Consider the following 85,053-nt stretch of genomic DNA (forward strand, 5'->3'; position numbering starts at 1 on the left):
GGCCTTTTTCGACAGGCTGCGGCGGGCGGTATCCATAGGATACCGCCCGCCGGTGTTTTCTGTTTTTGCGTTTTATTGTTTCAGCCGCCAACTGCCCGCTCCGGCAGGTTCCACCGCGCCGATGGCCGCCAGCCGGGCCAGCATCCGGCAGACCTGACGGGAGCTCAGACGCAGCGCTCCCGCCAGCTGGGCCGGGCTGGCGCTCACCTGATCGGTCAGGTATTCCAGCAATGCCTGGCTGCCGCTGGCGGCAGGCCGGGGAGGCAGGGCGGGCCGGGGCGCAAAGGTCAGGCGCAGGCAGGTGGCACCGGGGCGCATATCTTCCCGGATGGAGGGTTCCTCCCAGCCCTGCAGCCGCCACACCGCCTGAATCTGGGGCAGGCCGCTGCCCGCCCGCTGCCCCACACCCACCAGCCGGAACAGCTCGCTCAGGCCCGGGTTACGGGCATCGCTGATGCCGCCAGCCAGTGCGCTGGACGGCTCCACCCGGAAGCAGCCCGGGTTGGTGATGTAGAGCTGGTGGCTCCGCTTTTCAATGGTCAGGCCCCGGGGATCCTGATAATCCGCGTGAATCAGGGCGTTGGCCAGCGCCTCCCGCACCGCCAGCTGCACCGGATGATCTGCCGGGCCGGGCAGGCGGGGATCGGCGCAGATGCGGTGGGCCGCCGCAAAGTAAAAGTCAAACAGTGCGCCGTTCCAGCCGGTGCCGTCCGACCGCAGGCGGCAGGCAAGGCCGGGCTGCAGCTGCTCCCGGTAGGAAAGGCGGAAATGGGGCTACACCGAACGGATGGCCCACGCTTCGCCCAGCAGCAGAAGCCCGGCGGCGGTGGGGTAGAGCGCCCCGTTTTGCGTCCGGGTCAGTGCGCCCAGACGCAGCAAAAGGCCCGCGTCGCTCAGCTCGCCCCACACATGGCCGGGGCGGCAGCGCAGCAGCCGGGCCCGGTAACGGGTCACCGCGGCGGGGCAGAGGGCGTTCTGATCCAGCCCCTCCAGCGGGGCCAGATCCCGGGGCAGGTCTGCCTGATCCCGCATCATGGCCCGCACCTCCTCGGCGGAGCAGTGGTAATCTCCCTCCCCGCCCCGCCGGTAAGCGCCGGAGAAGGGATCCGTGCCCAGATACACCGGCCGGTTGTGGCGGTCGGCACGGGGCACATGGATGATCACAATCCGGTTGCCGCCGCTCTCGTCCACCCACACGTCGGTGGAGCGCAGAATGTTGGCGCTCACCCGGGCCGGGTCGTTGACAATCTGCCAGAACTGGCGTACCAGTTCTTCCGGGTCCCGCAGAGGAACCGAAGCGAGGGTTTTGTTTTCGGTTTCGATCACGCCCAGCAGAATCAGCCCGCCGAAGGAGTTGGCGAAGGCGGAGTAGGTTTCCCAGATGCTGCGGGGCAGCCCGCCCTGGGCGCGTTTTGCCTCCAGGCGGTTGTTCTCCCGGTATTTTTCCAGGTGGGCAAGGTCGATCATAGGCGGTACCTCAACAAGGAGTCATTTTGACCAGTGGCTGGCCAGACGGCGGAACCAGCTGCCCGGAAGCTCCAGCCCCAGCAGGATGGCCAGCACCATGGCGATGGCGGTTTTCAGGGTGGCAAAGCCGATCTGCCCCGCCTCGGCGGTGGCGTTATTCACCATGGCGTAGGCGGTCTGGTAGATGCCCAGACCGGGCACCAGCGGGAAGATGCCCGCAATCAGGAAAATGGTGGCCGGGCAGCGCAGCTGCACCGCCGAAAACCGGGAGATGCACAGCACCGCAAAGGTGGCCAGAAAGATGGCGGGCAGCACCCCCCAGAGGGGCTTGAAGAGCAGATAGACCAGCCAGCCTGCCGCGCCGGTGATGCCGCAGCGCAGATAATACCGGGTGGGCACATGGAAGATCAGGGCAAAGGCCACCGTGCCGATGCCTGCGGCCAGTACCTCACAGAGAAAACGCTGCATGCTCACACCCCCCACGCAGTGTAGGCGGCCATCACCGCGCCCACACCCAGGGCGAGGCAGGCCACCACCAGAATGGCGTCCAGCAGGCGAACGCTGCCGGAGATATAGTCCTCGTCGGCAATGTCCCGGATGCCGTTGGTGAAGGCCACGCCGGGCAGAAGCGGCACCACCGCGCCGGCGGTGACCATTTCCAGATTGGTGCCGATGCCGAAATGAGTCAGAATCAGCGCGCACAGGGTGACCAGCGCCCCGCCGCTGATGTTCATGGCAATTTTGGAAAGCCGCCCCCGTACCAGATACAGAAAGTAAAGATACAGCACCAGCCCGCACAAAAAGGCCGCGGCGGCATCCCAGCCGGTGCCGCCGAACAGGTAGCCGAAGGAGGCGCTGCCCACGCCGGAGGCCAGCACCTGCTGCCAGCGGGGCTTGGAGGGCATGGCTCGGATGGCTTCCAGCCGCTCGTGGGCTTCGGCGGGGGTGTGCAGCCCCAGCTCAATTTCCCGGGAAAGCTGGTTCACCGCGTCGATCCGGTCCAGCCGGCCGCCGCCCAGCGGAATGTGCCGCACCCGGGCCTGATAGCGGCGGGGCCCGCCCCCGGTGGAAAGCAGCACGCCGTTGCTTAAAATAAAGGTATCCAGCCCGGGGTTGCCGTAAGCCCGGGCGATGCGTTCCATGGTATCGCTCACCCGGGAGATTTCGGCCCCGGAGGCCAGCAGGATCTCGCCCGCGAGGGATACGGTTTCAAAAATAAGATCGCGGTCCTCCATGGCGGGGCCTCCTTTACGGGCGGATTTTGCCCTTTTATTATACGGCGGTTTGCAGCCGGTTACAAGCGAAACCCGGCGGCTGCCCTCTTGCACCGGAGGGCGGATTTCGTTATACTGAAAGTTACACAACGGATGAACGGAATCGGGGAAAGGAGCAGACCATGAGCAGAACACTGACACAGCTTCTGGATGTGCGCCCCGGCGTAACCGCGCTGGTGGGCGCGGGGGGCAAGACCACTGCCATGCTGACGCTGGCCGAAGAGCTGGCCGAAGCGGGCAGGCGGGTGATCGTGACCACCACCACCCATATATTTCCGCCGGATGCCGGGCGGTATGGCCCGGTGTTTTCGCCGGAGGATACAGCAGGCATTGCCGCGGCGCTGGAGCGCACCGGGCTGGCGGTGGCTGCCGGGCCGCTGGACGAGCGGGGCAAGCGGACCGGAGTGAGCGATGCACAGGTGAAGGGGCTGCTGGAGCTGGCAGAGTATGTACTGGTCGAGGCGGACGGTTCCCGCCGCCTGCCCTGCAAAACACCGGGAGACCGGGAGCCCGCCCTGCCCGTCAAAACGGAGCTGGTGGTGGGCGTGCTGGGGCTGAAAAGCCTGAACCACCCGCTGGAAGCGGTGTGCTTCCGGGCCGGGCTGGCCGCCCGGCGGCTGGGGGTGGAACCGGAAAACCCGGTAACGCCGGAGCTGCTGGCCCGGCTGGCTGCCGAGCCCTGGGGCCTTGCCAAAGCCACCGAAGGGCGGCGGTTTGTGATCCTGCTGAACCAGAGCGATGCCTGCGATCCGGCGCAGCTTTGCCGGGTGGTACAGGCCGTGAAAGAAACAAGCGGCGCCCCTGTGGTGAGCGCCGCACTGCAAAAAAGAGAATGGAAAGAGGAATGAGTATGCTGATCGTGATTCGAGGCGCCGGCGACATTGCCACCGGCATCGGCTGGCGGCTGTGGCAGTGTGGCTTTGATGTGGCCATGACCGACCTGCCCCGGCCCACCTGCATCCGCCGCACGGTGGCCTTCTCCACCGCGCTGGAGGAAGGAAGATACACTGTGGAAGGTGTGATCGCGGTGGCCTGCCCGGATCTGGAATCCGCCCGGGCGGCGCTGGCAGAGCGCTGCGTGGCAGTAATCCCGGATCCGGAGGGGAAGTGTATCAAAGCCCTGCAGCCTGCCGCCGTGGTGGACGCGGTGCTGGCCAAGAAAAATCTGGGTACTGTCATCACTGACGCGCCGCTGGTGATCGGGGTGGGGCCCGGCTTCTGCGCCGGGCAGGACTGCCACTATGTGGTGGAAACAAAGCGGGGCCACCGGCTGGGCCGGGTGATCGAAGAGGGCCCTGCCGCCCCAAACTCCGGCCTGCCCGGCAACATCATGGGCTACACCGGCGAGCGGATCATCCGCAGCACCGTCAGCGGCCGGTTCGAGCCGCTGTGCGCCATCGGTGATCTGGTCCAGGCCGGTCAGACGGTGGCCCGGGTGGATGGCGTGGAGCTGAAGGTGCAGATTCCCGGCATGATCCGGGGCATGCTGCACGAGGGCATCCAGGTGACGCCGGGCTTCAAGTGCGGCGACGTGGATCCCCGGGGCCGGGAGGCGGACTACACCACCATCTCGGACAAGGCCCGGGCGGTGGCCGGCGGCGTGCTGGAGGCGATTCTGCGCCGCTACGGCAGCCGGATGCAGTGAGGCGTTTTGTACAGGACGCAGAATACCGAAAAAGACGGAAAAACACAGGCCGCCGCGTACCGTAAGGTGCGCGGCGGCCTGTGTTCCCTTGACCGACTCCGAAGAGATCGTGCAATTCCCCGCAGTTCCACCCAAACCGGAACTGCGTACTATTATTATAACATACTTAAGGCAATAAAGAACAAAATATGCACAGAATCAAGGCGATGCGACACAAAATAAGGGTTTTCGCCGGTGGCCGGGTGAGCCGGTTTCAGCTGTTCTGCCAGATAAGAAACTCCCGCCGCAGCTGGGAGAACTGCTTCACGCTTACCGGAATGGTCTGGCCGGTTTTCAGCAGAACGGTGTAGTTGGAAAACCGCTCCACATACCGCAGATTTACCACGAAGCTGCGCTGCACCCGCAGAAAGCCGCGCCCCTCCAGCTGATTTGCAATCTCCTGAATCGACACCCGGAATTTTCGGGTGGTCCAGAGTGCAGAAGAGGAGAAGAAGGCGGTGACCGAATGGCCGGAAGCCTCGAAATAGAGAATCTGCTCCAGCGGCAGAAACACATCCTCCCGATCCGCCCGCAGGCACAGGGTGTTGGTGGGGGAGAACAACGCATTCCACAGGCTGTCCATGCAGGCGGTGAAGCTCTGGGGCAGCTGGGGCTTGAGCAGATAGGCGAAGGCCCGCACCCGGTAGCCGTCCGGCGCGCAGTCCAGTGTGTCGGAGGTCAGAATCACCGGGGTTTCCGGGCTCAGCGCCCGCAGCTGGGCGGCAATTTCCAGATTGGGGCATCCGGCGGAGTGTACCTGCAGAAATACGGCGGTACATGCGCAGGTGCGGCAGAATGCCAGCAACTGTTCCGGGCGGGAGAAACGCTCCACCCGGCAGGGAAGATCATACCGCTCCAGATATTCATGAAGCAGGGCGGAAATGGATTCCGCATCGGCAGGCTGCGTGTCGCAGATGGCAAACAGCATGGCAGGGACACTCCTTTGGGGCTCAGGGTAACGATTGGCTTTGCAGGGCCCGGGCAATGCGCTCCAGGGCTTCGGGGGTATCGGCGTCCCACAGTTCCAGGGGATCCTCTGCCTCGGTGAGGCACACAAGCTGCGGCGCCGCCTTCAGAACGGCGCTGCCGCCGGTTCTGGGCGGCAGACTGGCCAGCGCGGCAAAATGCTCCGCGCCGAACAGCACCGGGCTTGCGCCCACCCCCTGCCAGGCAAGCCGGTGAATGCACCGGGGCTGGCGGCGGAAGGCTTCCTTCAGCCGGGTAAGGCTTTCCGGCCGGCACAGGGGCTGGTCGCCCTGGCAGATCAGGCATCCGTCCATGCCTTCCATGTAACGGATGCCCAGACGAATCACGTCGCTGCGGTCCTCCCGGTCATGCAGCAGGCAGGCAACGCCCTGATCGGCGCACAGCCTTGCCACCTGAGGCCAGCGGGTTACCACCAGCGTTTTAAAGAATACGCCGGCAGGCAGGTGCTTCAGCGTGTGGGTCAGCAGGGTCTGGCCGCACAGATCAGCCAGCAGCTTGTTGGAACCAAAACGTCTGCCCTGGCCGCTGGCCAGGATCATGCAGCCGATCTTCACGGCGATGCGCCCCCTTCGGATGGATTCCGCGCACAGCGCACGGGTGACGGACGTCACTGTTTTGCTTCTTATTGTAATATAATTCAGTCAGGGATGCAAGCGGGGCCTTTGGATGGCTTTTTTGGCACAAAGACCGTATAATAAAGAAAACACCCGCGTGCCGGGCGCAAAAAAGGAGAAGGCGGCATGATCCATTTCAACTATCCCAACTACCCCATGCAGTGGTACAAAAACAAGAATCCGGTATCCGGCAACGCGGGGCAGTTCAATTACAAGGTCCTGCGTGACGGCGATGAGCTGGCCGCCTGGTGCTGGATGGGTGTCTGGTGCATGGAAAAGACAAAGGATGTGAAGGAGCGGCGCTTTGCCTTTGGCGAGGAAGGCGTGGCTCAGGCCATCGCCTGGCTGAAGGAGGAGTTCGACAGCCACAGCCGGGAAGAGATCGAAAGCAAGCTGGGCTTTTTCACCACCGAACCCTACACCCCGCCGAAGGAGGAAAGCGGCGAGGGCTGAGAAAAACAGCAAAAGGGAGCGCCCCGGCCGGGATGCTCCCTTTTGCTGTTTGAAAAGAATCACACGGTTTTGATGTGCCGCCAGCCGCCCCGCTTCCAGCGGATGACAAAGATTACCGCCCGCAGGTTTTCGTCCAGCGCGAAGGCCATCCAGACGCCCACGAGGCCCAGCCCGAAATGGATGCCCAGCAGCCAGGCCACACCCACGCCCACGATCCACTGGCTGGCGATGCCCACCAGCACCGGGAAGCGCACGTCGCCCACCGCCTGCAGGTTGCGCACCATCACAATGTTGAAGCAGCGGCCCAGCTCCAGAATGACCTCCACGATCATCACCTTCTGGCCCAGTGCAATCACCTGAGGGTCGCTGCTGAACAGGCTCAGCAGCGGCTGAGAAAAGACGGCCAGCACCGCCGCGATGATCAGGGTGATGGGGGTGAAGGTTTTCAGCACCTTCCAGTTCTGGCGGTCGGCCTGGTCGAAATCCTTCGCGCCCACGCAGTAGCCCACCACAATGGCCACCGCCTGGCTCACCGCACTGATGAGCATGTAGCACACCTGAGCGAACATCACGCAGTACATGCGGGTGGTTACCGCGAAGGTGCCCATCAGGTTCACGAACACCAGACTGGTGGACTGGGAAAGATTGTAGGAAAGGCCCTCGCCGCCGGCCGGCAGGCCGATGCCCAGAAACCGCTTGAGCAGTCCGGTGGGGAAGGGGCGCAGCACCTTCAGGCTCACCCGGGCGTTCTGCACCGTGTGGAAGAAAGCAAAGATCATCATCAGCATGCCCACCGTGCGGCAGATGCTGGTGGAGATGGCCGCGCCCGCCGCGCCCAGCTGAGGCATGGGGCCGAGGCCGTAGATGAAGGCGGTGTTGCCCACAATGTTGATCAGGTTGATGACGCCGGTGCTCAGCATGATGACCAGCATCTTGGCGTGCGCCCGCAGAAAGGCGCTGAAGGTGAGCATCAGTGCCTGACAGGGCAGGCTGAGGGCGGTGATGAGCAGATAGCTTTTGGCCTCCGGCCGGGCCTCCATGGGCACCTGCATCAGGCTGAACAGCCCGTCCGCACCCAGAAGCAGGCCGGTGGTGATCACAAGACTTACGACCAGATTCAAACAGACGGCCAGGGTGTAGATCTGTTCCACCTTGTCGTATTCCCGTGCGCCCAGATACTGGCTGAGCATGATGGTGGCTGCCAGACTGATCACGTTGAAGGTGAGGATCAGGGTGGTCATGATCTGGTTTGCGTTGCCCACCGCGGCAACGGCGGTGGCGTTGTAGCGGCTGAGCATGATCTGGTCGATGTTGCCCACCAGCATCTGCAGCAGCAGCTCGATAAAGACCGGCCAGGTCATGGCCAGCAGCGAGAACTCGTGCCCCGCAATGGTGATTTTTCGGCTCAAAACGATTCCTCCTCTATGGGCGGCCGGCGGCCGCCTTGTAAAACCAGAAACATTATAGCGCAAACAATTTTCGCTTTACAGTTGGAATTTCGACGATTCTTCCAGAACATGGGCGCTGAATTTATGCACAATTACTCCGCCGGTGGTTTCGGTTTACTTTTGAGGGGGTTTGTGTTACCCTGATAAAGGATTTTTGCATGTGGGCGGCCGATGCCGCCCGCACAGAAAACACGCCGCAAAGGAGGGCGCTTTTTGAACAGGAACATTCCCCGCATCGCCCGGCTGGCCGCCGCCGCACTGGCGGTTCTGGCGCTGGCGGCCGCGTTTGTGCTGCGGTTTTCCTACTCCACCAGCTTTTTGTATCCCGGCTACTGCGGGTTTGACTCCGCTATCTTTCAGACCATCGGCAAGTACTGGGCCGAAGGAGTCACCCCCTATGCCCGGCTGTTCGACCACAAGGGCCCGCTGATCTTTTTTGTGGATGCGGTGGGCTACTGGCTCCACGGCCGGGCGGGCATCCTTGTGGTGCAGACGGTGAGCCTTGCCGTGACCGTATGGGGGCTGTACCGGTTGGGGCGCACCGGGCTTTCCCGCCCCTGGGCGGCGGGGGCCGCGGCGCTGGCGCTGGTGTATCTGGCCCGCACCTTCGACGAGGGCAACATGACCGAGGAATACAGCCTGCCCTTTCTGGCGGTGAGCCTGTATCTGGCGGCGCGCTGGTGCCTTGCCCGCAAAAAGGATCCCGCCGCGCCCCATCCCTGGCAGTGGGCGGCGGTGTACGGCGCGTCCTTCGCGGCCATTCTGATGCTGCGGGTCACCAGTGCGGTGGCGGTGTGCAGCTATGTGCTGGTGATCGCTCTGGCGCTGCTGGCAGGCCGCCAGTGGAAAAACCTTCTGGCCAACATGGGCGGCTTTCTGGGCGGCTTTGCGCTGCTCACCGGGCCCTTTGCGGTGTATTTTGCCTGCAAGGGTTCGCTGGCGGACATGCTCTACGGTACCATCGGGTACAATATTTTTTATGCCACGGAGTTTTCCATCCGGGAGTATTATGCAAACAGCCAGTGGGCGGCGAGTACCCTGAGCCGGGTGCTCACGGATTTCGGCGCGCCCCTGTTTCTGCTGGCGGTGCTCTGCATTGCGGCCCTTGTGCGGCGCAAAAACGATCTGCTGGCCTGGGGCGGGCTGCTGAGCGGGGCGCTGAGCATGTATGTGCTGTTCACCAACCGGCCCTATGTACATTATTTCATGATTGTAACCCCGCTGATCCCGCTGGCCTTTGTGCTGGCGGCGGAGCTTGTGCGCACGGGCAGGGGCAAAAAGCTGGCCCTTGCGGCCCCGGCGCTGTGTGCGCTGTGGGCGGTGAGCCTGCTGATCCGTCTGCCCGGCTGGAGCACGGACAGCTTCATGGCCAAATACCCCTATGAGACGCAACCCTACAACAATGCGGCCCGGGCGGCTGCGGCGGTGATTCCGGAGGAAGAGCGGGATTCGGTGCTGGGCTACAATGTGGACGCCCAGTGGTATCTGGCGGCGGACATCCAGCCCTGCCAGCGGTATTTCATTCATCAGGACTGGCAGGCCGCGGAGGATCCTTCCATGCGCAGCGAGATCAATGAGTTCCTGACGAAGGAGCCATCCAAATGGCTGGTGGTATCCGGCCCGGTGGAGGATACGGTCCAGCAGCTGCTGGACGAGCAGTACACCGCGGTGAGCGGCGAACAGCAGTTTACGGACTACGCAAGTTATGTGCTGTACCGCCGCAACAGCTGAAAGGAGAGAAACGCCCATGGGCATGAAACGATGCGCTTTGCTTCTGGCGGCGGCGCTGCTGCTTCTGGGGTGCGGTTGTGCCGGAAAGCAGGCTGCTTCCCAAAGCACGACACAGCTGCGCGCCCTGAAGCCGGCGGAGGGCACCGCGGTGGTCACCCAGCATCCCGGTCTGTATGATGGGTACGAATATTTCGGCGCGTTCACCGGCGACTGGGCCTTTGTATACAGTCAGGGCCAGGCGGGCTACCGGGCGGCGGGGGGCGAGTACAAGCCCCTGTATGCCGCCGATGCAGACACGGTTTTGCAGCAGGGCCGGAAGGGCGGTTATGAAGGCCCGGCGGATGACACCGGCCTGTGGCAGCGAATGGACTGGCTGGCGGAAAACTATGCCTATCTGTCCGGGGCGGACATGGTCCCCTGGTACGAGGGCGGGCTGTGGGGCTTTTCCGATCTGGACGGCAACACCAAACTGGAATCCCAGTTCGACAATCTTGCCGCCATGTGGGCCTATCAGGAAACGATCGCCCCGCCGCTGCCCACCGCCCAGCCGGTGCAGCCGCCGGAAGGGGCGGAAGTCTGGTGGACGGACCCGGAAGGCGAGGGCGTTTATGTGCTGGTGGGGGAGAAGATCCGCCGCTACAACGCCCAGGGCACCGAGCTGACCACCCCGGCGCTGGCCCGGCTGACGCTGCAAACCGACGAGAAGGGAAAAAGCACCCTGACCATCACCGATCAGGACGGCCGGCAGCTGATTCAGCTGACCAGCACCCAGCCGGACCCGCTGCACACCGAAAGCGAACTGCGCTTTGACGGCGACTGGTTCTACTGGAAAACCGACGAGGGCAGCGTGCTGCCCTGCCGCATCACCGTGGAATGAGCATTTGAGAAAAAGAGGCCCCCGGGGCCTCTTTTTTGTTTGCCTGGGGCTTGACAGAATATATTCTACAACCGTAGAATATAATTAGATACTACAAGTGTAGAAAATAGAGGTGAACCGGATGGACAATAAAATCAAACGCCTGCCGGACGCTGAGCTGGAGGTCATGAAGGCGGTCTGGGCGGCCCGGGAGCCGGTGACCCGCACCCAGCTGGAGCAGCTGCTGGGCAGCAAAAAGCAGTGGGCGCCCACCACCATTCTGGCCATGCTCACCCGGCTGGAGCAGAAGGGCTTTCTGGAGCGGGAAAAGCAGGGCCGGGCCTATCGGATCCGGCCGCTGGTGAGCCGGGAGGAGTATATTCAGGTGGAGAGCCAGAGCGCGCTGGGGCGCATGTTTGGCGGCAGCGCAAAGAATCTGATCGCCGCGCTGCATCAGTGCCATGCGCTGAGCCGGCAGGAGGTGCAGGAGCTGGCAGATTATCTGGAAGAGCTGAAACAGGAGGAAGAGTGAGATGAACGCCCTGTTTTTATCGGTGGCAGCGGTGAGCGTCGGCGGCAGTGCGGCGGGGCTGGTGTGGGCTCTTGTGCAAAAGCGGCTGGAAAAGCGGGTCTGCGCCCGCTGGCGCTGCCGGGTCTGGACCCTGCTGCTGGCGGCATTGCTGATCCTGCCGCTGGCGGGGCTTCTTCCGGCAGGCACAGCGGTGGACAGCCGCCCCGGCGTGGTGCTGGAGGTGCCCGAAGCGGCTGTCCGGCCCATGGCGGCGCCGCCGCGGTCACAGAGGCAGACCGGCCCGGAAACTACGATGTCCGATGAAACAGTCGGCCTGGCCGGGGAGGGGCAGGTACACGCAGGGCTGACGCTGCCCAGCCCACTGACTGCTGCTGCCGTGGTATGGCTGCTGGGTGCGACGGGAATGCTGGCGGTTCAAACAGCGGCGTACCTTCGCTGGCGGCATGCGGTGAAGCGCTGGGAGCGGCCTGCCCCCGCCTGGGTGGAGCCGATGGTTCGCGCCGCCGCCATTGAGGCGGGTCTTTCCAGCCAGCCGAGGGTGCGGCAGAGCCCGCTGGTGGCCAGCCCCATGGTGGCGGGGATGGTTTCGCCCACCCTGCTTTTGCCGAAAAACCTGCCGCCCCGGGAGGAGCTGGCGATGATCTGCGCCCATGAAATGGCCCACTGCCGCCGACGGGACATCCAGCGCAAGCTGCTGATCCTGCTGGCGCGGGCGGTGCACTGGTTCAACCCGCTGGTGCACTGGATGGCCGGGCAGGCCCAGCGGGAGATCGAGCTGGCCTGCGACGAAACGGTGGTGACAAACCGCCCGCCCCAGTGGCGGCAGGCCTACTGCCAGGCGCTGCTCCATGCCATCGGCGCTGCCGGGCAGCCCGCACCGGTGCTGTCCACCCGGTTTGCGCTGGAAAAGGAGCAGATCATGCGCCGCTTTGCCCGGGTGATGCGGCCGGTGAGGGGCAAAAAGGGGGCGGCGGTGTTCGGTCTGATGGCCCTGCTTGCATTGCTGTGCTGCTGCGGGCTGCGGGTGCAGGTTCCCGGCGGGGAAAGCGCCTCGGAGCCGGTTTCCGCTGCGGCCTCCAGCGTAACTTCCGAACCGGCGGCAAGTGAGTTGTCTCCCGGCACATCCGCAGGGGAAAACGAAGAGCCGCCAGAGGATATGGAAGCCACGGCCGCCCGCATCGCAGAGACCGATCCGGTGACTGCACAGGGTTACCGGAACGCCTTCGCATTGGTGGACGCGCTCAAGCACGGCGACCAGCAGGCGGTGAACCGGTGCTTGCCCTGAGCGGGGAGCCGATGTACGATGCGGGCTTTTACGCTCTTTCGGACATTTCCGGGTTGGAGCTGAACAGCGGTGCGGTGGGGCTGACCGAGCAGGACGGGAGCTACCGGGTGTTCGTGGATCTGGATGTGGAAAAACGGGGGAATACCCCGCTGCCGGAGGGGCAGCATATCTACTGGCTTACCTTCCACGATGGAATGGACAGCTTTTATGACGAGGGCTGCATCTGGAAAATGCAGCCGGAGAGCGACCTTGACCGGCATGGCGCGCCGGGGCTGGATGCGGCACAGCTGGAAGAGCTGCAGGATGAAATAAAGCTGGTGCGGGGCTGGCTGAGCAGAGACGATTTTGCCGGCACGGAGGAGATTGGCGCCGGTGCGCAGCTGGCCTACCTGTTTGTGCGTATGGAGCAGGAGAGGGAACTGGCCGAAGGCCAGCCGGCCACGCTGGAACAGCTGGCAGATGCAGCCGAGCGCTATCTGGGCATTTCGGACTACCAGCCCACGCCGGAGGTGCTGGACGAAATGTGCCATGAGGAGCAGGGAGGCTGGCAGCTGAAAGCAATGGGCGGCCTTTTGGAGGGACCAGAGCCCGCAAGTCGGTTTACTCAGGTCTATCGACAGGGAAGGGACTATGTGGTGGTGCTGTGGCAGTACCGCGACGCCCAGGGTCTGGTGCCGGAATACGGCTACTTCTACCGGATGAACAATATCGAAAACAAAGACAGCAGCTGGCGGGTGGTCAGCTGCGATGTGATGGCCGCATGATGGCGCAAAGCGAACAGGGACGCGGCGGAATATGCCGCGTCCCTGTTTCTGCCCTTGACAGTACCCCGGCCCTGTGCTATACTGAAGCTGTAAAGATATTTAGAAAGTTATATAAATATCAAAAAACAAAAGCAAGCGGCCCGAACAAGGGCGAAAGGAGGCCTGTGAGCATGGGCGATGCGTTCAAGGCGCTGGCGGACCCGACCCGGCGGCACATTCTGGAGCTGCTCAGCGGCGGCGAGATGACCGCGGGCGACATTGCCGCCCAGTTTCAGATGGCGAAGCCTTCGATCAGCCACCATCTGAGCATTTTGAAGGCGGCGGGCCTGGTCACCGACGAGCGGCGGGGGCAGAACATCGTGTACTGCCTGAACCTGACGGTGTTTCAGGAATTGATGAAATGGTTTTACGATATGGGTTTTGCCAGGGGAGGCGAAAACGATGAACAATAAAAAACTTCTGATTGCGCTGGGGGCGGTGTGCCTTGTGAACTTCGTTGCCCACCTGTGCTTTTATCCCTCTTTGCCGGATACCGTGCCCATGCACTGGGGCTTTGACGGCCAGGTGGATGGCTGGGGCCCGAAATACATGGTGCTGGTTACCGCGCTGATTCCAGCGGCGATTCTGCTTTTGATCGCGGTGGTGCCGAAGATCGACCCCCGCAGCGAGAACTTTCAAAAGTTCGGCGGCATCTATCGGGGTTTTCTGGCGGGCATTGTGCTGTTCATGTGCGGCATCAGCTGGCTGAGCGAGCTCACCGTTTACAACGTGCTGCCGGACGGCAGCAGCCTTGTGGGCGTGCTGGTGAGCGGCGGCATCGGCATCCTGTTCATCCTGCTGGGCAACTACATGCCCCGCATCAAGCAGAACTACACCTTCGGCTGCCGCACCCCCTGGGCGCTGGCGGACAAGCACAACTGGAACCGGACCCAGCGCATGGGCGGTATCACCTTTGTGGTGATGGGCGTGGCCCTGCTGTTCCTGGGCCTGTTTGCAAAGGCGCTGGGGGAGGGGCTCGCCCTTGGTGCGCTGCTGGTGGTGGTGCTGGGCGGCACGGCGTGGATCTTCGTTTACTCTTTTCTGGTGTTCAAAAAAATCATGCGATAAATGCAAAAAATCCCCGTGGCAAAAATGCCGGGGTGACATAAGAAAACGACGCCGGAAAAGAGCTGTTTTTGCGGGATTGCAGCGTCAAAGCCCCTTGACAACCACCAAGGGTGCCTGCGGGTCTTTTCCTTGCACTCCCATCAAAATCAGCTCTTTTCCGGTGCTGTGCAGTTCTGCCCCAGGATTTTGGATGCAGAAAGTGCGAAAAGGGGCGGCGCAAGCCTTGATGGCTTGCCCGCCCCTTTGAACATTTTGTGCGCCAAAACCCTACGGCAGAACCGTTGTTTTCTTATGCCACACCGGCTAAGACCACGGGGATTTTTTTGCATTCTGTTGCGATTCGGGAAAGGGGCGAATCAGCGCAGAATGAGCGCGCCGTTCTCCACGTCCACGGTCAGGGTATCGCCGGTGTTGTGCACGCCGCCGATGATCTCTTTGGCGATCAGGGTTTCCACACGGCTCTGGATGAACCGCTTCAGCGGCCGGGCGCCATAGATGGGGTCGTAGCCTTCCTCGATGATGAAGTCCTTCGCCGCGTCGGTCACCGCCAGATTCAGCTGCTTGTCGGCCAGCCGTTTGCGCAGGTCGTCCAGCTGCAGCTCCACGATGCCGCCGATCTCGGCCTTGGTCAGAGGCTTGTAGAAAACGATTTCGTCCAGCCGGTTCAGGAACTCCGGGCGGAACTGGCTCTTCAGCAGGCCGTCCACTGCTTTGCGGGCGTCCTCGCTGATCTGGCCGTCCTCGCCGATGCCCTCCAGAATATACTGGCTGCCCAGGTTGCTGGTCAGGATGATGATGGTGTTCTTGAAGTCCACCACGCGGCCCTGGCTGTCGGTGATGTGGCCGTCGTCCAGCACCTGCAGGAGGATGTTGAACACATCCGGGTGGGCCTTTTCCACTTCGTCGAACAGCACCACGCTGTAAGGATGGCGGCGGACTGCTTCGGTGAGCTGGCCGCCCTCCTCATAGCCCACATAGCCCGGAGGCGCACCGATCAGACGGCTGACGCTGAATTTCTCCATGTATTCGGTCATGTCGATGCGAACCATGTTCTTTTCGTCGTCAAACAATGCCTGCGCCAGCGCCTTGGCCAGCTCGGTTTTGCCCACGCCGGTGGGGCCCAGGAAGAGGAAGCTGCCGATGGGGCGGTTGGGATTCGCGATGCCGGCCCGGCTGCGCAGGATGGCCTCGCTCACCTTGGTCACCGCTTCGGACTGGCCGATCACCCGTTTGTGCAGGATGTCCTCCAGGCCCAGCAGTTTCTCCCGCTCGCCTTCCACCAGCTTCTCCACCGGGATGCCGGTCCAGCGGGCCACGATGCGGGCGATCTCCTCGTCGGTCACCCGGTCACGCAGCAGGTTGTCCTGCGTCTGACCGGCGGCCTCGGCCTTCTTTTCCTCTTCGGCCAGCTGCTTCTGCAGTTCGGGCAGCTTGCCGTATTTCAGCTCGGCGGCCTTGTTCAGATCGTACTCCCGCTCGGCCTTTTCGATGGCCGCATTGGTCTGCTCGATCTGCTCGCGGATGCTCTGCACCTTGCCGATGCTGCTCTTTTCGTTGTCCCACTGGGCCTTCATGGCCTTGAACTGCTCGCGCATCTCGGCCAGCTCCTTTTGCAGGGCGGCCAGACGCTGGGCGCTCAGGGTGTCGGTCTCCTTCTTCAGGGCGGCCTCCTCGATCTCGTGCTGCATGATCTTGCGGCGCAGATCGTCCAGCTCGGCGGGCATGGAATCCATCTCGGTGCGGATCATGGCGCAGGCCTCATCCACCAGGTCGATGGCCTTGTCCGGCAGGAACCGGTCAGAGATATAACGGTTGGACAAGGTAGCCGCGGCGATCAGGGCACTGTCCTGAATTTTTACGCCGTGGAACACCTCGTAGCGTTCCTTCAGGCCACGCAGGATGGAGATGGTGTCCTCCACGGTGGGCTCATCCACCATCACCGGCTGGAACCGGCGTTCCAGAGCCGGATCCTTCTCGATATACTGGCGGTACTCGTCCAGCGTGGTGGCGCCGATGCAGTGCAGCTCGCCACGGGCCAGCAGAGGCTTCAGCAGGTTGCCCGCATCCATGGCGCCGTCGGTTTTGCCCGCGCCCACAATGGTGTGCAGCTCGTCGATAAACAGGATGATCTGGCCTTCGCTCTTCTTCACCTCCTGCAATACGCTCTTCAAACGCTCCTCAAATTCGCCCCGGTACTTGGCACCGGCCACCAGAGCGCCCATGTCCAGACTGAATACCTTGCGGTCCTTCAGGTTCTCGGGCACGTCGCCCCGCACGATTCGCTGGGCAAGGCCCTCGGCGATGGCGGTTTTGCCCACGCCGGGCTCACCGATCAGGCAGGGGTTGTTCTTGCGCTTACGGCTCAGGATGCGGATCACGTTCCGGATTTCGGTGTCACGGCCGATCACCGGGTCCAGCTTCTGCTGACGGGCCAGCTCAACCAGTTCCTGACCGTACTTTTTCAGTACGTCGTAGGTATCCTCCGGGTGGTCACTGGTCACCCGCTGGTTGCCCCGCACGCCGGACAAAACGCTCAGGAATTTGTTCTTGTCGATGGAGAAACGCTTCATCAGCTCGGCCACCGCGCTGTTGGGGTTCTCGATCAGAGCCAGGAACACATGCTCCACGCTCACATATTCGTCCTTCATGGCGGTGGCGGTGCTCTCGGCCGCGTTCAGCACCTTGTCGGTGGCGGCGGAGATGTAAATCTTATCCGCCTCACGGCCGGAGCCGGTCACATGGGGCAGAAGGGAAATCTTCTGGGCAGCGGCGGAAACAAAGTTGCCGGGCTCCACGCCCATCTTCTGCAGCAGCTGGGGAATCAGGCCCTGTTCCTGATTAGCAATCGCAAAGAGCAAGTGCTCAGGCTCCAGAGTCTGGTTCTGATATTCAATGGCGGTCTGCTGGGCGCTTTGCAGCGCTTCCAGCGTTTTTTGTGTAAATTTGTTGGTGTTCATTGGGCAAGCCCCCTTTTCATTACCGAACAAAGTAAGAATTCTTGTTTGTTTTAGCACTCTCGTGCCTCGACTGCTAACATTGTAAAACCGCTGCTTTTACTTGTCAAGAGGGTTCACAAAAAATTAACATTTTTCCGGGCGGCTGCCCGCTGAATCCTCAGCGGGTGAGCAACAGAATATTTTCCGGTGCCACGCCCAGTTGGGCGGGCAGAGGGTTCGGGCGCTTGTCCTTGGCCATGCGCCACCAGATGTCCGGCGTGCCGGGGGTCTGGTTCGGGGTGCGCATCTGGATGATCCACTCGAAGGGCTCCTCGATCTGGCCGGTGTATTCCACCTCGAACCGGTTGGCCGGGGCCTTGGGGTGGAAGTAGTGGGCCCGGATGCCGATGGCGCACAGATCCTCCGGCACCGGGCGGGCGGTGGTGAACTGGATGCCCCAGTCCTCCACCCAGACGGTATTGGGGCCGGTGCGCCGGGCCGCCGCGATGTTCTTGCAGCCGGTGAGCCGCGCCGCCGCCCGGCTGCCCGGGTCGGCAAATACCTCCTTGGTGGCCCCGCAGCGCAGCAGCTGGCCCTCGTCCAGAATGGCCAGCCGGCCGCACATGTGGTAGGCTTCGTCCCGGCTGTGGGTCACCAGCAGCACGTCGCCGGAAAAATCCTTCAGCACCCGCAGCATGTCCAGCTGCAGCTGCTCCCGCAAATGGCTGTCCAGCGCGGAGAAGGGTTCGTCTAATAAAAGCACCTGGGGCCGGTTTACCAGAATCCGCCCCAGCGCCACCCGCTGCTGCTGCCCGCCGGATAATTCAGCCGGGCGGCGCTGCTCCAGCCCGGCAAGGCCCAGCAACTCCACCGCCTGCCGGTAAAGAGTCTGCTTCCTGGCCTTGTCCTTTTCCCGGTGCAGCCCGGCCAGCAGGTTCTGGCGCACGGTCATGGTGGGGAAGAGGGCATAGCTCTGGAACAGATACCCCACCCCCCGCTGCTGGGGCGGCAGGTTGATGCGCTGCTCGGAGTCAAAGAGGGTGCGGCCATCCAGCACGATGCGGCCCCGGGCCGGCGTTTCCACCCCGGCGATGCAGCGCAGGGTCATGCTTTTGCCGCAGCCGGAAGCGCCCAGCAGGCCGGTGATGCCGCCGTCGGTTTCCAGCGATACCTTTAAATGAAAGGAACCCAGATCCTTTTCGATGTCCACAAACAGGCTCATGGGGCGCGCCTCCTTTGCTTTTGCTCCAGCAGGTTCACGGTGAGCAGCACCGCCGCGCTGATGGCCAGATTTACCAGCACCCAGGCAAAGGCGGCTGCGTCATCGCCGGTGCGCCAGAGCTGGTATACGGTGGTGGAGATGGTGGCGGTGCGCCCGGGGGTGTAGCCGATGAGCATGCTGGTGGCGCCGTATTCGCCCAGAGCCCGGGCAAAGGCCAGCACCGCGCCCGCCAGAATGCCCTGACGGCAGGCGGGCATGCGCACCCGCCAGAAAATATAGGTGTTGGAAAGCCCCAGTGTGCGGCCTGCGTCCGTCAGACGCTCATCGAAGCTCTCGAACGCGCCGCGGGCGGTGCGGTACATCAGGGGGAAGGCCACCACCGCCGCGGTGAGGATGCCGCCGTACCAGGTCATCACGAATTTGATGCCGAAATTGGCGAGGAAGATGCCCAGCGGCCGTTTGGCCCCGAACACCAGCAGCAGAAAATAGCCCACCACCGTGGGGGGCAGCACCAGCGGCAGGGTGAGCACCACGTCCAGCAGGCCCTTCCCCAGCCGGGGCAGCCGGGCCACATAGTAGGCGGCAAAGATGCCGGAAAAGAACACCAGCACACTGCTGATGGCAGCAATGCGCAGCGAGTTCCAGAGGGGATACCAGTCCATGGAAAAAACTCCAATCCGAAAAATGGGGCAAGGCAGCCTGCCTTGCCCCGTTTTGTTTGTTTCAGGCGGCTCCGCATAATTTCAGGTGGTGGAGCGCGCCGGAAAATTTTTTGTGATATGAACCAAAAAGCACAGCCAAGCCTTGGTGGCTTGGCGAGCATTTTTGGAAAATAGCACGGGAAATTTTGGTGCGATACGCCACCTGAGCCCTTGGGCGTAAATTGTGCGGAGGTGCCTTTTATATTACAGGGGAGAAGCCCACTTCCTCAAATACCTGCATGGCCGCATCGGTCTGCAGATAGTCCAGGAAGGCCTGCGCCTCCTCGCTGTGCTGGGAAACGTTCAGCACGGCGGCGGGGTAGATCACCTGGCCGCACATCTCTTCGGTGGCGTAGTCCACCGGGGTGATTCCGGCGCTGAAGGCGTCGGTGCAGTAGACCACGCCGCAGTCCACGCTGCCCTCGGTGATCTGGGTGGTGACCTCCTTTACGTTGGAGCCGTAGGTAATCTTGCCGGCGTTTGCCAGTGCTTCCTCGTCCAGCTCGTAGTAGGCAAGGATCTGCTGGGTGTACTGGCCCACCGGCACGTCGCTGTTGCCCATGGCCATCAAAATGTCGCTGCCTTCCAGTGCTTTGGCCAGATCGTCAAAGCTGGCGATGGCTGCGTCGCTGCCCTCGGCCACGCACAGGGCAACCTTGTTTTCCAGCAGGTTCACCCGGGTGCCCTCGGCCACGAAGTCCAGCCCTTCGGTGTTCACGCTGGCGTCAGCGGTCTTGTCCAGCTGATCCATCTGCTTCTGCCCGGCGGAGAGGAACACGTCGCAGACTGCGCCCTCCTGAATCTGGGTTTTCAGGGTGCCGGAGGAATCGAAGTTGAAGGTCAGGGTCACATTGGGGGCCACGGTCTTGCAGTCCTCGGCGATCTGGTTCAGGGTCTCGGTCAGGCTGGCGGCGGCAAACACCGTCAGCTCCACCGGTTCGCCCCCGGTCTCGGCCTGAGAAGCGGACGCCGCGCCGGAACCGGCGGACACGGCAGAAGAGGGGGAAGCGGCGGAAGATGCGCCGCCGCCACAGCCTGCCAGCGAGAACGCCAGCGCGAAGGCTGCGGCCAGTGCGAATGCCTTTTTCATGGATAAAACTCCTTTTTGTTCTCATATTTCAGAGAATTTTATTTTCAAACCCTGTGGATTTACACAGAGCTGAAGCAAAAGGAACAATCGCGGGGGCGAATGTGCGGCTTAAAACACGAAGTTGCCGCTTTTACCACCCTGCTTTTCGCAGAGGTGGATGTCGGAAATGACCATGCGCTTGTCCATGGCCTTGCACATGTCGTAAACGGTGAGCAGCGCGGTGGAAACGCCGGTCAGCGCCTCCATCTCCACGCCGGTTTTGCCCTCGCACTGCACGGTGCAGCGGGCGGTGATGGAGTGGCTTTCGTCGTCCAGAGTAAAATCAACGGCGCACTTGGTCAGCGCCAGCACATGGCACAAAGGAATCAGGTCGGAGGTGTGCTTGGTGGCCATGATGCCCGCCACCCGGGCCACGCCCAGCACGTCGCCCTTTTTGGCGCTGCCCTCCTTCACGGCCTGATAGCATTCGGCGCTCATGGAGATGCGCCCGGAGGCGACGGCGGTGCGGTGGGTCACGGCCTTGTCGGTCACGTCCACCATGATGGCTTCGCCCTTTTCATTTAAATGGGTAAACGGCATAAGAATGCTCCTTTTATAAAAGAATGGGTCAGGCCTTGCCGAAGCCGCAGTTGGGGAAGGTGCACACCGGGCAGCTCAGGCACAGCCCGCCGTTGCCGTAAGCGGCCAGCTGATCGGCGCTCACCGGTACGCCTGCCACCAGATAGGGCAGCACCAGATCAAAGATGGTGCGCTTGGCGTACATCACGCAGCCGGGTAGGCCGCACACCGGGCGGTCGCCCTCGGCGTAGGCCAAAAGGAACATGGCTCCCGGCAGCACCGGCGCACCGTAGCTCACAACGCGGGCGCCGGTGTTCCTGATGGCCAGCGGGGTCTTGTCGTCCGGGTCCACGCTCATGCCGCCGGTGCACAGCACCATGTCCGCGCCCTCGCGCAGCATCTCGTTGGCGGCGGCGGTGATCTTCTCGTGGTCATCGTTCAGAACGGTGTGCCAGGCCATCCGGCAGCCGTATTCCGCCAGCTTCTGTTCAATCGCCGGAGTGAAGGAATCCTGAATGCGGCCGTAGAATACCTCGTTGCCGGTGGTCACCACGCCCACCTTCAGCTCCCGGAAGGGCACCAGCCGGAACAGGGGCTCGGTTCCCACAGCGGCGCGGGCAGCATCCATCTTGGCAGTCTCGATCACCAGCGGGATCACCCGCATGCCGGCCAGCTTGTCGCCCTTTTTCACCGCGAAGCCGCCGTGGCGGCAGGCCACCATCACCTCGCCCAGCCGGTTCAGGCGGAACAGCCGCTCGGTGTCCACCAGAAACAGGCCGTCCACCTGGGCGGTCAGCTCGATTTTGCCCTCGCTGGGCTCGCTGGCGCTCATGTATTCGTTCTGGCACAGCTGACGCAGAATCTCGGCCGCGTCGTTCTCGTGCAGGTGGTTTTCGTCGTTCTCCCAGATGTAGATGTGATCCTTGCCCACGCTCAGCAGAACCGGCACGTCCTCAGGAGTAATCACATGACCCTTTTTGAACACGGGGCCCTTTTTGACCCCGGGAATGATCTGGGTGATGTCGTGGCAGAGCACCTGGCCCACCGCGTCCTCGGTCTTCATCAGTTTCATAAACAAGCCCTCCCGTGAATGAATCCGAAATACCGGCCGCCCTGTGCAGGCAAGCGCCGGAAAAATGTGTTTTAAAAATCTGAATCCGGCGGCGCAGATGGATGCGTCGAGGCTTACGGCGGTTCCGCCGTTTCGCCTGCGGGTGCCGCAGGCTGGTTCTTTTCTGATTGTAGCACAGAAGGCGTTGTTTCACAAGAGAAATAACGGGTAAAAAGAATGACTTATTTCCCCGGCCGCAGGGGGCGGCTTTGTCTTGTTTGGGTGTTTATGGTATAGTAAAAAAGACGATAACCATATAAAACAGGCAGGAATCAGGAGAACTTCATGAAAACTGAACGACTGAACGAAACATCCGCCCGTGCGCTTCTGGACGCACAGAAAACATATTTTGCCACCGGAGCCACCCGTCCGCTGGAATTCCGGCTGCGGCAGCTGCAGGCGCTGTACAAGGCGCTGGAGCGGCATGCCCCGGCACTGGAAGCGGCCCTGAAGGAGGATCTGGGCAAGAGCCGGTTCGAGAGCTACACCAGCGAAATCGGCATGGTGCTGGCGGGCATCTCTCACATCCGCCGCCATCTGGCCCGCTGGATGAAGCCCCGCGCAAAATTCGCGCCCGTGCAGCTGTTTCCGGGGCGCAGCCGGGTGGAGCCGGTGCCCTACGGCTGCGTGTACATTCTGGGCCCCTACAACTACCCGGTGCAGCTGCTGCTGGAGCCGCTGGCCGAGGCGCTGGCGGCAGGCAACTGCGCAGTGGTCAGCCCCTCCGAGCTCACCCCCCATGTGGCCGAGGCGGTTTCGGCCATGCTGGCCGAGACCTTCCCGCCGGAGTATGTGTGCTGCGTGCCTGCGGGCATCGAGAACAACACCCTGATGCTGCACAGCCGCTTTGATTACATCTTCTTCACCGGCAGCCCCCGGGTGGGCCGCATCGTGATGCAGGCCGCCGCGGAAAATCTGGTGCCGGTGACGCTGGAGCTGGGCGGCAAAAGCCCGGTGATCGTGGCAAGGGATGCCCATCTTGCCACCGCCTGTGAGCGCATCGTGTGGGGCAAGCTGATGAATGCGGGCCAGACCTGTGTGGCGCCGGACTATGTGCTGGTGGACCGGAGCATTCAGGAAGAATTTCTGCAGGGGCTGCAATCGGCCATCCGGCGCTTCTACGGCCCGGATGCCCAGAAAAGCCCGGACTACGGCCGCATCGTGAACGAAGGCCACATCCGGCGGCTTGGCCGCATTCTGGAAGCGGACAGGGAAGCCATCCGGTTCGGCGGCCGGGTGGACGAAGCCGACCGGTACATCGAGCCCACCATCCTCTGCCCAAACAGCATGGACGCGGCCTGCATGCAGGAGGAGCTGTTCGGCCCGCTGCTGCCGGTGTTCGCTTATGACGACCTGAACGGGGCGCTGGAGATCATTAACAAAGGCGAGAAGCCGCTGGCCTTGTATGTGTTCAGCCGGGATAAGGCGCTGGTGCGCCGGGTGCTGGATTCCACTGCCAGCGGCGGCGTGAGCGTGAACGACACCATCGGCCATATTCTGGACCCGGATCTGCCCTTTGGCGGGATGGGTCAGTCCGGCATGGGCAATTACCACGGGCAGGCGGGCTTTCTCACCTTTTCCCACCAGCGCAGCGTGCTGCGGCGGGGGCTTTTCCCCATGCGCGTTGCGTTCCCGCCCTTTACCGAAAAAGGCGAGCGCACCGTGCGCCGTCTGATGCGATGAGCGGGAGCAGGTGGGCTGCCTTCTGGAAGGAGTTCACCAGCAGGCGGCTGCCGTCCATCCGGGCGAAATGGGCGGCGGCGCTGCCCACCATTCTGGTTTCGCTCACGCTGCTGTTCAGCATCTGGGGCATCTTCGGGGTGCGCTATGTGGTGATGACTTCTTTTCTGACGCTGGTGTTCCGCACCCGTCACCGGCAGGATTTCCGCCCCCGGGAGATGGCACGCACCGCGGTGCAGATGGTGCTGGTGTGCCTGGCGGCCTTTGCGGCCGGGCGGGGCCTGTGGTGGGCGCTGGCGCTGAATCTGGTGGTACCCTTTGTGCTGGTGTATCTGCTCAGCTCCAAGTTCAGCCCCAAGGCCTATTTTGCCTACGGTATGGAGTTCGTTTTTCTGCAGCTGGTTCCGGTGGAGCCGGAGCAGCTGCCGGTGCAGCTGGGGGTGCTGGTCTACGGCCTTTCGGTGGTAACGCTTGCGCTGTGGCTCCACGCGAAAATCATCCATCGGCGCAGGCACTTCGGAACCGTGCGAAAAGGTATGGACAATTTGTGCCGCCAGCTGGAAAAGCTGGCCCGGGGCGAGAGCGTGAGCGCCGAGCACGACGCGCTGCCGCCCATGCTGATCCACATGAATCAGGTGATCTATGGCAGCCGGGGCTATACCTATCTGGCCAACGGCTACGGCAAGGTGAATTATCTGTTCATGCTGGTGTTCCAGCGATTCTATTATTTCACCGATCATTTCGTCACGCCGGGCCAGGTGCCCGACGCGGCGGACGCGGACTGGCTTCTGCGGCTGGCCGAGCTGTTCCGCCGGGCGGAACGGGAGCTGAACGGGCCGGAAAATTCGGCGCTGCGGGCGCAGCTGGAGCAGCTGCGCAGTGAGCCGGGCCTGAAGGATGAGCGGCAGAAGGAGGCCATGGGCGAGATTCTGCGGGTGTTCGGTGTGGCGCTTCAGGCGCTGGAGCAGGTGCACCCGACCCGCCCGCAGAAGGACTGGGCGCTGCCCGGTGACCAGAACAAGGTGAAGGCTGTGCGCTATGCCTTCGGGCTGGATCAGTTCACCAACCGGTTTGCGGTGCGCCTGTCCGCCGTGCTGTGCCTGGGCTTCGGCTTTGTGTGGCTCACCGGGCTGGAGCACGCCTACTGGTACCCCATGACCGCCTTCCTGATGCTGATGCCCTACGCGGAGGAGAGCCGGATGAAGATCGGCAACCGTATTCGGGGCACGCTGGGCGGCGCGGTGGTGTCGGTGCTGCTGATGTCGCTGTTCCACACCATGCCGGAATACATCCTCATCATGGCGGTGATGACCTGCTTCATGTACTACGCGCCGGTTACCTCCTGGACCATGACGGTATACAGCACCTGCTACGGCATGACGCTGGCCCAGATGCGGCTGGGGCTGATGGAATCGGTGACGCTGCGGCTGGCCTATGTGGCGCTGGCAGCCGTTACCGCGGCGCTGGCCAACCGGTTCCTGCTGCCCAACACCGCCGGGCGGGAGTTTTCCAAAAGCGTGGAGGAGCTGTTCGAGCTGGACCTGAGCATGCTGGCTCAGGTGCGGGAATACTGCCGCACCGGCGCCTACGACCCCAACCGGATGCGGGAACGGATGGTGCGCTCTCATCTGGTGGAAAACGAGATCCAGACCGGGCTGAAGGGGATGAACCGCTCCGAACAGGAATTTTACAGCCAGATGCTGCCCATGAACCGGCAGCTGGTCAGTGAGATCGAGCAGATCAACGCCTATCTGCGCAGCCGGCCCCATCTGCTGAACACCGGTTACAGCCGGATGGCCGCCGAGGTGCTGGACAACCTGGAGGACGCAATTCTGCGCATCAAGCTGAGCTACACAAAAAACGAGCTGGTGCCCTTCTTCGATACCGGCCGAAGCCCCCAGGCCTTTGGCCGCCTGGAGGACAGCCTTTACTTCAATACACTGGCAGTGAACTGCCTGCAGACTCTGCGCCAGATGAACGATCTGATGGAGAGCAAGGCGAACCCGTGAATACAAAAACGAAAAGCAGCCGTGCGGTGTTTTCCGCACGGCTGCTTTTGCCGTTTGAGTGTAAAGCAACCACCAGCTACGCTGGTGCGAATTACTTGCTTTAGCATTTAGTTTGCGAGCGAAGCGAGATGACAAACTAATTGCCTACCATATAGAGAGAAAATATGGTTTTGGGATTTTGCTCGTTTACGAGCCGTAGGGCAAGAAATGCAGATGGCAGAATTTTTCGTGGCCCCTTAAGGGGCTTTGCTAGTATAATGCCCTTATAGGGCTTACTCAAACCACCGGCTAAGCCGGTGGTTTTGATTTATGGGGTTCGTTTCGTCAGCCCTGCATGCCCAGGAACATGCCCAGCACATAGGGAATCAGCCAGATCAGCCACACCACGATGCTGAACCGGTGGAAGCTCTGCTGCTTTTCGGCGTTGCCGCGGGCATACACCAGCGTGGCCCACACCGCATGGAACAGCATGAGCACGATGGCCAGCGCGCCGGTAATGCCGTGGGGGCTCAGCAGGCCGGAGCCGTGGGCCATGGTGGACATGATGGTGGTGCCGGTGGTGTCGAACACAAGGCCGCACCAGAACAGAATCACATGGCGCTTTTGCAGGCTGTGGGCCCGGCGCTCGGAAAATACGCCCACGGTGTAAAAGCACAGCGCAAGGGTGATGGCAACAATGGCAGCAATCAGCTGAGTGGTCATGGTTGGTTCTCCTCTCTGAATGAAAGGGGCCAAAGGGCCCGGGATTGATATTGAACGATGTTCATTATAGCCGGATCCCGACGTGCTGTCAATGCAAAAACCGAAAAAAGGCACAAGATACGAACGATTGTGAACATTGTTCAGGAAAATTGGCCGGTTCCTGCAAAAGGTTTTTGCTCCGGCAGGGGGCCGGGCTCTTGCAAGATGTGCTTTAATCCAGTAAAATACTGGATATACGGTCTGTTTTTCGGCGCCGCAATTCCAATGAAAGAAGAGAGGAAAACGATCATGGATCTTCGTTTCAATACCAAATGCGTCCAGGGCGGCTACACCCCCGGCAACGGCGAACCCCGCCAGATTCCCATCATCCAGAGCACCACGTTTAAATACGATACCAGCGAGGACATGGGCAAGCTGTTTGACCTGGAGGCATCCGGCTATTTCTACAGCCGCCTGCAGAACCCCACCTGCGACCATGTGGCGGCCAAGATCTGCGAGCTGGAGGGCGGCACTGCCGCCATGCTCACCGGCAGCGGCCAGGCGGCCAATTTCTACGCCGTGTTCAACATTGCCGGCTGCGGCGACCATGTGGTGAGCAGCGCCAGCATCTACGGCGGCACCTACAACCTGTTTGCGGTGACCATGAAGCGCATGGGCATCGAGGTTACCTTTGTGGACCCGGACTGCACCGAGGAGGAGCTGAACGCCGCCTTCCGGCCCAACACCAAGGCCGTGTTTGGCGAGACCATCGCCAACCCCGCGCTGACCGTGCTGGACATTGAGAAGTTCGCCAAGGCGGCCCACGCCCACGGCGTGCCCCTGATCGTGGACAACACCTTTGCCACCCCGGTGAACTGCCGGCCCTTCGAGTGGGGCGCGGACATCGTGACCCATTCCACCACCAAGTACATGGACGGCCACGGTGCTGCCGTGGGCGGCTGCATTGTGGACAGCGGCAAGTTCGACTGGACCGCCTACCCGGAGAAGTTCGCCTGCCTGTGCACCCCGGACGAGAGCTACCACGGCGTGACCTACACCGAGCGTTTTGGTCTGGCCGGCGCCTACATCACCAAGGCCACCGCCCAGCTGATGCGCGATCTGGGCAGCGTACAGAGCCCCCAGAGCGCCTTCATCCTGAACCTGGGCCTGGAGAGCCTGCATGTGCGCATGAAGCGCCACTGCGAGAACGCGCTGGCCGTGGCCACCTATCTGGAGCAGCATCCCAAGATCAGCTGGGTGAACTACTGCAGCCTGCCCGGCAACAAGTATTACGACCTGGCCCAGAAGTATCTGCCGAATGGCAGCTGCGGCGTGGTGAGCTTTGGCATCAAGGGCGGCCGCGCCGCTGCCGAGGTGTTCATGAAGCACCTGAAGGTGGGCGCCATTGAGACCCATGTGGCCGATGCCCGCACCTGCATCCTGCATCCCGCCAGCAGCACCCACCGCCAGATGAACGACGCCGAGCTGGCCGCCGCCGGTGTGGGCGCGGATCTGGTGCGTATGTCCTGCGGTCTGGAGGATGCGCAGGATCTGATCGAGGATATCGCTCAGGCTCTGGAGCAGGTATAAGAATGAACAAGACGCTGCACAAACTGGCAGCGCACTGCGCCCCGCCGGCGCCCGGAGTTCTCCGGGCACTGGTGCCGGGCGTTTTGTGCGGTTGGGGCTGTGCCGGCCTGCTGGCGCTGGGCCATCCCTGGCTGGCCGGGGCGCTGGCTCTGGCAGCTGCGGCGGTGGCCGGGCAATGGTGGAAGCCCTCCTTCTGGGCCGAAAGCTGGAAGGGCCGGGGCTGGCTTCTGCCCACGCTGGCGCTGGGGGCCGTTCTGGCGGCGGTGATGCTGCTGGAGCCCATTGCGGACGCTTACTATGCCGCCTGGTACTGGCCGGTTTACAAGGGCCTTGCCCTCGGCCTTGTGCTGGGGATGCTGATTGGCCCGCCGCTGGTCTGCGCGCTGCGCCGGATGGCCCGGAAGGCCCGTTCGGCCCGTGAAACCACCCGCCCGGCTTTCCCGGGGCTGTGGTTCTTTCTGGCGGTGCTGGTTCCGCTGGCCCTTTACTGGGCGAGGGTATTTCCCTACGAGAGCAGCTTTGATCTGGAATACCAGCTGGAGATGCTGCGGGGCGAGCTGCCCCTGAACGACGTGCACACCCTGGCCCACACGTTGCTGCTGGGCCTTGCGGGCGGGCAGCCGGGGCTGCTGGTGGCGGTGCAGCTGCTGACGCTGGCCGGGCTGCTCACCGCCTTTGCCGCCCGGTTCTACCGGCGGGGCATGGGGCTGTTCGGCATTGCGGCCTGCCTGTGCGGCGGCTGCCTTGGCCCGGTGGTGGGCCAGGCGGCGGCAAGCCCCATCAAGGATCTACCCGCCGCCCTCTGTGCCGGTGTGGTGCTCTATTACATCATGCGGCTTCTGGCGGGGGATCTGCGCTTTTCCTGGCCCCATCGGATCGGCTTTGGCGCTGCGCTGGCCTTCACCGGCCTGTTCCGCCACAACGGCTTTGTGCTGGTGCTGGCGGCGGGGCTGTGGCTGCTGGCGCGGGGAATTTACCGCCGGCAGAAAGGTCTGCTGGCCACCGTGGCGGTGTGCGCCGCCTGCATCTTCGCGGTGGACGGCGTGGCCGCGCCCCTTCTGGGGGTGCAGCACCCGGCCAACGGCTTTGCGGTGCAGGTGTATGCCACCGGTATTGTGGCAGTGGATCAGCGGGGCGGCGAGATGAGCGAGGAACAGCGCCGCCGCATGGAAGAGCTTCTGCCCATGGACTATGTGGCCCACTGCCTGGAAAACCCGGACACGGCCCACTTCACCCGTGCCCAGCGCCTTTGCTGGACCCGGGACCTGGGCAGCTATACGCCCAGCGAGCGGGAAGCCCGGTTCGCGCCCCTTCTGGAGGACAGCCAGGGTGTGAACGATGTGTTCAACAACCTGTTCATTCTGGCCGCGGGGCAGAACCCGAAGGAGATTCTGCGGCTGTATCTGGAGCTGTTTTTGCAGAATCCCTGGCTGTGCACCACCGAGATTCTGCGCAACAACACCAATGTGTGGCGGCTGGACCGGGGCCTTGGGCCCTTCAGCCATGTGTTCTGTCTGGCGGCGATGGCCGTGGCCTTTTTCTGCGGCAGCGGGCGGGGTATGCTGCGCCGCTGGCCCGCGCTGCTGCCGGTGGTGTGCAACATTGCCTCGGTGGTGGTGGCAGCGTCCACCAACGAGATCCGCTATCTGCTGCCCACCTTTCTGCTGGCCGTGCCCTCTGCGCTGTTCTTTGCGCTGGAGGGCGGCGTGCCGGACGATCAAACCAAAGGAGTGAGCGAGCCATGCCGCTGATCATCCCGCAAAACCTGCCCGCCTATACGGCGCTGGGGCAGGAAAACGTATTTGTAATGCACTGCCAGCGGGCCGAAAGCCAGCAGATCCGCCCGCTGCGGATTCTGGCGCTGAACCTGATGCCCACCAAAATTGCCACCGAGACCCAGCTGGCCCGGCTGCTGGCCAACAGCCCCATTCAGGTGGAGCTGACCCTGCTGCACACCGCCAGCCATGCGGCCACCCATGTGGCGGGCGAGCATCTTTCCGCCTTTTACAAGACCTTCGACGAGGTGAAGGACCAGCGGTTCGACGGCATGATCATCACCGGCGCGCCGGTGGAAAAGCTGCCCTTTGAAGAGGTGGACTACTGGCCGGAGCTGTGCCGCATCATGGAATTTTCCAAAACCAATGTGTATTCCACCCTGCATGTGTGCTGGGGCGCACAGGCGGCGCTGTATTACCACTTTGGGATCCAGAAGGAGCTGCTGCCCCAGAAGATGTTCGGTGTGTTTCCCCATCGGGTGCTGCGGCCCGCGAACCCGCTGGTGCGGGGCTTTGACGAGGTGTTTTACGCCCCACACTCCCGGCACACCGGCGTGCGGCGGGACCAGATCGAGGCCTGCGGTGCGCTGCGCATTCTGGCCGAGAGCGACGAGGCGGGCGTCTACCTGATGAGCACCGAGTCCGGCCGGCAGATTTTCGTGACCGGCCATCCGGAATACGAAAAGTTCACGCTGGATGCGGAGTATCGCCGGGATGTGGACAAGGGGCTGCCCATCCAGCCGCCCAAAAACTACTACCCGGACGACGACCCTGCCAAAGAGCCGCTTTACCGCTGGCGGGCCCATGCCTTCCTGCTTTACACCAACTGGCTGAACTACTATGTGTATCAGGATACCCCCTACGACCTGGCCCAACTGGCCCGGGTGGAGGAGAACTGAGCCCTTCGCACAAACAACAGCAAAAAGCCGCCCGCCGGAAAATTTCCGGCGGGCGGCTTTGTTATTGCATGGAATCGAGCGGCAATCAGGCCACGGTGGCGTTCTCCATCACGAAGTTGTAGCCGTTGTCGATGCGCAGCTGGTGCATGGGGTAGGCGGTGCCGCCGTAGGTCTCCAGCGCCAGATCGTAGTTGTCGCCGAATACGTCCTTCAGGTCGTCCTCGGTGGGCTGCAGGCCTTCGGCGTCCGCGATGGCCTCGTAGATCATCTGCAGCTTGATCTGATCGGTGTACTGGGTCTTGAAGTCCTCACGGAAGGCATCCAGACTCTCGTAGCCGTACATCATCAGCAGGTATTCCACGGGCAGGCCGTTGGTGGCGGCGGTGTTGGTCAGGTTGGCTTCCTCATGCTCCAGCAGGGTGTTGGTGATCACCTCGGGAACTTCCTTCACCTGGGCGTTCTCCAGCAGGTAGTTCTGCAGGTACTGGGCCTTGTTGTACTCGGTCAGGGTGTTCTTGATCTCCTCGTTGGCCTGATCGGCAGTGGTCCAGCCGTACTGGCTCTGCAGGTTCTCGGTCACGAAGGCATCGTTGAACTCGGGATAGATGGGGTCGCCCTCGATGTAGTTGATGGTGGTCTTGAACACGGCTTCCTTGCCGGCCAGAACGATGGTGTTGCCGTCGGCGTCGGTGGAATCGTTGTAGTCATCGGGGAAGGTAACCACCACGTCGAAGGTCTCGCCGGGCGTATGGCCGATGATCTGGGTCAGGAAATCATCCACATAGGCGGTGGAACCGGCGGTCACGGTGGTGCCGGCGCCATTGGTGTTGCCGCCGGTGAACTCCACACCGTCCACGCTGCCCACGTAGTCGATGTTCACCTGGTCGCCGTCCTCAACGGCACGGTCGGTGATCTCGGTGGGGGTGGCGTACTGCTCCACAAAAGCCTGACGCTGGCTCTCCAGATCCTCCTCGGTGGGGTTGATCTCGTCAGCGGGGATGGTGATGTTCTTGTAGTCCGGCAGGGTCACATAATCGGTCAGATTGATGTCCACCCACTTGCCGTCCTCGGTCAGGTTCTTGGAGTACTCGATCTCCACCTGAGAAGCGGCGCTGGTGGAAGAAGAGTCAGACGCGGCGGAAGAGCTGGCGCTGGTGCTGCCGGAAGCAGCGGAACCGCCGCAGGCGGTGAGACCGGCCGCCATGGAAATGGCCAGGGCCAGAGCGGCCAAACGGATCATTGCATGTTTCAACGGAATTTCCTCCTGATTCTGAAGGGGAGAAACTGCTCCCCCTTTTGGTTTGTTTTTGCAACAGAGCATTTATTATTATACACCACCCGGGGCCTTGGGGCCAGTGGTTGAGCCAAAATTTACACATCTGTTTTATTGTACAAAATGTAATATTTCCGAAAAGAAACACACAAAACGCTTTTTTACATTAAATTGTTAAAATGCTCTTGACAAACCGGGCGGCCTGTGGTTTAATGAGCCTAAACCGATGAGGCGGAGATAAAACTGCACAGCGCACTTCCAGAGAGTCCGGGATGCTGGGAACCGGGCAGAGAGCGGGGCAGGGGGCCGAAAGGCCTGAAATGGGCCGCCGAGGGCAGGGCGAACGAACGCGGTTTCAGTAGCCTGAGCCGGGATCTCCCGTTACAGAGGTAGGGCGTGTTGGCGCCCGGTGAGGTGGCTTCCGCTTTTTGGAAGCAAGCAAGGTGGCACCGCAAGTTTTGAAGTTATTCAGGACCTGTCCTTGCTCATGGCATCGCCATGGGCAATGAACAGGTCCTTTTGTTTTTTGCCCCGGCGGCTACACGACCACGATGCACCAAAGGAGGGCACACGCATGAAACGCTATGCCGAAAACAACCGGTTTTCCACACGATGGCGGGCGGGATGTTGAAAAGAATACGCTCATCCACCTGTGACCAGAAAGAAAGGAACAACCGACCATGAAAAATATGAAATGTAAACTGACCGCCCTGTTTACCGCCGCCGCTCTGGCGCTGAGCTTCGCCGGCTGCGGCGCAGCCGCTTCCGCATCCGCATCCGTTGCCGTGGACAACGGCCAGCAGGCAGACTACACCGTGGGGATTTTACAGTACACCAGCCATTCCAGCCTGGACGAGATCGCCGCCGCCATCCAGTCCGAGCTGGAGCAGCAGGCGCAGGCCGCCGGCGTGACCGTTAACGTGGAGCTGAAGAATGGTCAGGGCGACGCGGCCACCATCAACGACATCTGCAAGATGTTCGTGTCGGATCAAGTTGACCTGATCATCCCCATCGCCACCCCGGCGGCCACTGCGGCGGCCGCGGCGGTGCAGGGCACCGACATTCCGCTGGTGTACAGCGCGGTCACCGATCCGGTGGCGGCCCAGCTGGCCAAGAGCATGGAGGAGCCGGGCGAAAACATGACCGGTACCTCCGATTACATCGACACCGCGAAGATTCTGGATCTGGTGCTGGCCAACAACCCGGATACCAAGACCATCGGCCTCATTTATAATCTGGCCGAAACCAACAGCGTCACTACCATCGAGGGCCTGCGCCCGGCGCTGCGGGAAAAGGGCATCGAGGCGGTGGAGAGCACCGTCACCACCCCCGGTGAGGTGCAGATGGCCGCCCAGAATCTGGTGAGCAAGGGCGTGGACGCCATCTTCGTGCCCATCGACAACACGGTGGCCAGCGCCATGAGCGTGCTGGCGGACGAGGCCATCAAGGGCGGCGTGCCGGTATACACCGCGGCGGACAGCATGGTGCGGGACGGCGGCCTTGCCACCACCGGCGTCAACTACACAAAGCTCGGCCAGCTGACCGCCCAGATGGCGGTGCAGGTGCTGCAGGGCGAGGATCCGGCCACCATGCCGGTGCAGGTGATGGACGACGGCATCGTGACCGTGAACACCACCACCGCCAGGGAGCTGGGCATTGACCCCAATGTGTTTGATCTGTCCGGCGAGGGCTATGTGAGCGTGGAGTAAAAACCGGAGCATCCGTGCCCACCGCCAAAAGCGGCGGGCCATCCGTGTGTTGAAAGGGAGAATCAAGTTATGAGCATCATGCTGCTGCAGGGGGCGGTGGAACAGGGCTTCATCTACGCTCTGGTCGCCCTCGCGCTGTATCTGTCCTACCGGACGCTGGACATTGCCGACCTGACCACCGACGGCACCTTCGTGCTGGGCTGCGCGGTGAGCGCCGCGCTGTGCAGTGTGGGCCAGCCGGTGCTGGGCCTTGTGGGCGGTTTTGCCGCGGGCCTTGCGGCGGGCTTTGTCACCGCATTCCTGCATACCCGGCTTAAAATTCAGGCGATTCTGGCGGGCATCATCACCATGACCGGCCTGTACACCGTGAACCTGTGGGTGATGGGCGGCCGGGCCGACCTGCCCCTGTTGAAGGTGGACACCATCTTCACCTACACCCAGGCTTTGCTGGGCGAAAGCTACGGCAAGCTGATCACCGTGGCCCTCATTACCTGCGTGGTGGGCGTGCTGCTGGCGCTGTTCTTAAAGACCCAGCTGGGCCTTTCCATCCGGGCCACCGGCGACAACCGGGATATGGTCTCCGCTTCTTCCATCGACCCCTCCTTCACCATCACCGTGGGTCTGTGTCTGGCCAACGGTCTCACCGCGCTGGCGGGCGGCGTGCTGGCCCAGTACCAGATGTCCAGCAACCTGAGCCTGGGCACCGGCGTGGTGGTCATCGGCCTTGCCAGCCTGATCATCGGTGAGGTGGTGGTGCGCCGGGGCGGCGTGGGCCGCTGCATCGCCGGGGCCATTGTGGGCTCGGTGATCTACCGGGTGCTGATGGTGTTTGCCCTGCGGGCCAGCGCCAACCCCGCAAACCTGAAGCTGATCAGCGCGGTGATCGTGGCGGTGGCCATCGGCTGGCCCGCACTGGCGGATCGGCTGCGGCTGGAAAAGCGCAAAGCCGCCGCAAAACAGAAAGGGGGCCGTTGAGATGCTGTATCTGGAAAATCTGAGCAAGATCTTCTCGCCCGGTACCGTGAACGAAAAGCACGCGCTGAACGGGCTGAGCCTGCATCTGGAGCCGGGGGACTTTGCCGCCATCGTGGGCTCCAACGGCGCGGGCAAGAGCACCCTGTTCGGCGCCATTGCGGGCAGCTTCTTCACCGACAGCGGCCGCATTGTGCTGGACGGCAGGGACATCACCTTTGAAAAGGAGCACCGGCGCAGCCGCCAGATCGGCCGCCTGTTCCAGGATCCGCTGCGGGGTACCGCACCCCGCATGACCATTGAGGAGAATCTGGCGCTGGCCTATCTGCGGGCCAGCGGCAAGGGCGCCAGCTTCGGCCGCATCGGCAAGGCCGAGCGGGCGCTGTTCCGGGAAAAGCTGGCCGGTCTGGGCCTTGGCCTTGAGGATCGGATGAGCCAGCCGGTGGGCCTTCTGAGCGGTGGCCAGCGGCAGGCGCTGACCCTGCTCATGGCCACGCTGGTCACCCCCAAGCTGCTGCTGCTGGATGAGCACACCGCCGCGCTGGATCCGGCCACCGCCGACAAGGTGCTGGAGCTGACCCAGCGCATCGTGGCGGAAAACCGGATCACCTGCCTGATGATCACCCACAACATGCAAAGCGCGCTGGAGCTGGGCAACCGCACCCTGATGATGGACTCCGGCCGCATCGTGCTGGATCTGAAGGGCGAGCAGCGGGCCGGCCTTTCGGTGGAGGATCTGCTGCGGCTGTTCCGGGAAAACGCGGGCAGGCAGCTGGACGACGACCGGATTCTGCTTTCCGGCGAATAAGCAAAAGAAAAAGAATAAGCAAAAGAAAAATCCCTCTGAAAAAATTTCCAGAGGGATTTTTTTCATGCGATCAGTGCTCGTAGCCCTCCAGCGTGGCCTTGACGGAATCGCCGAAGCCGGTGGAGTAGACCACCGAGCCGTCCTTCAGCATCCACATGGCCTCCACACCGTCCAGGCTTTCCACCAGCGCCTGCCCGTCCTCCAGCGACAGGCAGAACAGGCCGGTGGACAAACAGTCGCCCAGACCGGAATCCGGCACCAGCACCGCCACGGCGGAGAAGTGGTCCGCAGGCATCAGAGTGTCCGGGTCGATGATGTGGTTGTAGCGTTCGCCGTCCACCTCATAGAAGCGCTGGTAGTCGCCGCTGGTCACCAGCGCCATGTCCTCCATGTAAACGGACACCAGATAGGGCGCATCGTTCACCACCTGACCGGCCAGCTCTGCCGAGGCCCAGGGATCCTGAATGCCGGCAGTCCACCGGCTGCCGTCCGGCTTGTGGCCGATGGTGCGCACGTTGCCGCCCACGCTGAGAATGGCGCTGGCAAGGCCCCGCTCTTCGGCGGCCCGGGCCACCATTTCCACCGCGTAGCCCTTGCCCACGCTGCCCACGTCCAGCTGCAGCTGATCGTCGGCAAAGTAGACGGTACCGGCCTCTTCATCCAGCACCAGATCGTCGATGCTGCAATGCTCGCTGGCGGCGGTCAGCTGCTCCATGGGGGGCAGCTGGGCGCTGTCCGGGTCGTTCAGGCCCGCTTCCCGATAATCGTGCCAGATGCTCAACACCGCACCGAAGGCCACGTTCATCTGGCCGCTGGTGGTCTTGTACATCTCCCTGGATTCCACCAGAAGATCCATGATCCGCTGATCCACCGCCACAGGCCCCTGCGCGGCGCTGTGGTTCAGATCGTACAGATTGGTCACACCCTCGTAGTGGTTGTAGATATCGTACAGCTGGTGGTACTCGGCCAGATCCTGATGCAGGACGTCCATCTGCCGGTCCCATTCCTCCTCGCTGGATGCGTAGCCGATTACGGTGGTCACGGTGTCGAACACATCGTACCAGCTGGCGGTGTATTTTTCCCAGCCGGCCATGGCCGGGTCGGCGCTGGCCGAAGCGGCCGAAGAGGCGGAAGCGGACGGGGAAGCGGTGCTGCCGCAGCCGGCCAGCGAAGCGGCCAGCAGCACAGCGGCGCATCCCGCGCAGAGAAGGCGTTTTACCATAGCAACAAAAAATCCTCCGTGTGAAGATTCGGGCCCCGCACCGAAGGGCGTGCCCGGATAGAAAAAACAGAAAACGGCCAGACCGCCGGGGCCTGGCCGTTTTTTCATTTTAACAGATCACGCCGTGATGCGCAAGCTGCTGATCAGGCCAGAGCCTTGGCAACAGCGTTGTTGAACTCGCGAACGTCCATGGTGCAGGAAGCAGCGATGTCGGCGTCGGTGGGACCATTGTGGCCCTCGGCGTTGGTCTCAACAGCGGCAACCTCGTCAGCGGTCTTGCCAACCAGCCAAGCAGCGTAGGCGTTGGCCTGCTCGTACCACTCCTTGCCGATCTCGGAAGCGTTGGTCATGCCGTAAGCTTCCTTCTGGGTCTGCTTGGGAACGATGGTCTCGTCCTTAGCGGTTACAACACCCTCTTCGGTGGTGTTGAACTTGGCCTGGGTGCAATCCCAGATGCTGCTGGTGATCTTGCCGTCAGCGTCGGTGGTCACGGCAGCGTAGGTGGTATCGGTCTGAACCAGACCCTCGCCCTCGTTGTCGGCGGGCAGAACAGCGGAAGAGCTGAACTCGGTGGACAGACCCAGAGCCAGGGTGTCGTCAGCGGAAGCGCCCAGAACCTGAGCGTTCTCGGTAGCCTGAGCAATGGCCTCAATGAAGTCGGTCACGTTCATGGTGCAGGAAGCAGCGATGTCAGCGTCGGTGGGGCCGTTGTGGTCGCCGCCAACTTCGATGGCGCGAACTTCCTCAGCGGTCATGCCAACCACGTACTCAGCGAAGGCGTTGGCCTGCTCGTACCACTCTTTGCCGATGCCGGAAGCACCCTTCATGTTGTAGTCTTCCTTCAGCTCCTGCTTGGACTTAAAGGTAGCGGTGGTGTCGAAGGAACCGTCAGCCTTAACGGCAACCTTGTTCTGGGCAACATCCAGCTTGCAGCTGATGATCTTGCCGTCCTCGCCAACCAGAACGGCGGCGGCGGTGCTGTCAACCTGAGCCTTGCCGTCAGCATCGGCGTCAGCGTCGGACACGCTGGTGCTGGAAACGATGGCCATACCGGTCTTCACGCCAGCCTCGGTGGCAGCGGCCTCAGAGGAAGCAGCCTCGGAGGAAGCGGCCTCGGAAGTGGAGGCAGCAGAAGAAGCGGTGGAAGTGGAAGTAGCGGTGCTGGAAGCGCCGCCGCAGGCTACCAGACCGAAAGCCAGGCAGGCAGCCATGACCAAAGCAATAGCTTTTTTCATGATGTTGTTACTCCTCTCGATAATAAAATCGCACAAACATGACCCGCCTGTATTGCAGCGGGAAACAGCTTTATTATAATTTCCTGATAGATGTTTGTCAATGTAAAAGAGCACTGTAAAAAATGACAGTTTGGTTGCAAAATGAATAAAGGTCGGCGCTTTTTGCATAAAATATGGATTTATTGCGCTTTTTGTGCATGTTCATCGACCGGCACGGGCGGCAAAGGCATCCCGTTCCTGCACAAGCTCGCTCAGCAGAGCGGCCAGAGTCCAGCTCTGGTTGGTGGGGGTGACCATCGCCTTCAGCGGGATGGAAACCCCGCCTGCCCGCAGCCGGGTGAGAAAGCCGTCCAGCCGGGCGCGGTCCAGCCCGTTCATGATGAGGGCGGCGGGCCAGTCTCCGGCAAGGGCGGGGGCGCTGGCGGGGCCGGGGCCCCCGCACAGGCTGCTGATGGTTCGGCCGGTATCGGCGGGGCTTACCGGGATCAGGACCAGCCCCTCGGCCCGGCAGGCGTCGGCCAGGGCGGCAAAGCCGGGTTCGGTTTCGGAATAGTTCCACACCAGCGCACAGGGGGCCAGCGGTCGGATGCGTGCTTTCATGAAAGGCTCCTTTCGCCCGGTCAGGGCACTGCCTGCCGGGGTACATGATCAGTATGGCCCGTCCGGGGCCCTTTTATACCTATTATAGAGGACGTGTAAAGAGGGGTGCTTTTTCCGGTCAGTTCATCTGCTTGCCGAAGAAGGCAACCTCCCGGCTGATGTCCTGCATCAGGGCATCGAACTGGGGGCAGGTCAGGCTCTGGGCGCCGTCGCACTTGGCCCGGGCCGGGTCGTTGTGCACCTCGATCATCAACCCGTCCGCACCGGCGGCCACCGCGGCTTTGGCCAGCGGCTCCACCATCCACTTGATGCCCGCCGCGTGGCTGGGGTCGATGACCACCGGCAGGTGGCTCATGTGTTTGAGCATGGGCACGGCGGAGATGTCCAGCGTGTTGCGCATGCTGTTTTCAAAGGTGCGGATGCCCCGTTCGCACAGGATCACCTGCTCGCAGCCCTCGGCCATGATGTACTCGGCGCTCATCACGAATTCCTCCAGCGTGGCGGAAAGGCCCCGCTTGAGCAGCACCGGCTTACCCATGCGGCCCACCGCCTTGAGCAGCTCGAAGTTCTGCATGTTCCGCGCGCCCACCTGAACAAGATCCACATCCTCGAACAGGGGGATATGCTCGGTGTTCATGATCTCGGTCACGATGGGCATACCGGTTTTGGCCCGGGCGTGGCGCAGCAGCTCCAGACCTTCGGCCCGCATGCCCTGGAAGGAGTAGGGGGAGGTGCGGGGCTTGAACGCGCCGCCGCGCAGCAGGCTCGCGCCGCTTTTCTGAACCTCGCCGGCCACCAGTGTGATCTGCTCCTCGCTCTCCACGCTGCAGGGGCCCGCGATCACCGCGAAGTGCCCGCCGCCGATTTTGGTGTTGCCCACCTGAACCACGGTATCCTGCGGGTGGAACTTGCGGTTGGCCTTCTTGTAGGGCTCGGAAATGCGGCGCACCTGATCCACCGCCGGATTGGCCAGCACCCAGCTTTCCGCCACGGCCTTGGTGTCGCCCACAAGGCCCAGAATGTGCTCCTGTTCGCCCAGGCTTTCGTGAATGGAAAGGCCCATGGCCTCCAGCTCGGCGCGCAGCGCACGCACCGCCTCTTCGTTTGCGTTCTGCTTCAGAATGATGATCATAATTTCCACAACTCCTCTGTGTTTTTTGTTCAAGGCAGGCCGGTAAACAAAAAGCCGGGGGCCTGCTTGCTGCAAGCCCCCGGCCGGGTCATCTCGGCAAAACCGATGCGCGGTGCGTCACACCGCCCGGGAATGTTCACAGCAAACAAAGACCTTGCCATAAAAAGCAAAGCCGTAATAATAGTTTGCGGTAAACAGTCGAGCCATGAGAAAATATCCTCGCATTCGGTTTGGTTGTCTGGTTAGGGCTAGCATACCACCGGGAAAAGCGGTTGTCAAGAAAAAATTTATCCGGCTAAAGCAGCGCGGGCCGCTTGCGGCGAAAAAGCGAACGCATTATAATAGGGGCAGAAACTTTGCGGGCAAAGGAGGCCGGAGCCATGGCACAAAAGCAGACAAAGACCAACGCCATGCGCATGCTGGAAAAGGAAAAGGTGGCCTACACCTTCCATGAATACGACCACGAGGACGGCGCCATCGACGGCGTTTCGGTGGCCGGCAAGCTGGGGCAGGACCCGGCCCGGGTGTTCAAAACGCTGGTGACCCAGGGCGCCAGCAAAAACTTTTATGTGTTCGTGATCCCGGTGGCGGCGGAGCTGGATCTGAAAAAAGCCGCAAAAGCAGTGGGGGAAAAGAACGTGGCCATGCTGCATGTGGCGGATCTTTTGAAAACCACCGGCTACATCCGGGGCGGCTGCAGCCCGGTGGGCATGAAAAAACAGTTTGTCACCGTAATCGATGCCAGTGCGCAGGACAAGCCCACCGTGATGGTGAGCGCCGGGCGCATCGGCGCACAGGTGGAGCTGGCCCCCGCCGATCTGGCCCGGGTGGCGAAAGCTCGCTTTGAAAGTATTACATTTGCGTGAAAATACAACAGTATAAGTAATACTACAACCGTTGACAATTGGTAAATACGCCAAAAAACAAGGGGGAATATTCAACAACCCGGCGAAACTTCTGAAAATGAAACGGCGGGGGTCAAAGCGGTTGCATTTTGCCGGCCGGGCCTGCTAAACTAGGATTGTAAAATTCTTGTTAGGGGGTGCACCCATGAAGCGCGGATTCATTGAGATGAAGGGTTACGAAGCCGGTTTTGCAGCGCTGTTTGGGGAGAAAAGCACCCATAACGCAATCCTTGCCGAATAAAAGGCCGTAGTGCATGCGCACTGCGGTCTTTTTCGTTGGCGTTTCAACTGGGAGGGTTTCAAAACATGGAACAGAAAAAAGTAGCGATCCTGATGGGAAGCGACAGCGATTGGCCGGTGGTCAAGGCCGCCGCAGCCGAGCTCAAGCGCCTGGGCATCCCCTGCGAGGCGCACATCCTCAGCGCCCACCGCACCCCGGCGCCTGCCGCTGAGTTTGCCAAAAACGCCCGTGCCGCGGGCTTCGGCGCAATCATCTGCGCCGCCGGTATGGCCGCCCATCTGGCGGGCGCCATCGCCGCCAACACCACCCTGCCGGTGATCGGCATTCCCATGAAGGGCGGCGCGATGGACGGTCTGGACGCCCTGCTGGCCACGGTGCAGATGCCCAGCGGCATCCCGGTGGCCACCGTTGCCCTGAACGGCGCCAAGAACGCCGCCATTCTGGCCGCCCAGATGCTGGCCATCACCGATGAGGCTCTGGCTGCAAAGCTGGACGCTGACCGGGCCGCCATGGCCCAGCAGATTGCCGCCAAGGAAGAAAAGCTGCAGGCCGAGCTGGCCGCGCTGTAAGGCGGAGCATTCAAAAAGGTTTATAAAATTTTATTTCACCCAACATCAAAAAGGAGCAGAGAATCATGAACAAGCTGGAGCAGTTGTACGAAGGTAAAGCCAAGAAAGTATTCGCCACCGAGGATCCCAATCTGGTGATCGTGGATTACAAGGATGACGCCACCGCAGGCGACGGCGCCAAGAAGGGCACCATCCGCGGCAAGGGCGTTGTGAACAACAAGCTGTCCAACAACCTGATGAAGATGCTGGCCGAGCAGGGCGTGCCCACTCACTTTGTGGAGGAGCTGAGCGACCGTGAGACCCTGGTGAAGAAGGTTCAGATCGTTCCTCTGGAGGTCATCGTGCGCAACGTGGCCGCGGGCAGCTTCTCCAAGCGCTACGGCGTTGCCGAGGGCACTGTATTCAAGGCCCCCACTCTGGAGTTCAGCTACAAGAACGATGATCTGCACGATCCCCTGATCAACCACTACCATGCTCTGGCTCTGGAGCTGGCCACCCAGGAGGAGATCGACACCATTTCCGCCTACGCCTTCAAGGTGAACGAGATCCTGAGCAAGTACCTGCTGCAGTTCAACATCCGCCTGATCGACTTCAAGCTGGAGTTCGGCCGCCTGGCCGACGGCACCATCGTGCTGGCCGACGAGATCAGCCCCGACACCTGCCGCTTCTGGGATGCCACCACCGGCGCTCATCTGGACAAGGATCTGTTCCGCCGCGATCTGGGCGGTGAGGAAGAGGCTTACCAGGAAGTGATGAAGCGCCTGCTGGGCTAAGAGAAAGTGAGGCGGCCGATGTTCGATTATCTGGAAAGCAAGATCCACGATGAATGCGGCGTGTTCGCCGTGTACAGCCGCGACGAGGACATGGATGTGGTGGCCGACACCTACTATGGCCTGTACGCGTTGCAGCATCGTGGGCAGGAGAGCTGCGGCATCGCCGTGAATGAGGACGGTGTGATCCGCAGCCATAAGGATCTGGGTCTGGTGAACGAGGTGTTCACCCCCGATGTGATCCGCCGGCTGGGCAAGGGCCAGATGGCTCTGGGCCACTGCCGTTACGCGCCTTACAAGGATCGCACCCGGTCCAGCAGCCAGCCCATGCTGGTGCGCCACGTCAAGGGCACCATGGCTCTGGCCTTCAACGGCCAGCTCACCAACGCGGTGGAGCTGCGGGAGGAGCTGGAGCTGAAGGGCGGCATCTTCCACACCACCAGCGACATCGAGGTCATCGCCTATGCCATCACCCGTGCCCGGCTGAACGCCGGCAGCATTCAGGAGGCGGTGGAAAAGGCGGTGGACCGGCTGACCGGCGCCTATTCTCTGGTGGTCATGAGCCCCCGCAAGATTGTGGCGGCCCGTGACCCGCAGGGCATCCGGCCCCTGTGCCTGGGCAAGATCGGAAACAGCGATGTGATCGCCAGCGAAAGCTGTGCCATCCATGCGGCGGGCGGCGAGTTCGTGCGGGACATTGCCCCCGGCGAGATCGTGGTCATTGACGAGGAGGGCGTGCACAGCATCGCCCACGCCTGCGGCCAGAAAACCGGCCTGTGCGTGTTCGAGTATGTGTACTTCGCCCGGCCCGATTCCGTGATTGACGGCGCTTCCGTTCACCGGGCCCGCCGCCGTGCGGGCGCCTTCCTGGCGCTGGAGCATCCGGTGCAGGCGGACGTGGTCATCGGCGCGCCGGACTCCGGCCTGGACGCGGCCCTGGGCTACGCCCAGCAGAGCGGCATCCCCTACGGCATCGGCTTTTTGAAGAACAAATACATCGGGCGCACCTTCATCCAGCCCAGCCAGAAGCTGCGGGAGAACACCGTGCGCATCAAGCTGAACCCCATTGCCGACACTGTGGCCGGCAAGCGTGTGGTGCTGGTGGACGACTCCATCGTGCGCGGCACCACCTCCAAGCAGATCGTGCAGCTGCTGCGGGAAGCGGGCGCCACCGAGGTTCACTTCCGGGCCTCCAGCCCCAAGTTCCTGTACCCCTGCTACTTCGGCACCGATGTGGACAGCCAGAAAAACCTGATCGCCGCCAACTACACCACCGAGCAGATCGCCGAGCAGATCGGAGTGGACAGTCTGGGCTTTTTGAGCATCGAGAGCGTGAAGAAGATTGCCGAGGGCTGCAAGCTGGACTTCTGCGTGGGCTGCTTTACCGGCGAATATCCGGTGGAGCCTCCCAAACGGGAATTTGAGGACAAATACTCCCAGAAGCTGAACAGCAACGATTGAGGCAGTACCGCATAATTTCGGGGACGGAGCGCGTCGGGAAATTTTTTGTGAGATGAACCAAAAAGCGCAGCCAATCCTTGGTGGATTGGCGAGCATTTTTGGAAAATATCACGGAAAATTTCGGCGCGATACGCCGCCTGAGGTGTTGACCGTAAATTGTGCGGTGTTGCCTGAGAATGAATGAATCGCCGGGGCCATTTTTCCGTGGCCCCGGCCTTGCCCGTGAATGGGCGGTATAAGGAGGAACAAATGGAAAAGAGCTTTTCTGCCAGCTACGCCGCTGCCGGTGTGGACATCACCGCCGGCTACAAGGCCGTGGAACTGATGAAGCAGCATGTGGCCCGCACCGTGATCCCCGGCGTGATGGGTGGTCTGGGCGGCTTTGGCGGCCTGTTTGAGCTGGATTGCACCAACATGCCCCACCCGGTTCTGGTTTCCGGCACCGACGGCGTGGGCACCAAGCTGAAAATCGCCTTCCTGATGGACAAGCACGACACCGTGGGCATCGACTGCGTGGCCATGTGCGTGAACGACGTGGTCTGCGCCGGCGCCAAGCCCCTGATCTTCCTGGATTACATCGCCTGCGGCAAGAACGTGCCCGAGCGCATTGCCCAGATGGTGGCCGGCGTGGCCGAGGGCTGCGTGCAGGCCGGCTGCGCACTGGTGGGCGGCGAGACCGCCGAGATGCCCGGCTTCTACCCGGAGGACGAGTACGATCTGGCAGGCTTCACCGTGGGCGCCGTGGACAAGAGCAAGATCCTGTCCAACGAGGCCATGGTTCCCGGCGATGTAATCATCGCCCTGCCCTCCTCCGGCGTGCATTCCAACGGCTTCTCGCTGGTGCGCCGGGTCTTTGATCTGGAAAACCATCCCGAGGTGCTGAAGGAGTACCACGAGGAGCTGGGCTGCACCCTGGGCGAGGCCCTGCTGGCCCCCACCCGCATTTATGTCAAGCAGGTTCTGGCCGTGATGGATCAGGTGGCGGTGAAGTGCGTGTCCCACATCACCGGCGGCGGCTTCTACGAGAACATCCCCCGCAGCCTGAAGGCCGGCTGCAAGGCCGTCATCAAGAAAGAGGACGTGCGTACTCCCGCCCTGTTCGGCTTCATCCAGAAGGCGGGCAATATCCCCGAGCGCGACATGTTCAACACCTTCAACATGGGCGTTGGCATGATCCTGACCGTGGCCAAGGAAGATGCCGACAAGGCTCTGGCCATCCTGAAGGAGCAGGGCGAGGACGCCTACATTCTGGGCGTGATCGGCGAAGGCGAGGGCGTGGAGTTATGCTGAACATCGCGGTTCTGGTCTCCGGCGGCGGCACCAACCTGCAGGCCATTCTGGACGCACAGGCCCGGGGAGAAATCCCCCACGGCCGGGTGACGCTGGTGGTGGCATCCAAGCCCGGCGTCTACGCGCTGGAGCGGGCCGAAAAGGCCGGTGTGCCCGGCGTGGTGGTGCGCCGTAAGGACTACGAGAGCAGCGAGGCCTTCGACGCGGCCCTGCTGAACGTTCTGAAGGACAACCACATTGATCTGGTGGTGCTGGCGGGCTTTCTGTCCATTCTGGGGCCCAGTGTCATCGCCGCCTATCCGGAGCGCATCCTGAACGTGCACCCCAGCCTGATCCCCAGCTTCTGCGGCGAGGGCTTTTACGGCCTGCGGGTGCATGAAGCGGCTCTTGCCAAGGGCGTGAAGGTGACCGGCGCCACCGTGCATTTCGTGAACGAAATCTGCGACGGCGGCCGCATCCTGAAGCAGAAGGCCGTGGAGGTGCAGCCCGGCGATACCCCGGAGATTTTGCAGCGCCGGGTGATGGAGCAGGCGGAATGGATCATCCTGCCCGCCGCCATTGCGGAAGTCTGCGAAGAATACGATAAGTAAAATAAATTTGAATCCTACGATTTGGAATATGGAGGCCAAGATGGAACAGCTGGATCTGTACAAACTGGTGAACGAAAACGCCTACCCCGGCCGGGGCATCGTGCTGGGCCTTGCCCCCAGCGGCAAGAAGGCGCTGATTGCCTACTTTATCATGGGCCGCAGCGCCAACAGCCGCAACCGTGTGTTTGACCCGGTGCCCGAGATCGGAGGCATCCGCACCCTGGCGGCCGACCCCGCCAAGCTGGAGGACCCCAGCCTGATCATCTACAACCCGGTGCGCACCGTGGCGAATGCCCACATCGTGACCAACGGCGACCAGACCGACACCGTGTATGAGTTCATGGCCCGGGGCGAGCGCTTTGAGGACGCCCTGCGCACCCGCACCTTCGAGCCGGACGGCCCCAACTGGACCCCCCGCATCAGCGGTCTGGTGGAGCTGGAGGAGGCGGGGTGCAGCTACAGGCTGTCCATTCTGAAGAGCGCCGACGGCAACGGCGAAAGCTGCCGCCGCTACTTCTTCGAGTATCCTATCCCGGTGGCGGGCGAGGGCCACTTCATCCACACCTACAAGTGCGACGGCAACCCCATCCCCAGCTTTGAGGGTGAGCCGGAGAAGGTCGCCCTGCCCGAGGAGGCCGAGGAGCTGGCCACCAACCTGTGGGCCAACCTGAACGAGGACAACAAGGTCAGCCTGTTTGTGCGTGCCATTGATCTGGCCACCGGCGAGACCGAAGACGTGATCATCAACAAATACGACGCTGTTTGCGACGAAGAATAAGGGGGAGAACGATACCATGACCGAACTGGAACTGAAATACGGCTGTAACCCCAACCAGAAACCCGCCCGCATCTTCATGAAGGAGGGCGAGCTGCCGGTGACCGTTCTGAACGGCAAGCCCGGCTACATCAACTTTCTGGACGCGCTGAACTCCTGGCAGCTGGTGCGCGAGCTGAAGCAGGCCACCGGCCTGCCCGCCGCCGCTTCCTTCAAGCACGTTTCCCCGGCGGGCGCGGCCCTGGGCCTGCCCCTGGACGACACCCTGAAGAAGATGTACTTCTGCGAGGGTCTGGAGCTGAGCCCTCTGGCCTGCGCATACGCCCGCGCCCGCGGCGCTGACCGCATGAGCAGCTTCGGCGACTGGATTGCCCTGTCCGACGTGTGCGACGAGAGCACCGCCAAGGTGATCCAGCATGAAGTGACCGACGGCATCATCGCCCCCGGCTACACCGACGAGGCGCTGGCTATTCTGAAATCCAAGCGCAAGGGCAATTACAACATCGTGCAGATCGACCCGGACTATGTGCCCGAAGCCATCGAGCGCAAGCAGGTGTTCGGCATTGTGTTCGAGCAGGGCCGCAACGAGCTGAAGATCGACGAGAGCATGCTGGAGAATCTGGTCACCGACAACAAGACCCTGACCGCCGAGCAGAAGCGGGATCTGATGCTCTGCCTGATCACCCTGAAATACACCCAGTCCAACAGTGTGTGCTACGCCCAGGGCGGCCAGGTGATCGGCGTGGGCGCCGGCCAGCAGAGCCGCATCCACTGCACCCGTCTGGCCGGCAACAAGGCCGACATCTGGCAGCTGCGCCACCATCCCAAGGTGCTGGCCCTGCCCTTCCGGGAGGACGTTTCCCGCCCCAACCGGGACAATGCCATCGACGTTTACATCAGCGACGAGTACGAGGATGTGATCGGCAACGACGTGTGGGCCGAGACCTTCACTGAGCAGCCCGCCCCCCTCACCGCTGAGGAAAAGAAGGCATGGCTGGCCCAGGTAAAGGGTGTTGTGCTGGGCAGCGACGCCTTCTTCCCCTTCGGCGACAACATCGAGCGCGCCCGCCGCAGCGGCGTGGAAGCCATTGTGCAGCCCGGCGGCTCCATCCGGGATCAGCAGGTCATCGACACCTGCAACAAATACGGCATCGCCATGGCCTTCTGCGGCATCCGGCTGTTCCACCACTAAGGAGAACCGGCTGCGCGGCACAAATTTGTGCCATTGGGCTTTTTGCCTTGCCGCGATTTTGTTATAATAAAGCCAGACGACCATAAGAGAGCATGAAAAGGCCGTCTGGCTTTTTGAATGCTCCACACTTGCCTGCATGGAACGAAAGAGGGAATCAAGCGCATGAAAATACTGGTTGTGGGTGGCGGCGGCCGTGAGCACGCCATCGTGAAAAAACTGAAGGAAAGCCCCCTTTGCACCGAGCTGTGGGCGGCCCCCGGCAACGGCGGCATCGCCTGCGACGCAAAATGCAAAAACATTTCGGCCACCGACATTGAAGCCCAGGTCGCCTTTGCGAAGGAAGAGGGCTTTGACTATGTGGTGGTCGCGCCGGACGATCCGCTGGCTCTGGGTCTGGTGGACAGACTGGCCGAGGCGGGCATCCCGGCCTTTGGCCCCAGCGCTGCCGCGGCCCGCATCGAGGCCAGCAAGGTGTTCAGCAAGGACCTGATGAAGAAGTACGGCATCCCCACCGCGAAGTACGAGGTGTTCACCGAGGCCGCCGCAGCCATGGACTACATCAAGGCTGAGGGCAGCTATCCGGTGGTCATCAAGGCGGACGGTCTGGCGCTGGGCAAGGGCGTGCTGATCTGCGGCAATGAAGCCGAGGCCGAGACCGCCCTGCACGAGATGATCGACGAGAAGAAGTTCGGCGCATCCGGCACCCGGGTGGTGGTGGAGGAATTCCTTACCGGCCCCGAGGTGAGCGTGCTGGCCTTTGCCGACGGCAAGACCCTGAAGCCCATGGTCTCCAGCATGGATCACAAACGTGCGCTGGATGGCGATGAGGGCCTGAACACCGGCGGCATGGGCACCATCGCCCCCAACCCCTGCTACACCGCTGAGGTGGCCGAGGAATGCGCAAAGCAGATCTTCGAGCCCACCATGAAGGCCATGCAGGCCGAGGGCTGCCCCTTCAAGGGCTGCCTGTACTTCGGCCTGATGATCACCCCCAAGGGCCCCCGGGTGATCGAGTACAACTGCCGCTTCGGCGACCCCGAGACCCAGGTGGTTCTGCCCTTGCTGGAAAGCGACTTGCTGAAGATCATGCTGGCCTGCACGAACGGCACTCTGGCGGACACCGAGGTGAAGTTCAAAAACGAGAGCGCCGCCTGCGTGATTCTGGCCAGCGGCGGCTACCCGGAGCACTATGAAAAGGGCAAGGAGATCACCGGCCTTGTAAACGGGCAGGTGCCCGGCAGCGACGTGGTGGTCTACCACGCCGGCACCGCCGAGAAGGACGGCAAGCTCGTGACCAGCGGCGGCCGGGTGCTGGGCGTGAGCGCCACCGCACCCACGCTGGAAAAGGCGCTGGAAAAGGCCTACGCCGCCAGCGAACAGATTCATTTCGACAAGCTGCACAAGCGCGCCGACATCGGCCGCCGTGCCCTGAACGCCTTAAAAGGAGAGTGAACCCATGGTATACCGCATCTATGTGGAAAAGAAAAAGGGCTTTGACCACGAGGCCCAGAACCTGCTGGGCGAAGTGCACGGCCTGCTGGGCATCCAGTCGGTAACCGGCCTGCGCCTGTTGAACCGTTACGACGTGGAGGGCGTGAGCGAGGAGCTGTTCCGCAGCTGCATCCCCACCGTATTCAGCGAGCCCCCCGTGGACGACACCTGCGACCACTGCCCCGAAGCGGACGTGGTGTTCGCGGTGGAATACCTGCCCGGTCAGTTCGACCAGCGGGCCGCTTCCGCCAGCGAGTGCATCCAGCTGATCAGCCAGGGCGAGCGCCCCACCGTGCGCACCGCCCGGGTGTATCTGCTCACCGGCAATCCCACCGAGGCGGAGCTGGCTCAGATCAAGAAATACGTCATCAACCCGGTGGAGGCCCGGGAAGCCAGCCTCTCCCGCAAGGATACCCTGCAGATGGATTACCCCACCCCCAGCACCGTGGAAACCCTGACCGGCTTCTGCGAGCTGGACGAGGAGGGCCTGGCAAACTTCGTGAAGGAAAAGGGCCTTGCCATGGACGAGGCGGACATCGCCTTCTGCCAGAACTACTTCCGGTTTGAAAAGCGCGACCCCACCATCACCGAGATCCGCATGATCGACACCTACTGGTCCGATCACTGCCGCCACACCACCTTCGGCACCATTCTGGACGAGATCGAGATCCGGGACGTGCAGGTGAAGAAGGCCTTCGACAACTACCTGACCATGCGCAAGGCGGTGTACGCCGGCCGCAAGAAGAACATGTGCCTGATGGATCTTGCCACCATCGGCGCCAAGTATCTGGCCAGCATCGGCAAGCTGAAGAATCTGGACGAGTCCGAGGAGATCAACGCCTGCACCGTGAAGATCAAGTGCGATGTGGACGGCGAGGAGCAGGACTGGCTGTATCTGTTCAAGAACGAGACCCACAACCACCCCACCGAGATCGAGCCCTTCGGCGGCGCGGCCACCTGCATCGGCGGCGCCATCCGTGACCCCCTGTCCGGCCGCAGCTACGTCTATCAGGCCATGCGCGTGACCGGCGCGGGCGATCCGCTGGTTCCGGTGAGCGAGACCATGGCGGGCAAGCTGCCCCAGCGCAAGCTGGTCACCACCGCCGCCGCCGGTTATTCCAGCTACGGCAACCAGATCGGTCTGGCCACCGGTCAGGTGGACGAGCTGTACCATCCCGGCTATGTGGCCAAGCGGCTGGAGATCGGTGCCGTGGTGGGCGCTGCCCCCGCTTCCAACGTGCGCCGTGAGGTGCCCGCCGCCGGCGACATTGTGGTGCTGCTGGGCGGCGCCACCGGCCGCGACGGCTGCGGCGGCGCCACCGGCTCCTCCAAGGCCCACAAGCTGGAAAGTCTGGAAACCTGCGGCGCTGAGGTGCAGAAGGGCAACGCCCCCATCGAGCGCAAGCTGCAGCGCCTCTTCCGCCGCCCCGAAGCCACCCGCCTGATCAAGCGCTGCAACGACTTCGGCGCAGGCGGCGTGTCCGTTGCCATCGGCGAGCTGGCCGACGGTCTGGCCATTGATCTGGACGCCGTGCCCAAGAAGTACGAGGGCCTGGACGGCACCGAGCTGGCCATCAGCGAAAGCCAGGAGCGCATGGCCGTTGTGCTGGCTCCCCAGGACGTGGAAGCCTTCGTGAAGCTGGCCCATGAGGAAAATCTGGACGCCACCGTGGTGGCCACCGTCACCGAGGATCCCCGCCTGACCATGACCTGGAAGGGCAACACCATTGTAAACATCAGCCGCAACTTCCTGAACTCCAACGGTGCGGAAAAGCGCGCCCGGGTTCTGGTGTACGACTGCCAGGACTACAAGGTGGACTGGCAGGGCGACACCTGGGCGGAGAAGATGAAGAATCTGGTCACCGACCTGAATGTGTGCAGCAAGAAGGGCCTGTCCGAGCGGTTCGATTCCACCATCGGCGCGGCCACTGTGCTCATGCCCTTTGGCGGCAAGTACCAGCTGACCCCCGCGCAGGCCATGGCGGCCAAGCTGCCGGTATCCGGCGAGACCACCACCTGCAGCGGTATGGCCTGGGGCTACAACCCCTATCTGATGGAGAAAAAGCAGTACAGCGGCGCCTATCTGGCCGTTGTGGAAAGCATCTCCAAGCTGGTGGCCAGCGGCTTCCGCTATGAGGATGCCTACCTGACCTTCCAGGAATACTTCGAGCGTCTGGGCGACGCCCCCGAGCGCTGGGGCAAGCCCTTCGCCGCCCTGCTGGGCGCTTTGATGGCACAGGTGGATCTGGGCGTGGCCGCCATCGGCGGCAAGGACAGCATGTCCGGCAGCTTCGAGAATCTGGACGTGCCTCCCACGCTGGTGAGCTTCGCCACCGCCATTGGCAACACCAAAAATGTGATCAGCCCCGAGTTCAAGACCGCGGGCAGCAAGGTGGTCTGGCTGTATCCCGAGTATCAGGATAAGCTGGAGCTGCGCCCCGAGCCCCACAGCCTGAAAAAGCTGTACAAGAAGGTGGAGGAGCTGATCGCTTCCGGTAAGGTGAAGGCCGCCTACACCCCCGGCTACGGCTGCGCCGCCGAGGCAGTGTTCAAGATGTGCCTGGGCAACCGGCTGGGCTTCGCACTGGATGCCGCCCGCGACCCGGAGAATCTGTTCCATCCCGCTTACGGCAGCTTCATTCTGGAGGTTGATCCGGAGCTGGAGCTGGATATGGGCGTCACTCTGGGCACCGTTACCGAGACCTACGCGCTGAAGATGGGCGGCGAGACCATCGACCTGGCCGCCCTGCAGGAGGCCTGGGAATCCAAGCTGGAGCCGGTGTTCCCCTACCGCAAGGCGGGCGCCACCGTGGACAAGATCAGCTATGAGGCCACCGAGCGCAAGGCCCCGGCCATCGGCATCGCCAAGCCCCGGGTGATCATTCCCGTATTCCCCGGCACCAACTGCGAGTACGACACCGCCCGCGCCTTTGCCCGCGCCGGCGCCTACCCGAAGGTGCTGGTCATCAACAACCTGAGCGCCTCGGCGGTTGCCGAGAGCTGCGCCGCCCTGACCCAGGCCATCCGGGAGAGCCAGATCGTGATGCTGCCCGGCGGCTTCTCCGGCGGCGACGAGCCGGACGGCAGCGCCAAGTTCATCACCGCCTTCCTGCGGGCTCCCTCCGTCACCGAGGCGGTACACGAGCTGCTGCAAAAGCGCGACGGCCTGATGCTGGGCATCTGCAACGGCTTCCAGGCCCTGATCAAGCTGGGCCTTGTGCCCTACGGCGAGATCCGCCCCATCACCGCGGACTGCCCCACCCTGACCTTCAACACCATCAACCGCCACCAGAGCATGCTGGTGAACACCCGCATCGCCTCCAATAAGAGCCCCTGGCTGAGCCGCTGCAGCGTGGACGAAGTTCACACCATCGCCATCAGCCACGGCGAGGGCCGCTTTGTGGCCAGCGATGAGGTGGTGAAGAGCCTGATCGAGAACGGTCAGGTGGCCACTCAGTATGTGGACGCGGCGGGCCAGCCCACCATGGACCTGCGCTACAACCCCAACGGCAGCGTGCTGGCCATCGAGGGCATCACCAGCCCGGACGGCCGCGTGCTGGGCAAGATGGGCCACACCGAGCGCAGCGGCGACGAGCTGTACAGGAACGTGCCCGGCAACAAGTACCAGCCCCTGTTCGAGGGCGGCGTGGATTACTTCAAGCTGTAAGCCCAAAAAACAAGTCGGGCGGGCGAGGCCTTATGCGCCCCGCCCGCCCTTTATGAGAAACCAGAGAAAGGGGAACCACTATGTCCCACGATAAATACATCTCTCCCTTCGAGACCCGTTATGCCTCCCCCGAGATGCAGTACATCTTCTCGGAGGACAACAAGTTCCGCACCTGGCGCCGGCTGTGGATTGCTCTGGCCAAGGCCGAGAAGGCCAATGGCCTGAACATCACCGACGAGCAGATTGCCGAGCTGGAAGCCCACAAGGACGACATCAACTATGAGGATGCCATCCGCCGGGAAAAGGAATGCCGCCACGACGTGATGAGCCATGTGTACGCCTATGGCCTGCAGTGCCCCCACGCCAAGGGCATCATCCATCTGGGCGCCACCAGCTGCTATGTGGGCGATAACACCGACGTGCTGGTGATGAAGGAAGGTCTTGCGCTGGTGCAGAAGAAGCTGGTGGGCGTGATGGCTCTGCTGGCCAAATTTGCCGACGAGTACAAGGATATGCCTGCCCTGGCCTACACCCATCTGCAGCCCGCCCAGCTCACCACCGTGGGCAAACGCGCCAGCCTGTGGCTGAATGAGCTGTACATGGACTATGAGGAGATCACCAACCGGATGAACGCGCTGGCCCTGCTGGGCAGCAAGGGCACCACCGGCACCCAGGCCAGCTTTGTGGAGCTGTTCGAGGGCGATTCCGCCCGCATCAAGGCGGTGGAGGCTTCCATCGCTGCCGAGCTGGGCTTCGACAAGGTGGTTCCCGTGTCCGGCCAGACCTACAGCCGCAAGGTGGACTTCCAGGTGCTGAGCGCTTTGTCCGGCCTTGCCCAGAGCGCCATGAAGATGTGCACCGACATCCGCATTCTGGCCAACTTCAAGGAGATGGAAGAGCCCTTCGAGAAGAACCAGATCGGTTCCTCCGCCATGCCCTACAAGCGCAACCCCATGCGCTGCGAGCGCGTGTGCGCCCTGGCCCGCTACCTGATGGTGGACATCCTGAACCCGGCCTTCACCGCCGGCACCCAGTGGTTCGAGCGCACCCTGGACGACTCCGCCAACAAGCGCATCGCCGTGGCTGAGGCCTTCCTAGCCGCCGATTCCATCCTGAACATCCTGCTCAACGTCTGCGACGGTCTGGTGGTGTATCCCAAGGTGATCCGCAGCCGCGTGATGGCCGAGCTGCCCTTCATGGCTGCTGAGAACATCATGATGAGCGCCGTGAAGAATGGCGGCGACCGTCAGGAGCTGCACGAGAAGCTGCGGCAGCACTCCATCGCCGCCGCCGCGCAGGTGAAGGAGGAGGGCAAGCCCAACGATCTGATCGACCGGGTGGTGAACGACGCCAGCTTCGGCCTGACCCATGCGGACATCGACGGCGTTCTGGTGCCCGAGCACTTCACCGGCCGCAGCGCCCAGCAGGTGGAGGAGTTCCTCAATGAGGTGATCCGTCCGGTGCTGGCTGCTCATCCCGAAGCTGCCGGCCAGCATGCCGAGCTGAACGTCTGATCGGCTTTCTGCTGAGAACCAAACGAAAAAGAAACACCCCGCCGCTGCCAGGCATCCGTCTGGCGGCGGCGGGGTGTTTTCAGGAGAGGCAAAGGAAAAGGAAGGCTCAGGGCCGGCAGCCCAGCGCAATGCGCAAAAGAAGGGCATAATCGTCCAGCGAGCGGATCAGGTCATACTCGCCGCCCCGCTTGGCCCAGTCGGAGCCGTGGCCCCGCACCGAAATCATCACCATGCGGGCGCACTGCTCCGGCGGGAAGGGGCAGGTGAACCGGCCGCTGGCCGCGCCCCGGATCATCAGCTCCTCCAGAATCCGGCTGATGGGCCGGCTCTCGGAAAGATAGTTGCGCTTGGCGTCGTGGGCAGGGGCGCTGGTCAGGCAGCGGCAGACCCCGGCGCCCACCCGCTGGCAGTATACGCCGTAGCTGTGGATGAACCGGTCCAGATTGGCCGCCTCGTCCGGCCCGAACCGGGGCAGCACCTCCTGCTGGTAAAAATCGTCGATGCCCGCGAAAAAGGCCAGAAGCAGATCGGCTTTTTCCGGGAAATAGTGATAAAAGGTACCGGTGGATATGCCAAGACTGGTGCAGATGCCCCGCACGGTCAGGTTTTCATAGCCCACCTGATCGATCATGGGGTAGATCTGTTCCAGCAGTTCCTGGCGGCGGGCGTTCTTTTTGACCGCTGTTCGCATGGGGCAAGACCTCCTGTTCTGGTTTGGAATACATATACCGGCCGGTTGTCGGCAAACTATGAACCTATTATAGAACAATATGCACAGAAAAACAAATGTTTCGTGGAAATAAATTGAAATTATTTGAAAGAAGGGCGGACTGCCCCTCTTTTTGTCGGAATGTGCTATAATACGATACAGACACTGTGCCCCCTGCGGGGGCCGAACGAAAGAGAAAGGCGGGAAAAACGATGCGGGATCTGTGCCGGGTCGATCGAAAATTAAGCGAAGAGGATGCAAAAGAGGTGCTGCGCAAGGCGAGCTTCGGCACGCTGGCCACCATCAACGAGGACGGCTGGCCCTATGCCGCGCCCATGGCCTTTGCGCTGGAGGGGGATACGCTGTATTTCCATTCGGCCAAACGGGGCCAGAAGCTGGAGAACATCACCCGGGACGGCCGGGCCAGCTTCACGGCGGTGCTCTACGCCCACAACGTACCCGAGCGGTTTGAGGTGATCTACGCCAGCGCCATCGCCCAGGGAACGGTGCGCATCCTCACCGGGGAGAGCGAGCGGATGGCGGCCATGCGGGCCATCTGTGAAAAATATTCCGCCGACCATGTGGACACCCCCGCCTACGAGCGCACCATGAAGGGCATGCCGGCGGTGGTCATGTTCGCGCTGGACATCCAGCAGCTGCGGGGCAAGGCCAACAAGGGCCGCCTGCTGAACGAGGAAGAGTGATATGCGGCTGGACAAGTTTGTTGCCCAGAGCCTGCAGCTGCCCCGCAGCGCGGCCCGCACCCTGATCACCAAAGGGCGGGTTACGGTGGACGGGCAGGTGTGCAAAAAGGCCGATACTGCCCTTTCCGGCTCCGAGACGGTGGTCGCCGAGGGCAAAGCCCTCACCTGCCAGCAGTTTGTGTACATTATGCTGAATAAGCCCAAGGGCGTGGTGAGCGCCAGCACCGACAGGCGCGACCGCACCGTGGTGGATCTGCTGGAGGGAGCCTATCCCCGGCGGGAGCTGTTCCCGGCGGGCCGGCTGGACAAAACCAGCACCGGCTTTGTGCTGCTCACCGACGACGGGGCCTTCGCCCACGCGATTCTTTCGCCCCGCCGCCATGTGCCCAAGACCTACCGGGTGGAGCTGGACACCCCGGTCACCCCGGCCATGGTCACGGCCTTTGCGCAGGGCGTGACGCTGGCAGACGGCCAGGCGATGAAGCCGGCGGATCTGATTCCGGATCCGGAAAATCCTCTTGCGGCCACCGTGGTGCTGCATCAGGGGGTCTACCACCAGATCAAACGGATGTTCGGCGTGCTGGATGCAGGGGTCAACGAGCTGCACCGGCAGGCCATCGGGGGCCTTGCGCTGGATCCGGCGCTTGCCCCGGGCCAGTGGCGGCCCATCACCGAAGAAGAGCTGGCCCGGCTTGCCCCGGGCGGACAAAATGCCTGAAAATGGCTTTGCAAGGCCGTTTTTTTGCAGTTCTTTCAAAGAACTTACACAATTTTGTCGTAGGCTAAAAGGGTGCCTGACCCCCGGAATTTTGGTCGGTGTTCAAAATTACACAATAAATGGCAGAAAAAATCGTTGAAATATGTTGCAAAAGTATATTCCCTTGTGTAAAATATACACAGAGAGCCTGTGCAATTGTTCAAATATCACAAAGCTTATTGTGGAAAACATTACCGTAAAATAAAAGGGGAGCGTATTATGGCAAACAGAGTGTTTCAGGGTGTTGTCTACCAGATGAAGGACGCCATCAATCGGGTGGTCGGTGTGGTGGATGAGACCGGCACCGTGATTTCCTGTTCCGATCTGAACATGATCGGTGAGGTGCGCGACGGCTTTGTGGCCGAGCGCCTGACCGGTGACTGCTTCGTGAAGGATGGCTGCAGCTACCATCAGTTCAGCTCCAACAAGCACAACGATTATGCTGTGTATGTGGAAGGCACCGATGAGACCGCGGCCCAGTTTGCCAGCCTGCTGGCCATCAGCCTGCAGAGCATCAAGCAGTATCACGACGAGAAGTTCGACAAGGCCAACTTCATCAAGAACGTGGTGCTGGACAATATCCTGCCCGGCGACATCTACGCCAAGGCCCGCGAGCTGCACTTCGCCACCGACGTGTCCCGCGTGGTGTTCCTGATCCGGGTGACCAGCGGCACCGACATCTCCGCTTATGATGTGGTGAGCAGCCTGTTCCCGGACAAGCAGAAGGACTTCGTGTTCAACATCAGCGAAACCGACACCGTGCTGGTGAAGGAGATCAAGCGGGGCATCGACCAGAAGGATCTGGAAAAGCTGGCCTCCAGCATCGTGGACACTCTGTCCGGCGAGCATTACATCAAGGCCACCGTGGGCATCGGTACCCCCATCGCCAACGTGAAGGACCTGGCCGCCAGCTTCAAGGAAGCGCAGGTGGCCATGGAGGTGGGCAAGGTGTTCGATACCGAGCAGTCCATCATCAGCTACGACAATCTGGGCATTGCCCGCCTGATCTATCAGCTGCCCACCACCCTGTGCGAGATGTTCCTGCGCGAGGTGTTCAAGCAGGGCAGCATCGAGAGCCTGGACAACGAGACTCTGTTCACCATCCAGCGCTTCTTTGAAAACAACCTGAATGTTTCCGAGACCAGCCGCGGCCTGTTCGTGCACCGCAACACGCTGGTGTACCGCTTGGAGAAGATCAAAAAGCTCACCGGCCTGGATCTGCGGGAATTCGACGACGCCATCGTGTTCAAGGTGGCGCTGATGGTAAAGAAATATCTGAGCGCCAACCCGGCAAAATACTGATCACGCGCAGGCCCGGAGCCTGTGCCGGGCGGCGAAGTCTGCATGGGCCGGCCGCTATGCCGCACCGCGGTGCCAATTGTTGCACCGCGGCGCTTTGCGCCGGCCCTGTTTTTTTGTAACAGCGAAACAGCAACCAACAAAAGGAAAAAATGGCCGCTCAGCGGCCGCGCAGCTCGCAGGCAGGGCAGCGCAAGGGGAGAAGAAATGATTGTATTTGACCGCGTTTCCAAGGTGTACCCCGGGGGCAACACCGCACTGAAAAATGTGAGCCTTCACATCCAAAAAGGCGAGTTCGTGTTCGTTCTGGGCCATTCCGGCGCGGGCAAATCCACCTTCCTGAAGCTGATTCTGCGGGAGGAAAAGGCCACCAGCGGCCGGGTGTTTGTGAACGGCAAGGACCTGACCCGCATGAAGGAGCGTGAGGTGCCCTACCTGCGCCGCAACATGGGCGTGGTGTTCCAGGACTTCCGCCTCATTCCCAGCATGACCGCCTATGAAAACGTGGCCTTCGCCATGCGGGTGACCAACATTCCCGAAAAGAAGATCGCCAGCCGGGTGCCCTATGTGTTCAGCCTGGTGGGCCTTTCGGAAAAAATGGACAAATACCCGGACGAGCTTTCCGGCGGCGAGCAGCAGCGCGTGGCGCTGGCCCGCGCTCTGGTGCACAGCCCCCAGCTGATCATCGCCGACGAGCCCACCGGAAACATTGACCCGGAGCTGAGCATCGAGATGATGGAGCTGCTCAGCGCCATCAACAGCGTGGGCATCACCGTGGTGGTGGTTACCCACGAGCATGAGCTGGCCCGCCACTTCAGCAAGCGGGTGATCACCATCGACCACGGCAACGTGATCGGTGACTCCCAGAACCGGCAGGATGCCACCGACGAAGCAGGGGAGGTGATCCTGTGAAGTGGTCCAGCTTTAAATACCTTGCCCGTCAGGGCCTTCACAACATGATCAACAACCGGCTGATGAGCTTTGCCAGCGTGGGCGTGCTCACCGTCTGCCTGATCATCACCGGCGTGGCCGGTCTGTTCACCGCCAACATGAACAGCCTGATGCTGTATCTGCGCAGCCAGAACGAGGTGGTCGTCTATCTGGACGAAAACCTGGACGAGGCGGGCCTCGCCTCGGTGGACAGCGCCCTGCGCTCCATCAGCGGCCTCAAGGAAGTGACCTATGTGTCCAAGGATGAGGCGCTGGATCTGATGCGGGATTCCATGGGCGACAAGGCCGACCTGTTCGATGTGTTCGAGGGCGAGGAAAACCCCTTCCTGGCAAACTACAAGGTAATTTTGCAGGACGTGGGCCAGATGGATGAGATAGTGCCCCAGCTGGAGAGCATCTCCGGCGTGGTGGACGTGAACGTGCCCACCGGCCTTTCCGACCTGGTGGTGAACATCCACAAGGCGGTCACCGTGATCAGTGTGGGCCTTGTGGTGGTGCTGGGCTTCGTGAGCATCGTGGTCATCAGCAACACCATCCGGCTGACCGTGTTCGCCCGCCGCAAGGAGATCAACATCATGAAGTATGTGGGCGCCACCAACGGCTTCATCCGTCTGCCCTTCTTTGTGGAGGGCATCGCCGTGGGCCTGATCGCCGGTCTGATCTCCTCGGCCATCGTGCTGGGCGGCTATCAGCTGCTGATCATTTACAGCGTGGATTTCCCCGCCTTCTGGGGCAGCATTCTGAACAGCGTGCTGCTGGGCATGGATCAGGTCTGGTGGAAGGTGCTGGTCGCCTTCCTGGCCTTCGGCAGCCTGATCGGCAGCGTGGGCACCGCCACCTCCATCCGCAAGTATCTGCACGTATAAACCGCGATCCGCGGCCGGCCGGCCGCGGGCGCCAGCAAAAGGAGCGATTCAAATGAGCAAGCAACTTCGGGCACCCTGGCGGCGGGCGCTGTGCGGCGCGCTGGCCCTTTGCATGGCTGCCATGTGCGGCGGCGCGGCGGCAAGCGCCGACTATAAATCCGACTGGGAGCAGGCGGAGGCGGATCTGAAAAAGGAAGAGAAGATCCTTCAGCAGATCAAAAACGAGAAGGACAAGGCTGAACAGCAGAAGAAGAGCCTGCAGAATCAGCAGACCATCATTGTCAGCCAGATCAACGATACCATCGATCAGATCAACCAGAAGAACAGCGAAATCGCCATCCAGCAGCAGGCCATTGCGGACCAGCAGGCTGTGATCGACGAGCGCTGGGAGGATTTCAAGGAGCGCATGCAGGCCATGCAGGTGATGCAGGATACCGGCGCCGTGGCGGTGCTGGCCAGCGCCCAGAGCCTGTACGATCTGCTCACCTATTCCGACAACCTGCAGCGCATCAGCGAAAAGGATACCGAGATCCTGCAGGAAATGAACGACGAGAAAGCCAAGCTGGAGGCGGAGGAAGCCGAGCTGGAGGCGGCCAAGGCCGAGCTGGAGGACGCGAAAGCCGCGCTGGATAAAAAGGAAAACCAGCTGGCCGCCAACATTCAGGCGCAGAACAGGACCATCAGCGAAAAGCAGGCCGCGGCCCAGGCCCAGGAGACCGTGGTAGCCGAGAAGCAGAAGCGGGCGGACGAGGCCGAGAAGCAGTACGAAGCCTGGGTTGCCAGCCAGGCTTCCACCGGCAGCGGCGTGTGCGCCGAGGGCTTCCGCTGGCCGCTGGACGTCGCCGGCCGGGTGACCACCGAGTTCGGCGCCACCCAGAACATCAACGGTGTGATCCAGACCGGTCACAGCGGCATGGACATTGCCGCCCCCTACGGCACCCCCATCAAGGCTGCCCATGACGGCAAGATCTCTTCCACCACCGGCCACTGGAGCTACGGCAACGTGGTCATGGTGGACAACGGCGACGGCGTGACCACCCTGTATGCCCACATGAGCAGCATTGCCGTGGGTGTGGGCCAGTCGGTGAAGCAGGGCGATGTGATCGGCTATGTGGGATCTACCGGCAACTCCACCGGCAACCACCTGCACTTTGAGGTGCGCATCAACGGCGTGAAGCAGAACCCCCGCAATTATGTGGCGTTCTGATGTTCGCCCCCAACAACGAAAGGAGCCCCATGAAGGACAATAAAAAACTCGTTCGTACCGTGAGCCTGGTGCTTGCCGTGCTCATGGTGCTCACCATCTTCAGCTCCATGGCGATCCAGATCGCCTACCTGATCTGACCGGCTGGAACGCCACGGAGGAACAAGCAAGACCATGAACAAGAAGATTTCCATCAGCATGGCGCTGACCATCGCCATCATCGCCATGACGGTGACCTTTTCCATCACCATGATTCTGGCGCGCCAGATGTTCGACGCCACCATCCCTTCCGTTAAGGAAAAGGAGAGCATGTACAGCAAGATCGCTGAGCTGGACAAATATGTGCGCGCCAGCTACTACGGCGATATTCAGGATGCCACCCTGAACGATATGATGGCCTATGGCTACGTTCTGGGCATTGGCGACAAGAACGCCAGCTACTACACCGCGAAGCAGTACGCCGAGCTGGTGGAGGTGCAGAACGGCAATATCATGGGCATCGGCGTGGACGTGGTGAAGGATTCCTCGGGCCATGCCCGCATCACCAAGGTTTACGATTCCAGCCCCGCCTCTGAGCTGGGCCTGCAGGTGGGCGGCTTCATCACCGCCATCAACGGGGCCGAGGTGAAGGGCCTGACCGCCGCCAACGTGACCGCCCAGCTGCAGGGCGAGGCGGGCACCGAGGTGACCGTGACCTACATGGCGCCGGACGGCACCACCGCCGACCACACCATCAACCGCAGCCGCTATACCATCCCCAGTGTGGAATACCAGATGCTGGGCGAAAGCTACGGTTATATCCGCATCTACCGGTTTGACGGTACCACGCAGGGTACCTTCAGCAAGGCAGTGGAGGATCTGCAGAATCAGGGCGCAAAGGCGCTGATCTTCGACCTGCGCGACAATGCCGGCGGCCAGATGGACGTGGCGGTGAACTGCATCGACCAGCTGGTGCCCGAGGCGGACATCGTGTTCGCGGAGGACAAGAACGGCGAGCAGACCCTGCTGGGCTCCAGCGATGAAAACTATGTGGATCTGCCCATGGTGGTGCTGGTGAACAGCGGCACCGCCAGCACCGCGGAGCTGTTTGCCGCCAGCCTGCGCCAGCTTTCCGGCGCCCAGCTGGTGGGCAGCACCACCGCGGGCAAGGGCACCATTCAGGCGGACCCCTACCGCATGAGCGACGGCAGCGCCGTGGTTATCACCACCGCCAAGATGCTCACCTCGGATAAGACCAGCTTCGACGGCACCGGCCTGACCGTGGACGTTGAGGTGGCCGCCAAGGCCGACGGCAGCGACACCACGCTGGTGGGCGTGGAGGAGGATACCCAGGTTCAGAAGGCCGAGGGTGTTGCCCAGACCATGACCGGCGGAACCGCTTCCACCGGTACCGATGCCACCAGCGCCGCCAGCGGCGACGCTTCCGCCAGCCAGAGCACCGATGAGGGCGGCGAGACTACCGGCGAGAGCACGGATGCCAGCACTGTGGCGGAAAGCACTGCCCAGACCGACGGCACCGACGGCGAATAATTTCAAAATGATCCAGCGGCGCTCCGGCGGCCCATGCAGATGGGCGGCGGGGCGCTGCTGTCTGCCCGGGAAAAGCTCCGGGCGGGCGCGAGAGAAACAGAAAGGCGGGACCCTATGCCCAATTTAACGGATATTTCCACCATTCGGGACCTTTGCGCCCGGTATGACTTCGCACTGTCCAAGGGATTTGGGCAGAACTTCATTGTGAACCCGGGCATCTGCCCCAAGATCGTGGAGGCCGCGGGCATCGACAAGAGCTGGGGCGTGATTGAGGTTGGCCCCGGTGTGGGCGTGCTCACCAAGGAGCTGGCCCTGCGGGCGAACAAGGTGGTGGCCATCGAGGTGGATCAGCGCCTGCCGCCCCTGCTGGCGGAGACGCTGGCCGAGTTCGATAACGTGGAAATCCTTCTGCAGGATGTGCTGAAGGTGGATCTGGCAGGTCTGATCCGGGAGAAATTCGCCGGAATGCCGGTGGCGGTGTGCGCCAACCTGCCCTACTACATCACCAGCCCCATCCTGATGCGGCTGCTGGAGGAGAAACTGCCCATTCAGCACATCACGGTTATGGTGCAGAAGGAGGCGGCAGACCGCATTACTGCCACGCCCGGTACCCGTCAGGCGGGCGCCATCAGCTATGCGGTGGATTACTATGCAAAGCCCCGGCTGCTGTTCACGGTACAGCCCGGCAGCTTCTATCCGCCGCCGAAGGTGACCAGCGCGGTGATTCAGCTGCAGGTGCGCGAGCAGCCCGCGGTGCAGGTGGAAAACGAGGAAGGCTTTTTCAAGCTGGTGCGGGCAGCCTTTGGCCAGCGGCGCAAGACCGCGGCCAACTCCATCAGCAGCGGTCTGGGCCTGCCCAAGGCCCAGGTGGCCGCGGCGCTGGAGGCGGCGGGCCTGAGCCCCACCGCCCGCCCCGAGCAGCTCACGCTGGAAGATTTCTGCGCCTTGCAGAAGGCGCTGGACGCGGCAAAATAAGCCGCCGGTTTGCAAAACGGAACCATGTCGCCGGGCCCCGGCAAAAGGGAAGGAGCCCGGCGACAAAAACCGTCTTGCACCCGGACGATTTTTTTGGTATAATGTCTCTTGTTGAATATGCTGGTGTAGCACAGCTGGTAGTGCAGCTGATTTGTAATCAGCAGGTCGGGGGTTCGAATCCGTCCACCAGCTCCAGTTCGTCGCGGACTCCGGTCCGTGCAAAAGCCCCGGTCGAAGGACCGGGGCTTTCTTCATCCCTGCGTCGCTCCTCACTTCCCCATGAAAATTTGCTCCGCAAATTTTCATGGGGGCCCCAGCAGGGCGTGGCCTGCCCGATGGACTGCGCTCCATTCAAAAAGCCCGGTCGAAAGACCGGGCTTTTCTCATACCGCTGCGTCATTCCTCCTCTTCCCCACGAAATTTTGCGCTGCAAACTTTCGCGGGGGCCCCGGAAGCAAGTTCCGCCAAGGAGCTTGTCGATTTTTCCTTATTCACTCTTCACTAAACCGACAGAGTCGATTTTTGGAAGGGAATAGTGAATAAGTAAGGTGTGCCGCATGCGCGGCACGGATTTTAATGGTTGGGGTGATGATTGTGCCCAGTCCGTTGCAGGATAAATCCAAAGCCTTCGCTTTGGAAATTATCCGGGTATGTAATGAAATCGAGCGTGAAAAACGGGAGGGCGTTCTCGCCAATCAGCTGATTCGATCTGATACCAGCGTGGGGGGCGAATATCCGGGAAGCCATGTATGCCCACGGTAAGGCTGATTTTATTGTAAAATTGCAGATTGCCCTGAAAGAATGTTCGGAAAGTGAATGCTGGCTGGAACTGTTGATTGAGAACGGTTATTATGAAGATTCTGCTATTTTAAAGCAATGCACAGAGGTCAAACGATTGCTGATTGCTTCCATCAATACAGCGAAGAAGCCAGTGTAAAAGTATCTGTTGTGTTGCGATGTTTCAGCTCGCCGCAAGCTGTGTTTGCTTGCGGCACATTTTTTATATCAGACCGGCTTCTCTTCCAAATTCCGTCGGAGTCTGGTATAATAACCCTCAAATGACTCTTTCGCACAAAAGCAAAGGGAAAAATGGAGGCTTTTCCATGAGAACAGCGTGTGTGGACATTGGCGGTACTTATATTAAAACGGCGGTGCTGGAGGACGGGCGGCTTTCCTCTTTGCAGGAAACGCCCACCAATGCGGCTGCCGGCGCGGAGCAGATGCTCCGGAATGTGGCGGAGCTGGTGCACGGGATGCCCGGTGTGCAGTGTGTGGGCATTTCCACTGCCGGCGAGGTGGAGCCGCAGACCGGTCGCATCCGGTTTGCCTGCAACATTCCCGGTTACACCGGTATGAACCCGAAAACTCTGCTGGAGCAGCAGCTGGGCCTGCCGGTGGCGGTGGAAAACGATGTGAACGCCGCTGCCATGGGCGAATACGCCTTCGGTGCGGCAAAGGGGAAACGGGATTTTGTGATGCTCACCTTTGGTACCGGCATCGGCGGCGCGGCCTTTGCGGGCGGGCAGCTGTACCGGGGCAGCCTGGGCAGCGCCGGGGAATTTGGCGGCCTGATCACCCATCCGGAGGCGGTGGACCCGGCCTGCCAGGGCACGGGCAGCTATGAGCGCTACGCCAGTACCACTGCGCTGGTAAAACGGGTAAGCGCCCGCTTTCCGGAACTGACCGACGGCCGGGCCATCTTCGCACGGCTGGAGGATGACAGCGTGCGGGCCGAAGTGGACGGCTGGATCCGCGAGATCAGCTATGGCCTTGTGTCGCTCATCCACGCCTTTGACCCGGAAGCTGTGGTGCTGGGCGGCGGCGTGATGAAGCAGGACTACATCCAGAGCCAGCTGGCCCGGCAGCTGCAGCCGCTTTTAAAGCCCAGTTTCCGGGGCTGCCGGCTGATTCCTGCGCAGCTGGGCAACCAGGCGGGCCTGATGGGCGCGGGGTATCTGGCAGGCCGGTGCGCCGGTCTGGAATGACAGGCTTTTTCGTAAATTCAAAAAAGGAGGCGAAGGAATTTGCCGGATTTGTATGTGATGTTTTCCCACACCAACACCGGAATGGGCCGGATGATCCGGGCGGTGACCGGGAGCAGCTATAACCATGTTTCCATCAGCCTGCGGCCGGATCTGGCGGTCTGCTATTCCTTCGCCCGCCGCAACAAGCACAATGCGCTGGCGGGCGGCTTTGTGGCCGAGGATGCGGGCCGCCTGTGCGACGAGGGCGACATCCGGGTGCGGGTTTGCCGGGTGCCGGTGACCCGGCGCCAGTTCGACGCCGCCCGCAACATGCTCATGGTCTGCCGGGCCCAGCCGGGCCGCACCATCTACAATACATACGGGGCCATGGCCAGTGTGGTGGGGTTCCATCTGGCCCTGCCCGGGGCCTTCACCTGCGTGGAGTTTGTGAGCCGCTGCCTTGGCCTGCGCGTCATTCAGGTGCAGTCGCTGCTGCACCGGCTGGAACCGTATGCCATCTACGAGGGCAGTTATCTGGAATACACCCGCGCCGCAGTGCAGCGGCAGGGCGAATATTTCCGGCCCTTGAGCACCGTGGATGTGGTGCGCCGCAACGCCGGCCACTTTGGGGACCTGAGCCTGCGGCTGGTGTGCAAGATGTATGGCAGAATCTGACGGTGGCCTCTGCCGCAAAAAATGCTTTGCAACCGGGCTCTGGTTCTGGTATAATAAAAACATTCGAGCGGTTCGCCGCCCGTAAGGGCCATTAGCTCAGCTGGTCAGAGCTGTCGGCTCATAACCGATTGGTCCCGGGTTCAAGTCCTGGATGGCCCACCAGACAAAAAGCGCCTTTGCCGATGTTCGGCGAAGGCGCTTTTGTTTTGCTCAGTTGTCGGGCTCGGCGGAGAGATCCTCATCGGTGCATCGGCTGGTTTTCCGATAATCGGTGGGGCTTTGGCCGGTGAACCGGCGGAAGCTCTGGGAAAAATAGCTGGAGGAGGAAAACCCCAGAAAATGAGCAATTTCAGAGAGGTTGTGGTCGGTGTGCTCCAGCAGATATTTGCTTTCCCGGATCCGCCGCTCAATCAGATAGTTGATGGGGGAGATGCCATATTCCTTCTTGAAGGAATGGGCCAGATAATACTTGTTCACGTGGGTGAGGTTTGCCAGCTGATTCAGGTCGATGGGCTCGGCAAAATGTTCGTCGATGTAGCGGCGGGCGGCGGCGCATTCCTTGTTGGTGTGCAGCCCCTGCTCGCTGTTCAGGGTAAAATGGGTGTGCCGCAGCAAAAGCGAGAGCAGCACCACCAGAAGATGCTGGCAGACATTCTCCCAGCCCGGCGGCTGGGTGGAGGCCTCCGAGATCAGCATCCGCAGCAGTGCCGCAATCTCTGAACGGGATTCCCGGTAGTTCAGCACCGAAAACTGCTGGCCCTTGGTGTCGAACACCAGGTCCACCCCGCTGATGCCCAGAGCGATGTATTCCAGCGGATTGCTGGGAATGCTGGATTCCGTGTGTTCCACGTTGGGGTTGATGATGATCATGTCGTCGCTGCCCACGGGCAGCACCCGGTCCTTCATGCGGAACTCACCGATGCCCCGCACGCAGTAAAACAGCTCCATGTTGGGATGGCTGTGCAGGGTGCTGTGCCAGTCTGTGTTGAACTGGGCGTCGGTCACATACAGCAGGCTGGCGTTTCCCAGAAGGGCGGAAAAGGAGCCCGGTGAACGCTGGGAAACGCTCAGATCCAGATCATATCGTTTGGTGCTCATGCAAAAACCTCCCTGCCGGATATTTTTACGGCCGCATATCCGGACGATTTGCATCCGTTCGGCGGCTGCACAAGGCAAAAGACCGAAAATTCCGGAGAATTTATAAAATATTGAGCAAAATATAATCGATTGTTTGGCTTTATTATAACGCCATTTTTTTAAAATGCAAATTTGCATGAACAATTTTGGTTGATAAAGTGAAAAAATATGAGAGTATGATGAAAAATTGGTCGTTTTGAATTGACGATAAAAACAAAAAATAGTGAGCTGTTCTACGAATTTTTTGACAATGGCAATATAGCCAGAAATTGTTTGGGTTTTTTGTTGATATTAAATACAAAAATTACTCCCAAAAGGAGCACATACTGGGGAAAATGAACACAAAAACAAGCAGTATAAAAGTTAGAGCAAGAAAACTCTTGTATTCCTGGTTGGAAACGGTATACTGGAATCAGGAAATGCAGGGAAGCGCGAAAACCGAAGGAAGTGCAACAGCATTCCTTCCGTCCCTGCGTTATGGATACACGAAACAGGAGGTACACTATGAAAAAGGCACTTAGCATGCTGCTGGCAGTCATGATGGCTGCATCCGTGTTCACCGCTTGCGGCGGTGGCACCACCAGCACCGGCTCTACCAGCACCGCCGCTTCCGGCGCGTCCGGCTCCACCGCTTCCGCAGAGGGCGATTACGCCGGCCAGACCCTGAAGGTCGCCGCTATTGAGACCGCTTACGGCTCCGAGATGTGGCAGAAGGTTGTGGATGGCTTCGAAGCCAAGACCGGCGCTACCGTAGAGCTGACCACCGACAAGAACCTGGAGGACGTGATCGATCCCCAGATGAAGGCCGGCAACTTCTACGACGTGGTTCATCTGGCCACCGGCCGTGAGAAGGCTCTGCCCGAGACCATGCTGAAAGAGAACGCTCTGACCGACCTGAGCGACGTTCTGGACATGAAGGTTCTGGGTGAGGACGTGACCGTGGGCGAGAAGATCATCCCCGGCTTCACCGGCAACCTGACCACCAACCCCTACAACGACGACCGCGTTTACATGATGCCCATGTTCTACAGCCCCTGCGGTCTGTTCTACAACAAGGCAAACTTCACCGAGGGCGGCGGCGAGCTGACCCTGCCCACCACCTGGGATGAGTTCTTCGCTCTGGCCGACCAGACCGACATCCCCCTGTTTTCTTACCCCACCGCCGGCTACCTGGATGCGTTCATCTACGCCATGATCCCTGAGGTGGGCGGTCAGGACTTCTTCAACAACGCTCTGCGTTACGACGAGGCTACCTGGGCCAGCGAAGAGATGGGCCAGATGTTCGACGTGCTGGGCAAGCTGGCTGCGAACACCGAGAAGTCCACTCCCTCCAACGGCAACTCCGACAACTTCACCAAGAACCAGCAGCTGATCCTGGACAACAAGGCGCTGTTCATGCCCAACGGCAACTGGGTCATCGGCGAGATGGCCGACGCTCCCCGTGCGGACGGCTTCGAGTGGGGCTTCATGGCTCTGCCTGCAATGGAGCAGGGCGGCGACCGCTACAGCTACACCTTCTTCGAGCAGTGCTGGGTTCCCGCCGGTTCTCAGAATCAGGAGCTGGCCAAGGTATTCATCAGCTACCTGTACAGCGATGAGGCTGCTGCCATCTTCGCCGAGTCCGGTGCGGTTCAGCCCATCGTTGGCATGACCGACAAGCTGAGCGACGACAACAAGGTCTACTACAGCGTATACGACAACGGCGCCAAGGCTGCCATCGGCACCTTCGCCACCACCAAGCCCGTGGAAGGCATGGACTTCAAGCAGGTCTTCTGCTTCACCATGGACAGCGTTGTGAACGGCAACAAGACTGCTGAGCAGTGGCATACCGATATGCAGGATACCTGCAAGACCATGGCCGCAGCCATGGAGTAAACGTTGTCGGCGCTGGCCACAATGTTCAAATGCGCATGGCAAACTGGATGCGCCGTAAGGCGCCTGCCGCGCAGGTAATCTGGTAAACCGGGCGGTGAACAGAAGGAATCAGCCTTTTGTTCACCGCCTTTTAGGTGAGAGGAGTTGGCACAATGCAAAAAAATAAAGCGCGCAGCCGGTTTATTGTGGCATGCGTGGCGCCGGCCACAATATTGGCGTTCATTTTCCTGGCAATCCCCACATTCAACGTGTTCCGCATGTCCCTGTTCCGCTGGGGCGGCTATTCCCCCAATCAGGAATTTGTGGGTCTGGAAAACTTTGTCACCCTGTTCAAGGATGAAAACTTCCTCCGTTCCTGCCGCAACAGCATCCTGCTGATCGTGATGGTCACAGCGGTGACCATCGTGTTCGCACTGCTGTTTGCCGCCATCCTGACCCGTGAGAACCTCAAGGGTCAGAACTTCTTCCGCGTGATCTTCTACATCCCCAACATTCTGTCTGTGGTTGTTATCAGCGCCATCTTCAGCGCCATCTACGACGCCAACAACGGCCTGCTGAACAGCATCCTGAACATCTTCCGGGGCGACGCGGAGCCCATCTACTGGATGGGTGACCAGAAGATCGTTATCTACAGCCTGGCCATCGCCATGGTATGGCAGGCCATCGGTTACTACATGGTCATGTACATGGCCAGCATGTCCTCCATCTCCGAAAGCCTGTACGAGAGCGCGAACCTGGAGGGCGCTTCCCGGACCAAGCAGTTCTTCAGCATCACCCTGCCTCTGATCTGGACCAACATCCGCACCACTCTGACCTTCTTCATCATTTCCAACATCAACATGAGCTTCCTGTTTGTAAAGGCCATGACCAACGGCGGCCCGGACGGCGCCACCGAGGTGTTCCTGAGCTACATGTACAAGCAGGCCTACACCAACTCCACCTACGGCTACGGCATGGCCATCGGTGTTGTGGTGTTCACCTTCTCCTTCGCACTGGCCGCCATCGTGAACAAGGTGACCGAACGCGAAGCGCTGGAATTCTGATCGGAAAGGAAGCGTGTGCGAATGAATGCAAACAAGAAAACAAGCGGCCAGAGAAGCGATGCGCTGATCAAAGCCGTGATCTATATCGTGCTGATCGTGCTTGCAGTCACGATCATTGTGCCTGTGGCGTGGGTGTTTATGGCATCCGTAAAGCAGAACAGCGAGTTCTACGGCAACCCCTTCACCCTGCCTCAGGGCCTCTACCTGCAAAACTTTGTGGATGCCTGGACCAAGGCCCGCATGGGCGAGTACTTCATGACCTCGGTCATGATCACCGCCATGTCGCTGGCGATCCTGCTGCTGGTGGCTCTGCCCGCGGCCTATGTGCTCAGCCGCTACAACTTCATCGGCCGCAAGGTCATCCGCGGCGGCTTCATGGCCGGCCTGTTCATCAACGTGAACTACATCGTTGTTCCCATCTTCCTGATGTTCGTGGCCGGTGACCGGGTGCTGAACTCTCTGTTTGGCAAATCCTTCTTCTTGAACAATCCCTTCGTGGTATCGGTGGTTCTGGCCTCCACCACGCTGCCCTTCACCATCTACCTGCTGAGCAGCTACCTGGCCACTCTGCCCAAGGACTACGAGGAAGCCGCCTATGTGGACGGCGCGGGCTACTTCACCACCATGGTGCGCATCATCCTGCCCATGGCCAAGCCCAGCATCATCACCGTAATCCTGTTCGAGTTCCTGGCTTACTGGAACGAGTACATCATCTCCATGACCATGCTCACCGATCCCAACGGCGCCCGCACCCTGCCGGTTGGCCTGCTGAACCTGATGAAGGCCCAGAACGCCAAGGCCGAGTACGGCCAGATGTACGCCGGTCTGGTTCTGGTCATGATCCCCACGCTGATCCTGTATATGTGTGTACAGAAAAAGCTCACTCAGGGCATGACTCTGGGCGGCCTGAAGGGCTAAGGAGGGAAACACGATGAATGAATACACCAAAAAGACCGTGAAACTGATCCTGGCCGGCATTGCTGCACTGGTGTGCCTGGCGCTGGTCATTGCGGGCCACTCCATGGGCTTCATGGCCGACACCCGGCAGGGAACGATCGGTCTGGGCATCCAGCTGGTGGGTCTGGCCGGCATCCTTGTGCTGCTGTATCTGTATAACAAACCCTACACAAAATAAAACGCACAAACGCGGCGTTCTGCCCGCGCCGAAAAGAGCGGGCAGAACGCCGTATTTTGGTCAAAACCAGGAAAAGAGGAACAACATGAGCGAGAAAAAACTGACCGGCCGGGTAACCATTCCCACCAATCTGGACATTGTGCCGGAAACCATTGATATTCTGAAGCGCTGGGGCGCAGACGCCATCCGCGACTGCGACGGCACCGAATTTCCCGAAGAGCTGACCAAGGTGGGCGCGAAGATCTACTCCACCTACTACACCACCCGGAAGGACAACGCCTGGGCCAAGGCCAACCCGGACGAGGTGCAGCAGTGCTACATCATGACCGGCTTCTACACCGCCACCGGCGACACTCTGTCGATTCCTCTGATGAAGGGCGTTTCCCAGGAGCTGATGGAAGTAAACACCCGCGACGACATCAAGCGCTGGTGGGAAGTGATCGACCGCACCACCGGTGAGGTGGTTCCCGTGGAGCAGTGGAGCTACAACGAGGCCACCGGCTGCGTGGAGATCACCGGCTGCACCGCCTTCCACGACTACACCGTGAGCTTTCTGGCCTACCTGATCTGGGACCCCGTGCACATGTACAATGCGGTGACCAACAACTGGCAGAACTTTGAGCACCAGATCACCTTCGACGTGCGCCAGCCCAAGACCCACAAGTTCACCATGGAGCGCCTGCGCAAGTTCATTGCCGAGCATCCCTATGTGAACGTGATCCGCTACACCACCTTCTTCCATCAGTTCACCCTGCTGTTCGACGAGCTGAAGCGTGAGAAGTATGTGGACTGGTACGGCTATTCCGCCAGCGTTTCCCCCTACATCCTGAAGCAGTTTGAGGAGGAAGTGGGCTACAAGTTCCGCCCCGAGTTCATCATCGATCAGGGCTACTACAACAACCAGTACCGGGTGCCCAGCAAGGAGTTCAAGGACTTCCAGGCCTTCCAGCGCCGCGAGGTTGCCAAGCTGGCCAAGGAGATGGTGGACATCACCCACGAGCTGGGCAAGGAAGCCATGATGTTCCTGGGCGACCACTTCATCGGCACCGAGCCCTTCATGGACGAGTTCAAGACCATCGGCCTGGACGCCGTGGTGGGCAGCGTGGGCAACGGCTCCACCCTGCGTCTGATTTCCGATATTCCCGGCGTGAAGTACACCGAGGGCCGATTCCTGCCCTACTTCTTCCCGGATACCTTCCACGAGGGCGGCGACCCGGTGAAGGAAGCCAAGGAGAACTGGGTGACCGCCCGCCGCGCCATCCTGCGCAAGCCCGTGGACCGGATCGGCTACGGCGGCTACCTGAAGCTGGCGCTGGACTTCCCCGAGTTCGTGGATTACATCGAGAGCGTCTGCAACGAGTTCCGTGAGCTGTACGAGAACGCCAAGGGCACCACCGCCTACTGCGTCAAGACCGTGGCTGTGCTGAACAGCTGGGGCAAGGCCCGCAGCTGGGGCTGCCACATGGTGCACCATGCGCTGTACCAGAAGCAGAACTACAGCTACGCCGGCGTGATCGAGGCGCTGAGCGGCGCTCCCTTCGACGTGAAGTTCATCAGCTTCGACGACATCAAGGCCGACCCGAAGCTGCTGGATTCCATTGACGTGCTGATCAACGTGGGCGACGGCGACACCGCCCACACCGGCGGCGCCGTGTGGGAGGACCCGGAGATCGCTTCTGCCATCAAGGCCTTCATCTACAACGGCGGCGGCTTCATCGGCGTGGGCGAGCCCGCCGGCCACCAGTATCAGGGCCACTACCTGCAGCTGGCCACCGTGATGGGCGTGGAGAAGGAGACCGGCTTCACCCTGAACTACGACAAGTACAACTGGGATGAGCATCGGGATCACTTCATCCTGGCCGACGCCACCAGGGAAGTGGACTTCGGCGAGGGCAAGAAGAACATCTACGCGCTGGAGGGCGCCCAGATCCTGGTTCAGAAGGACAAGGAAGTGCAGATGGCAGTGAACGAGTTCGGCGCCGGCCGCACCGTTTACATCAGCGGCCTGCCCTACACCTTCGAGAACAGCCGCATGCTGTACCGTTCCATCCTGTGGAGCGCCCACGACGAGGACAACCTGCATCGCTGGTTCTCCTCCAACTTCAACGTGGAAGTACATGCCTATGTGAAGAACGGCAAATACTGCGTGGTGAACAACACCTACGAGCCCCAGCATACCACCGTTTACAAGGGCGACGGCACCAGCTTCGAGCTGGATATGGACGCCAACGAGATCAAGTGGTATGAGATCTGATCGGCCCTGATCCGGTTTTGCATCAAGGCGGCCGCCCTCGGGAATGCCCGGCGGCGGCCGCCTCTTTCATTGTCGCGGCGGGGGAAAAACGCCCTGTCGTCTGTTTTCGGAAAGGTTGTGAACGCTGTGACGGACCGCCCCAATATTCTTTTGATCATGACCGATGAGCAGCGGGGAGACTGCCTGGGCTATGCCGGGCACCCGGATGTGAAAACCCCGTATCTGGACTCCCTTGCCGCCGACGGCGTCTATTTTCCCAATGCCTGGTCCGCCTGCCCCACCTGCGTGCCCGCCCGGGCCATTCTGCACACGGGCCTGAGCCAGCGCCACACCGGAAAGGTGGGCTATCAGGATCGGGTGGACTGGAACTACGGCTGCACCATGGCCGGAGAACTGAGCAGGGCCGGCTACTACACCCAGTGCGTGGGCAAGATGCATGTGCATCCCCTGCGCAACTATCTGGGCTTCCACAACGTGGAGCTGCACGACGGCTACCTGCATGAATATCGTTACCCCAATGTGGAATACGGCGAAAACCAGCTGATTGCGGACGATTACTTCCACTGGCTGAAAAGCGAGCTGGGCGCGGATGCGGACGTGACCGACACCGGCATGGACTGCAACGGCTGGACCGCCCGCCCCTGGCCCTATGCGGAAAAATACCACCCCACCAACTGGGTGGCCAGCCGGAGCATCGACTTTCTGCGCCGCCGGGATCCCCGACAGCCCTTCTTTCTGATGGCCAGCTTTGTGCGGCCCCACGCCCCCTACGACGCGCCCCAGTATTACTTCGACCTGTATAAGGACAAGGATCTGCGGCCGCCGGTGAAGGGTGACTGGAACGACACCGCCATGCTGGAAAAGCGGGGTATGGTGTTCAATTCCTGCACCGGGCCAAAAGACCCGGAGCTGATCCGCCAGCAGCAGATCGGCTACTACGCCTGCATCACCCATCTGGACCACCAGATCGGCCGCATCATTCAGGCGCTGATCGAGCACAAGCTGATGGACAACACCGTGATCCTGTTCACCTCCGACCATGGGGAGATGCTGTCCGACCACGGGTGGTGCCGCAAATCGCTGCCCTACAACGGCAGCGCCCACATTCCCATGTTTATCAGCGGGCCGGAGCGGTACATCGGCCCCCGGGGCCGCACCGACGATTCGCTGGTGGAGCTGCGGGACGTGATGCCCACCCTGCTGGAGCTGGCGGGCGCACCGATCCCCGCCCATCTGGACGGGCGCAGCATGCTGCATCCGCTGGACCGGGAATACATCCACGGGGAGCACACCTTCGGCTTCAACCGCTGGTCCAGCCAGTTTATTGTGACAAAGACCGACAAGTTCATCTGGCTGAACGAGCGGAACGAGGAACAGTATTTCGATCTGGTGAACGACCCGGACGAGACCCACAACGCCATCCATGACCCGGACAAGCAGGAGCGGATTGCCTACCTGCGCAATCTGCTGATTCAGGAGCTGAAGGATTCGGAGGAAGGCTATTCCGACGGTACCCGCCTGATTCCCGGCCGCACCCCGGTGAACTGTTTGTCCAACGTGGAGCTGCCCAACTGCTGAATGATGCCGGAAAACGGTTGAATAAGAAAGGATAAATCATTATGCCTATTTTGGTAAGCGGCGGCGCCGGCTACATCGGCAGCCACACCTGCATTGAACTGATGGCAGCCGGCCACGAGATTCTGGTGGCCGACAACTTCTACAACTCCTGCCAGGAGGCTTTGAACCGGGTGGAGCAGATCAGCGGCAAAAAGGTACCCTTTGTGAACATCGACCTGTGCGATGCGGCCAGGGTGGACGAGCTGTTCGATGCGCATCCGGAGATTGACGCGGTGATTCACTTCGCTGCTTATAAAGCAGTGGGCGAGAGCGTTTCCAAGCCGCTGGAATACTACACCAACAATCTGGTCAGCTGCCTGAACGTGCTGAACAGCATGCGCCGCCACGGGGTGAAGAACTTCGTGTTCTCCTCCTCCGCCACCGTTTACGGCGACCCGGCCAGCGTGCCCATCCGGGAGGATTTCCCCGTGGGCGCGGCCACCAATCCCTACGGCGCCACCAAGGTGATGAACGAGCAGATTCTGAAGGATCTGTGCAAGGCCGACCCCACCATGAATGTGGCCCTGCTGCGCTACTTCAACCCCATCGGCGCGCACGAGAGCGGTCTGATCGGCGAGGACCCCAACGGCATTCCCAACAATCTGGTGCCCTACATCGCCAAGGTGGCCGTGGGCAAGCTGGAAAAGGTGCATGTATTCGGCAACGACTACAACACCCCGGACGGCACCGGCGTGCGTGACTACATCCATGTGGTGGATCTGGCCCGGGGCCATGTGGCGGCGCTGAAAAAGCTGTCCACCAACTGCGGCCTGTTCATCTGCAACCTGGGCACCGGCCACGGTTACAGCGTGCTGGATGTGATCAAGGCTTACTCCAAGGCCTGCGGCAAGGAGCTGCCCTATGTGATCGATCCCCGCCGCCCCGGCGACATCGCCGAGTGCTACGCCGACCCCACCAAGGCACGGGAGGAGCTGGGCTGGGAGGCCCAGTACGGCATCGAGGAGATGTGCGCCTCCAGCTACAAGTGGCAGAGCATGAACCCCAACGGGTACAAGGGTTGAACGGCCTGCCCGTTAAGATTGCATTGAGAGATAGGGAGAGAGCATCATGAAAAAACCGATTCTTGTGGTGATGGCAGCAGGTATGGGAAGCCGGTACGGCGGCCTGAAGCAGATTGATCCGGTGGGCAACCACGGCCAGATCATCATCGACTATTCCGCCTACGACGCACGCCGCGCGGGCTTTGAGACCATCGTGTTCATCATCAAGCACGAAATCGAGGACGCCTTCAAGGAAGCCATCGGCAACCGGCTGTCCAAAATCATGGACGTGCGCTACGCCTATCAGGATCTGAACGATCTGCCGGAGGGCTACTCCGTGCCGGAAGGCCGCACCAAGCCCTGGGGCACCAGCCATGCCATTCTGGCCGCCCGTGACGTGATCGACGCACCCTTCGCCGTGATCAACGCCGACGACTACTACGGCCCCGAAGCCTTCAAGGAGATTTACAACTATCTGTCCACCCATCAGGACGACGACAAGTACCGCTTCGCCATGGTGGGCTATCTGCTGAAGAACACCGTGACCGAGAACGGCAGCGTGGCCCGCGGCATCTGCGTGGAAAACGCCGACGGCACCCTGGCCAGCGTGACCGAGCGCACTAAGATCGAGACCTACGAGAACGGCATCCACTTCACCGAGGACGACGGCAAAACCTGGACCGACGTGGACGCGGACAGCGTGGTTTCCATGAACCTGTGGGGCTTCTCCGAGAACTTCGTGGCCGAAGCCAAGACCCGCTTCGCCGCCTTCCTGGACAAGGCTCTGGTGGAGAACCCGCTGAAGGGCGAGTACTTCCTGCCCAGCGTGGTCAGCCAGCTGATCGAGGAGGGCAAGGCCACCGTTCAGGTGCTGCGCAGCACCGACAAGTGGTACGGCGTTACTTACAAAGAGGATAAGCCCGTGGTGGTAAAGGCCATTGCCGACAAGACCGCCGCCGGCCTGTATCCCGATGATCTGTGGAAGGAGTAAGCATCATGGCACTGTGCAAAGCGGAAGAAACCCTGTCTGAGGCCCTGACCGGCTTTGATTTCGGCGGTCAGATCGTGGGCGCCGTGCGTTACGGCAAGGGCCACATCAACGATACCTTCTGTGTATACACCCAGGACGAGGCGGGCGACTGCGTGCGCTTTATTTTGCAGCGCATCAACACCAACACCTTCACCGATCCGGACGGCCTGATGGAAAACATCGTGGGCGTGACCGATTATCTGCGCGGCATCATCGAGAAAAACGGCGGCGATACCGCCCGTGAGACCATGACCGTGCAGCGCACCAAAGAGGGCAAGAACTATTACCGGGACAGCCAGGGCGGCTGCTGGCGTGTGTATCCCTTCGTGGAGGGCACCGTCTGCCTGCAGGCGGTGGAGGATCCGGAGCAGTTCTACCAGAGCGCGGTTGCCTTCGGCAACTTCCAGCGTCTGCTGGCCGGTTACGATGCCGCCACCCTGCATGAGACCATTGCCAAGTTCCACGACACCCGCAACCGGTTTGCCAACTTCAAAAAGGCGCTGGAGGCGGATGCGTGCGGCCGCGCCAGGGACGTGCAGCCGGAGATCGACTTTGTGCTGGCCCGGGAGAAGGACTGCGCCGTGCTGATGGATCAGCTGGAGGCAGGCAAGCTGCCCCTGCGCGTGACCCACAACGACACCAAGCTGAACAACATCCTGATGGACAAGAAAACCGGCACCGGCATCTGTGTCATCGACCTGGATACCGTGATGCCCGGCCTTGCACTGAACGACTTCGGCGATTCCATCCGCTTCGGCGCCAACCACTGCGCCGAGGACGAGAAGGACCTGAGCAAGGTGAACTTTGATCTGGATCTGTTCGAGATCTACACCAAGGGCTTTCTGGAGGCTGCCGGCGATGCGCTGACCGCCGCCGAAAAGGAGAACCTGCCCTGGGGCGCCAAGCTGATGACGCTGGAATGCGGCATCCGCTTCCTCACCGACTATCTGGAGGGTGACCACTACTTCCGGGTACACCGGGAAGGCCAGAATCTGGACCGCTGCCGCACCCAGTTCAAGCTGGTGAGCGACATGGAGGCCAACTGGGACAAGATGAGCGCCATTGTGGCCAAATACTGATTTTCAGGCACACAGGCGGCAGCCGGTTTTCCGGCTGCCGCTTTTTTGCGCTGCGCGGGCGTGCTGTGCTATAATAAGCACGAATCGCCCCGCATAGGAATGAAACAGGGCGCGGGCCGCCTGCCGCGGGGCCCCTTGCGCAAAGCCCGCCCCAAAAGGAGTTGATCCATGATGTGGAACAGGATATTCGCCCTGCTGGCCGCCGCCTGCCTTGCGGTGAGCCTTGCCGCCTGCGGCGGAACTGCACCCGGCGGCACGTCCGCCAGCACCGCCGGCAGCCAGACCGGCAGCCCCATTGTAAACGACACCGGCGACGAAGCCGAAAAGCCCGCTCAGGCTCAGCCGGAATACAGGGCCATGTGGGTGAGCTATCTGGAATGGCAGCAGTTCGATTTCTCCAGCGCCGAAGCCTTCCGGGCCGGGGCAGAGGAGATGATGGCCAACTGCGCCGATCTGGGCCTGAACACGGTCATCGCCCAGGTGCGCCCCTTTGCGGACGCCCTTTACCCCAGCCAGTACTTCCCCTGGAGCCATCTGTGCACCGGCACCCAGGGGCAGGACCCGGGCTTTGACCCGCTGGCCATTCTGATCGAGACTGCCCACGCCCACGGCCTTGAACTGGAGGCCTGGCTGAATCCCTACCGGGTGCAGCTGAACGCCGGCCTGCCCGGTCAGCTGGCGGATTCAAACCCCGCCGTCACCCGGCCGGAGCTGGTCAAGCAGGCGGGGGAGGGGCTGTATTTCGACCCCTCCAGCGAAGAAGTGCGCCAGCTGATCGTGGACGGCGTGACCGAAATCGTGATGAACTATGAGGTGGACGGCATCCACTTCGACGACTATTTCTACCCCACCACCGACCCCTCCTTTGACGCGGAGGAATACGCCGCATCCGGCACCTCCCTGAGCCTTGAGGACTGGCGGCGGGACAACGTGAACCAGCTGGTGAAAGCGGTATACGACGCCATCAAGGCGGCAAAGCCGGAGGGTCGATTCGGGATCAGTCCGCAGGGGAATATGGATAACAATTATAACGGCCAGTATAGTGATGTGGCCCTCTGGATGAGTACCCCGGGCTATGTGGATTACATACTGCCCCAGCTCTACTGGGGCTATGGCTACACCACCTCCGGCGGGCAGACCCGGTTCGGCTTCGAGAACATCACCAGGGAGTGGGCCGCGCTGGAGCGGGCCGAGGGGGTATCCCTCTACTTCGGGCTGGGGGCCTACCGCATCGGCGACGGCGACGGCGGCAACTACGACGCGGCGGTGACCCAGTGGCAGACCGGCCACAATCTGGCGGATATGATCGGCACCGGCAGGGAAGTGGGCGTGGACGGCTATGTGCTTTACCGCTACGATTTTCTGTTCCACAACGGCAGCTGGGCGGATCTGGCCGCCAGTGAGTGCGCGGCCATCCGGGCAGAAAATCAGGTGGCCTGAGAATGAGAATGGAAAAGGAGAGAAAAGCATTGATGCAGCCTGATTTGAATTGGCTTGTGAACCCGGAGGTGTTCGCGGTGGGGCGGCTGCCCGCCCACTCGGACCATCGGTGGTACCAGAACGAGGCGGAGCTGGCCCAGAAAACCATGGCTCTGCGCCAGAGCCTTAACGGGGAGTGGCAGTTTGCCCACAGCCCGAACCCCGCCGCCCGGCCCGCGGATTTCTGGAAGGAGGAGGCCGACCGCTCGGCCTTCGGCCGCATCCAGGTGCCCGGCCATGTGGAGCTGCAGGGCTACGGCCAGATCCAGTACATCAACACCATGTACCCCTGGGATGGCCGCAGCGATCTGCGCCCGCCCCAGATCGACTGGAACGACGCACCGGTGAGCAGCTATGTGCGCCGGTTCGATCTGGACCCGGCCCTGGCGGGCAAGCCGGTCTGCATCTGTCTGGAAGGGGTGGAGCAGGCGTTCTATCTGTGGCTGAACGGCCAGTTCATCGGCTACAGTGAGGACTCCTTCACCCCCGCCCATTTCGATCTGACGAACGCCATCCGCCCGAAGGGCAACCTGCTCTGCGTGGAGGTGCACAAGCGCAGCAGCGCCGGCTGGCTGGAGGATCAGGACTTCTTCCGGTTCAGCGGCATCTTCCGGCCGGTGTATCTGTATGCAAAGCCTCAGGTGCACATCGAGGACCTGTGGCTGCGGGCGGGCCTTGCCGAGGACAACACCACCGGCACCCTTGCCCCCCGGCTGCGCCTTTCCGGCGAAACGGAGGGCGCGGCGGTGGAATGCCGGGTGAGCGACCCGGCGGGCCGGGTGCTGTTTGAGGGCCCGGTAAACCCGGACGGCAGCACCGCCATCCGCCTGCCCGATGTGTGCGCCTGGGATCACGAGCACCCGGTGCTGTATTCGGTGCTGTTCACGGTGAAAAACGTCGCGGGTCAGGTGGTGGAGCTGGTGCCCTATTCCACCGGCTTCCGCCGGTTCGAGCTGAAAAACGGCCTGCTTCTGCTGAACGGCGAGCGGGTGATGTTCAACGGCGTGAACCGCCACGAGTGGAGCGCCGAGCGGGGCCGGGCCATCACCGACGAGGATATGGACCGGGCCATGGATACCTTCCGCCGGGCCAACATCAACGCGGTGCGCACCTGCCATTACCCGGATCAGAGCCGCTGGTATGACCTGTGCGACGAAAACGGCATCTATATGATCGACGAGACCAATCTGGAGAGCCACGGCTCCTGGCAGAAGATGGGCGCGGTGGAGCCCAGCTGGAACGTGCCCGGCAGCCTGCCCCAGTGGAAGGAATGCGTGGTGGACCGGGCCCGCTCCATGTTCGAGCGGGATAAAAACCACACCGCCATCCTGTTCTGGTCCTGCGGCAACGAGTCCTATGCGGGCGAGGACATTCTGGCCATGAGCCGGTTCTTCCACGAAAACGACCCCAGCCGTCTGGTGCATTACGAGGGCGTGTTCCACAACCGGGAATTCGACCGCATCAGCGACGTGGAAAGCCGGATGTACGCCACCCCCGAGGCAATTCGGGAATATCTGGAGGCAAAGCCGGAAAAGCCCTTCCTGCTGTGCGAGTACATGCACGACATGGGCAACAGTCTGGGCGGCATGGAAAGCTACATCCGCCTGGGTGAGGAATTCGACCAGTATCAGGGCGGCTTTATCTGGGACTATATGGATCAGGCCCTCTGGCGCACCGACAGCCTGGGCCGCCGGGTGCTGGGCTACGGCGGCGACTTCGGCGAGCGCCCCACCGACTACAACTTCAGCGCCAACGGCATCGTGTTTGCGGACGGCAGCGAAAAGCCCGCCATGCAGGAGGTGCGTTACTGGTATTCCACCCCGGAGCAGCGCGCTGCTCACGATGCGAACAACCGGCGGGCAGCGCAGCAGTCCGCCCGCCAGCTGGCCGAATTGCAAAAGGAGCGGGCCGGCCGGGCCGAGACTGCCCCGGATCTGACCGTGATCGAGGGCGATGTGAACCTGGGCGTGCAGGGCGCCGGCTTTGAGGTGCTCTTCTCCTATGTGGAGGCCGGCCCGGTGTCGCTGATTTCCCAGGGTGTGCAGTGGCTCTACCGGGCCCCCCGCCCGGCGCTGTGGCGGGCCGCCACCGAAAACGACATCGGCAACGGATTCGCGGCGAAGAGCGCGGCCTGGATGGCGGCGGACGCCTTTGCCCGCTGTACCGGCTGGACGGTGCGGGAAAAGGGCCCCCGCAAGGTGGAAATTGCATACGAATTCGCCTTTGCCGCCGTGCCCGGCGCGAAGGTGGAGATTGTTTACACGGTGGATGCCGCCGGTACCCTGCGGGTGAAGGCGGAATTTGCCGGAGCGCCCGGCTTGTCCGGTCTGCCGGTGTTCGGCGTGCGGCTGGTTCTCCCCGAGCCCGCGTCCGCCATCGGCTGGACCGGCCTGTCCGGCGAGACCTACCCGGACCGGAAGAAGGGCGGGATGTTCGGCCGCCATACCGAGATTCCCCATATCCCGGATTATCTGGTGCCGCAGGACTGCGGCGTACACATGGACACCCACCAGTTCACGCTGGAGCGGCGGGTCGCGGGCCAGCCGGACGCGGCACGGCTGGAGGTGTTCATGGAGGGCGAGCCCTTTGCCTTCAGCGCCCTGCCCTACACTGCGCAGGAGCTGCAGAACGCCGACCATCGGGAGCAGCTGCCGAACACCGGCCGCACCGTGGTCACGGTGATGGGCGCAGTGCGCGGCGTGGGCGGCATCGACAGCTGGGGCGCGGATGTGGAGCCCGCTTACCGGCTGAGCGTCGAAGAGAACCACCGGCTGGAGTTTGCCATTCAGCTGTGAGCGGCTGATTTTGCACTGTGAGCAGCCTCTTTTGACCCCGAACAAGGGTTGGAAGAGGCTGCTTTTTTCTGCCTGCTTGTAAGCCGGTGGGTTTTGGATTATAATAAAAAGGTATCCACCCGCCGGCCGGCTCTGTTTTCAACGGGGCGGGGCTGCGGGAACTCTGAACAAAAACCGGACTTACGGGCGGCCCGTTGGGGGCTTTGCGCCCGCGAAACGGAGGACACAGCTATGAAACGAATGAAATCTCTGCTTGCCCTGGGCCTGGCGCTTGCCATGGCGGCCTTCTGCCTGACCGGCTGCTCGGGCAGCAGCGAGGAGGAAGCCGAGAGCGAAGCGGTGGAGGAAACCTACATCGCCTCTCAGGCAGGCGGCAGCATCACCTGGCCGGAAGGGCTGGACACCAGCGCCACCTTCGCCAGCCAGCTGGACGAAGCCAGCGGCACACTGTATGTGGTGTTCAACAGCGTGCAGAACCGGTTCACCAACTATTTCACCCCGGCGGGCGATTCCATCACGGTGACCAGCTACGCCACCAGCGAAAAGGACACCGCAACCACCCAGTATCTGGTGACTCTGTGGGAGGAAGCGGAGGGTGGCCGCGCCTATGTGAACGGCCACACCATCGAGTTTGCCACCGGCGGCGACTGCGCCACGGCCACCTTTGACGGCCTGACCCCCGGCAAGAACTACAAGATCGGCATTGCCTACATGAGCGGCGTCTACCGCATCAGCGGCGGGCTGAGCGTGAGCGGCCTGTCCAGCGCACAGGCGCTGGAAGCGGACACCGACGCCGAAGCCGCCTGAACCGCAACCAACAAAAATCCCCTTTCCGGCTGGAAAGGGGATTTTTTTGTGGTCAGGAATTGCTTTGCTCCGGTTCGGGCGAAAGGCCGTAATACTGGCGGATGGCCCGGTAGTAGCACCGGGCGGCCAGCTGGCAGCCCTCCGGCGAGGCAAAGGCGGCCAGATCGCTCTCATTCGTGATGAAGCACTGTTCCGCCAGCACCGAGGCGCAGCCGGTGCTGTTCACCATGGCAAAACTGGGGTAATCGTTGGGATTGGTGTCGCTGCGCTCCCGGATGATGCGCTGGTTGTTCTCGTCGTAATAGGCATAGCGCACCCCGCCTTCGCCCCGAAGAGTTGCTCCGGCGGCGCTCATTTCGGCGGCGATGAAATCCGCAAAGCGCAGGCTGTTTTTGTTGTACCGATTGCCCGGCGGGGCGGGGAAGCACTCGAAGCCGCTGGCCTGACCGGAGCCGCCGTCTGAATTCATGTGGATGGACAGGCTGAGGGTGGCGTCCGATGCGGCCACCCGCTTGGCCCGGTCGGCGGCGGGCAGGTCCTCGTTCCAGTCCGCGCGGCACATCACCGGGGTGATGTCCGGGTCGGCCTCCAGCAGGTCCCACAGGGCCTGGGCGGTGGCCTGGGTCAGGTCGCACTCCCGCACGCCGTTTACCCCGATGGCGCCGGTATCCGAGCCGCCGTGGCCTGCGTCGATGGCCACGATGCGGGCCTGTCTGGTGGGGGCGTCCTCCCGCTGGGCGGAGAATTTGGCCAGCGCGATCCAGAAGGCGGCGGCCAGCAGCACAAGGGCGAGAATGGGGGCCGCCAGCCGAAGCAGGCGCGGCCGCTTTTTGCGCCGCCGGGGGCGGCGAAGGGCTGCAGTTGGCATGAAAAATACAATCCTTTCGGGGAAAAGTCGAAAACTGTCGTCTTTTATAAGACGAGAAAAGCCCCCGGATCATTTCGTTTCGGGGCAAAAAAGCCCAGCCGTGCGGCTGGGCTTTTGCCCCCGAGGGGCGATAAGGAGGAGTTGAAAAGCAACGAAAAAAGAGGTAAAATTCAGCGCAGCACCACCGCACGGCTGCCCATGGCGGTGTAGATGGACTCGAACTGACTTCGGTCGATCAGGGTATCCCCCTGCATGGGGTCGGCCAGATAGCAGCAGGTTTCGTCCATACCGGTGAGTACCACGCAGTGCAGGTTGGCGTAGGGGGTGTAGGTGCGGCCATTGGGCAGCGTCCAGGTGAAGGAATTGTTGAACCGGGGCTGCTCGTAGTCCTGGGTGAACCACACCGCCACCGGCGTGCCCTGCCGCAGCAGCTGCTCCAGCCGGGCCATGTCCGCGTCGGTTTCACTCTCGGCCCGCAGGTCGGAGCCCTGATCCCGAAGATAAGCGTTGGCCGCTTCGATAATGGGCCCCTCGAAGCAGTACCAGCCGTCCGAGGAGCTGGCCGGATTGCCCGCGTAGGCGGTTTCCGGATCCGGCCCGTAGCGGTTCAGCCCGTTGTAGGTGAAGCTCTGGCGGGGCAGGTAATCCTCGGCCAGGGCCGCAAGATCTACCGGATAGCCGCTGTATTCCAGCAGGGTGGCAAGGCTTGCCGCCTCGCAGCCGTTGGGCAGCGCGGGTTTTTGCAGCACCGTGCGCACCGTGAGCATGCCGCTGCCGCTTGCAAAGGCGGTTTCCGGCGCCGGGTTTGCAATGGTCTGCCCGGTGGCCAGGCTGCCCATGGAGGCCAGCAGCCGGTGTTGAGCCAGCAGATCAAACACCGAGAACAGGGCCGCGGCGCACAGGGCCAGAACCATCAGCTTGCCCAGCACAAGGGCCAGCGTATGGCGCTTTCTGCGGCGGTGGGCCGGAGCGTGGGCGGCAGGTCGGGGCCGGCGGTAAACGGTGGGCGCGGGCGCCGCCGCTCGGGCGTTTGACCGCTGCGGCTGGGGATAAGCGGAGACCGGCCGCTCCGCCGGCCGGCGGATGGACCGCTGCCGGCCGGGCAGGGAAGAAGAACAGGGCGCCGCGTGGTAAACCGGTCGGCGAGCATTTTGAACGGAAAGCGTGCGGGCAGCCATGGCGGCGAACCTCCTTTTCAGCGTTTGCCTATTAGACGCAGAACCCGCAAAAAAATCACGCGGGCCGCGCCTTTTCCGGCTGCCTTTATTATAGAAGGGGAACGGAAACCAAGTCGCCAAAGAAATGTATCCAAGTTGCAAATTTTAAGGCCCCCCTGCTTTGCAGGGGGGCTGCAGCCTGTCGAAAAAGGCCACCTATCGGTGGTCTTTTTCTCGTATAAGGAAAGGGAATGCGGTATAATGGTGTGGGG

At 61.6% G+C, this 85,053-nt stretch carries 75 protein-coding genes, 2 tRNA genes and 1 pseudogene; 55 read left to right on the forward strand and 23 right to left on the reverse strand.

Features of this window, described 5'->3' with window-relative positions:
• Positions 1-72: 72 nt before the first annotated feature.
• The 4 genes from ACESYO_RS09225 to ACESYO_RS09240 all read right to left on the reverse strand — a co-directional run bounded on the left by ACESYO_RS09225 (position 73) and on the right by ACESYO_RS09240 (position 2,702).
• A complete protein-coding gene (locus tag ACESYO_RS09225; RefSeq protein ID WP_373209846.1) occupies positions 73-612 on the reverse strand; it encodes an ATP-binding protein in 540 nt (179 codons plus the stop codon).
• 162 nt (positions 613-774) lie between these two features.
• Positions 775-1,467, reverse strand: coding sequence for an AlbA family DNA-binding domain-containing protein (locus ACESYO_RS09230; RefSeq protein WP_373209847.1), 693 nt, complete (start codon positions 1,465-1,467; stop codon positions 775-777).
• Between the two features lie 21 nt (positions 1,468-1,488).
• Positions 1,489-1,935 (reverse strand): threonine/serine exporter family protein, encoded by a 447-nt coding sequence (locus tag ACESYO_RS09235; RefSeq protein ID WP_058962872.1) that lies wholly within the window; start codon positions 1,933-1,935, stop codon positions 1,489-1,491.
• Positions 1,936-1,937: 2 nt separating this feature from the next.
• Positions 1,938-2,702 (reverse strand): threonine/serine exporter family protein, encoded by a 765-nt coding sequence (locus ACESYO_RS09240; protein WP_058962871.1) that lies wholly within the window; start codon positions 2,700-2,702, stop codon positions 1,938-1,940.
• A 161-nt stretch (positions 2,703-2,863) separates the two neighbouring features.
• On the opposite strand from ACESYO_RS09240, the gene yqeC reads away from it, so the two are divergent.
• Positions 2,864-3,589: a selenium cofactor biosynthesis protein YqeC gene (gene yqeC, locus ACESYO_RS09245; protein ID WP_058962870.1), complete on the forward strand. Its 726-nt coding sequence runs from the start codon at positions 2,864-2,866 to the stop codon at positions 3,587-3,589.
• Positions 3,586-4,386: a selenium-dependent molybdenum cofactor biosynthesis protein YqeB gene (gene yqeB, locus ACESYO_RS09250; RefSeq protein ID WP_058962869.1), complete on the forward strand. Its 801-nt coding sequence runs from the start codon at positions 3,586-3,588 to the stop codon at positions 4,384-4,386. Before yqeC ends, yqeB begins: the two co-directional genes overlap by 4 nt.
• 253 nt (positions 4,387-4,639) lie before the next feature.
• On the opposite strand, the gene ACESYO_RS09255 is transcribed toward yqeB, so the two are convergent.
• Together ACESYO_RS09255 and ACESYO_RS09260 are read right to left on the reverse strand one after the other, a co-directional pair.
• Entirely contained in the window at positions 4,640-5,353 is a 714-nt protein-coding gene (locus tag ACESYO_RS09255; RefSeq protein ID WP_058962868.1) for a LytR/AlgR family response regulator transcription factor, read from the reverse strand.
• A 22-nt stretch (positions 5,354-5,375) separates the two neighbouring features.
• A complete protein-coding gene (locus tag ACESYO_RS09260) occupies positions 5,376-6,023 on the reverse strand; it encodes a nucleotidyltransferase family protein (protein ID WP_132587292.1) in 648 nt (215 codons plus the stop codon).
• A 129-nt stretch (positions 6,024-6,152) separates the two neighbouring features.
• Here ACESYO_RS09260 and ACESYO_RS09265 point away from each other — a divergent pair, with 129 nt between their 5' ends.
• Complete coding sequence (locus ACESYO_RS09265) at positions 6,153-6,479, forward strand: hypothetical protein (RefSeq protein WP_058962866.1); 327 nt, start codon at positions 6,153-6,155, stop codon at positions 6,477-6,479.
• Between the two features lie 59 nt (positions 6,480-6,538).
• Here the strand turns inward: ACESYO_RS09265 and ACESYO_RS09270 are convergent, their stop codons facing one another.
• Positions 6,539-7,888: an MATE family efflux transporter gene (locus tag ACESYO_RS09270; RefSeq protein ID WP_082669476.1), complete on the reverse strand. Its 1,350-nt coding sequence runs from the start codon at positions 7,886-7,888 to the stop codon at positions 6,539-6,541.
• 252 nt (positions 7,889-8,140) lie between these two features.
• Between ACESYO_RS09270 and ACESYO_RS09275 the strand changes: the two genes are divergently transcribed.
• The 7 genes from ACESYO_RS09275 to ACESYO_RS09305 all read left to right on the forward strand — a co-directional run bounded on the left by ACESYO_RS09275 (position 8,141) and on the right by ACESYO_RS09305 (position 14,202).
• Positions 8,141-9,658 (forward strand): hypothetical protein, encoded by a 1,518-nt coding sequence (locus ACESYO_RS09275; protein ID WP_058962865.1) that lies wholly within the window; start codon positions 8,141-8,143, stop codon positions 9,656-9,658.
• A 16-nt stretch (positions 9,659-9,674) separates the two neighbouring features.
• Entirely contained in the window at positions 9,675-10,535 is an 861-nt protein-coding gene (locus ACESYO_RS09280; RefSeq protein WP_058962864.1) for a hypothetical protein, read from the forward strand.
• Positions 10,536-10,656: 121 nt separating this feature from the next.
• Positions 10,657-11,046: a BlaI/MecI/CopY family transcriptional regulator gene (locus tag ACESYO_RS09285; RefSeq protein WP_058962863.1), complete on the forward strand. Its 390-nt coding sequence runs from the start codon at positions 10,657-10,659 to the stop codon at positions 11,044-11,046.
• A gap of 1 nt (position 11,047) precedes the next feature.
• Positions 11,048-12,331 carry a M56 family metallopeptidase gene (locus tag ACESYO_RS09290; RefSeq protein ID WP_373209848.1) on the forward strand — a complete coding sequence of 428 codons (1,284 nt, stop codon included), beginning with the start codon at positions 11,048-11,050 and terminating at the stop codon, positions 12,329-12,331.
• The gene (locus ACESYO_RS09295) at positions 12,319-13,095 is read left to right on the forward strand and encodes a hypothetical protein (protein ID WP_373209849.1); all 777 of its coding nucleotides are present in this window, start codon (positions 12,319-12,321) and stop codon (positions 13,093-13,095) included. Before ACESYO_RS09290 ends, ACESYO_RS09295 begins: the two co-directional genes overlap by 13 nt.
• Before the next feature lie 170 nt (positions 13,096-13,265).
• Positions 13,266-13,547 (forward strand): autorepressor SdpR family transcription factor, encoded by a 282-nt coding sequence (locus ACESYO_RS09300; protein ID WP_058962861.1) that lies wholly within the window; start codon positions 13,266-13,268, stop codon positions 13,545-13,547.
• Positions 13,537-14,202, forward strand: a complete 666-nt coding sequence (locus ACESYO_RS09305) for an SdpI family protein (protein WP_058962860.1) — start codon at positions 13,537-13,539, stop codon at positions 14,200-14,202. Before ACESYO_RS09300 ends, ACESYO_RS09305 begins: the two co-directional genes overlap by 11 nt.
• Positions 14,203-14,558: 356 nt before the next feature.
• Here ACESYO_RS09305 and clpB read toward each other — a convergent pair whose 3' ends face one another.
• The 6 genes from clpB to ACESYO_RS09335 all read right to left on the reverse strand — a co-directional run bounded on the left by clpB (position 14,559) and on the right by ACESYO_RS09335 (position 21,781).
• Positions 14,559-17,159: an ATP-dependent chaperone ClpB gene (gene clpB / locus ACESYO_RS09310; RefSeq protein ID WP_276870741.1), complete on the reverse strand. Its 2,601-nt coding sequence runs from the start codon at positions 17,157-17,159 to the stop codon at positions 14,559-14,561.
• 157 nt (positions 17,160-17,316) lie between these two features.
• A complete protein-coding gene (locus tag ACESYO_RS09315) occupies positions 17,317-18,360 on the reverse strand; it encodes a sulfate/molybdate ABC transporter ATP-binding protein (protein WP_132587293.1) in 1,044 nt (347 codons plus the stop codon).
• Positions 18,357-19,022 (reverse strand): molybdate ABC transporter permease subunit, encoded by a 666-nt coding sequence (gene modB, locus ACESYO_RS09320; RefSeq protein ID WP_276870737.1) that lies wholly within the window; start codon positions 19,020-19,022, stop codon positions 18,357-18,359. Before modB ends, ACESYO_RS09315 begins: the two co-directional genes overlap by 4 nt.
• Before the next feature lie 238 nt (positions 19,023-19,260).
• Positions 19,261-20,151 (reverse strand): molybdate ABC transporter substrate-binding protein, encoded by an 891-nt coding sequence (modA, locus tag ACESYO_RS09325; protein ID WP_276870736.1) that lies wholly within the window; start codon positions 20,149-20,151, stop codon positions 19,261-19,263.
• Between the two features lie 108 nt (positions 20,152-20,259).
• Positions 20,260-20,730, reverse strand: a complete 471-nt coding sequence (gene moaC, locus ACESYO_RS09330) for a cyclic pyranopterin monophosphate synthase MoaC (protein ID WP_276870735.1) — start codon at positions 20,728-20,730, stop codon at positions 20,260-20,262.
• 28 nt (positions 20,731-20,758) lie between these two features.
• Positions 20,759-21,781, reverse strand: a complete 1,023-nt coding sequence (locus ACESYO_RS09335) for a molybdopterin-binding protein (RefSeq protein ID WP_276870733.1) — start codon at positions 21,779-21,781, stop codon at positions 20,759-20,761.
• A gap of 321 nt (positions 21,782-22,102) precedes the next feature.
• Between ACESYO_RS09335 and ACESYO_RS09340 the strand changes: the two are divergent.
• Positions 22,103-23,503, forward strand: a pseudogene (locus ACESYO_RS09340) (aldehyde dehydrogenase family protein); the annotation flags it as partial.
• Complete coding sequence (locus ACESYO_RS09345; RefSeq protein WP_276870731.1) at positions 23,500-25,509, forward strand: FUSC family protein; 2,010 nt, start codon at positions 23,500-23,502, stop codon at positions 25,507-25,509. The pseudogene ACESYO_RS09340 and the gene ACESYO_RS09345, both read left to right, overlap by 4 nt.
• Before the next feature lie 324 nt (positions 25,510-25,833).
• Here the strand turns inward: ACESYO_RS09345 and ACESYO_RS09350 are convergent, their stop codons facing one another.
• Complete coding sequence (locus tag ACESYO_RS09350) at positions 25,834-26,211, reverse strand: HsmA family protein (protein ID WP_373209850.1); 378 nt, start codon at positions 26,209-26,211, stop codon at positions 25,834-25,836.
• A 288-nt stretch (positions 26,212-26,499) separates the two neighbouring features.
• Here ACESYO_RS09350 and ACESYO_RS09355 point away from each other — a divergent pair, with 288 nt between their 5' ends.
• The 3 genes from ACESYO_RS09355 to metA are packed head-to-tail and all read left to right on the forward strand — an operon-like array spanning position 26,500 to position 30,454.
• Complete coding sequence (locus tag ACESYO_RS09355; protein WP_058962850.1) at positions 26,500-27,780, forward strand: O-acetylhomoserine aminocarboxypropyltransferase/cysteine synthase family protein; 1,281 nt, start codon at positions 26,500-26,502, stop codon at positions 27,778-27,780.
• 2 nt (positions 27,781-27,782) lie between these two features.
• Positions 27,783-29,531, forward strand: coding sequence for a hypothetical protein (locus ACESYO_RS09360; protein ID WP_373209851.1), 1,749 nt, complete (start codon positions 27,783-27,785; stop codon positions 29,529-29,531).
• Positions 29,522-30,454 (forward strand): homoserine O-acetyltransferase MetA, encoded by a 933-nt coding sequence (metA, locus tag ACESYO_RS09365; protein ID WP_058962848.1) that lies wholly within the window; start codon positions 29,522-29,524, stop codon positions 30,452-30,454. The genes ACESYO_RS09360 and metA overlap by 10 nt, the downstream gene beginning before the upstream one ends.
• An 85-nt stretch (positions 30,455-30,539) precedes the next feature.
• On the opposite strand, the gene ACESYO_RS09370 is transcribed toward metA, so the two are convergent.
• Positions 30,540-31,706, reverse strand: coding sequence for a trigger factor (locus ACESYO_RS09370; RefSeq protein ID WP_058962847.1), 1,167 nt, complete (start codon positions 31,704-31,706; stop codon positions 30,540-30,542).
• 710 nt (positions 31,707-32,416) lie between these two features.
• Between ACESYO_RS09370 and ACESYO_RS09375 the strand changes: the two genes are divergently transcribed.
• From ACESYO_RS09375 to ACESYO_RS09385, 3 genes are all read left to right on the forward strand, one after another.
• Positions 32,417-33,436 (forward strand): ABC transporter substrate-binding protein, encoded by a 1,020-nt coding sequence (locus ACESYO_RS09375; RefSeq protein ID WP_058962887.1) that lies wholly within the window; start codon positions 32,417-32,419, stop codon positions 33,434-33,436.
• Between the two features lie 69 nt (positions 33,437-33,505).
• Entirely contained in the window at positions 33,506-34,411 is a 906-nt protein-coding gene (locus tag ACESYO_RS09380) for an ABC transporter permease (RefSeq protein ID WP_058962846.1), read from the forward strand.
• 1 nt (position 34,412) lies between these two features.
• Positions 34,413-35,216, forward strand: coding sequence for an ABC transporter ATP-binding protein (locus ACESYO_RS09385; protein ID WP_373209852.1), 804 nt, complete (start codon positions 34,413-34,415; stop codon positions 35,214-35,216).
• A gap of 70 nt (positions 35,217-35,286) precedes the next feature.
• On the opposite strand, the gene ACESYO_RS09390 is transcribed toward ACESYO_RS09385, so the two are convergent.
• From ACESYO_RS09390 to aroF, 4 genes are all read right to left on the reverse strand, one after another.
• Positions 35,287-36,438, reverse strand: coding sequence for an FAD:protein FMN transferase (locus ACESYO_RS09390; protein ID WP_373209853.1), 1,152 nt, complete (start codon positions 36,436-36,438; stop codon positions 35,287-35,289).
• Between the two features lie 143 nt (positions 36,439-36,581).
• Complete coding sequence (locus tag ACESYO_RS09395) at positions 36,582-37,673, reverse strand: hypothetical protein (protein WP_058962843.1); 1,092 nt, start codon at positions 37,671-37,673, stop codon at positions 36,582-36,584.
• Between the two features lie 201 nt (positions 37,674-37,874).
• Entirely contained in the window at positions 37,875-38,273 is a 399-nt protein-coding gene (locus ACESYO_RS09400; RefSeq protein ID WP_373209854.1) for a DUF3783 domain-containing protein, read from the reverse strand.
• Between the two features lie 118 nt (positions 38,274-38,391).
• Positions 38,392-39,405: a 3-deoxy-7-phosphoheptulonate synthase gene (gene aroF, locus ACESYO_RS09405; protein ID WP_373209855.1), complete on the reverse strand. Its 1,014-nt coding sequence runs from the start codon at positions 39,403-39,405 to the stop codon at positions 38,392-38,394.
• A 380-nt stretch (positions 39,406-39,785) separates the two neighbouring features.
• Here aroF and ybaK point away from each other — a divergent pair, with 380 nt between their 5' ends.
• The 11 genes from ybaK (at position 39,786) to purB (ending at position 53,870) form a co-directional block, all read left to right on the forward strand.
• Entirely contained in the window at positions 39,786-40,271 is a 486-nt protein-coding gene (gene ybaK, locus ACESYO_RS09410; protein WP_058962840.1) for a Cys-tRNA(Pro) deacylase, read from the forward strand.
• Between the two features lie 345 nt (positions 40,272-40,616).
• Positions 40,617-41,120 (forward strand): 5-(carboxyamino)imidazole ribonucleotide mutase, encoded by a 504-nt coding sequence (purE, locus tag ACESYO_RS09415; RefSeq protein WP_058962839.1) that lies wholly within the window; start codon positions 40,617-40,619, stop codon positions 41,118-41,120.
• A gap of 65 nt (positions 41,121-41,185) precedes the next feature.
• Positions 41,186-41,893 carry a phosphoribosylaminoimidazolesuccinocarboxamide synthase gene (gene purC / locus ACESYO_RS09420; protein WP_058962838.1) on the forward strand — a complete coding sequence of 236 codons (708 nt, stop codon included), beginning with the start codon at positions 41,186-41,188 and terminating at the stop codon, positions 41,891-41,893.
• Between the two features lie 18 nt (positions 41,894-41,911).
• Positions 41,912-43,351: an amidophosphoribosyltransferase gene (gene purF / locus ACESYO_RS09425; protein ID WP_058962837.1), complete on the forward strand. Its 1,440-nt coding sequence runs from the start codon at positions 41,912-41,914 to the stop codon at positions 43,349-43,351.
• A gap of 249 nt (positions 43,352-43,600) precedes the next feature.
• Positions 43,601-44,641: a phosphoribosylformylglycinamidine cyclo-ligase gene (gene purM, locus ACESYO_RS09430; protein WP_373209856.1), complete on the forward strand. Its 1,041-nt coding sequence runs from the start codon at positions 43,601-43,603 to the stop codon at positions 44,639-44,641.
• On the forward strand, positions 44,635-45,231 hold the full coding sequence (gene purN, locus ACESYO_RS09435) for a phosphoribosylglycinamide formyltransferase (RefSeq protein WP_058962835.1): 597 nt from the start codon (positions 44,635-44,637) through the stop codon (positions 45,229-45,231). The genes purM and purN overlap by 7 nt, the downstream gene beginning before the upstream one ends.
• Before the next feature lie 40 nt (positions 45,232-45,271).
• Entirely contained in the window at positions 45,272-46,009 is a 738-nt protein-coding gene (locus tag ACESYO_RS09440) for an IMP cyclohydrolase (protein WP_276870717.1), read from the forward strand.
• Positions 46,010-46,025: 16 nt separating this feature from the next.
• Entirely contained in the window at positions 46,026-47,198 is a 1,173-nt protein-coding gene (locus tag ACESYO_RS09445; protein ID WP_276870715.1) for a phosphoribosylaminoimidazolecarboxamide formyltransferase, read from the forward strand.
• A gap of 162 nt (positions 47,199-47,360) precedes the next feature.
• A complete protein-coding gene (gene purD / locus ACESYO_RS09450; RefSeq protein WP_276870713.1) occupies positions 47,361-48,650 on the forward strand; it encodes a phosphoribosylamine--glycine ligase in 1,290 nt (429 codons plus the stop codon).
• Positions 48,651-48,654: 4 nt separating this feature from the next.
• A complete protein-coding gene (locus ACESYO_RS09455; RefSeq protein WP_058962831.1) occupies positions 48,655-52,356 on the forward strand; it encodes a phosphoribosylformylglycinamidine synthase in 3,702 nt (1,233 codons plus the stop codon).
• Positions 52,357-52,436: 80 nt separating this feature from the next.
• Positions 52,437-53,870: an adenylosuccinate lyase gene (gene purB / locus ACESYO_RS09460; RefSeq protein ID WP_373209857.1), complete on the forward strand. Its 1,434-nt coding sequence runs from the start codon at positions 52,437-52,439 to the stop codon at positions 53,868-53,870.
• 106 nt (positions 53,871-53,976) lie between these two features.
• Here the strand turns inward: purB and ACESYO_RS09465 are convergent, their stop codons facing one another.
• Positions 53,977-54,561, reverse strand: coding sequence for a TetR/AcrR family transcriptional regulator (locus tag ACESYO_RS09465; protein WP_058962830.1), 585 nt, complete (start codon positions 54,559-54,561; stop codon positions 53,977-53,979).
• 230 nt (positions 54,562-54,791) lie between these two features.
• On the opposite strand from ACESYO_RS09465, the gene ACESYO_RS09470 reads away from it, so the two are divergent.
• From ACESYO_RS09470 to ACESYO_RS09535, 14 genes are all read left to right on the forward strand, one after another.
• Positions 54,792-55,283 carry a pyridoxamine 5'-phosphate oxidase family protein gene (locus ACESYO_RS09470; RefSeq protein WP_058962829.1) on the forward strand — a complete coding sequence of 164 codons (492 nt, stop codon included), beginning with the start codon at positions 54,792-54,794 and terminating at the stop codon, positions 55,281-55,283.
• 1 nt (position 55,284) lies between these two features.
• Positions 55,285-56,001, forward strand: a complete 717-nt coding sequence (locus ACESYO_RS09475; protein WP_058962828.1) for a pseudouridine synthase — start codon at positions 55,285-55,287, stop codon at positions 55,999-56,001.
• A gap of 258 nt (positions 56,002-56,259) precedes the next feature.
• A complete protein-coding gene (locus ACESYO_RS09480) occupies positions 56,260-57,342 on the forward strand; it encodes a PucR family transcriptional regulator (protein WP_058962827.1) in 1,083 nt (360 codons plus the stop codon).
• 204 nt (positions 57,343-57,546) lie between these two features.
• Positions 57,547-58,251, forward strand: coding sequence for a cell division ATP-binding protein FtsE (gene ftsE / locus ACESYO_RS09485; protein WP_058962826.1), 705 nt, complete (start codon positions 57,547-57,549; stop codon positions 58,249-58,251).
• Complete coding sequence (gene ftsX, locus ACESYO_RS09490; RefSeq protein ID WP_283128729.1) at positions 58,248-59,156, forward strand: permease-like cell division protein FtsX; 909 nt, start codon at positions 58,248-58,250, stop codon at positions 59,154-59,156. Before ftsE ends, ftsX begins: the two co-directional genes overlap by 4 nt.
• A gap of 52 nt (positions 59,157-59,208) precedes the next feature.
• On the forward strand, positions 59,209-60,363 hold the full coding sequence (locus tag ACESYO_RS09495) for a murein hydrolase activator EnvC family protein (protein WP_276870702.1): 1,155 nt from the start codon (positions 59,209-59,211) through the stop codon (positions 60,361-60,363).
• Between the two features lie 171 nt (positions 60,364-60,534).
• Complete coding sequence (locus ACESYO_RS09500) at positions 60,535-61,890, forward strand: S41 family peptidase (RefSeq protein ID WP_373209858.1); 1,356 nt, start codon at positions 60,535-60,537, stop codon at positions 61,888-61,890.
• A gap of 114 nt (positions 61,891-62,004) precedes the next feature.
• Positions 62,005-62,865 (forward strand): 16S rRNA (adenine(1518)-N(6)/adenine(1519)-N(6))-dimethyltransferase RsmA, encoded by an 861-nt coding sequence (rsmA, locus tag ACESYO_RS09505; protein ID WP_373209859.1) that lies wholly within the window; start codon positions 62,005-62,007, stop codon positions 62,863-62,865.
• Between the two features lie 119 nt (positions 62,866-62,984).
• Positions 62,985-63,060 (forward strand) — tRNA-Thr (locus ACESYO_RS09510).
• Between the two features lie 393 nt (positions 63,061-63,453).
• On the forward strand, positions 63,454-63,627 hold the full coding sequence (locus ACESYO_RS09515) for a four helix bundle protein (protein WP_373209865.1): 174 nt from the start codon (positions 63,454-63,456) through the stop codon (positions 63,625-63,627).
• On the forward strand, positions 63,611-63,802 hold the full coding sequence (locus ACESYO_RS09520; RefSeq protein ID WP_373209860.1) for a four helix bundle protein: 192 nt from the start codon (positions 63,611-63,613) through the stop codon (positions 63,800-63,802). The genes ACESYO_RS09515 and ACESYO_RS09520 overlap by 17 nt, the downstream gene beginning before the upstream one ends.
• A gap of 166 nt (positions 63,803-63,968) precedes the next feature.
• Entirely contained in the window at positions 63,969-64,850 is an 882-nt protein-coding gene (locus tag ACESYO_RS09525) for an ROK family protein (RefSeq protein WP_373209861.1), read from the forward strand.
• 39 nt (positions 64,851-64,889) lie between these two features.
• Complete coding sequence (locus ACESYO_RS09530) at positions 64,890-65,504, forward strand: hypothetical protein (RefSeq protein WP_283128725.1); 615 nt, start codon at positions 64,890-64,892, stop codon at positions 65,502-65,504.
• Positions 65,505-65,589: 85 nt separating this feature from the next.
• A tRNA-Ile gene (locus ACESYO_RS09535) sits at positions 65,590-65,666 on the forward strand.
• Between the two features lie 48 nt (positions 65,667-65,714).
• On the opposite strand, the gene ACESYO_RS09540 is transcribed toward ACESYO_RS09535, so the two are convergent.
• Positions 65,715-66,602 carry an AraC family transcriptional regulator gene (locus ACESYO_RS09540; RefSeq protein WP_283128724.1) on the reverse strand — a complete coding sequence of 296 codons (888 nt, stop codon included), beginning with the start codon at positions 66,600-66,602 and terminating at the stop codon, positions 65,715-65,717.
• 543 nt (positions 66,603-67,145) lie between these two features.
• On the opposite strand from ACESYO_RS09540, the gene ACESYO_RS09545 reads away from it, so the two are divergent.
• The 12 genes from ACESYO_RS09545 to ACESYO_RS09600 all read left to right on the forward strand — a co-directional run bounded on the left by ACESYO_RS09545 (position 67,146) and on the right by ACESYO_RS09600 (position 82,756).
• The gene (locus ACESYO_RS09545) at positions 67,146-68,516 is read left to right on the forward strand and encodes a carbohydrate ABC transporter substrate-binding protein (protein ID WP_373209862.1); all 1,371 of its coding nucleotides are present in this window, start codon (positions 67,146-67,148) and stop codon (positions 68,514-68,516) included.
• Positions 68,517-68,668: 152 nt separating this feature from the next.
• Positions 68,669-69,559, forward strand: coding sequence for a carbohydrate ABC transporter permease (locus ACESYO_RS09550; protein ID WP_346672657.1), 891 nt, complete (start codon positions 68,669-68,671; stop codon positions 69,557-69,559).
• A 21-nt stretch (positions 69,560-69,580) separates the two neighbouring features.
• Entirely contained in the window at positions 69,581-70,477 is an 897-nt protein-coding gene (locus tag ACESYO_RS09555) for a carbohydrate ABC transporter permease (protein ID WP_058962816.1), read from the forward strand.
• Between the two features lie 13 nt (positions 70,478-70,490).
• On the forward strand, positions 70,491-70,694 hold the full coding sequence (locus ACESYO_RS09560) for a DUF6903 family protein (protein WP_058962815.1): 204 nt from the start codon (positions 70,491-70,493) through the stop codon (positions 70,692-70,694).
• An 85-nt stretch (positions 70,695-70,779) separates the two neighbouring features.
• The gene (gene gnpA / locus ACESYO_RS09565; RefSeq protein ID WP_058962814.1) at positions 70,780-72,948 is read left to right on the forward strand and encodes a 1,3-beta-galactosyl-N-acetylhexosamine phosphorylase; all 2,169 of its coding nucleotides are present in this window, start codon (positions 70,780-70,782) and stop codon (positions 72,946-72,948) included.
• A gap of 126 nt (positions 72,949-73,074) precedes the next feature.
• Positions 73,075-74,526, forward strand: coding sequence for an arylsulfatase (locus tag ACESYO_RS09570; RefSeq protein WP_373209866.1), 1,452 nt, complete (start codon positions 73,075-73,077; stop codon positions 74,524-74,526).
• Positions 74,527-74,567: 41 nt separating this feature from the next.
• Entirely contained in the window at positions 74,568-75,587 is a 1,020-nt protein-coding gene (gene galE, locus ACESYO_RS09575; RefSeq protein WP_058962813.1) for a UDP-glucose 4-epimerase GalE, read from the forward strand.
• A 46-nt stretch (positions 75,588-75,633) separates the two neighbouring features.
• Positions 75,634-76,557 carry a sugar phosphate nucleotidyltransferase gene (locus tag ACESYO_RS09580; protein ID WP_058962812.1) on the forward strand — a complete coding sequence of 308 codons (924 nt, stop codon included), beginning with the start codon at positions 75,634-75,636 and terminating at the stop codon, positions 76,555-76,557.
• 5 nt (positions 76,558-76,562) lie between these two features.
• The gene (locus ACESYO_RS09585; protein ID WP_276870086.1) at positions 76,563-77,675 is read left to right on the forward strand and encodes a phosphotransferase enzyme family protein; all 1,113 of its coding nucleotides are present in this window, start codon (positions 76,563-76,565) and stop codon (positions 77,673-77,675) included.
• Positions 77,676-77,843: 168 nt separating this feature from the next.
• On the forward strand, positions 77,844-79,115 hold the full coding sequence (locus ACESYO_RS09590; RefSeq protein ID WP_373209863.1) for a glycoside hydrolase family 10 protein: 1,272 nt from the start codon (positions 77,844-77,846) through the stop codon (positions 79,113-79,115).
• 44 nt (positions 79,116-79,159) lie between these two features.
• Entirely contained in the window at positions 79,160-81,949 is a 2,790-nt protein-coding gene (locus tag ACESYO_RS09595) for a glycoside hydrolase family 2 TIM barrel-domain containing protein (protein ID WP_373211256.1), read from the forward strand.
• 231 nt (positions 81,950-82,180) lie between these two features.
• Positions 82,181-82,756 (forward strand): hypothetical protein, encoded by a 576-nt coding sequence (locus ACESYO_RS09600; RefSeq protein WP_276870083.1) that lies wholly within the window; start codon positions 82,181-82,183, stop codon positions 82,754-82,756.
• 52 nt (positions 82,757-82,808) lie between these two features.
• Here the strand turns inward: ACESYO_RS09600 and ACESYO_RS09605 are convergent, their stop codons facing one another.
• Entirely contained in the window at positions 82,809-83,624 is an 816-nt protein-coding gene (locus ACESYO_RS09605) for an N-acetylmuramoyl-L-alanine amidase family protein (protein ID WP_276870082.1), read from the reverse strand.
• Between the two features lie 170 nt (positions 83,625-83,794).
• On the reverse strand, positions 83,795-84,802 hold the full coding sequence (locus tag ACESYO_RS09610; protein ID WP_276870081.1) for a C39 family peptidase: 1,008 nt from the start codon (positions 84,800-84,802) through the stop codon (positions 83,795-83,797).
• Between the last annotated feature and the right edge of the window lie 251 nt (positions 84,803-85,053).

Source organism: Allofournierella massiliensis (assembly GCF_964241245.1).
Lineage (GTDB): Bacteria > Bacillota > Clostridia > Oscillospirales > Ruminococcaceae > Allofournierella > Allofournierella massiliensis.

What these genes read in the sequence shown, in the direction of transcription:
- ACESYO_RS09230 (WP_373209847.1), bottom strand. Translation starts at nt 1,467, where the DNA reads ATGATCGACCTTGCCCACCTGGAAAAATACCGGGAGAACAACCGCCTG.
- ACESYO_RS09235 (WP_058962872.1), bottom strand. Translation starts at nt 1,935, where the DNA reads ATGCAGCGTTTTCTCTGTGAGGTACTGGCCGCAGGCATCGGCACGGTG.
- ACESYO_RS09240 (WP_058962871.1), bottom strand. Translation starts at nt 2,702, where the DNA reads ATGGAGGACCGCGATCTTATTTTTGAAACCGTATCCCTCGCGGGCGAG.
- yqeC (WP_058962870.1), top strand. Translation starts at nt 2,864, where the DNA reads ATGAGCAGAACACTGACACAGCTTCTGGATGTGCGCCCCGGCGTAACC.
- yqeB (WP_058962869.1), top strand. Translation starts at nt 3,586, where the DNA reads ATGAGTATGCTGATCGTGATTCGAGGCGCCGGCGACATTGCCACCGGC.
- ACESYO_RS09255 (WP_058962868.1), bottom strand. Translation starts at nt 5,353, where the DNA reads ATGCTGTTTGCCATCTGCGACACGCAGCCTGCCGATGCGGAATCCATT.
- ACESYO_RS09265 (WP_058962866.1), top strand. Translation starts at nt 6,153, where the DNA reads ATGATCCATTTCAACTATCCCAACTACCCCATGCAGTGGTACAAAAAC.
- ACESYO_RS09280 (WP_058962864.1), top strand. Translation starts at nt 9,675, where the DNA reads ATGGGCATGAAACGATGCGCTTTGCTTCTGGCGGCGGCGCTGCTGCTT.
- ACESYO_RS09285 (WP_058962863.1), top strand. Translation starts at nt 10,657, where the DNA reads ATGGACAATAAAATCAAACGCCTGCCGGACGCTGAGCTGGAGGTCATG.
- ACESYO_RS09290 (WP_373209848.1), top strand. Translation starts at nt 11,048, where the DNA reads ATGAACGCCCTGTTTTTATCGGTGGCAGCGGTGAGCGTCGGCGGCAGT.
- ACESYO_RS09300 (WP_058962861.1), top strand. Translation starts at nt 13,266, where the DNA reads ATGGGCGATGCGTTCAAGGCGCTGGCGGACCCGACCCGGCGGCACATT.
- ACESYO_RS09305 (WP_058962860.1), top strand. Translation starts at nt 13,537, where the DNA reads ATGAACAATAAAAAACTTCTGATTGCGCTGGGGGCGGTGTGCCTTGTG.
- clpB (WP_276870741.1), bottom strand. Translation starts at nt 17,159, where the DNA reads ATGAACACCAACAAATTTACACAAAAAACGCTGGAAGCGCTGCAAAGC.
- ACESYO_RS09315 (WP_132587293.1), bottom strand. Translation starts at nt 18,360, where the DNA reads ATGAGCCTGTTTGTGGACATCGAAAAGGATCTGGGTTCCTTTCATTTA.
- modB (WP_276870737.1), bottom strand. Translation starts at nt 19,022, where the DNA reads ATGGACTGGTATCCCCTCTGGAACTCGCTGCGCATTGCTGCCATCAGC.
- modA (WP_276870736.1), bottom strand. Translation starts at nt 20,151, where the DNA reads ATGAAAAAGGCATTCGCACTGGCCGCAGCCTTCGCGCTGGCGTTCTCG.
- moaC (WP_276870735.1), bottom strand. Translation starts at nt 20,730, where the DNA reads ATGCCGTTTACCCATTTAAATGAAAAGGGCGAAGCCATCATGGTGGAC.
- ACESYO_RS09335 (WP_276870733.1), bottom strand. Translation starts at nt 21,781, where the DNA reads ATGAAACTGATGAAGACCGAGGACGCGGTGGGCCAGGTGCTCTGCCAC.
- ACESYO_RS09345 (WP_276870731.1), top strand. Translation starts at nt 23,500, where the DNA reads ATGAGCGGGAGCAGGTGGGCTGCCTTCTGGAAGGAGTTCACCAGCAGG.
- ACESYO_RS09350 (WP_373209850.1), bottom strand. Translation starts at nt 26,211, where the DNA reads ATGACCACTCAGCTGATTGCTGCCATTGTTGCCATCACCCTTGCGCTG.
- ACESYO_RS09355 (WP_058962850.1), top strand. Translation starts at nt 26,500, where the DNA reads ATGGATCTTCGTTTCAATACCAAATGCGTCCAGGGCGGCTACACCCCC.
- ACESYO_RS09360 (WP_373209851.1), top strand. Translation starts at nt 27,783, where the DNA reads ATGAACAAGACGCTGCACAAACTGGCAGCGCACTGCGCCCCGCCGGCG.
- metA (WP_058962848.1), top strand. Translation starts at nt 29,522, where the DNA reads ATGCCGCTGATCATCCCGCAAAACCTGCCCGCCTATACGGCGCTGGGG.
- ACESYO_RS09375 (WP_058962887.1), top strand. Translation starts at nt 32,417, where the DNA reads ATGAAATGTAAACTGACCGCCCTGTTTACCGCCGCCGCTCTGGCGCTG.
- ACESYO_RS09380 (WP_058962846.1), top strand. Translation starts at nt 33,506, where the DNA reads ATGAGCATCATGCTGCTGCAGGGGGCGGTGGAACAGGGCTTCATCTAC.
- ACESYO_RS09385 (WP_373209852.1), top strand. Translation starts at nt 34,413, where the DNA reads ATGCTGTATCTGGAAAATCTGAGCAAGATCTTCTCGCCCGGTACCGTG.
- ACESYO_RS09390 (WP_373209853.1), bottom strand. Translation starts at nt 36,438, where the DNA reads ATGGTAAAACGCCTTCTCTGCGCGGGATGCGCCGCTGTGCTGCTGGCC.
- ACESYO_RS09395 (WP_058962843.1), bottom strand. Translation starts at nt 37,673, where the DNA reads ATGAAAAAAGCTATTGCTTTGGTCATGGCTGCCTGCCTGGCTTTCGGT.
- ACESYO_RS09400 (WP_373209854.1), bottom strand. Translation starts at nt 38,273, where the DNA reads ATGAAAGCACGCATCCGACCGCTGGCCCCCTGTGCGCTGGTGTGGAAC.
- aroF (WP_373209855.1), bottom strand. Translation starts at nt 39,405, where the DNA reads ATGATCATCATTCTGAAGCAGAACGCAAACGAAGAGGCGGTGCGTGCG.
- ybaK (WP_058962840.1), top strand. Translation starts at nt 39,786, where the DNA reads ATGGCACAAAAGCAGACAAAGACCAACGCCATGCGCATGCTGGAAAAG.
- purE (WP_058962839.1), top strand. Translation starts at nt 40,617, where the DNA reads ATGGAACAGAAAAAAGTAGCGATCCTGATGGGAAGCGACAGCGATTGG.
- purC (WP_058962838.1), top strand. Translation starts at nt 41,186, where the DNA reads ATGAACAAGCTGGAGCAGTTGTACGAAGGTAAAGCCAAGAAAGTATTC.
- purF (WP_058962837.1), top strand. Translation starts at nt 41,912, where the DNA reads ATGTTCGATTATCTGGAAAGCAAGATCCACGATGAATGCGGCGTGTTC.
- purM (WP_373209856.1), top strand. Translation starts at nt 43,601, where the DNA reads ATGGAAAAGAGCTTTTCTGCCAGCTACGCCGCTGCCGGTGTGGACATC.
- purN (WP_058962835.1), top strand. Translation starts at nt 44,635, where the DNA reads ATGCTGAACATCGCGGTTCTGGTCTCCGGCGGCGGCACCAACCTGCAG.
- ACESYO_RS09440 (WP_276870717.1), top strand. Translation starts at nt 45,272, where the DNA reads ATGGAACAGCTGGATCTGTACAAACTGGTGAACGAAAACGCCTACCCC.
- ACESYO_RS09445 (WP_276870715.1), top strand. Translation starts at nt 46,026, where the DNA reads ATGACCGAACTGGAACTGAAATACGGCTGTAACCCCAACCAGAAACCC.
- purD (WP_276870713.1), top strand. Translation starts at nt 47,361, where the DNA reads ATGAAAATACTGGTTGTGGGTGGCGGCGGCCGTGAGCACGCCATCGTG.
- ACESYO_RS09455 (WP_058962831.1), top strand. Translation starts at nt 48,655, where the DNA reads ATGGTATACCGCATCTATGTGGAAAAGAAAAAGGGCTTTGACCACGAG.
- purB (WP_373209857.1), top strand. Translation starts at nt 52,437, where the DNA reads ATGTCCCACGATAAATACATCTCTCCCTTCGAGACCCGTTATGCCTCC.
- ACESYO_RS09465 (WP_058962830.1), bottom strand. Translation starts at nt 54,561, where the DNA reads ATGCGAACAGCGGTCAAAAAGAACGCCCGCCGCCAGGAACTGCTGGAA.
- ACESYO_RS09470 (WP_058962829.1), top strand. Translation starts at nt 54,792, where the DNA reads ATGCGGGATCTGTGCCGGGTCGATCGAAAATTAAGCGAAGAGGATGCA.
- ACESYO_RS09475 (WP_058962828.1), top strand. Translation starts at nt 55,285, where the DNA reads ATGCGGCTGGACAAGTTTGTTGCCCAGAGCCTGCAGCTGCCCCGCAGC.
- ACESYO_RS09480 (WP_058962827.1), top strand. Translation starts at nt 56,260, where the DNA reads ATGGCAAACAGAGTGTTTCAGGGTGTTGTCTACCAGATGAAGGACGCC.
- ftsE (WP_058962826.1), top strand. Translation starts at nt 57,547, where the DNA reads ATGATTGTATTTGACCGCGTTTCCAAGGTGTACCCCGGGGGCAACACC.
- ACESYO_RS09495 (WP_276870702.1), top strand. Translation starts at nt 59,209, where the DNA reads ATGAGCAAGCAACTTCGGGCACCCTGGCGGCGGGCGCTGTGCGGCGCG.
- ACESYO_RS09500 (WP_373209858.1), top strand. Translation starts at nt 60,535, where the DNA reads ATGAACAAGAAGATTTCCATCAGCATGGCGCTGACCATCGCCATCATC.
- rsmA (WP_373209859.1), top strand. Translation starts at nt 62,005, where the DNA reads ATGCCCAATTTAACGGATATTTCCACCATTCGGGACCTTTGCGCCCGG.
- ACESYO_RS09515 (WP_373209865.1), top strand. Translation starts at nt 63,454, where the DNA reads ATGATTGTGCCCAGTCCGTTGCAGGATAAATCCAAAGCCTTCGCTTTG.
- ACESYO_RS09520 (WP_373209860.1), top strand. Translation starts at nt 63,611, where the DNA reads ATGTATGCCCACGGTAAGGCTGATTTTATTGTAAAATTGCAGATTGCC.
- ACESYO_RS09525 (WP_373209861.1), top strand. Translation starts at nt 63,969, where the DNA reads ATGAGAACAGCGTGTGTGGACATTGGCGGTACTTATATTAAAACGGCG.
- ACESYO_RS09540 (WP_283128724.1), bottom strand. Translation starts at nt 66,602, where the DNA reads ATGAGCACCAAACGATATGATCTGGATCTGAGCGTTTCCCAGCGTTCA.
- ACESYO_RS09545 (WP_373209862.1), top strand. Translation starts at nt 67,146, where the DNA reads ATGAAAAAGGCACTTAGCATGCTGCTGGCAGTCATGATGGCTGCATCC.
- ACESYO_RS09550 (WP_346672657.1), top strand. Translation starts at nt 68,669, where the DNA reads ATGCAAAAAAATAAAGCGCGCAGCCGGTTTATTGTGGCATGCGTGGCG.
- ACESYO_RS09555 (WP_058962816.1), top strand. Translation starts at nt 69,581, where the DNA reads ATGAATGCAAACAAGAAAACAAGCGGCCAGAGAAGCGATGCGCTGATC.
- ACESYO_RS09560 (WP_058962815.1), top strand. Translation starts at nt 70,491, where the DNA reads ATGAATGAATACACCAAAAAGACCGTGAAACTGATCCTGGCCGGCATT.
- gnpA (WP_058962814.1), top strand. Translation starts at nt 70,780, where the DNA reads ATGAGCGAGAAAAAACTGACCGGCCGGGTAACCATTCCCACCAATCTG.
- galE (WP_058962813.1), top strand. Translation starts at nt 74,568, where the DNA reads ATGCCTATTTTGGTAAGCGGCGGCGCCGGCTACATCGGCAGCCACACC.
- ACESYO_RS09580 (WP_058962812.1), top strand. Translation starts at nt 75,634, where the DNA reads ATGAAAAAACCGATTCTTGTGGTGATGGCAGCAGGTATGGGAAGCCGG.
- ACESYO_RS09585 (WP_276870086.1), top strand. Translation starts at nt 76,563, where the DNA reads ATGGCACTGTGCAAAGCGGAAGAAACCCTGTCTGAGGCCCTGACCGGC.
- ACESYO_RS09590 (WP_373209863.1), top strand. Translation starts at nt 77,844, where the DNA reads ATGATGTGGAACAGGATATTCGCCCTGCTGGCCGCCGCCTGCCTTGCG.
- ACESYO_RS09600 (WP_276870083.1), top strand. Translation starts at nt 82,181, where the DNA reads ATGAAACGAATGAAATCTCTGCTTGCCCTGGGCCTGGCGCTTGCCATG.
- ACESYO_RS09605 (WP_276870082.1), bottom strand. Translation starts at nt 83,624, where the DNA reads ATGCCAACTGCAGCCCTTCGCCGCCCCCGGCGGCGCAAAAAGCGGCCG.
- ACESYO_RS09610 (WP_276870081.1), bottom strand. Translation starts at nt 84,802, where the DNA reads ATGGCTGCCCGCACGCTTTCCGTTCAAAATGCTCGCCGACCGGTTTAC.